The organism is Bacillus sp. FSL R10-2201 (genome assembly GCF_038008665.1).
GTDB lineage: Bacteria > Bacillota > Bacilli > Bacillales > Bacillaceae_G > Bacillus_A > Bacillus_A mycoides.
Genome location: NZ_JBBOZP010000001.1, coordinates 1,547,903 through 1,663,245 on the forward strand (window position 1 = coordinate 1,547,903; position 115,343 = coordinate 1,663,245).

The following is a 115,343-nucleotide window of genomic DNA, read 5'->3' on the forward strand; positions in this document are numbered from 1 at the left end:
ACTGCAAATAGTCTAGGGGTAAAAGATTACTTATCATTCTCAGTTGCTTCGCCGTTTGATTATGAAGAGCAAATGACAGTAAACTTACTTCCGTATACGAAAGAAAATGAATGGGAAAGAAAGTGTCAATATACACTTGAAAATATACAAAAAACAAATGGACGTACACTCGTATTATTCCGTACAACGCAAGAACTTGCAGCGTTTAAAGAATATGTAAGTAAAGAGCAAATGTCAGTTCCGTTCCTATATGAAGGAGATCAAGAAATTAGTCAGCTCGTTTCTCGTTTCCAAAATGAAGAAGAGACTGTACTTTGTGCCGTTCATTTATGGGAAGGTTTAGACATTCCAGGTTCATCATTATCACATGTTATTATTTGGTCATTACCATTCCCTCCAAACGATCCTGTGTTTGAGGCGAAGCGTAAACATGTGAATGATCCATTCTGGGATGTAGATGTGCCTTATATGATTTTACGTCTTCGCCAAGGAATTGGACGTTTAATTCGTACAAGTGAAGATAAAGGTGCTATATCATTATTCTTATCAGATAATGAAGATGAAAAAGTGATAGAAGCAGTGAAGAAAGTACTTCCGGTAGAAGGAAAAGTACTTTAAGCGAAAAAATGTTGTAGGGAAAAGTTTGGCATTTGCCAAGCTTTTTTTCTATTAGAAAAGGAATTTATGTTTCAGTGTCGAAATAAGTTTGAGGTAGAAAAAGGAGGTTTTTTATACTATGACAGTTGCTACATATGAAGTGGAAAAACAATTTTTAACATATGTGAAGAAGATAGAGAATTACGGAGAGGCATTAAGCTTAATGTTTTGGGATTTAAGAACAGGTGCACCAAAGCAAGGAGTAGACCAGCGTTCAGAAGTAATTGGAATGCTTTCATCCGAAGTGTTTGTGATGTCGACTTCAGATGAGATGGGGAACTATTTAACTGAACTAGAATCTTTAATTGTTGAAAATAAACTTTCTGAAACGACAAAGAAAATGGTTGAAGAGTGTCGTAAAGAATATGATAGAAATAAGAAAATTCCACAAGCGGAATATGAAGCGTATGTGAAATTAGAAGCGAAAGCGGAAAGTGTATGGGAAGAAGCTCGCGAAAAATCTGACTTCGAAATGTTCCGTCCGTATTTAGAAAAAATTGTTGAATTCAAAAAGAAGTTTATTACATATTGGGGTTACGAAACGTACAAATATAACACGCTATTAGACATGTATGAGCCGGGAATCACAGTAGAAGTGTTAGATCATGTATTTGGTCAACTACGTGAACGTATCGTTCCGCTTGTGAAAGAAATTTCTGAGTCTAAAAAAGAATTAAAAACAAATGCTTTAGCTGAACATTTTTCAAAAGAAAAACAAAAGAATTTTACTTTAGAGTTATTAAAACAATTGAACTATAACTTTGAAGCGGGTCGTCTTGATGAAACGGTACATCCTTTTGAAATTACATTAAATAGAGGGGATGTTCGTATTACGACTCGTTACGATGAGAAAGACTTCCGTATGGCTGTTTTCGGCACGATTCATGAATGTGGTCATGCTGTATATGAACAAAATATTGCGGAGGAATTTGAAGGTACACCGCTATGTAGTGGAACTTCTATGGGTATTCATGAGTCACAATCATTATTCTTTGAGAACTTTATCGGTCGTAATAAATCATTCTGGAAGAAAAATTATGATTTATTAAAAGAGTATAGCGATGGTCAATTCAATGATATATCAGTAGATGAGTTTTATGATGCGATTAACGAATCGAAGCCATCGTTTATTCGTATAGAAGCAGATGAGCTTACATATCCGCTTCACGTCATGGTTCGTTATGAACTTGAGAAAGAATTATTTGATGGTACATTACAAGTGAAGGATTTGCCAGCGGCTTGGAATGATAAGATGGAAGCATATTTAGGAATTCGTCCGGAAAACGATGCACAAGGTGTATTGCAAGATGTTCACTGGGCTGGTGGTTCATTTGGATACTTCCCATCTTATGCGCTTGGTTATATGTATGCAGCGCAATTTAAACATAGGATGCTAAAGGATATTCCAAACTTTGATGCATTATTAGAAGAAGGAAACGTGACACCAATTCGTGAATGGTTAACAGAGAATATTCACCAATATGGCAAAACGAAAAAACCACTTGAAATTTTAAAAGATGTGACAGGTGAAGGTTTAAATGCAAACTACTTAGCTGATTATTTAGAAGCTAAATATAAAGAGATTTATGAGTTATAAAACAGGAGCTGCTTAATTGCAGCTTTTTTTTATGAGGGAGTGAGAGAAATGGGCTATATGTTTACAGTAATGTCGCGAGCGGAAGCAGAAGAAATTGCATATAACTGGCATTATGAAGGGGAGTATTCCTTTTATGATATAGAGGCAGATGAAGAAGATTTAGCTGAGTTTTTAGAGGATGAGAGTAGAGGGAATCATACATTTTCTGTGAAGGAAAATGGTACTCACATTGGTTTCTTTAGTTTTAGTAACATAAATAATCAAACGGTTGATATAGGTCTTGGAATGAGACCTGATATAACTGGGAATGGATTTGGTCTACAGTTCGTAAAAGCTGGACTAGCTTTTAGTAAAGAAAAATACGGATGCAATTATATAACACTATCGGTAGCGGCATTTAATGAAAGAGCGATTAAAGTGTATAAAAGAGCAGGATTCGAAGCTGTTGGAACATTTATACAGAAAACAAATGGTAGTTGTTTTGAGTTTTTGAAAATGAATTATATATGTAAAAATGATTAAAAAACAGAGGAGAGCTTCTGTTTTTTTATTTTGATGTAGAAATAAATGATGTTTTTTTTGTACTTGTTGTAATTAGAAGTTTTGAAATTTTGGAAGAGGATGTGTATGATTGAAGTTTAGTAGCAAATAGCAAGTTTAGTAAGGAGAGGTAGTATGATTACAATTAAAACGAAAAATGAAATAGATTTGATGCATGAATCTGGGAAGTTACTAGCTTCTTGTCATAGAGAAATTGCAAAAATGATGAAACCAGGAATAACGACACAAGAAATTGATACGTTTGTTGAAGCGTATTTAGAAGAGCATGGTGCCAGATCCGAACAGAAAGGGTATAACGATTATCCATACGCAATATGTGCATCTGTGAACAATGAAATGTGTCATGGGTTTCCAACAGATGTTCCTTTAAGTGAAGGCGATATTGTGACAATTGACATGGTAGTAAACTTAAATGGTGCGCTTTCGGATTCTGCATGGACGTATATAGTTGGAGATAGTTCTGATGAAGCAAAAAGGTTATTGTTAGTAGCAGAGAGTGCTTTATATAAAGGGATTGAGCAAGCAATAAGTGGTAACCATGTTGGAGATATTGGATACGCAATTGAAAGTTATGTAGCCTCTGAAGGGTTTTCTGTTGCAAGAGACTTTACGGGACACGGAATTGGTAAAGAAATTCATGAGGAACCAGCAATTTTTCATTTTGGTAAGCCAAGGCAAGGACAAGAATTACAAGAAGGAATGGTAATTACAATTGAACCTATTGTAAATGCCGGTATGCGATATTCTAAAGTAGATTTAAACGGATGGACTGCACGGACGATGGATGGGAAATTATCTGCACAGTATGAGCATACAATTGCGATTACGAAGGATGGTCCTATCATATTAACGACGTTGTAATATGAAATGTGAAAGTTTGAAAAACTCGAACGAAAATGGTATTTTCATAAAATTCGTACGTGTTTTTTCGATAAATACTTTTCAAAGTGAAAAAAGTGCGTTATAATCCTTCTATAAAATAAATAGTTAGCTACACTCATATAATCGCGGGGATATGGCCTGCAAGTTTCTACCGAAGTACCGTAAATACTTTGACTATGAGTGAGGACGAATATATTTGCTTGTTTAGCATTCTTTTTTGCGAAACTCCAAAAGCGCGTCTCTCACTTGTAACGAGTGGTGGCGGCTTTTGGAGTTTTTTATTGCATAAGAGGGGGAACAAACATGAAAGTATTACAAGAAAAGATTTTGAACGAAGGAAAGGTTTTATCTGGTGACGTATTAAAGGTAGATGCATTTTTAAATCATCAAATTGACCCAGTACTTACGCAAGAGATCGGAAAAGAATTTGCTAAACGTTTTAAAGAAGAGAACATTACAAAAATCGTGACGATTGAATCTTCAGGCATTGCACCAGCAGTTATGGCTGCATTAGAGCTTGGTGTAAAAGTAATCTTTGCAAGAAAACGTAAATCGTTAACGTTACAAGATAATATGTACGTTGCAAACGTATACTCATTTACGAAACAAGAAACGAATGAAATTTCATTATCTCGAAATCATATCGATGAAAATGATCGCGTTTTAATTATCGATGACTTTTTAGCAAACGGTCAGGCTGCTTTAGGTTTAATGAGTTTAGTAGAGCAAGCCGGGGCAAGTATTGCGGGAATTGGCATTGTTATTGAAAAAGCATTTCAAGATGGAGGAAAGAAGCTGCGTGAACAGGGTGTTCGTGTTGAATCACTAGCAGAAATTGCATCACTTGATAACGGCACAGTTACATTTGTACAGCAAGAAACTGCGGAGGTGAACTAACGATGAAGCAGCACCCATTTAAAATCGCATCGCTTGGTATTCAGCACATGCTTGCCATGTACGCTGGCGCAATTATTGTTCCTCTTATTGTCGGCGGGGGACTTGGTTTAAATCAACAAGAATTAACGTATTTAGTATCGATTGACTTATTAATGTGCGGCGTAGCAACGATTTTACAAGCATTATCAAATCGCTTTTTCGGTATTGGGCTTCCGGTTGTACTTGGTTGTACATTTACAGCGGTTGGACCGATGATTGCAATTGGTAAACAATACGGCGTGTCCTCTATATATGGAGCAATTATTGCTGCGGGATTATTTGTTGTTATTTTCGCGAAATTATTTGGGAAGCTTGTAAAACTGTTTCCTCCTGTTGTAACAGGATCTGTCGTTACAGTTATTGGGGTTACACTTGTTCCAGCAGCTATTAATGATATGGCTGGAGGAGTTGGAAGTAAAGATTTCGGAAGTCTAGAAAATTTAGCGTTAGCATTTGGTGTTTTATTATTTATCATTATTATGTATCGTTTCTTTGATGGATTTATCCGTTCAATCTCTATATTACTTGGTCTTTTGTTCGGTACAATCGTCGCAGCGTTTATGGGGAAAGTAAGTTTGCAAGCGGTTGGAGAGGCAGATTGGTTCCACGGTATTCAGCCGTTTTACTTCGGGACACCGACATTTGAATTAACGCCAATTATTACGATGATTCTCGTTGCTTGCGTAGGAATTGTGGAAGCAACAGGGGTATATTTTGCATTATCTGATATTTGTAATAAAAAGATCGGTGAAAAAGAATTAACAAAAGGTTATCGCGCAGAAGGATTAGCAATGGTTCTAGGTGGTATTTTTAACGCATTTCCATACACAACATATTCTCAAAACGTAGGACTTGTTCAATTAACTGGAGTAAGAAATCGCGTCATTATCTATACTTGTGGTGGTATGTTAATTGCTCTTGGGTTTATTCCTAAAATCGCAGCCATTACAACAATTATTCCGAAATCAGTACTTGGCGGTGCAATGCTAGCAATGTTCGGCATGGTTATGGCATATGGTATTAAAATGTTAAGCAGTGTTGATTTTGGAAAACAAGAAAATTTATTAATTGTTGCATGTTCTGTCGGAATCGGACTTGGAGTTACAGTTGTTCCAACGTTATTTTCACAGCTTCCGGAAAACATTCGTATTTTGACAGATAACGGAATTGTACTTGGAAGTGCATCAGCAGTACTTTTAAATATTGTATTTAATATGGTGCCGCAGCGTAAAGTAAAAGAAGAGCCAGTGTCTATGCAAAGTGCAGTAAGAGAAGCGTAAAAAAGAAAGGTCTCATTATGAGACCTTTCTTTTCTTTTTAAGTGGCATCATTTTCCCGTACGTACCAAGACGCCAAATGTACTCAAGTGGCCCATATTGATAACGTGACAGCCACCAGTGGCTAATAAAGATTTGTAACGTATAAAAGCCGATGCAAAATAGTGGTCCTACCCATAATGGAGCGGGATAATAATTTTTGAAAAATAGGCCGAATACAAGTAACGTAATAATCGTATGCGTGATGTAATTTGTTAACGCCATTCGTCCGACATATTGGAACGGACGTAATAATGTTTGCCATCTTTCTTTTTGTAATAAACGCATGAGCGTGAAAATGTAGAATATGAATAATGTTTTTCCACTAAACATTGTAAAGGCCTGCATATAAAATGGTTCATAAGATGGTTTTGATAAGAAGTAACGGACCATGAAAAACCACATTGGTAATGTCAAAATGAACATAATGATTTGCCATTTTTTAAGCTTTGGATCTAACTCTTTCGTGCGGCGGAAAATATCTTTTTTGCCGGCGTATAAACCAAGTAAAAATAGTCCAACTGTTTCTGGGAGCATGAATACATTTAGTCCAATTCCTTCAGAATAAAATGCATGGAAACGATTTTGTATTTGTGACACCCAGTCTTCAAGTGGCATGATCGGTAAGGAAAACCCTAACTCTGCTTTTGGTACTAAGGCAACCACTATACTAGCGATTAGCATGAAAAATTGAAAAATACTTAGTAAAACTAATGCCCATATTAAAATAGTACGAGGCTCTCTCTTATAAAATAACAATAAGAAAAATCCAGCGATGGCATAACTATGTAAGATGTCTCCGTCCCATAAAAGAACGTAATGCAAGAACCCAAATAATAATAAAATAAGCAAGCGGCGAACAAATAAAGTTTTCGGACGATCTGTTTTCGCCTCAGCACGATTCATAAAGATATAAAAACCTAATCCGAATAAAAATGAAAAAATAGTATAAAACTTCGTTTGAATAAACATGTCATAAAATAAGCGAATATAGCTGTCTAATCCATCATAAACGCCGGAAATATCTCGAGAATCAACACCAGCGATAACTGGCCAGTTAACAAGAAAAATACCTAGTACAGCTATTCCTCTAATAATATCGATGGAATGTATCCTCTCGCCTTGTGAAATATTTTGTGTCATTATTTTCCTCCTTGTTAAGTAATTCCCTTTTATCCCGCATTAACAAGCAGTAAGACTCCCACTTCAAAATTCAGTGAATACGAGGAAGTTAGGTGGGAGTCGGGTTGCTTGTAAAAGCCCGATTGGTTCAACTAATAATTAGTGGAGATGGGAAATATCCCCACTAATTACAGTTTCACTTTATTATACAAAATGTAAAGGGGAGGGTATATAGGTTATTTCCAATTTTTAAAACTGCTAAGATGTGTATTATGAGATATAATAAGAGTGCACAGCAAGTTTTAAACTTCTTTAAAACAGGCAGTAAAGCTCCTTTTCCCGAAGGAGCTTTCTTTTTTTAGAAATTTGTTGATAATGATTCTCTTTAATGATAAAATGTATTCAAAAGTGATAATCATTATCAAAAAAAGGTTGGTGTGTTAATATGGTGTATGCACTTGTTGCAGGAACGATTGCTATATATGTTGGTGTTACAAAGTATGTATTAAATGGAGTAGGAACAACAAAATGAATAATATTACATAAAATCCCTTTCATTTGTAAAAAGAATGAAAGGGATTTTTTATTTTTGATGTGAATATGCTGAAAATTTAGTATGATAATAAAGTGAAACTTTAATCAGCGGGGAGGTCTATCCCTCACTGATTACTAGCCCGCACGAAACGGGTTTTTACTGCCCACAAATAGCGGGATAAAGTATATACATCTTGGATAAAGGGGAACAAGGGGATGACAAACATAGTACAGACAAACGGTATGAAAAAACTTGTTTGTTTTTATGAAGAGTGGCAAAAAAACGGCGATGTAGAGAATAGTTTGAAGTTGTTTGAAGTGATTCAAAAATATAAACAAGAGCAGCTTATGCTAGCTTTTTGTGGTCATTTTTCTGCGGGGAAATCGACAATGATGAATCACCTATATAAAGCGCAATTATTACCGACAAGTCCGATTCCAACGAGTGCTAACGTTGTTAAAATTGAAAGAGGATCTGATCGTGTTGTTGTAACGATTAAGTCTGGAGAACAGTATGAATATGACGGCGCATATTCAGCAGAAGAATTAAAACAAATATGTAAAGACGGTGATGAAGTAATTGGTGTTCATATTTATCGAAATGATGCGCCAATTCCTGATGGGGTTATGTTAGTTGATACGCCCGGAATTGATTCTACGGATGATGCCCACCAATTAGCGACGGAATCAACACTGCATCTAGCAGATGTTATTTTCTATATGATGGATTATAACCATGTCCAATCAGAGGTTAACTTACAGTTTGTTAAAGAATTGAAACAACGTAATAAAACGGTTTATCTCGTTGTAAACCAAATAGATAAACATAAAGCAAATGAGTTATCGTTTGAAGAGTATAGAGATAGTGTAAAACAGTCTTTTTCTAACTGGGATATTGAAGTAGATGGTATTTTCTATACATCATTGCGAATGATGAATCATCCATACAATGAAATTCAAAGTTTAGAAGCATTAATCTTTTCTATCATGAAAGAAAAAGAGCAGTATGTAAGAAAGGGAATGGAGCGAGAAACAGAATATTTACTGCAAGAACATTGTTCGTTTATTCTTTCTGAAAATGAAAAACATCTCATGAAATATGAAGAAGAATTAACATCACCACTGTCACTTTCAGAGATAGTTGAAAAAAAGGAAGAGTTAACTGAAAATAAAGATCGGGTGGCTAGTAAAGAATCTGATGTGAGAAATGAATTTATAAAAGGTTTACAAGCCATATTAGATAACGCGTATTTAATGCCATTTGAAATGAGAGAATTGGCAAATAAATATTTAGAAACGAAATTAACGAAGTTTAAAGTTGGTTTGTTATTTGCGAAAGGAAAGACGGAGCAAGAAAAACAGAGACGTGTAGATGCTTTTTATTCTGCTCTTCAAAAGACTGTTGAAACGCAACTTGATTTTCATGTGAAAGAATTTATTGTAGCCTTCTTAAAAGAAGAAGGGTTATTTACAGAGGAAATAGGGAAAGACATATATGCGTTAGAAATTGCTTTCGGACCGGAAGTGTTGGCTGAAACAATTAAACAGGGGGCTGGATTTACCGGTGATTACTTACTTCTTTATACTGCTGACGTTGCAAATGAGTTAAAGAAAAGATACTTTATGAAATCTCAGCAAATCTTTGGAAAAAGTACGGGTATATTGCAGAAGAAAGTGAAGATAGAGATTGCTCGTATTGAAGAAGAAATTGAAAAATACACGATGTTACAAACTGCAAAAGAAACAAAATTACAGTACATTAAGACGTATGAGGAATATGAGAGCTATTTAGGAGATATTTGGAATGAAAATGTTTCTATACCAGATGGATTGCAAATAGACGAAATATTACAAAGTAAAAAACAAGTTGTTAGTGAGAAGTTTAAACTACAAGAGCAAGAAATTGTAAATGATAACGTAGCGGCTAGTGAAGAAGAGATTAAAGGAACGAAAGCTTTAAATATTCAGCGTATATTAGAAAAAGTGAAGAAAGCTGAAACGATATTAGATCCATTGCCTACACTGAAACATCTACAGCAAGAAGTAGTTGGAAAAAGACAGCGTGTAGAAACGAAGCAATTTACAGTAGCGTTATTTGGAGCTTTTAGTGCTGGGAAATCATCATTTGCTAACGCATTGCTCGGTGAAAAGGTACTTCCTGTATCGCCAAACCCAACGACAGCAACAATAAATCAAATTTTGCCAGTTACAGAAGATAAATCACATGGAACGGTAATTGTCCAGTTTAAGTCAGAGCAAGCGCTGTTAGAAGATATGAAAGCTGTTTATAAAATGTTTCACTATGAAATTGCTACATTGGAAGAAGCGTTAACGAAAATTGATGAAATTATGAAATACCCTTCACCAAGCGGGAAGCAAAAAACAACATTTAGCTTTTTGCGAGCGGTACAAAAAGGATATGAGGCAGTTGCTAATCATTTAGGGGAACAATTACAAGTTACGTTAGAGGAGTTCTCTGATTATGTAGCTAATGAAGAAAAATCATGCTTTGTTGAGTATATGGAGCTTTATTATGATTGTGCTTTAACAAGGCAAGGAGTAGCTCTTGTAGATACACCAGGGGCGGATTCTATTAACGCGCGCCATACGGATGTTGCATTCCAGTATATTAAAAACGCAGATGCTATTTTATTCGTAACATACTATAATCATGTTTTCTCTCGTGCGGATCGTGAATTTTTAATTCAGCTCGGTCGTGTAAAGGATACATTTGCACTTGATAAAATGTTCTTCTTAATAAATGCTGCCGATTTAGCACAATCTGAAGAAGAACTTGAAATGGTAAAAGGTTATATTGCGGATCAGCTCCTGCAATACGGTATTAGAAATCCACGTTTATTTGCAATTTCAAGTTTATGTGCGCTTGAAGAAAAGCAAGGGAAAAGTATTGATAAAGAAAAGTATGGTATTTTACAAAACTCCGGGATTACTAAGTTTGAAGAATCATTTACGTCCTTTATGATGAGGGATTTAATGCTTGTATCTGTGCATGCTTTATATGGTGCATTGCAAGGAGCGAATCAGCTTCTTGTAAATATGATAAATGGCGCAAAGCAGGGAAATGATGAGAAAGAGAAGCAAACAAAAAAATATGAAGCAGAGCGTAATCAGCTATTTCATATTATTTCATCATATAGTGTACTTGCTGAAGAGCAAGCAATGCAAAATGAAGTGAAAGAATTGCTTTATTATGTACACCAACGTCTATTTTTACGCTATAACGATGTGTTTACTGAATTTATTAATCCGGCGTCGTTACGAACAGATGGGAATGTGAAAATGCAGTTGCAGCAATGTGTAATGGAATTAGTTTCATTTATTCAACATGATTTATTACAAGAAATGCGTGCGACATCATTACGTCTTGAAAAATGGATAGATGAAGCGATGAAGCGTGCAAAGGATGAAATTGTTGTGAATTGCAAAGTGGAAAATGAATCGATTTCTATGGGTGGAACAGTGGATTATGAATATAAAATTATTACACATAAAGAGCCGTTTCCTTCAATAGAAATAAAAGATTTTAAAAAGGCACTAGCACATTTTAAAAATGAGAAAAGCTTTTTTGAAAAAAATGATAAAGCTTTTATGCAAGAAGACGCTAAAGGAGTGTTAGAACCTTTCGTATCAAACTATGTAGTTGATGAAGAAGATTTATTCGTTCATCATTATAAGCAAGAGTGGGATGCAAAATGGAACCTATTCCAAAAAGTGATGCAGCAAGACGTTGAGAATTATTATGAAAGTATATTATTCGCTTTAGCTGAAACAATTGATGTATCGCTATACGAACAAAGTAAAGAAGAGCTACAAAAGCAGTTAGTAGAAATTGAAAAAGAAATTTATATTAAATAGCTGTTATGAAAAAAAGATTCGTTCAATTTTCTTTTGTAGTACAGTATCTAAAGATTTTACAAACCCTGCAAACTCATCAGTAGAAATCATATGGGTAAGAACTAAGCGTCTGCCGTCTGGTGTTTCACCGCATAAGACGAATGAAGAAAACTCATACGTTTTGTTTTCTACTACTAATTTTGGATAGGAATATGTGTGGCTCTTCTTTTTCTTTCCATCAATAGAGATGACGTTGCATTTTTTCTCATTGTTGTCCATGGTGAATCCCTCCTTTCTATTATCTATGGTAGACAAGGGGGGTTTAGAACAATAGAGGAGGGGGAATTTTTATGTCTGTTGTCATAGAGCGTATTTCGAAAGAAGCTATACCGAAATCTTTATTACTTCTTGCTGATCCAAGTGAAAGCCAAATTGATGCATATGTACAGAGAGGGTATACGTATATAGCTAAACAAGAAGAAAGAATCATCGGTGTATATGTGCTTTTGGAAACAAGACCAAGGACAATGGAAATTATGAATATTGCGGTTGTAGAGCATTTGCAAGGAAAAGGGATTGGAAAGCAGCTATTAAGTCATGCCGTAGAAACTGCTAAAGGATATGGTATGTCAAAACTTGAAGTTGGTACAGGCAATTCTAGTGTTTCACAACTTGCTTTATATCAAAAATGTGGATTTCGTATTTTTTCTATTGATTTTGATTACTTTTCAAAGCATTATGAAGAAGAGATTATTGAAAATGGGATTGTATGTCGCGATATGATTCGGCTTGCAATGGAATTGAATAAGAACGTATAACTTATTTAGGGGGAAGAGAAGATGGAAGTACATAAAGCAATTACAGCACATTCTCGTAAACAAAATGAAAGTGTAAAAGCATGTTTACAATTAGATGCGCAGCGTGAAGCAGCTATTGAAGCAGCCGTATCTCTTGCGTCAAAGGGGAAAGAATTTTCGGTTGATATCATTAATGTTGTAACAAAGCAAATTAATGATCTTGCAAAAAATGGTGTTACACTGCAGCGTAAATTTGTTACAGAAGAAATGGTTATGGAGTATGTAAGTCGTTTGCAAGAGAAAGAAGGTCGTTAAAGATGATAGTTACAGTCGAATGGTTACGTGAGCATATAGAAGATGAGAATGTCCGTATAATCGATTGTCGTTTTGATTTAGCGAATCCTAATTGGGGTAGAGAAAAGTATGAGGAAGAACATATTCTTCATGCGTTATATTTTGATTTGAATTTAGATTTATCAAGTCCTGTAACAGAACATGGTGGTCGCCATCCATTGCCGAATATTGAGGAGTTTGCAGACAAGCTTTCACAAGCTGGTATTGGTGAACATACGACAGTAATTGCATATGACAGTCAAGCGGGTGCAAATGCTTCTCGTCTCTGGTGGTTATTAAACTATGTAGGACATGAGAAAGTATATATATTAGATGGCGGATTTCCAGCTTGGAAAGAGAATGGACTACACACAACGCCGAATATCCCAGTTATTGCACGAAAACCTTTTATACCGGAAATACAAGAAAATATGCTTGTAACGATGGAAGATGTGAGAGGGAAAATTCGTGCAGGTGCAAATATGACATTAATTGATTCTAGGGAACCAAAACGTTATGCTGGTGCGGAAGAGCTCGTTGATTCGAAGGCAGGGCATATTCCGACGGCAGTAAACTATTTTTGGAAAGATGGGATTTTAGAATCGGGACACTTTAAAAACGAAGAGGAACAGCAAGGGCGTTTCCAAAATCTTGATAAAGAGAAGGAAACAATCGTATATTGTGGTTCTGGTGTTACAGCGTGTCCGAACATAGTTGCATTAAAATTAGCTGGTTTTCAAAATGTTAAATTGTATACAGGTAGCTGGAGTGATTGGATTTCTTATCCAGAAAATCAAATTGCAAAAGAAGAAGATTAATCACTTGCATGCAAAAATAATTTGTATTAAAATAAGGTCACAAGCAAGAGATTGCTTCAAAAAAATTATATTTTACACATTGGAAACAATGTGATAATATAACGACAAGTAAATAATACATCCTGCGGTGTGCGTAACTTATTTATGTCTAAAACCGATGTTAGTTTTACGGAAGCTCAATATTTAGTGACCATTATCAAGCCTTCCTTGTGGAGGAAGATATACGGTAACTGTGAGGGCATCCACCTGCGAGTAGCGGGTTTTTGGACATTTACGAGAGACGGCACTTGCGGGGGTCTTATTTCAACTAATAGTATATAAAATTCCTACGGTGTACGTAGCTTGTGTATGTCTTAAACCAATAAGTATAATGCGGAAGTTCAATATTTAAATGTAGATAGCAGGCCATCTTTTTAAGAAGGAAGTTACAAACATTTGTGAGAACATCCACCTGTGAAAGCAGGTTTATGGACATCTATAGATAACGGCATATGTGGGACTATATAAAAAACCTTACGTTTTATACGTAAGGTTTTTTTGTTGAATAAATATACTCATGTTATCTAGATTTACCTGTAAAGTTCCCATAATAAATATAGCACTTGCGGTCTTCATCAATTTCTCTTGAATCGAGGGTGAATTCCAAATGTATTCCATCCCGTTGAATATATATAATATCTGAATGGAGAGAGGGTAAGATATCCTCGTAATTCCAAATATCTTTACTTTCTATCATAATTGAGCAGGTTTCCTTTAGTTCTCTAATTTCAAAACCTATGTGCGAATATGTAGGATCTGAAGGGTCGTTGGAAAAAACTTCTTTTTGTATATATAACACTGCTGTCCCGTCTGGATCTACTGAAGTTGCAGTAACGATATATGTATTTCCATCTTTTATAAAATATTCACAAGTCATGCGCGCGACAATTTCAGAATTAGAAATATTTGCGTAGTTCCATAAAGCTGGATACCCGTTTGTTTCATCATTGAGCCGATATTCCAATCGCATTTTATCCCTCTTCTTCCTTTTTCTTCTACTTTATCATGACATCTTATATAATAGAAATATAATTTAAAAAGGGGAGTGCAAAGGTGACAAAAACGAAATGGCTAGTAGGTGGTGTCCTAACATCTTTAATGACGGGCACTTTATTTGGCTGCGCGCAAGATATTCCCCCCGAACCGAATGATAATAGTTGTTCTGATTGGGATTGGGATGATGAGCTTGGTGTTTGGCAGTGTGATGATAGTAGTTCAGGTTATCGTGGACATTACTTTTATGGTGGTACATACTATCAAAATAAATCCACCTTCAAAAATTCATCAGAGTTTAAAACTTATCAATCTTCGGCCGAATTTAAAGGTGGAATTGGAAGCGGTTCAAAAGGTGGATTTGGAGGTTAAAATATGTCGCAATACATAAAGAAAAGAAAAGAATTTTATTCGAATTATCCTCATTTCTGGTCGGACTTATATGAATGTGAGTATAGTTTGTTTCATGTTTTCCCGATAACAGAGCAAACAATGAAACAATTACAAGTAGCAACTGAACGAATGGGAAAAATATTTTTTAAGACTGCTAGAATTCTTCGGAATTTATCTAATGAACAGCTTCTTGAACTCGGTTTTCCAACTGCAAGCTTGCCTTTTATTAGACTGAAAGGGATGTATCCTGAATCTGTTATTTCACGATTTGATTTTGCTTTAACAGAGGATAATCGTATTAAAATGCTTGAGTTTAATAGTGATACTCCAACTTTTATTGTGGAATGCTTTCAAATGAATGGAAAAGTTTGTGAAGAACTTGACTATGATGATCCAAATGCAAATCAAGAGCGCTTACTTTCTTCTGGTATTACAAAAGCCGTAATGGAGTTTACAAAAGGAATGGAAGAGCCAAATGTTGTTTTCACAGCTCATCCTGAACATATAGAAGATTGGAATACGACTATGTATTTGAGTGGGCTATGTCATGTTGAAAATAAAGTGATGCCAATGACAGAACTTAGAATTACAGATGATGCTTTAGTAGATAGAGATGGTTTACCAATTGATGTTTTGTATCGCCAAACATATCCAATTGAAGACTTGATTGAAGATCAAGATCCCGAAACGGGGGATTTGGTGGGAGTAGAACTTTTGCAACTTGTAAAAGAAGGAAAGCTTTTTATTATAAATCCTTTGTCGGCCTTTTTACTTCAGCCGAAATCAATTCAATGTCTTATTTGGGGATTAGCAGAAGAAGGTGCTTTTTACACAAGTGAGGAACAAAAGTGGATTAAAGAATATATGCTTCCTACATATTTAGAGCCAGATTTATTTTTGGGGAAAAGTCCTTTCGTTCAAAAACCTTCGTTCGGTAGGGAAGGTGACACGATTACGATTCGTGATAAGGATACAAATATTATGATTCGAAATGCACATGAAACGTATAAATCGTCACTGCCTATATTTCAGAAATATACAGAGCTTCCAGTTGTATTTTTGGAAACTGAAAAAGGAATTGAGAAGCTGTCGTACGTGTTTGGGGCTTTTTTAATTGCTGGAAAAGCGAGCAGCATCGGTATACGTGCCGGAGAAAAAATTACGGGAAATGAATCGTATTATTTACCGGTAGGTATTAAGAAGGAGGAAAATAAATGATTAATTTTTTACTATATTTAGCAGTATCACTTGTACTTTTATGTATCGGTCTTTTTCTTATGGAAGTGACAACGAAAGTTAAGGAATTTAAGTTAATGGCTCAAGGGAATAAAGCGGTAAGCTATGTACTTGGAGGAAGACTACTTGGTCTTGCTATCGTTTTATATTCAACGGCTGCTAATTCTATTTCAATTCTTGATATGGTTTCATGGGGAGCTGTTGGGATCTTAGCTCAAATTATTGTCTTTTATTTAGCGGAATGGCTTACACCACGTTTTAATATTAATAAAAGTCTTGAAGAAGATAATCAAGCAGTTGGTCTTTTCCTTATGTTTTTATCACTTTCCATCGGAATTGTAATTGCTGGTTGTGTAACGTATTAAAACCCTTACATTTTAACGTAAGGGTTTTATTTTTCATTTGCTAATTTTTTGCAATATGTGTTCAATTAATTTATGTAGCCGAACGCTGAGCAGGATGCGTATTAGTGTACTAAACTCGAGATAGTTATTGTAATAAGGAAAAGTTTCCATACAAAGTGTTGACATCTATTTTAAATAAGAGTAACATTTTCTATGTAATTATAATAAGTCTCTGTTAGGTGAGGCTCCTGTATAGAGAAATGCTACTGCCCAAAAATGTCGAGAGACGCCAATGGGTCAACAGGAATGATCGAATTAAGGTTTTTCTTAACGTAGCTGGTAATGAACCTATGCTATACAGTGCTAAAACTCGGCGAGGGAGAGGTCCATAGATTTCTAATTGTATTATATTAGGAATCGCTTATTTGTGTATGCAATGACCTTTGCTCTCTTATGAGTAAGGGTCTTTTTTGTTAGCAAGCTATGAGTAATTTCATAGTATAGATTATAACTAAAAAATTAAAGAGGAGGTGAGGAGCATGTCAAATTCTGACTCGGTTCCGTTACCCATATACTTCAAATCAAAAATATATGATGTAGGCAGGAAACGACTTGTTCCTCCCTCTATATTTATCATAATGTAGCGTTTATTCGAGTATTTAAGCGCTAGACACTTTCACAGTAAAGTGGATAAATTGAGAAACAAAGCGTTTCTTCCTATGTTGTAAAGGAGGAGACGATAATATGTTATATGTAAATAAAAGTGTGGGTAACACTTCGTATAAATTAAGTAAAAAAGCAATGAAAGAACAAACAATGCTTCAAAAAAATAAAGATTTATTAATTGAAATCGCAACAAGAGATGTAAAATCTGTATTTGCGTATTTTAAAACAACAAGAGACGGACTATCTATGAAAGAGGCACAAAAGCGTATTCAAGTATACGGCCGAAATGAATTAACTTCAAAAAGAGCGCGTATTGCGGAAGTAATGATGAAGCTAAGTGGAATGATCCCAGGTCTTTCAAAACAACATATGGGTGATGAATTACAATGTGAAACAGTTACTGTTTCTAGAGTAGCTGGCTGTAGCGTAACAGGGCTAAACAGTGAACTAAAAATGATGAAATTACCAGTACAAGAGCTTGTACCTGGAGATATGATTTTTCTTTCAGAGGGCGATACAGTGCCGGCAGATGTACGTATTATTTATGCAAATGATTTATTAGTAAATGAATCTATGCTGACAGGAAATAATGCTAGTATTGAGAAATTTGAAAGTTGCTATCATCTTGAACGTAAACGATTTATTCCATTAAAACGGATGAAAGACTATAATCCACTTGAACTTGAAAATGTATGTTTCAAAGGTACGTATATTGTTGACGGAAATGCAAAGGCTGTAGTTGTTTCGACAGGTAAAAATACGTATTCAGGAATACTTCATACTTGCTGCGGTAGAATGTCTTAATGTGTTAATGATGCTAAATATACAAAAACAATGTATAATAGACAAAGTTGAACAAAAACGTAGAATGGTAATCTATATATAACCTTACGTGATAACGTGAGGTTATTATTTTTTGTTAGTAGGAGAGGAATTATGAAAAAAGTATTATTAGTTGATGGTATGGCACTATTATTTCGTGCTTTTTACGCAACAAGTGTATATGGACAATTTATGAAACGACAAGATGGTACCCCGACGAATGGGATTCATGGTTATATGAAGCATTTATTAACAGCAATACAAGCAATCGAACCAACGCACATTGTAACGTGCTGGGATATGGGAAGTACGACATTTAGAACGGAATCTTTCTCGAATTATAAAGCAAATCGTGCAGCACCGCCGGAAGAATTAATTCCGCAATTTGATTTAGTGCAAGAAATGACTGCGAAATTATCTATGCCTGTAATCGGTATGAAAGGTTATGAAGCGGATGATTGTATCGGTACGCTTGCAAAACAATATTGCAATGAAGCGGAAGTTTATATTTTGACAGGTGATACAGATTTACTTCAACTTGTTGATACGAATGTTACAGTTATGCTTCTTCGTAAAGGAATTGGAAATTACGAGTATTACACACCGGAAAAAATCATGGAAGAGAAAGGTGTAGAACCTTGGCAAATTGTTCATGCGAAAGCTTTCATGGGAGATACAAGTGATAATTATCCGGGTGTAAAAGGTATTGGTGAAAAAACAGCGTATAAGCTGATTCAAGAATACGGGACAGTATCGGCAGTGCTAGAAAATATAGCATCATTAACGAAAGCGCAGCGCACAAAAATTGAAAGTGATTTAGAGAATTTAAATATCTCTTTACAATTAGCGCAAATTCATTGTGAAGTTCCAATTTCATGCTTATTAGAAGAAGGGTTACACACAATGGACGAAGAAAAACTACGCTTTGTTTGTAACGAAATGAATTGGGGAAGACCTGAAATATTAATTAATATGCTTTAAAGAGTATGGAAAGGTTGATCAAATATATTTTTGATTAACCTTTCTTTTTTTTGTTCACAAAGTTGTCAGAAAATAAACGGAATTTTCATATGAAGTTCAAATGGAATTCACAACAATCAATTATTATAAGGACACACAGATAAATCCTTATCCCGCATTAACGGGAGATAGGACTTCTATCTCAGTATTATAGCTGAATAAAGAGTGATGATGGAAGAGTAACTCCCTGTAAAAGCCCGATTGATGTAGGCTAATAATTAGTGAGGGTAAATCCTCTCATTGATTAAAGTTTCAAGTTATCTTTTATATAAACCATCCCCCAAGGAGGAAAATAAACATGCGAAAAAAAGTGAGAAAATCCTTTAAACAATTATTAATAGAAAATAAACAATCCCTACTAACTAATAAAGAGAATATGAAAGAAATTGAAGAACGGATTGAGAAACGACATGTAGCATATAGTGCTGCTAGTAATTGATAATTTTGTTTATGAAAAAAGCTTGTAGTTTGGATATTATCCGAACTACAAGCTTTTTCTTTTTTGATTAACGCCACCAAATCCAAGTCCAAAAGTAATTTCGTATATTTCGAGGAGTAATGCGTATGAAACGTTCACCGTCAAAGAAACAATTTAAATTTGGAAGTGTTTCATCTGGATTTTTTGGAATGAAGGTGACGATGTTTTCGTTACTTGTAATGGTTACTGTGATTGGTGGATCGGTAGGAGAGACTTGAAGTTGTAAAGAAACGTTTGCCGTGTTTTTAAATTCATTATTAATAGGTGGACTTATCACTTGTACTGTGAATAACACGATAATTGTTTCGTTCGGTTCCAAATTAGTAGCGACTAGGAAACCGATATTCGGATTCGCTAGTGGAGAGCGTTCCCCATTAATGAAGACCGTACCGTTCATAAATTGTAAACCTGCTGGAGTGGTGTCTTGTAATGAAATATTTGAAAGTGAAATCTCGGAAGTATTCGTAATACGCACTGTATAATCAAAATATTGGTTTAAATAAGCAGAGCTGACGGAAGCATTTTTTATCACTGCTGCCGTTATAAATTGAACTGGTATACGAACAATATTCGAATTGACAATGAAAATAATAATTGGATCCTGTGGTGTCAATTGGAAAGCAGCTGTAACTGTTGCGGAATTGATAATTGTACTGTTTGAAGGGATAGAAGTTACGAGAACTTTAAATGTTATAGTTGCTACTCCATCTGCCGATAAGGAACCAATGTTAATACCAGTGTCTGGTCGAATATTTGGAACCGGAGTACCGTTAATTGTTACACTGTTTTCTATAAATGTTGTACCAGCTGGAATCATATCTAAAACGGAAGTACTTACTGTAGGAATTGGGGAATGATTAAATACGTCTAGTGTGAATGTAATAATATCCCCTATAACGACAGAAGATTTGTCAGCATTTTTCTCAATGCGCACCATTGGATCAACGATCGTTGTTGTAACGGTATTTGTTTGCTTTGTAATTGTAATAGGTGGTTCATTCGGATCAATGGTAACAGTATAGGAAACAGAAGCGTCGTTATTGATAGCAGTTTGAAGAGTCGAAGAAGATATTGTTACTTGGAACGTAATGACAACAGATTCATTAGGAGCAAGGTTTCCTAATGGAATACCATTTTCAGGATTCGCATTAGGCTGATTGATCCCGTTAATCGTAACACTGCCAGTAATGAAAATTGTATCCACTGGTACGGTGTCTATGGCAAGAAGGTCTTCAATCGTTACATTACCGCTATTAGTAATTGTAATTGTATACGTTAAAGTTTGACTAGGTAATGCATTCGTGGCATTAACAGATTTTATGGCAACGACATTATCATTTTGGACAGTTGTTGTGACAGTATTTGTTGTAGTCGTATTTGTAACAGGTAAGTTATTTGGATTGACTATATAGTTAAAAGTAGTAATTGCTTTGTTGTTGAGTTCATTTGGTGTTGGAATAGAAGTTACAGTTACTTGGAATGAAGCGATGGCATCTCCACCTACAATTATAGTACCAATTGGTATGCCGCTTACTGGATTAACTCCCGGAACAGTTTCTCCGTTTACAATGACACTATTTTCTATAAACGTAGTACCTTGAGGAATAATATCTTGAATGACTACATCATCTGCTGAAACATTACCAGTTTGATTTAGTGTAATCGTATACGTTAACGTATCACCGACCGTTGCAAATGCAAGGTCAACAGTTTTATTGCTATTTAAATTCGCGTGATGAATTTCTGTTACGGCAGCTGATGAAATAATAGTTTCGGTAATAGGTGGCCTATCTGGTACCGTGTATTCATATTCAATTGTACTCGTGTTAGAGATTGGATTTGTTTGCGGAATGGAAGTAACCCGGACTTGGAATAGAATAGTTGCTGTCGTATTAGGCGGAATGTTATCAATTGGTATACCGCTAAGTGGATTGTCATTTGGCCGAGCGTTGCCATTCACAATAACACTATTCTCTATAAAGCTCGTATTTGCTGGAATGATATCAGTAACGATAATGTTTTCTACTTGTATATTCCCATTGTTTGTGATGGAAATTGTGTAAGGGATGATAGTTTGTAGGTCAGCGTATTGGATAGGCGTTGTTTTTGTTGCAATTACATTAGCAGAAATAACTTCAGTGAAGGTAATATTACTAGTCGATATTTGTTCTTCACCATTAATTGTATAACGAGAAGTGGATTGATTTTGAATACGACCGCTAGCTGGAAGAGCTAACACAGTAACGGAAAACGTGACTGGGATAGAAATGTTAGGAGCAATCGTTCCTACAAGTATACCGGCACTTGGATTGGCGTTAAGCTGAGGAATATTATTTACTAAAACGCTACCGTTTATAAAGGTTGTTCCATCAGGAATATTGTCTGTAAATACAACCGCAGTAGCATCCGTATTCCCTGTATTCGTTAAAGTTGTTGTATAAGTTAAAATGTCACCAATCGTTACAGAAGTCAAATCAACAGTTTTCAGTGAAACGATATCAGCGTCATTAATTTGAACGAAAGTAGTATTGGAAGTAGTAGATTTTTGAATTGGTGCAAAGTCAGGATTGAAAATAAAGTCGTAGACGATGTTTGCAGTATTAGGTGTTGGATTTACAGCAGGTAAATTCGTAACTGAAACTTGGAATGTTATTGTTGTCGATTGACCTGACGCGATATTAGGAATGGAAAAGCCGATATTCGGATCTGCTGCAGGAAGTACAGTGTTGTTAACTATTACACTTCCAGGAATAAATACAGTTCCATCCTCGATAGTATCTGTAAAAAAGATGGAGTTAGTTGTAGTCGATCCATTATTTTGAATGAATACTGTATATTCAATGGTTTCATCAATGTTAGCTAATACTTTATTAGAGGATTTTGTAGCGATAAGAATAGCATCAATAAATTGTATATTTGTAGTATTGGAAGAGGTCGTTTCTGAAATTGGTGGTAAGCTTGGGTCTGGTTGATACTCATAGTGAATGACGGCGATATTATTAATGTTATTTTGAGAAGGTATAGAGACTACATTTACTTGGAACGTAACAATAATCGTATTATTTGGAAGGATAATACCAAGATTGATACCGGTAATTGGATTTTCGTTAGGTCTTGGTATGCCATCTACAAGGATGCTATTTGGAACGAATGTGGTGCCAGCAGCAATTGCGTCAATTAGGAGAGTATTTGTAATAGGTACTGTACCAGCGTTTGTAACGGCGACTGTATATGTGATGATTTGACCGATGCGTGTAATGGATCTATTGGCGGATTTAATTGCACTAACATTTGCCGTCCGCACTTCCGTGTTTACTGCATTTGATAACGATCTACGCTGAATAATCGGAGAGCTAGGGTCAATTTGGTATTCGTACGAAGTGTCTGAAATATTAATGACTGTATTGCCGGACGGTATATTTGTAAGTTTTACTTGGAATGAAATAGTGACTGTTTCATTTGGTTGTATCGTGCTGAGAGTTACTCCGTTTTCAGGATTCGCGCCAGGCTGAATCACATTATTTATTGATAAGCTATCTTCAATGAATATAGTACCTTCTGGAATGTTATCAATAAACACGGTATTGTTAGCTGGAATGGTTCCTATATTTTGTAGTGTATTTGTGTAGGTAATAATTTGCCCAATTGATACGAAAGTTACATCCGCGCTTTTAACAGAAATAATATTTGCATTTTGAAGTGATGTTGTAACAATGTTAGAATTTGCAGAGCGATTCACCGGTGGAGCTGTAGGAATACTTACATATTGGTAATTTGCAGAAGATTGATTTACAATTTCGGTTTCAGTAGGTGGATTGTTTGTTTGCACTTGAAATAGTATCGTTTTGGAACTGTTTGCTGGAATTGTTCCAAGTGGTATTCCGTTTTCTGGATTTACACCTGGCTGCAGGACACCGTTAATTGTGACACTATCGGAAACGAATGTAGTCCCAGCTGGAATAGAATCTGTAAAAATAATATTTATCGCGTCAACATTGCCGATATTTTTCACTTCAGAAATATAAAGTATAGTTCCGCCAATATCTACAGTTATTGGATTGGACGTTTTTGTAATTGTCAATTGTGCTTGCACGAAATTTGTAATGACGATATTACTTGTAGATGTTTCAGTAATAGGCGGCTGGCTTGGATCTGGTTGAATTGAATATGTTGTATTGGATTGATTTGTAATCGATTCTTGCGAGAATGAATCGTTAATAAGAATTTGGAACGAAATAAGGTGAGTAGCGTTTGCTACTAGGTTAGGCAAAGCAACCCCTACATTTGGATTTGCACCAAGTATAGCTGTTCCATTAAGTGTAAAACTATTTTCTACGAATGTAGTCCCTTCTGGAATAGTATCTGAAAATATGAGATTAGTAGCTGGAATATTTCCGGTATTTTCTAGCGTTATCGTATAAGTCAAAATATCACCTGTTGTTGCTTGTTGTGCATTAACTGCTTTTAAAGAAAGAACATTCGCATCCGAAATTTGTGTGAAAGCTGGATTAGACGTAATTGTTCGAGAGATGATAGGAGAGGTTGGATCGGCGATAAAAGTATAGTCAATACGGGCTATATTAGAAATTGGATTCACGCTTGGAATAGATTGAACGATAACTTGGAATGTGACGGTGACAATTTCTGACGGCGCAACGGAGTTTAATGGTATTCCTACGTTTGGATCGGCACCTGGAACTGAAACGCCATTAATGGTCACGCTATTCGGAATAAATGCAGTTCCTTCTGGGACCAAATCTGTTAAAGTAACTGTATTTGCAGTTGTATTGCCGTTATTTTGAACGACTACTGTATAAGTGATTGTACCGTCAGTAGTTTGTACGAGAGAATCTGTATTTTTAATTGCGGATAACGATGCATCAACGACAGCTGTATTAACCGTATTAGATGAGGATGTTGCTGTAACTGGAGGTTGACTTGGATCGACAATATACGTGTAACTTGTAATTGCTTGATTTATAATCGCTCCTTGCGGTGGAATAGAACTTGCAAGAAATTGGAACGTAATAGTAGCAGAATCACCTGGTGCGATAATACCAACTGGAATACCGAGAGTTGGACTTGCACCTGGAAGTGAAATCCCGTTAAGCGTGACACTATTTGGAACGAATAATGCTCCTTCAGGAACACCGTTAATGAGTAATACAGAATTTGCAGGGAAGTTTCCAGTATTCGTTAATGTTGCTGTATACGTAATTATATCTCCGATAGATACGATTGCTCGATTTGCTTCTAAAACAGTTGTAACAGTCGCGTTATTAATTTGTGTTGAAGCGCTATTAGAATTTATCGTGCCTGTAACAGGAGGAGCTGCCGGATCAACAATGAATGCGTATTGAATAGATGCAACGTTTGTAATTGGGTTTGAGGGTGGAGTAGATGTGACTATGACTTGGAAAGTAACAGTTAAGGAACTGTTCGTACTAACGGTTCCGATATTAACTCCGTTATTTGGATTTGCCCCTGGAATGATACTTCCATTTACAGAAAAGCTATTTTCAACAAAGGTCGTTCCAGCTGGAATAAGATCTGAGAAATTTACATTCGTAGCGTTTGTATTGCCGCTGTTTTGAATCAAAACTGTATAAGTGATTGTGTCTCCGATATTCGCAAAGGCTGTATTAGCAGTTTTTACAGCTGAAAGTATTGCTGAATTAATAGAAGTAACGAAGACGTTCGTCTCCACATTGCCAGGCTGAGCTTGTAATGAATTGCCTACGTTATATTGGAAGTTAACAAATCCTAAGTTTTGGAGTTCAGGTGTGAAGGTTGTTGGATTGCTTACGATTTGCACTTGGAACATAATTGTTACGATTTGATTTGGAGTTATTGTATTTATGCCAACACCGTCAATGATAGAAGCGGATGGTAATGAAGTGCCATCAACAATGACTGATCCTGCAACAAATTGTGTCCATGTCGGTATAGGGTCTGAGAAAACAACGTTGTTAGCAGAGATATTTCCTGTATTCGTAATAGTGGTTGTATACGTAATCGTATCACCGATCGTTGCAAAAGCTTTATCTCCTATTTTAATAGTGTTTAAAATTGCACTTTCAATTTTTGTTGTAACGCTATTAGAAGTAATATTCTTTGAAACAGGTGGATTAGCCGGATTAACGATATGCTGGAAGCTAACGCTAGCTTGATTGGTAATTGGATTTATAGGCGGAATTTCATCGGCACTAATATGAAATGTTACGATGACAGACTGGTTTGGCGCGATATCACCAATTGGAACGCCTGTAATTAGGTCTACATTTGGGATGGTAGTTCCGTTAAGTGTAAAACTATTCGGTTCAAAGGAAGTTCCGTCTGGAATTAGGTCGGTAAAAATAACACTCGTCGCACTAACATTTCCGCTATTTGTAATCGTAACTGAGTAGACAATATCTTGCCCAATATCTACTGTTTCCACATTTGAATTTTTTTGTGCAGTAAGGATAGCGCTATTAACTTGTGTTGTCGTTGTATTAGATTGATTAGAGGTTGAAATGAACGGCTGATCTGGATCAACAATATAACGGTAAGTGGTAAGAGCCGAATTAGAAATAGGATTGTTGATTGGGAGGGTTGAAACGATGGCTTGGAATGTGACGATTGATGTGTTTCCACCATTAATTGAACCGATATTTACACCAGTAGATAAATCAGCGTTTGGAATGGTTTGCCCATTAACTGTGAAACTGTTTGGAACGAAACTTAAATTGCTATCAAGTATATCGATAACGGTAACATCAGTAGCAGCCACATTCCCGGTATTAGGAAGGTTAAGTGTAAATGTTATTGTATTACCAACATCCGCAAAAGTAAGATTTGCTGTTTTTGTGCTAATAATATTTGCGTTGTTTATTTGAAGAAGTGTAGTGTTGGAGCTAGCTGTATTCGATACCGGCGGATTACCTGGATCAACAGTAAACTCATATGTCGTTGATGCTGTATTCGGTGCTGGATTAATAGGTGGAATGCTGTTCACTGTAACTTGAAAGACGATACTATATATTTCATTTGGTGGAAGTGCTGCAAGTAATACACCTGTATTTGGATCCGCATTAGGTTGTAAAATGCCATCGACAGTTAATGTGTTAGGAACAAATGTGAGTCCACTTGGTAATACATCTGTGAATACAATATTAGTTGCATCCGTATTGCCTACATTGGCAATAGAAGTAGTGTAAAAAGCAGTTTGCCCGACATCTGCAAAGGATAGACTTTCATTTTTCGTCATAGATAATATAGCTTCTCTAATTTGTGTTGAAACAGGATTACTAATTGAAGTTTCTGCATCAGGCGGTGAGACTAATTGATACGATGTTGATGAGAAATTTACAATTGGGTTTTCGGTTGGTAATGACGCCACGTTTACTTGGAATGAAACAGTTACTGTAGACCCAGCTGTTATAGGCCCAATATTTACACCGTTCGATGGGTCCGCACCACTTTGAGAAACCCCGTTAATAGAAAATGAGTTTGCAATAAATGTAGTTCCGCTCGGCATTGTATCTGAGAAAATAACATTTTGTGCGGATGAGTTTCCATTGTTTGTTAAAGTAACAGTATAGGTGAGTGTGTCTCCAATACGACTAAAGGATTTATCGACTTGTTTTAATGAAAGAATGGTAGCTGTGTTAATTGTAGTGAACACTGTGTTTGAAGTAACATTCCTTGAAACAATAGGGGCATTAGGGTCAGCGATAAATGTGTAAGAAGCACTAGCCGAATTGGCAATAGGATTTTGAACAGGAGTAGAAGTAGCGGTAACTTGAAATGCTATTGATATTGAGTTGTTAGGAGCGATTGCTCCAATCGTTATACCTGTATTAGGATTAAGACCAATTTGCGTGATGCCATCTATTGTAACGCTATCAGTAATAAACGTTGTACCATCTGGTATAAGGTCAGTGAAAGTAATATTAGTTGCGTTTGTATTACCACTATTCGTTAAAATTGTCGTATAGGTAATGGTATCACCTAGCGTTACAAGTGTTTGATCGACTGATTTAATTATCGTAATCATAGCATCTAATACAGGGTTTGTAACAATATTCGTTGAAGTAGAAGTAGTAGCAGGAGCTCCGTTTGGATCAACAGTATAAGAATATAAAATTGTATCGTTACCCATAATCGAGCTTGAAGGGGGAACAGAAATAACATTTACTTGGAAAGTAACGGTTACTGTTTCACCGGGTGCGATATTTGGTAAATTTACTCCAAGTGCTGGTTGCGCACCAGGTTGCTGAACTCCATTTACTGTAACTGAATTTGGTATGAATGTAGTGCTAGCTGGAATAGCGCTTGTGAATGTTATATTCGTTGCTGCTGTATTCCCTGTATTTGTAATAGTAGTGGTATACGTAATCGTATCTCCAACAGACACTATAGATTTATCAGCACTTTTTGTTGTAGTTAATATTGCACTATTTATTGTCGTAGTAACGGTATTAGATGAAACGGTTTGTGTTATAGCGGGTTGACTTGGATCAACAATATGCTGAAATTGTATAGAACTAGAATTAGAAATTGGATTTATACTTGGAATGTTTGTAACAAGTACGTTGAGAGTAATAATGGCCGTTCCACCTGGATTTATATTTTCAATCTGTATCCCGCTAGCTGGATTTCCAATTTGCTGTGTACCAGAATCGCTTGTAAGAGTCCCGGAAATAAATGTCGTTCCATCAGGCAAAATATCCGTGAAAATTATATTTTGTGAAGTGACATTTCCAGGGTTATTTAATGTAATTGTATAAGAAATTGTATCGCCGATCGTTGCGAAATTTTTATCCGCGGATTTAACTGCTACAATTTCCCCGGAATTTATTTGTGTCGAAACAGAATTGGATGTTGTACTTCGTGAAACGAGTGGTAAATTAGGTCCTGTCATAAATTGGTAATTAATAGAAGCACCGTTTACAACCGGTGAGTTTGGTCCCCCAGGCCCAATTGTGAAAATTGGATTTGGAATACTAACTACTTGCACGCGGAAGGTGACGTTTATAAAATCTCCTGCAATAATATCTCCAATTGGTATCCCATTCGCTGGATTTACTCCAGGTAATAAAACCCCACCTACTCGAACGCTATCTTCTATAAATACTGTATTATTTGGAATCGGATCTGTAAAAATGATATTAGTAGCAGTCGTGTTCCCTATATTGTCTAATAAAACAGTATACGTTAAAAATGAATTTCCAGGTGCTACGTCAGAAAAGATACGATCCACACTTTTCGTTGCTTGAATGATTGCTTCATTTATTTGAACTAAGACCGGATTACTAGTAGCCGTTTCTGTAACAGGCGGCTCGGTAGGGTCAACAATGATAGAGTATGTTGTACTAGATTGGTTCATCGTAGGGTTTGAAGCTGGTATTGAACCGACAATGGCTTGGAAACTAATGGTTGTCGTTCCTCCAACTGGAATTGGGTCTAAAGGAATCCCGCTATCTGGCCTAAATCCAAGTTGTGGGATGGTATTAATTTGTACGCTATCAGGCACGAATGAAAGTTCAGGTGGTAATATATCTATAAAAACAGGTGTATTTGCAGTTGTATTTCCACTATTGGTAAGGGTTGTTGTATACGTAATTGTATCTCCAACAGCAGCAAATGCACTACTCGCAGTTTTTGTTGCGATAACGGAAGCAGTATTTACTTGTGTAAAAGTTTTATTGGATTTAACTGTTCGTGAAACAGGTGGTTCATTAATATCTACAATAAAACTATATTGAACCGATGATTTATTAGGGATTGGATTAGGATTTGGAATCGTTGCAATGTTTACTTGAAAGCTGAGTATAACTGATGCATTTGAATTTATGTTACCGATATTGATACCATTTTGTGGATTTGCATTAGGAATGGTTGTTCCATTTACTGTAAAACTATTTGGAATAAACGTTGTACCATCTGGAATTAAATCTGTAAAAATAACATTGTTTGCGGTAGTGTTACCGGAATTAGTAATGGTGGAAGTGAAAGTAAGTGTATCTCCAATAGTAGCGAATGTTGAATTGACAGTTTTATTTATAGATAGAGTAGCATCAATAATTGGAGTAACCGTTGTGTTTGTAATTGTACTACCAACAGCAGGTGATTGGTTTGGGTTCACTGTATATTCATAATTTACAAGGGCATTATTTGTTAATGTGCCACTAGGCGGTATCGCTAAAATTTGTGCTTGAAAAGCAATAAATACAGTATTACCTGGTGGAATATCTGCTAAGTGAATACCAAGTGATGGATCTAATCCTGGTTGTGGAACATTATTGATAGTTACGGAGTTTTGGATAAATGAAGCTCCTGCGCCAAGCCCATCCGTTAAAACATTTGCACTAGCAGGGATATTACCTGTGTTTGTAACTGCAATCGTATAGGTAACGATATCTCCAATTGCAGCTGTCGGTTTATTCACTGATTTAGTAGCGACGATCGTAGCGTTATTAATTTGAGTTGTTATTACGTTACTTAACGCATTGGCAGATGCAGGAGGTAAGTTAGGATTTACGACATATTGGTACGTTGTATTACTTTGGTTCGGGATTGGATTTGTACTAGGGATGGAATTTACTATTACTTGAAATGAGATTGTTGTATTTGTATTGGGGTTTATTGGATCAATTGCTACGCCATTTGCTGGATTTATATTAGGGAGTGTAGTACCATTTACTGTTACACTATTTGGAATAAATGAAGTCCCACTTGGAATGGCATCTGTAAATACTATATTTGATGCAAGTGTATTCCCGTTATTTGTTAAAGTAGTCGTGTACGTAATAATATCATTTACGTTAGCAAACTGTTTATCTGCAGATTTTGTAGCGGCAATTGAGGCGTTATTAATAGTTGTCTGTACCGTGTTAGAAGCCACCATCTGCATTACAGCTGGCTTGGATGGATCGTACGTATATTGGAATGTTGTGCCTGATTGATTCGTAATCGGATTTACAGCAGGGATAGTTGGTACAAGAACCTGGAATGCAACGGTTCGTGATGAATTCGCTCCTATCGTACCGATAAAAATACCATTAGCAGGATTTGCATTTGCTATAGGGACATTGTTAATCGTTACAGTATTAGGAATGAACAGGGTACCCGCTGGAATGATATCTGTAAACGATACATTAGAAGCAGGGATATTCCCGTTATTTGTTAAAATAGTCGCATATAATATGACATCACCAACATCAGCGAAATTTGTACTCGTTAGTTTTGTAGCAACAATATTAGCAGTATTAATTTGTGTAGTTACTATATTACTAGTAGCGTTTTTCACAACAACAGGTAAATTTGGATCAGCGATAAAGTTATATTGAAGTGAAGCGCTATTTTGAATTGGATTTGGTGAAGGTAGCCCATTTGCACTTATTTGAAAAACAATCGTTGTAAAACCACCTGCAGGAATGGAGCCGACTTGAAGGCCGGTACTTGGGTCTGCACCTAGCTGTAAAGCGCCACCTATAAAAATACTATTTGGTACGATAGTGGTGCCGGGAGGGATTATATCGGTAACAACAACATTGTTTGCTGTAGTATTGCCAAGGTTAGCTAAGGAAATTGTATATGTGATTGGTTGCCCGACATCGGCAATAGTTAAATCTACCTCTTTGACAATAACTACATTTGCTAAATTAATTTGTGTACTTACAGTATTACTTAAAGATGTTTCTATAATTGGTGGATCACCTGGATTTAGAACGAAACTATACTGTGTACTCGATGAATTAGTTGTTGGATTTTGGGCTGGTAAAGCAGTGACAGTTACTTGATAAGAAACGGTAATTAATCCGCTAGCAGGAATAGAAGGTAACAGGACACCGATATTTGGATCTGCATTGTTTTGCAAAACGCCATTAATAAGAAAAGTATTTGGAATAAAGGTAGTACCATCTGGATTTATATCTATGAAAGTAGGATTATCAGCAGAAACGCTTCCTGCATTCGTTAAAATAACGGTATAAGTTAATATATCTCCAACAGTAGCGAACTCTCGATCCACTGATTTTGCCGAAATTACATTTGCATCATTAACTTGGATAAATGTAGTGTTTGTAGTTGTGTTTGTACTTACAGGAGAAGCGTTTGGATCAACGATAAAGTTATAGGAGATGGAAGCGCTATTCAAAATAGGATTAGGATTTGGAATACTAGTTATTAATATTTGGAATGAAGCTGTAATTGTAGTATTAGCATTGATGCTACCAATATTGATGCTAGCCGGTGTTGCGCCCGGCTGAGTAACACCGTTAACTATAACACTGTTCGGTACAAAGGAAGTGCCATTCGCAATGGAATCGGATAGTAATACATTGTTCGCTGTAACATTTCCATCGTTTGTAAGAGCAAAGGTGTAAGTTAATACATCTCCAACTTCCGCAAACGTTTGACTTACAGATTTATTAGCATGAAGATTTGCTAGTCTAATTGTTGATGTAACAGAATTAGAATTTGCAGTTTTTGAAGTTGGTGGCAGGCTTGGATTTACAGTGTAAATATAAGAGGCGAAAGCGTTATTAATGATAGGGTTTTGTGCAGTAATGTTAATGACTGTTACTTGGAAGGATAAGGTGAAAGTAGCTCCACCAGGAATTGTGCCGATAGGTAAAGCAACGAGAGAATCTACATTTTGCAAAACTCCGTTGAGCGTTACAGAACCTAATGTTAATATCGTTCCATTTGGAAGTGGATCTGTTAGTTGAACGTTATTGGCGGCCGTATTTCCACTGTTTGTAATAAGGATTGTATAACTTATCGTTTCGCCAATTGTGGCAAATTGTTTATTTGTAGACTTTGTTAATGTTAAATTCGCATTGTTAATTTGAGTAGTAACGACGTTAGAAGAAATGTTTTTCATAATGGGTGATTGGCTAGGGTTAACGGTGTACTGATAAGAAGCGCTTGATCCGTTAGATACGACATTTGACGCGGGTATTGTATTAACTACTACTTGAAATGAAACACTTTTGGTTGTGCCAGTTGCGATGGATCCTATGTTCACACCATTAGCGGGATTAGCGCCAACTTGTGTTGAGCCATCTATTGTTAAACTGTTTAGGACAAAAGTTGTTCCTGTAGGAATGACATCTGTAAAAATAACATTGTTCGCATTCGTATTACCTGTACCTGTAAAGGCAACAGTGTAAGTCAGTGTATCGCCAATATCTGCATAGTTTTTATCTACTGCTTTCGTCATTGTTACAGTAGCATTATTCACTTGAGTGGAGACAATATTTGTCGTATCAGTTCCACTTACTGCCGGCTGATTTGGTACAGGAATGTATTGATATGTTGTTGTACCACTATTTAATATTGGATTTGTTTGGGGGATAGAAGGAACGAATACTTGAAAGGAAATAGTAGTAGTAGAATTTGCAGCAATAGATCCAATTGATATACCATTAGCGGGATTTGCTCCAGCTTGAGTAACTCCGTTAACAGTTACACTCCCTGGAATGAAAGTAGTCCCGCTAGGAATCGGATCTGTATATATAACATTAGTTGCAGCGATATTTCCTATATTAGCTAAGGCAATACTGTAAGTTAATGTTTCACCAATATCGGTAAAAAGTTTGTTAACTGATTTTGTGCCATTAATATCTGCGAGGTTAATTTGTGTTCCTGCAGAGTTACTTGTTGCAAGACCGTTAAAAGTCGTTCCTCCGGCAATCGGTGTATATTGAAATGTAATATTCGCAGTGTTAGAGATAGGATTTTGACTTGGAAGAGAAACGACAGTCGCTTGGAAAGCTACTGTACGAGAAGAGCTATTATTAATTGTCCCCAGAGATATACCGGCGACCGGATTTGCGTTTGTTTGTGGTACGTTATCTATCGTTACGCTTCCAGGTATAAAGGAAGTACCGTTAGGGAGAACATCTGTAAAAGTAACGTTATTTGCAGGAAGAAGCCCGGTGTTAGGAACAGTAACTGTATAGGTTAGAATATCTCCAATTGTAGCGACACTTTTATTCACGCTTTTAGTTGCTTGTATATTAGGTGAGTTTATATTGATTTGTAAACCGACTGTATTTAACATATATGCATCCCCGTTAGTAGTTAAACGAATTGAGGCAGATACTTGGGAATTTGTTAAATAAGGAGAAATATCAATGGAAGTAATGTCCCATCCTTGTCTTCCAGCGGAGATATTTGTACTTGTAGAGGCACTCTGGTTTCGCGTTCCAAATGTACCAGTTGTATCTAAGTTCCCTGCAGCATTATTAATTTGAGAACCGAAGAAATTATTAACAGCATTATTTGGCCCAGATAATGCATTTAATGAACTGAAATTTGGTCCAAATAAAGCTTGATCCCCAGTTAAATCAGCATCCCCTTCAGTAGAACTTAAAAATAATCTCCCGCTTACAGGTCCCCCGGCAGGTGTTAAAAACCCTGAGACAGATACATCTGCACTACCGGTTTCTACAGAAACGCGGTTACCAGCTACGTAAATTGTTAAATTTCTTGCGGGTAAGGAACCGTTTTGATAAGCGACAATAAGCGTCCATCCTGCAGAATTAATGGCTCCATTAGAAGCGTCTAAAGGATCTACAAGTCCAGGAACAGAACCTGTTGTATAAGATCCAGATCCAGCAGCTTGAACGAGTGACGTTACATCCGCTGATCGTGTGTAAAATCCAAATGTGACAGATCCAGAAACGAATGTTTGATTTGAAGCTGTAACAGCCGAAGGGGTAATTGAGTATGTTGACACAGGTGTTGTAAAAGAAACGGGGTTTCCTAATACACTCGTAATGTTTTGATCCCGAGATAAATAGTTTCCACCCCAAACGAGTTCTGCGTAAAGAATAGTACTACCAGCAGGGATATTCAAAATAGCGGTAGAACTATTTTGTGTATAGTTTAACGTTGTACCTGCAGGAAAAGTAGGTACTTGTAAAGCGGTATTCGTAGTTACGAATGCACCAATTGCACCGATTGTACCAGCACGGTTTAGATTGCTAATTTTACTTAAACCTAGTGTGTTTCCTGTAATAGCGAGTGCGCCGTTAGTGGTGGTAGAAAATCGATTCGTAATGGGCATGTTGTCACCTCATTTACAATATGGTCTTGGTCAAAATAGGATATGTGTGTGAGTGATAAAGGGAAACATGTACAAGTTGATTCATGCAGAATGGTTCAAACGTCTAAAGAAGGAGATGGGGAATGATTGAAGTGGAGATTAGGGTGGAGCGTCTTAGGAAAGGGAAAATAGAGGATATTGTAGCATTATCTTCTCATATTGGCTGGGATTACAACAGAGAGGAAATTGAGATGATTTTGAATACGGGTATAGTATATGGTGTAGTAAATGAGAGAGAAGAGCTTATTGCTAGCGCAGCAATTATACTATACGGGGAGACATTAGCCTCAATTGGAATGGTAATTGTACATCCAGATTATAAAGGAAGAGGGATTGGAAAGATAATAACGGATTTATGTGTGAAAAGCGTATTAACTCAAACCCCCATTATGCTTATTGCCACGGATGAGGGAAAAATTTTATATGAAAAACTAGGATTCAGGGCTGTTAGTTATGTTTCTAAATACATATGTAACTCGTACAATGCGAATTACCATTGTGTAGGAAATGAAGAGTATATTGTGAATTATGAAGAACGTGATTTAGAAGAAATAATACAAATAGATAAAGATGCATTTGGAACAAATAGAGAAGAGTTTTTAAAGTATCGAATTATTCAAAGTGAACAATGTATTGTTACAAAGGATGCACAACAAAATGTATTAGGTTACGGTTTAAGTATACAAACGCCAGAAAATAAAATAATAGGGCCGGTCGTTGCTAAAAATGATGCGATGGCAATGAGAATGGTACATTATTTAGCAAGAGAGCATCATGGTAAATTAAGAATTGATGTACCAGAAGGAAAGAAAGGTTTCATGAAAGAATTAGAGATTACTGGTTTTCAAAAGGTTAATACCCCACCAATTATGATAAAAAATAGTGATCAATTTTTGAAAAGAAATGGAGAACTATACAGTATTGCAGCGCAAATTTTTGGATAAAAAAGAATCCTTTTGTGAAAAGGATTCTTTTTTATAGCCAAATTAATCGCGATATTGATCATGAATAGGTTGAAAAAGGTCTTCCTCGACATCTCTAACCATTGAAAAATGATCAACGTTATAATGTCCATGTAGAGTTTTATTATGATGACCAATAATTTGCTCTGCAGATAACACGTTAGAATCAGTTGTGGAATGACCATTTTTAATTAATGTAACGTCAAATCCTTGTACAGTTGCTGTTCTAACGGCGGTATCGATGCAATGTTCTGTTTTACATCCACCGATAACGATATGGCTAATCTTCTCTTCTTTTAAAAGTTCAAGTAAAGAAGTGCCATAGAATGCGTTTGTTGCTGCTTTATTAATAAGGATTGCAGACTGAGGTACTTTAATTTGATTATGTACTTCAAATCCTTCTCCGCTACCAGAAGCAACATCGATATCTCTTACGAAAACAATAAGGGCATTTGAATCTATTGCTTTCTGTACGGCTGTATTTAGTGTAGATAATAGCTCGGTTTTACGAAAAACTTCATTTTCTTGTTCATTTCCATCCATTAATTCTTGCTGAGCATCGATAATTAATAGTGCTTGTTTCATTCGATATCCCCTTTAATATAAAATAAATTCCACTTTACATATTCTTTTATATTGTAAGGAACTCCTCTTTTTTCTAAGAAGTAGACGATAGATTTACAAAGTTGTCAAATAAATTTCATTCTCATAGAGTATAAAAACATGTATGATAGGAAGTGGAGAATTTTTGAGTAGGTGGGAATATCATGCAAACAGTAGAAGATTATCTTTCATTCTTACATACGAAAGGATTTAAATTATCAGAGGAAGCACAAGGATTTATTATGTTCGGACAAGGATATACTGGTGCATCTGATGGGATTGTGAACGTAGCAATAGAAGCGACGATTAAACATCAATTACAGTTTGATGGCAGTTATTTTGTTGCGTTATTAGAACGCTTGAAAGAAGAAGAAATTACAGATAAAAAAAGCGCTAAGGCTTTTATGCGGAAGTTACAAGCGTAACTTCACGCAGCCCGCGCTTCTTTTTTCGTTTTAGAAGGTAGTTCAACAAAAACCATGCCTAGGAAAATACATAAACAACCGATAATGGCAGAAATAGAAAGTTGTTCGTTTGCAACTAGAACGCCTGTTAATGCAGCAAAAACGGGCTCCATTGCAAAAATAATTGCTACTCTTGTTGGAGAAGTATGTTTTTGTGCCGATGTTTGAATGAAAAAAGCAATGGATGTCGCAAATAGGGAAGTTAGAAATAGAGCGAATAAAAAGGATTGATTCGTCCATAGTGAAACTGAAAATAATTTTTCCCAATCTTCAAACAAAAAAGCGCAAATAGAAGAAAATATACCGACAGCTAATACTTGAGAGGTGCTTAGTAATAAAGGTGATATTTTCTTAGAAAAGAAACCGTTAACAAGAATATGGGCAGCAAAAGCAACTGCACAACCGAGAACGAGTATATCTCCAATGTTTAATTGAAAAGAATCACCAGCCGTTAATAAGTATAAACCTGCTGTTGCTACAGCAATGCCCATTACGATAAAAATGGTAGCTTTTTGTTTTAAAAAAATAAAAGACAAAATTGGTACCATAACGATACTAAGCCCTGTTAAGAAACCAGCTTTTGAAGAAGTTGTATAAAGTAAGCCGAATGTTTGTAATACATAGCCAATACATAAAAAGAATCCAACAATTAATCCAGCGAAGCTACTCTGTTTTATATCTTGTTTTGAAGCTCTTTTTGAGAAAATCATTTGAACGAATAATAAAATAATTCCAGCGAATAAAAAGCGAATACCATTAAAAGTAAATGGACCAACGAAAGACATAGCATTTTGAACGACAACAAACGTAGCTCCCCAAATAAAAGAGACAAATAATAAAGCAAGAGGAGCAACCCAATCTTTTTTCACACTCATACCCCCGTTAATTTTGTAAGATAGCTTTTCTAGCTAATTCATCAGCAACTTTATTTTGACTACTTGGAATCCACTTAATAAAAAAGAGATCGAAACTTTTTATGTACTGCAGTGCTTCCTCTAATAGTGGTGCAAATATTTTATTTTTTGCGTATTCTTTTTCGACAGCTCGCTCGACAAGCTGCGAATCGGTACGAAAAGAGACAATGTTATAATTATGCTCCGTGCAATATTTTAATGCCGCAAGTAAAGCGTGGTATTCTGCTTCATGATTGGACATTGTCCCAAGGGGCAATGATAACTGTACAGCTGGTTGCACCCCTTTAATAAACACTCCTGCACCAGAAGGACCAGGATTTCCTTTTGATGCACCATCAATATATACTTCAATCAAAATGAGAAACCTCCAAATTATAAGATGATCCCCTACTTATATGTTTCTTTGAAGTAGGGGATAGAGTGACTTAGCCGATTGTAATACTATAACGACATGTAAATGTTTCATTCGTTTGTAAAGATTGAATTCCTTTTTTTTCCTTGAAATCTTTTGCCGGATTTACTTCATCAGCAATCCCGTACCAAGGTTCAATACATAAGAAAGGTGTGTTCTCGCCTGGTGTCCATACACCGACAAATGGGAATCCGTCAAATTCTACTTTTACAAATTTATTATGTTTATGAGAACGAATAGAGATTTCATCCGTATTCATATTTTCAAAAATAAGTGCATCATTTTTGAATAAATCGTATGTAAGTGGTAATTCATTCGTATTTTCAGCGATTAATTGCTTTTTACTTGAAAGATAAGGTCCTTCTAATACGCTTGTTTCTAAGCGTTCAGAACCATTAAATGCTAAATGATAATCAGTAAATGATTCGCCCTCTAATAAGGGGAAGTTGAAACCAGGATGTGCTCCGATTGAGAAGAACATCTCTTTTGAAGCAGGATTATTTACTTCATATGTTACATGAACGATTTGTCCATCTAGCTCATAAGAAACGAGTAATTCGAATTCGTATGGGTATTTTTTTAATGTTTCTTCATTACTAGTAACAATATAAGTAATATTCGTTTCACTTTGTTCTTTTACAGAGAATGTAAGATCACGAGCAAAGCCGTGTTGTGTTAAAGAATATGGTTTACCATCTACGTAGTATGTATTATCTACTAATCGGCCGACAATTGGGAATAAAATTGGTGCGCGGCGCCCCCAATAAGTAGAATCGCCTTGCCATAAGTATTCAGTGTTATCTTCTTTTAAGCGAACGCTTTGTAATTCTGCACCTTTGTCAGAAATGGAAACGATCACTTTTTCATTTTGAATTGTTGCTGTCATGAAGTGAAACCTCCTAAATCTTTCATATGTTTTATTATACGTTGTCCAAAAGAAAAAAGGTAGTAAATGATAGGAATCTATTGACGAAAGAGTGCCTATTGAGTAAAATATAATCTTGTTGCTTAAAAACGAATAACGTGGTTCGAAACCATCCCACGTAAAAAAACTAAGGAGATTTTGTCATGAATATAAGGACATTAGTCGGTAATGGTATTTTAGCGGCATTATATATTGCTGTTTCCATGCTTATTCAGCCATTTGGCTTTACCAGTGTACAGTTTCGTATTTCAGAGATGTTTAATCATCTCGTTGTATTCAATAAGAAAGCAATTTACGGGATTGTATTAGGTGTATTTTTAACGAATCTCTTTTTCTCACCTATGATCGCTTATGATTTAGTATTTGGAGTAGGGCAATCCATTCTTGCATTACTTGCAACTATTATTTCTATGCGCTTCATTAAAGGTGTTTGGGCTCGTATGATTTTTAATACAGTTATTTTTACAGTCACAATGTTTATGATTGCAATTGAACTTCATCTTGCGTTTGATCTGCCATTTTTATTGACATGGCTAACTTGTGCAGTTGGTGAATTTGTTGTAATGGCAATTGGTATGCCTGTAATGTACTGGATTAATAAGCGAGTGCAATTTGAAAGATTTATGCAATAGATGAAAGAGCTGTCCTTACTTAGGATGGCTCTTTTTGTCTGTGATTAAATTGTATATAATACTGTGACTCTTGATAAAATATAATAAAATAAATATAAGAAGTCTTATAAAAGGGGAATCTAGTATGAAATATAAAATACATTGGTTGTATAAAACGAAGCGTGGTTTACAAACTGAATTAACAACAGATTATATGAACATAGAAGAAGTACTTCAATTTGCGGAGGATTTTGAGAAAACAGGTAGGGTGAAAGAACTTTTATTTTTCGATGAAATGGACGCGGAATGGTCATTAAAAGAAATGAAAAAACTGAGTAAGCAAGTGGAGGAAGACCCGCAAGAAATTCAAGTTTATTTTGATGGTGGTTATGATGTACAGACGAAAGAAGCTGGGGTTGGTATATGTGTATACTATAAAAAAGGAAATACAAATTACCGAATTCGTCGCAATGCATACATAGAAGGCATATATGATAATAACGAAGCGGAGTATGCAGCATTATTATACGGGATGAATACACTCGAGGAATTAGGAATTAAATATGAAGCAGTTACACTTCGTGGAGATTCTCAAGTTGTACTGCAGCAATTAGCTGGTGAATGGCCTTGCTATGATGAACATTTAAATCATTACTTAGATCAAATTGAACAAAAAGCGAAGCAAATGAAATTAAAGCTTATTTGTGAACCGATATCTAGAAAGCAAAATAAAGAGGCACATCAATTAGCAGCGCAAGCATTAGAAGGGACGACAATTGATAGTCATAAAGAAATAACCGAATAGAGAGGTGCACACGTGAAGAAGAAGCAACTCATTACAGAGGTAAATGACTTATTAGAAACGTATTGCGGAGGGTGTTTCCTGCAGGAACATAATCGGAAAAATCATAGTAAATACTATGCCCATTCTTTTTGTATACGGCAATGTACGGTTGGAGAGAAGTTGAAAAAGTATGGGGAGCAATTGTCATAAAAAAACATCCAGAGAATTTTCTCTGGATGTTTTTTAGTGCTTCGCTTCATGTAATTGATGCTCGCATTTACTTAATTTTTTTTCTTCATTCATTAGAAATGGCTCATCTAAATCCGTTGCAACGGATTTCATGATTTCAAGCTGAGAACGAGCCGATTCTACTGCAGTAGTGGCATGCTCTAATGTGTCTGGATCCATTGAAATTGTTGCAGAACCTACCATTTTTTGTGCAGTTTCTACACGGAATTTTACTTCTTCAAAATCATTTACATGTGACCCCATTGTTATTGCCTCCTTTGTATTTTGCGCATTTCACATAGTTTTTGCTCTGGAAAACGGAAATATACAAAGGAATAACAAAGGAGGTTACCAAGTAAGGTAACCTCCTGTCATATGTGGGATTAAAGTTTTGCTACGTTAGCAGCTTGAGGTCCACGGTTTCCTTCAGTAATGTCGAAAGATACTTCTTGACCTTCCTCTAAAGCTTTGTAGCCGTCGCTTTGAATAGCAGAGAAATGTACGAATACATCTTCAGAGCCTTCCATTTCGATAAATCCAAAACCTTTTTCATTGTTAAACCATTTTACTTTTCCTTGCATGTCACAATTCCTCCTAAAAACGATTCCTTTTTTCATTTAGTGAAATTCATTAAAAAAATAATAAAAATAAAAAATGCTATATTCTCGAATATTCTGCTAAATGATTAATTTAAATATACATGAATTGGTAGAATTTAGTCAAGTAAGCGTTTTAAAAATTTTGTATTTTGAATTAATTTTTTCTTGAATTTTTAAAAAGGTATAGGACAAGCCGAGTATGTAATATTCTTAAGTGAATGCTGTACATAATGAGGTGAAAGAATGGATGAGTCTTATTTATTAGATAATGAAGGGATGAAAAATAGAGTCGACATACCGAATTGGGTTGCAAAAGAATTTCATGATTTTTCGAGTGTCGTGTTAGAACCAACCTTCCCGTGTTATTTCGGTTTAACAGCTTTGAAGAAGAATGAACTTCGTTATTCATTTCTCTCTCATAATGATTGGAGTCATTTGCCCAATACAATGTTAACTTTTTTGGAGCTAATGAAAGAGCGGCCGATTGTAAGAAGAGGATTTTTTCTTTTTGTGGAACCGGAATGTGAAGAAAAATCAATCGAATATTATCGAGATTATTTTTGGAAAGTACTACAATATTTGCATGAACAAGATAATCAATTATGGCCAAAGCAAATCCCGAAAAATCCAGACCATCATTTATGGGAATTTTCATTTGGTGGTGAACCAATATTTGCATTTGGGAATGCGCCAGCTTATAAACAGCGAAAGACTAGGCATTTAGGAAATTCTCTCGTTATTGGATTCCAGCCACGAACTATTTTCGATGGATTAGAAGGAGATCGTCCTAAAGGGTCGTATTCAAGACAAATGGTCCGTGAACGAGTTGAAAAGTGGGATCAGTTGCCGAAGCACCCTAACATTAGTCACTACGGCGATCCTAATCATCGTGAATGGAAACAATATTTCATAGGGGATGATATTGAGCCGATTAAAGGTAAATGTCCTTTTCATCATAGGGTAGAGAAATAAGAGCCATCAACTGGATGGCTCTTTTGCATATTTTGGATAAAAAAGGGTATTGTATTATTGAATAATTTTTATGAAAGCTAGTCTATTTTCTTTATTTGCATCATTACTTAATAGTAAAAGAAGTAGAAAGGATAGAGTGATGTTTGGAGCAATTATACAACAAATAGTATTAGGTATTTCATTAGCTGCACCTGTAGGTCCGATTAATATTGAAATGTTAAAACGAGGAATTGAACGTGGATTTTGGCATGCGTGGATTGTTGGAATCGGAGGAATGACTGCTGATATTTTGTTTATGCTGCTTATTTATTTTGGTTTATCTTCTGTGTTTATGTATACATATGTACAAGCTTTTATGTATTGCGCTGGTTTTTTCTTGTTGTTTTATTTAGGGTTTCAAAGTGTAAAACAAGGAATTTCTCACTCTAATATGGAATATAAACAAGAAGAGATAGGTGGACTTAAACAATCTTTTATGGCAGGATTTCTAATTGCGATATCCAATCCATTAAATCTCGTTTTTTGGTTTGGTATATATGGAAGTACACTTAGCTCGTTGCTTACAAAGGTAACGAAACAAGAAGCTTTTTTGTACAGTCTTTGTATTATTGTTGGTATTATTTTGTGGAATTTGAATATTGCTTTTTCTGTACATTTTGGAAGAACTTTATTAAAGAAAAAAGCACTTGGCTATATTACAGCCGGAGCAGGTATTATTTTAGTAGGATATTCTATCCATTTTGCATACAAAGCTTTACAGTTATTCATATAAGATTGAAGGGGAGATTTTTATGTATCGAACCACTATTGACGGAAAAGAAATTATCATCACTTTAGCACCAAAAATCCGAAAAGAAATTACTGATAGGAATCCACTATATGAAGCGGTATTTAAAAATGCAGCAAGGTTACTGCAAACGAAACAACCAACGTTTGCGGTAAATCATGAAGTATTTGGTCTCATTATTGGAGAAGTACAAAGAGGAGAAGTAACAGTGTTTGCAGTAGAACACATTATTCCGAAGCAAAATATATTTGGTCCGAACACTTTTTTCTCGACAATAGAACAGCAGGCAAATTTGTAAAGTGAATAGAATAAGAATGAAATAGAAAAAAATGGTCGTAACGATATGTTGCGGCTGTTTTGGTGGAAAAGGGGGAAGTAAGATGAAGAGAGTGGTGAAAGAGTTTTTTTTACAACATGATATTGTTATTATGTATAGTGTTCTATTAATTTTTATTATTATTTTAAAAATGCAATTTTTTACATGGATTGGTATGTTAGCGTGTATGTTTGGGATTGTTTTTTATACGTTTAACGAATATATGACACACCGTTTTTTATTCCATTTAAAGCCGCCTAAAAACGCATTTTTATTAAAAATGTTAAGAAGATTACATTATGATCATCACGTATATCCAGATGATTTAAAACTTTTATTTTTGCCTGTATGGTTTAGTATACCTAGCTTTACTATATATTTACTTATAACGTATGGTATTACAAAAAGTGTTACTGTTACACTTTCATTCGGAATCGGAATGATTATCATGCTCCTCGTTTATGAATGGAAACATTATATTGCACATAAACCGATTCGTCCCTTCACTAAGTTTGGAAGATGGCTAAAAAAACAGCACATATTACACCATTATAAAAATGAAAAGTTTTGGTTCGGAGTTTCAAATCCAGTATTCGATTTTATATTTAGAACACTTAAAGATGGAAAAGACGTTGAATTAAGTGAAACAGCTCGTAATTTAGAAAAGGAGACAAAGAAAGAAGTAGTGCGATAAGCACTACTTCTTTCTTCTATTTTAATGGGAATAAAAGTTTAATCGAATCAATCAAATTTTATGTTAAAAAAGTATATTGAAAATTTAGGAGAAAATGACGAAAAATGTCTATCGAAAAATCTTTGCAGGAATGTATGGATTGTCTAAAATGGAAATAAGTTTCTGAATATTTATAAAATTTAGTCTTTAGGTATGCAAGGAGGAATTGTATTTTAAGTTAAGAGAGGGGACCAGAGAATGAAACGAGATGATACGTCAGCACGTAAGTTACAAAATGAGGTGAACTATACAGAAGTTGTTCAGTCTGAAGAGTTTCAATTGTTATTAAATACGAAAAAGAAGTTTATCGTTCCGATGAGTATTTTCTTTTTAAGTTTTTTTATAGCACTACCTATTTTAACATCGTATTCAAAGGTGCTTAATACACCGGCGTTTGGTGATGTGACATGGGCATGGGTATTTGCTTTTGCGCAATTTATTATGACATGGTCATTATGTATGATTTACAGCAAGAAAGCCGAATCCTTTGATGAAATTTCGCAAAAAATTCTGCAAGATATGCAAAAAGGGAGGGGCTGAATTTGAATACTACTGCGTTTGCACTATTTTTAATTATTGTTCTTGGTACGCTCGTCATAACCTATTTTGCATCAAAAAAAACGAAAAATGCGAGTGAATTTTATACGGCTGGAGGGGGATTAACTGGCTGGCAAAATGGTCTGGCTATTGCTGGGGATTACATGTCTGCTGCGTCATTTCTTGGTATAGCCGGAGCGATAGCGTTAACTGGGTTTGATGGGTTCTTTTATAGTATCGGCTTTTTAGTTGCTTATTTAGTTGTTCTATATCTTGTCGCAGAACCGCTTAGAAATTTAGGGAAGTACACGTTAGCGGATATGATTGCGGCACGTTTTGATGCGAAAAAAGTTCGTGGTATAGCAGCGCTTAATACGATGACGATTTCAATTTTTTATATGATTGCACAATTAGTTGGTGCGGGTGCACTTATTAAACTATTATTAGGTATTGAATATACAACATCTGTATTAATCGTAGGTACACTTATGACTGTGTATGTTATTTTTGGAGGAATGACAGCTACGAGCTGGGTTCAAATTGTAAAGGCTGTACTACTTATGGCAGGGACATTTATTATTTCTGTTATCGTTTTCTCCAAATTTAATTTCAGTGTGACTGAAATGTTCGCTCACATGAAAACAGCTACTCCATTAAAAGATTCGTTTTTAAATCCAGGAGTAAAGTATAAGGATGGTCTTGATACACTTTCTTTAAATTTAGGACTAGTCCTTGGTACAGCGGGATTACCACATATTCTTGTCCGCTTTTTTACAGTACGTGATGCAAAAACTGCACGTCAATCTGTTGTATATGCGACGTGGTTAATTGGCGCGTTTTATATTATGACAATTTTCTTAGGGTTTGGAGCAGCAGCGTTTGTAGGAAATGAGGCGATTATTAAAGCAAACCCTGCTGGTAATATGGCAGCACCTTTATTAGCAAAAGCATTAGGCGGAGATTTCTTATTTGCTTTCGTATCAGCAATTGCTTTTGCAACTATTTTAGCTGTAGTAGCAGGACTTGTGTTAACAGCAGCATCAGCATTCGCGCATGATTTTTATAATGAGATTATCCGTAAAGGAAAATCAACGGAAAAAGAGCAAGTGTCAATGGCTCGTTATGCGTCTATTGGAGTAGCGATAGTATCTATTATACTTGCTTTATTTGCTCAAACATTAAACGTAGCATTTTTAGTATCACTAGCATTTGCGGTTGCAGCGAGTGCAAATTTACCGGTTATATTATTTACAATCTATTGGAAGCGTTTTAATACAACAGGAGCAATTTCTGGTATGATTGTTGGTCTTGTATCAGCGATTGTTCTTGTAGCGTTAAGTCCAAATGTTTGGAACCCAGTAGCTGGAAAAGCTATTTTTGTTGGAGAAGCGATATTCCCATATACGACACCTGGAATTATTTCGATCCCGCTCGGGTTTCTTGCAGCATATTTAGGAACTGTTTTCTCTAGTAAGAAAGAAGATGCAGCGAAATTTGATGAAATTCTTGTGAAATCTAATACTGGTCATGGTATTAGTGATGCATCTTCGCATTAAAAAAGAGGAGCTTTTCGAAATATAAGAAAAGCTCCTCTTTCTTTTGACATTTTCTTATAAATATTACTTTAATTTTGGTAGGATTTGTCTTGTGTTTGTGGAATGAAAATAGGCAGGGAGAAATTTAACTCATCATGGCACCAGCGCAGCTTTGTGAAAAATAAGTTGTTATGGAAGGTGGAAGAAATGATGAAGACAAAACAAACCGATGAATTATTAGCAAAAGATGAGCAATATGTGTGGCACGGAATGCGTCCCTTTAGTCCAAGTAGTACAATGGTAGGGGCAAAAGCAGAAGGGTGCTGGGTTGAAGATATACAAGGAAAAAGATACTTAGATGGTATGAGTGGTCTTTGGTGTGTAAATAGCGGATATGGAAGAAAAGAGCTTGCAGAGGCAGCTTATAAGCAATTGCAAACATTATCATATTTTCCGATGTCACAATCACATGAACCAGCAATTAAGCTCGCTGAAAAGTTAAACGAGTGGCTTGGTGGAGAGTATGTTATTTTCTTCTCTAATAGTGGATCAGAAGCGAATGAAACCGCTTTTAAAATAGCAAGACAATATTATGCTCAAAAAGGTGAACCGCATCGTTACAAATTTATGTCACGTTATCGTGGTTATCACGGAAACACAATGGCGACGATGGCAGCGACTGGACAAGCACAGCGTAGATACCAATATGAGCCATTCGCTTCAGGTTTTTTACATGTAACGCCTCCAGATTGTTACCGCATGCCAGAAATGGAATCACAAAATATTTATGATGTAGAATGCGTAAAAGAAGTAGATCGTGTTATGACATGGGAATTAAGTGAAACGATAGCAGCATTTATTATGGAGCCAATTATTACAGGCGGAGGTATTTTAATGCCACCACAAGACTATATGAAAGCAATTCACGAAACATGTCAAAAACACGGAGCACTACTTATAAGTGATGAAGTTATTTGTGGTTTCGGGCGTACAGGAAAAGCATTTGGGTTTATGAACTATGACGTTAAGCCTGATATCGTTACGATGGCAAAAGGTATTACGAGCGCATATTTACCATTATCAGCAACAGCTGTAAAAAAAGAAATTTATGAGGCATTTAAAGGAACAGGAGAATATGAATTCTTCCGCCATATTAATACATTTGGTGGAAATCCAGCGGCTTGTGCATTAGCGCTTAAAAACTTAGAGATTATGGAAAATGAAAATTTAATTGAGCGCTCTGCACAAATGGGTTCACTTTTATTAAATCAATTAAAAGAAGAAATTGGGGCACATCCGCTTGTTGGAAATATTAGAGGGAAAGGGTTATTAGTTGGAATCGAACTAGTAAATGATAAAGCGACGAAAGAACCAATTGATAATGACAAAATTGCAAGTGTTGTAAATGCTTGTAAAGAAAAAGGGCTCATTATTGGGCGTAACGGTATGACAACAGCTGGATATAATAATGTCTTAACATTGGCACCGCCGCTCGTTATATCAAGTGAAGAAATTGCTTTCGTTGTTGGTACGTTGAAGACGGCGATGGAGCGTATTTAATTAATTGAGCGAGCTGTAATATACAGCTCGCTTTTGTTTATTACGTGAAATAGTATAGCTTTTTAAAGGAAGGGATATTAATGGAGAAATATGATCCTAACAAACATTATCACATCGGATATTATGAAGATGGATATGATTTAGAAGTGACAGCGTACAAAAGAATAAATGAACCAATTTGGGATGCCTATATTCCACACTATGAGGTAGATGATTTTTACAAAAAAGTGGAGGAAATGAAGCTAGGTGAATATATAGATGATTATGGCATTAAGGTGTATTCATTTAGTAATGATATCGATGATGAAGAAGCGCGAACTATGTTTGAAAACTGGTTAAAAATGAATGGAATTGTTTAAAGATAAAATGAAAAAGGAGATTGCTATCTTATAAGATAGCAATCTCCTTTTATTATATGAAACTTATTTACTTGCTTTCATTGCTTTATCTTTTGCACCAAAAGTGTATTTTAACATTGGTGGTGTAATCATTGTAGTTAAAATAACGACAATAACGATAGCTGTAAAGTAATCTTGTGCTAATAGGCCAGAAGAAAGTCCTGTTCCTGCGATGATAAGTGCAACTTCACCACGAGAAACCATACCAGCACCGATAATTGCAGAAGACTTTGCATCAAATCCAGTGATTCGTGCACCGAATCCACAACCGATTAGTTTTGTGAATACAGCGATAACTGTTAATGCTAAGATGAACCAAATTTGATCGCCAATACCGTCAAATGTAATATTCATACCGATACTAACAAAGAATACTGGAACGAACATAGCGTAAGCAATTGGTTCTACTTTCTTTTCTACTTCATGTTTGTAGTTCGTTTGAGAAATAGCGATACCAGCTGCGAAAGCACCGATAATACCAGCAATTCCTAATAGTTCGCCGAAGTATGCGAATGAGAAACAGATGATAAGCGCAGCACTAACGATAGACTCAGATACGCGAAGCGGTGATAACCAACGCATGATTGCTGGAACACCTTTCCAACCAATTAAAATGATAGAAGCAAAGAATACTACTTTCTTCAAGATAATCATTGTTAAGTTAACGTCATCTGTGCCTAAGAAGCTCATTGCAAATGCTAATAAAATAACAACAAGAATGTCATCAAATACAGCGGCTCCAAGCATCGTCGTACTTTCACGTGTTTTCATTTTACCTAAATCACGAAGTGTTTGAACGGAAATACTAACACTTGTTGCACATAGAAGTAATCCTAAAAAGACAGCATTCCCTTGTTCCATACCGACAACAAGACCGGCAACGTAACCACCTACGAATGGAAGAACGATACCTCCAAGTGCAACAGCTAAAGAAGAATTACGATTTGCGTTTAATTCTTCTAAGTCTGTTTCAAGTCCTGCCATAAACATTAAAAGAATAACTCCGACATTACTTAATTGTGTTAGAAGCTCTGAATTTTCAATCCATCCGAATATAGCTGGACCGATAACGATACCAACAATTAATTTACCGAGTACAGAAGGTTGACCTAATCTAACACTAAGGTCACCAGCGAGCTTTGTACTTAATAAAATAAGTGCAATCTGAAAGAAAAATTCGAATTCCATTTGATCCTCTCCTCATCATTTTTTATTTTTATCATACGATTTCTCGGAATTTGCCTAATGATAATATGTAAAGATCCATTAAACAAAGGGTCTGATTACGAGTTCTTTTGAACTTGTAATTTGAACCTGTAATTAATATATAATAAAATTTATTAAAAATCAATGAAAAAATAGCAGATTTTCTTGAGAGGATTCGTTTTAGAAACGAGGGATATAGATATATAATAGGAAGTAATAAAGTTTACATATAATGAATGGAGAAAGAAAAATGTTATTAAATCAACGTTTTACAATTGGGGAAATGGCGAAAATGCATAATATAGCGGAATCTACATTACGTTATTATGATGAAAAAGGGATTTTTCATCCGTCAATTGTTGACCCTCAAACCAATTATCGTTATTACACAATTGATCAGTTTTCACTATTAGATACGATTAAATTTTTACGCCAATTGAACATCCCGTTAAAGGAAATAAAGAAATATATTGATGAACGAAATCCATCTTATGCACTGAATTTACTTGAAAAACAACAAGAAATGATGCTGAAAAAACAAAGAGAAATCGAGTATGCTTTGGCAAAAATGGAACATAAAATCCATTTAATGAAGAAAGCGACGAAATCTGAAGCAAATCAAATTATTTATAAAAAGATACCGAAACGAAAAATTACAGCAATTGCAGTTGCACCAAATACAACGGATGATATGTTTGAATATTATATCCATTCGTTGCAAAAAAATATGAAGCAAATTGATAATAGTTTATTTTCAGGTGATATCGGTGTAACAGTTTCAAAAAAAGCATTAATGCAAAATGAGTTTCAAGCATATAACAGTGTGTTTATTTTATTGGATTACATGCCTTTTGAAGCGCATACTTCAGATGAAATAAAAGAAGGGATATTTGCCTGTTCTTATCACCATGGACCATATGAAGAAACAGACGCAACGTATACGGAATTATTAAAGCACATTGATAACGAAGGATATGAAGTGTGCGGAGATGCACTGGAACTTGCATTAATTGATTGGTCCGTAACAGAAAATCCGAAGGAGCAAGTAACGGAAATTCAAATACCTGTTGTTAAAAAATAGGCTTATATATTTTTCGATTCTCTATTGACCTTCAAGTAACTTGAAGGTTTAAACTGTGAACAGAGCATTGAAAAAGGAGCATTTATATGATGGAAACAACAGAAAAATTAAGAGAAAAACCAATTAAAAGTTTATTTATTACGTATTTAATACCAGCTGTTCTTGGGATGGTATTAATGTCGGTTAATATTGTGATTGATGCAGTCATGATTAGTAGAGGAGTTGGAGCGAACGGTTTAGCCGGAGTAAACGTAGCTATTCCAGCATTTTCAATTTTCTTCTCTATTTCATTATGGATTGGAATGGGCGGAGCAACGCTATATTCCATTGCACTAGGTGAAAATAAACTGGAAAGAGCAAGGTCTATCTTTACTCAATCTATGACAGTAGCAGTTGTTATCGTTGGCGTTTTAGCGGCTATTTGCTTATGGAGAATAGAAGATTTAGCATATTTATTTGGTGCGAATGAAGTGATTTTACCATACGCATTAGACTATTTACAGGTGTTATTAACATTTGGAATGATATACGTTTTAGAAAATATTTTAAGTACATTTATACGAAATGACGGAAATCCTAATTTAGCAATGGCAGGTCTTGTTGTAACGGCTGTATTAAATATAGTGTTCGACTATATTTTTATTTTCATCTTTGGATGGGGTGTAACTGGTGCTGCTTCAGCTACTATTCTTTCGGCGGCAATTGGTTTCCTTGTATTATTAACTCACTTCTTTAGAAAAAGTAGTATTTTAAAATGGACGAAATTCCATTTTGAATGGGATACGGTTAAACAAATTATGGTGATCGGTTTCCCAAGTTTTACAGCAGAAAGTACAGTTGCAATCGTAACAATCGGTTTTAACATTGCATTCGTTCAATATGCAGGAGAAATAGGAGTCGCTTCCTATGCGATGGTGAATAGTATTCATGCAATGACATTATTATTATTCTTCGGTGTTGGTGCAGCATTACAACCAATCGCTAGTTTCCATTACGGTGCAAACTTATCAGAAAGATTGCGTGAAGGATTACAGTTTGCTGTGAAAATTGCGCTTGTACTCGGAGGCATTGCGATTGTTGTCGGTTTATTCTTTGGGAAATATATTATAGGTTTATTTAATGTTCAATCGCCAGAACTATTGGAGTTAACGTTAACAGGTATTAGTTTATTCTTTATTCAATATGTATTTTTAGGCTATAACATTGTGTATGGAGAGTATTTCCAATCAGTGCGACAAACGAAAAAATCAGTACTTATAATAATGAGCCGAGGTTTACTATTTGTTATCCCATTGTTATGGATTATGCCAAAAGTATTTGGTATAAACGGAATTTGGCTCGTTATGCCAGTAGCGGAAGTATTGACAGCAATTATCGTATTTACGATGAATCGTATGAAACATCCTGTTCCGTTAAACATGGCGAGAGAGAAAAAAGCAATATAGTGAAGAAAATCCCCTTGAACAAGTAAGGGGATTTTTTTTCATTCTTTTAAACTAATTGCAAAGGATCCATCTGTCTCCTGCACAGAAGCGAAAGCCACATTTTTAATATTTGTAACGCCTTTCTCCATTAACTCTGCATGTAACCACTTTTCATTTTTATGGATTAATTTTAAGTTATCGTATTGAATTTGTGAATCAACGATAAGAGCAATTGGTAAGCCTGCATACTTAACATTTATATTCAAATCTTTTGGAGTCAGAGGCACAAGTTCTCTTTTTGGTAAAATACTAATAGCTCCATTCGCTTCTAATATCGCATACTCAATTTCATGAACACTTGGATATCCTGCGACGCGAAGGTTAGAAAGCAATTCAGGGATCGGATATCTACTTTTTTGTAAGTTCTCAAAAATAATATCACCATGTTTAATTAAAATAATGGGGTGTCCGAGAATAAAACGATTTAGTTTGTTGAGTAGGCTTAATTTTGTAAGAAGCAAATGCAAACATGTAATAACGACCATACCGAGAAATGCTTGTAAAGCACCAGCGACTGGTATGGCTTGAAAAGCTAAATAAGATAAAAAGATAATAGCCCCAAAATCATGAGGAGTTAGTTGTGCTAATGCAGATTTACCAAGTAGCTTAAGTGATAGTAAAAATAAGATGAAAAAGAATGATACGTTACATAAAAAGAGAAGCAATAGGGACACTCCTTCGTGCGAAGTTGTACTTACTATTCCCGAAATTAATAGAAATATTACCTTTTGGAGGATAAATTAGGCTTAATTGGAATTTGTCTGTATACAAACGAATAAATGGATATTATGATGAAGGAAGTAAAGGGAATAGGGGTATATGGATATGAGAAAGAAGAAAATAATCAAGTATATTTTAGTTGTTATAATGATTTGCGCCGTATATGCGGGGTTTTTACAATATAACATTTATAAGCATGGGCATATGAATGCAATTGATGATGCGGATTATATAATTGTACTAGGATCGAAAGTAAATGGAACAAAACCTTCGTATTCATTGCAATATCGTATTGATAAAGCAGCTGAGTATTTAAAATTACATGATAAAACAATTGCTATTGTATCTGGAGGCCAAGGAAAAGGTGAAGATATTACAGAAGCATTAGCGATGAAACAAGGATTAATGAAACAAAATATTGCAGAAGACCGCATTATAATGGAAGATAAGTCGACGAGCACAGATGAAAATATTAAATTCTCAAAACCGTTAATTCCAGCCAATATGAAAAAAGGTATGATCGTAACAAACGATTTCCATATGTTTAGAGCGAAAAAAATAGCTGCAAAACAAGGTTTGCAATTAGAAGGGCTTCCGGCCAAAACACCGAAGCCAATTATCATTCCATCGAATGTACGAGAATATTTAGCGATTACGCAATATTGGTTTATGAATCGAATATAGTTAAAGTAATCCCGCCCAAAATTTGAGGCGGGATTTATTTCGAGGGAAATCTTACAAAAATGTCATGTTCATGAAAGGTAAAGCGATAGTTTCTGGAAAGGTTTCCTGACATAATGAAGGTAACAAAAAACTTTAGAGGTGAATCGTATGAAAGGAAATAATATTTTATCCTCGCTATGTTATTTTAGTATCTTTTTTGCACCATTTTTACTACCAATTATTGTTTACTTCGTTGCGGAAGATGAAGTGAAATATCATGCGAAAAAAGCATTTTGGTCACATGTTTTCCCATATGCAATTTTATTTGGAGGGTTAGCTTTATCAGGAGTATACGGTTTAAGTTTCAATCAGTCTGAGAGCGTTGGAATTGGGATGGTTATAACGTATGCAGTGTTTATTCTTGTAGGAATTTACTACTTCATTTGGAATATTGTTAAAGGTATTAAAGTATTGAAAGCAGCTTAACATTGTCGTTATGTGTGTAAAGTCGATATAATTTCATTTACCATATTAATATGTATTTAAAAAAGAGCAACTCACAAAGGAGTGCTCTTTTTTTGCTTATAAGTTGTGAATAATGAAAAAGATATGTTAATTTTTTATTATGAAGAGAAAAAAGGAGTGGTTTTTATGAATGAGATGATACATAAAATGGAGCAACACGTTTCAGTTCGTAAATATAAAGAAGAACCAATTTCAAAAGAGATAGTAGAAAGAATGGTGCAAGCTGCGCAGCATGCAGCTTCCTCACATTTTGTACAGGCGTATTCTCTTATATATGTAACAGATCAGGAACTAAAGGTTAAACTAGCTGAATTATCCGGGAATCGTCATGTGAAAGACTGCGCAGCATTCTTTGTATGCTGTGCGGATTTAAAACGTCTAGAAACTGCATGTGAGAAACATGGAACAGAAATTAAACATGAGGGAGTAGAGGACTTTATTGTAGCAACAGTAGATGCCTCATTATTTGCACAAAACTTAGCACTTGCAGCTGAATCATTAGGATACGGCATTTGTTATATTGGCGGAATTCGTAATAACCCGAAAGAAGTGAGTGAATTGCTTTATTTACCGGATAAAGTATATCCGGTATTCGGAATGACAGTGGGCGTACCAAATGAAGAGCATGGAGTTAAGCCGCGTTTACCGGTAGCGGCCATTCTTCATGAAAATGGATACGATGAAAAGAAATATGATGAATTATTAAACGAATATGATGAAACGATGAGTGCGTATTACAAAGAAAGATCGTCAAATCAAAAAAACGTAACATGGACGGAATCAATGAGCTCATTTATGTCCAAAGAGAAAAGAATGCATATGAAAGAGTTTTTAAATGAAAAAGGATTAAATAAGAAATAAGTAAAAAGGCAAACCTGAGATGTTAGCTTAAGTTATAACATCACATGCAAAACCGAAGCTAAGAAAGCGAGACTCGCTTTCTCAACTTCGGTTTTTATTTGTTATTATATAAAATGAAAATAAAAATTAATAAATTTTTACAAAAGTGATAGAAAATGAGAATGAAATGCCAATAGTAAGTAAAAGCAGCTGCTAAAGGGGAACTGAGGAAGGAAGATGTTTATGATTTTCGATTCTGAAGAGGATTTAATTATAGCTATGAAAAAACGCGATCAAGATGCTTTGAAAGAAGTAATTGATCAATATGGAAAATTAATTTTGTACATTATTCATAAATCATTAAGTACCCCTATTGAAAAACAATATGTGGATGATTGTTATAATGATGTATTTACTATCATTTGGTTTAATATCGAACAATTTGATATAGAAAAGGGAAACTTAAAATCTTGGATGATTGGTATTACTAAATTAAAGGCATTGGAATATAAAAAGAAAGTATATAAAGAGAATAAAATCGATAAAGACGTAGAAATAGATACAAGTATCCATGATAGGTATGAAATAGAACAAGAAGAAGAGATTATGGAACTCGTACAAGATTTAAATACAAAGGATCGGTATATCTTTTTAAAGAGGTATATTGATGGGTATTCCATTGACGATATTGCGAAAGAATTAAAAGTAACGGCTGACTATATATACAATCGAATTTCTCGTGGAAAGAAAAAACTTCAAAAACTGTGGAAAGGGAGTGTGTAATATGGATAAAAGATTATTATCGATGTTAAATGAGCTCCAATATTCAGAAGAAGAAATTATACGTTTAGAGAAAGAAGCGAATGATTCTATAAATATAGATAAGTATTATGTAAGAAATGGAGAACTATTAAAAAAATTAACTGTACAAATGTTAGAAGAATCAATTCGCAACGAATTACAAGCTGATGAAGAAATCGAGAAGGAACTGTTAGTAGACGAAGGATGTATGGTAAATAGTAAAGTCATACCGAATATATTATACGCAGGAGCTACCTTTTATTATTATATCGTTTTAACGAATAAAAGAGTGATAATGAAAGGGTTAGATTGCTATTTTAAAAAGACAAATGAACATAGTATGCCAATAGAGGATATACAATCCATTTCGCAACATAAAAAAATGAAAAATGTCTTTGAGATTAAATATAATAACAATTATATACAATTTGGAAGTGTTGCGTATGCACATGAAATTGCAATGATTATTATGGAGTTAAAAAAACGCGGAGTAAAAGTAGGAAAGTATACAGATTTAGAAAAAGGTTGGATGATTTTCTTTAGTGTATTTGTAATAGCAATGGGTAGCCTTCTAGCTTTACCATATTTAATATAAAAATAAAAAGCGGCATAATAGCCGCTTTTTATCGTTTAATTAGTATTAAAAGGATCTTGTAGTTTTCAAATGATCTACTTATGAAAGAATTACTAGTGGATTAGTACTTGTAAACTGAAAATAAAGTTATTTTATTTTTGGAGTGAAATACTGCACCGTACTTAAAAATACAACAATAATTTCGTTTGAACCTATCTATTATTGTGCACTATCTAAAGCATTCTCTATAACAAGTTCAAACTTTCAATAAGAAGATAACCCCCCGTACAACTTAAAAGGATGTACGTAAATATTTTAAAAATCCGTTGATTAAGCCATTTGAAAATAATTTGACCTATATACAAACCTAGAAATACGATTGGAATAGCATAAAAACTTGATTCCCAAATTGTTTTGTTTGTGCCAGTAAAGAGTATTTGAGTTAGTAGACTAATGAAATATATAAATAGATAAAAAGCTAAAGTAGTTGCTCTCAACTTCTCTTTTTTCGTATCAGTTCCTGTAAAGTAAAGTAACAGGGGTGGTCCTGGCATACCGATACTGGTCGTTAAAAGCCCTGATAATCCACCAACTATAAAATCTCTAAATGGTGTTGATTTAACCTTAAAGTTGCATATTAGCATCAATGTTAATAGTAAGAGCAGGATGCTAATTGCTAATTTAAAAGCGTTTATATTAATGGAAATGAAGAGTAAAATACCAAAAGGTACACCAACTATACTTCCAATAGTTAACCTTTTCAGTAGAATAAAATCAATGTCCATTCTTATTTTCCAAATGAGTGATATTGAAATAACTAATGATAAAATAATATTAATTTGTATAGCTTCTTGTGGTAAGAATAACATTAGTAAAAAAGGTGTTGCCATTATGGAAAAGCCAAAACCTGTACTTGTTTGCAAAACAGAAGCCACCAATATAATACATATGAAACTTAATGTAATCTCCAAAATAGCCCTCCTATTTAATCAAATACACTAAATATTTTAATACCATGAAAATCGAATTTAGCTATTTTGAGCCTTTAGCATAAGTGCAATGTTTCACAATCTTACTTTTATTTTAACATAAATACTTAGTTTCTTCTCAAATAGCATTCACGTATAGGGCCCATTAACGAATATGGTTGACATTTTCAAATAATTGTATTGTTACGCAGCGCTAATAAATGAGATCAAATAAAATTTGGTGAAGAATCTATTGATTATCAATAGATTCTTCACCAAGCTCACCGCGATAAAACAAGAAAAGCCATATAAAACTAACAAAAATACAGCATATAGCTAACAAGCTACCAATCACTTGAGGAGAAAGGATTTCTAAAAACCATCCTGTAATAAACATAGATAACTGAATAAGCGATCCGTAGATGGAATAATGAAATGAAAAAACTTTACCAATCATGTTTTCTTGCGTATACGTTTGTAGTAATGTCGTATCAAGTGGAACGATGATACCTCCTGCTATACGCATACAGAGTAATGTAATGATACCGATAATAAGTTGATCGGATAGAATAAATCCGAGAAAGAAAATTCCTTGTAGTAAATAGGCCCAACCAAATGCTCTTTTCATTTTGTCTTCATTTTTAGACATATAAAGATTAACGAGGAGACTGCCAATCATAAGTCCAGCCCCTTGAACCGCATATAAAATACCAATGTTAGTGTGGAAGATTCTTTCGGCATAGATTGTTAGAAGTAACTGATAGGCACCTCCAATAATGCCCCATGAAATGCCGACAAGAATTAATGTTAAAATAATTTTGCTTTGTAATATGTATGTATAACCATCTTTTATATCAGTGAAAAACGCTTTTTTCTTGCTACAAGTGTCACGAGAAGGGATCTTTATTTTATAAATAATATAGGCTGAAATAAAGTATGATAGGCTATTAATAAAAAAGGCAATCTCGATACTTAAAGATTGTGCAATGAGCCCACCTAAAGAAGCTCCCATAATAGACATAAAACCATTGATTGTACTAGAAAGAGAGTTAGCGGTTACGAAATGCTTTTGATGTACGATATTTTTTAGAGTTGATTGCTTAGCAGGCTCGAATAAGCAAGAGAGTACTGATAAGCATATATTAGAAACGAAAATAATTTCAATTTTGTAGAATGCTAATAAATAAGTGAGGACGATAATTCCTCGTAAACTATCAGTAAAAATCATAATTTTCTTTTTTGAAAAACGGTCTACAATGCCGCCTATGAATGGGCTCAGAAGAAGTTGAGGTAACCCTTTGCTCATAAAGGTGAGTGCTAACATAAATGAAGATTCTGTTATGCTATAGACGAGTGTTAATAAAGCGACAGTATGAAACCAATCCCCAAGTACACTTAATGTTTGACCATAAAATAGTTTTTTAAAGTTTTTATTTGTTCTAAGAAGTGTGGAATAAGAAACTGATTGCACTGACATAAAAATTAATCCCTATCTATTGGCGATGTTTGTACATGCTTTTTCCATTCACTTAAATACATTTTCTCTGCTTTAGGTAGTCCAACAGGTAATTGTGCAATGAATTCTAAACTATTTCCATCAGGATCGTTAAAATATACGGAGGCGTGTGCTAATTCTGGAAAAACGATTGGCTCAATTGGCTCCATTCCAAAGTCTTTTCGCGCTGGAATTCCTTTCTGTTTGAGCCAGTGTATTGCGTTTTCTAAATCGTGTAAGCTTACTTGGAAAGCGATATGTCGTAAGGATGGATGATAATTGACTTTGTATTCTTTTCCTTCCCAAAGACCAATCCAACTTTCATTTTCTACAATCCAAAAGAAGGCGATATCTTTGTCTCTTTTATATAATTTCAGCCCTAGTGATTCATAAAAAGGTATCGAAATTTCTAAATTACAGACAGGTAAATGTGCTTCATAAAGACCTTTAATCATTATAATCCTCCTTAGTAAAAACGTTTTCTTATTCAATAGTAAACGATGTTTTGTTTATTGAAATCGCAAAATAGAAGGAGAATAAACTCATACGAAAGTATGAAAAAACAGCTCAATTATGAGCTGTTTTCATATAGTTTTTAGTTAACATATTTCATTCATTTAGAGTTTAGCGAAAAGGATACGTATTATATTTAAAACCCTCCGCCGCCACCCCAACAGCTACATCCGATAATGATTAGAAGGATGAATAGCACGATGAGTAAAGCAAATCCACCGCCGAAACCAGCGCAACTACCACCAAAGCTCATGTTTTTTCCTCCTTTTTAGGAAATTAATCTATATAACTAATGGATTACTTTATAAGATATGTTTTTATTTAGAAAAGGAGCAAGTCTTACTTCTAATTAGACAAGAGCCTGTGATCGGATTTAAATGTGATATTTACTTTGTTTCATAGCGCTTTTTTTAAAATGGTAAAACAATATGGAAGTGTATACTAGGTGAATGTATTGCAAATGAAAGGGGGATGTAACTTACAATTACATTAAAATTTCTTTTCATAAATATAAAATTTGTAAAAAAAGCCATTTTTTTATTTTTTTATGAGTGGAAATGTACTATAATTTTACAAGTAATATTATGGGAAAAGGGAGTTTTAGTATAGAGATGGAGATGGGACAATTACACAATAAAATAGAACACAAAAAGAAAGAGTTAATTCAACTTGTTGCTAGGCATGGATTAGATCATGATAAAGTTTTGTTATTTAGTCGAGATTTAGATATACTAATTAATAAGTTTATGAATATAAAAGGCAAAGTATGTAAGTGATTAATCTTTAATTTTTTATATTAGGATTATTTACTGATAAAGGAGAGAACAGTTATTGGAACATTTACAAGAAGAGTTGTATAAACAAATAAAAGAAGAAAAAGGTGCAGTTACTATATTTTTAAAGAGCGGAGTAAGAATAGTAGGGGAAGTAGTTGGAGTAGATAGATTTACAGTATTAATATTAGTAGATGGAAAACAACAACTTATTTATAAGCAGGCAATATCAACAATTATGAAATAAGACACTCATTTTGAGTGTCTTATTTCATAATTAAATGGTTATTGTTTACATGCTTCAACGTCAATGCCAGCAGCTAGTAATTTTTTTTCTCCGTCTTGTTCAATGATTTTTTGTAATCTAGATAAGAAAGAGTCAAAATCTGTATGTTTACCAACTTGGAAAGTCATTTTATGCTCAATTGGTAGCCAAGTATCAATATCAGCTTCGTTATGCTGAATTTTTACTTCAAGTTTATCAAGTGCATTAGCAACTTTTGCTTCATACGTTTCTTTCGCTTCGAACTCCATCCATAAATCGTATAATTCCACGCCGAGAGGACCTTCTAGTGTACGTTTAATATTTAAAATGGCCTCTAGCTCATTTTTCTGTTTTTGTAATTGTAATTCACGGCTATTCATCGTATCAAAGGCAGGAATATCACCAGCTTCTGCTTCGACAAGGTCATGAATAATAACCATTTTAAGTAATTTTTCTATATTTACTTTTTGATCCAAATAAGGCTCAACTAAGATAGCCATTAGGGACATACGCCACGTATGTTCAGCAACACTTTCTTGACGTCCGTTAGAAAGCCAACTATGTCGCATTTCATATTTTAGTTTTTCTGCTAATGCAATGACTTGTAAAATGTTATGTTCCATCGTGATCCTCCTCATATTTCTATACTATAATTCTAATATAGAAATGAAATGTGTCAATTTAATGAGTATATTGCGATAAATAGATGATACGCGTATAATGATTGTTATATGTGAAAACGCATTATTAAAATAAAAAAATGTTTTACGAAAACGAAAAAGGAAGGGCAGGAATATGGGAGACGAAAATCAAGGATTAGCTAGACCGCAAAGGAAAAAAAGGAAGTTTGATATTTCTAGCCCCTTTGGCATTGTAGTAGGTTTCGTTATTTTAATTGCAGCGATCATGCTTGGCGGTGGTGGAATAAAAGCTTTTAAAAATTTCTTAGATGTTTCATCTATTTTGATCGTTATAGGGGGAACAACAGCGACAATTATTGTGGCATATAGATTTGGAGAAATAAAAAAATATACGAAAAGTATTTTTACTGTTTTACATAGAAGAGAGGAAAATCTAGAACAGTTAACGGATTTGTTCGTTGATTTTTCAAAGAAGTCTAAAAAACATGGTTTACTCTCGTTAGAAGTTGATGGAGAGCAAGTAGACAATCCTTTTATTCAAAAGGGGATTCGTTTAATGTTAAGTGGATATGATGAAGCAGAATTAAAAGAAGTATTAATGAGAGATGTTGAAACAGAAGTATATGAGTTAAGAAAAGGAGCAACATTATTAGATAAGATTGGTGATTTCGCTCCAGCGTGGGGTATGATAGGAACTTTAATTGGTCTTATTATTATGCTTCAAAACTTGCAAGATACATCGCAAATTGGTACAGGAATGGCAGTTGCTATGTTGACGACATTGTATGGATCTGTTATTGCAAACATGATTGCAATACCGTTATCTGAAAAAGTGTATCGTGGCATTGAAGATTTGTATACAGAGAAGAAGTTTGTAATAGAAGCAATCACAGAGCTTTACCGAGGACAAATTCCTTCTAAGTTAAAGTTAAAACTTGATACATACGTATATGAAACGAAGATAAAAAAAGAAAAACGAGCAGCCTAATATTTCAAGGAGTGGTATGGTGATGATAAAACGACCGCAAAAAGGATCGCCTCGTTGGATGACGACTTTTACTGATTTAACGATGTTGTTATTGACTTTTTTTGTACTATTAGTTGCTACATCAAAACAAGATACAGTAAAATTATCGAAGATGCTTGAAAAGTTTAGTGATGCAGAACAAGTGGATGCGAAAGTAATGGAAGGTACAATACCAGATATTTCACATGAAAAAAATGATGAAAAAGCAGTTTCAAAAAAACGAATGGATGAATTGTATAAAAAGTTAAAAGCATATGTAGATAATAATGGTGTTAGTCAAGTGAATGTATATCGAGAAGATACAGGTATTAGCATCGTTATAGTAGATAACTTAATATTCGATACAGGCGATGCGAATGTTAAGCCGGAAGCAAAAGAAGTAATTAGTCAATTAGTAGGGTTCTTTCAATCGGTACCAAACCCAATTGTTGTAGAAGGACATACAGATAGTAGACCGATTCATAATGAAAAATTTCCTTCCAACTGGGAATTATCTTCAGCACGAGCAGCTAATATGATTCACCACTTAATTGAAGTGTATAATGTAGATGATAAACGATTAGCAGCGGTAGGATATGCGGACACAAAACCAGTAGCATCAAATGATTCACCGCAAAATTGGGAGAAAAACCGGCGCGTTGTAATATATATTAAAGAATAATATATTTCCATTTTATTAATAAAATAATAAAAATACAGAAATTCTTTTAAAAAAATATTAAATTTTCTCGTTTTATTTTGTATAATGAGTGAGAATGATAAGGTGAAATATTAAGATATATTTATACATAGAGGGAGAGAACCAAAAAGAATGGCACATAAAATTTTAGTTGTAGACGATGCGATGTTTATGCGAACAATGATTAAAAACTTATTAAAAAGTAATTCAGAATTTGAAGTTATCGGTGAAGCAGAGAATGGGGTAGAAGCGATTCAAAAGTATAAAGAGCTTCAACCTGATATTGTAACACTAGATATTACGATGCCTGAAATGGACGGACTTGAAGCATTAAAAGAAATTATGAAAATTGATTCGAGTGCAAAGGTTGTCATTTGTTCCGCAATGGGACAACAAGGTATGGTATTAGATGCAATTAAAGGCGGGGCAAAAGACTTTATTGTAAAGCCATTCCAAGCCGATCGTGTTATCGAAGCTTTAACAAAAGTAGCAAATAGCTAATATAGAAGGGGTGCCACAAAGAATCAAATCAATGATAGCGGATAGACGTGTGGCCCCCTTTTTTCTCGTTATAAAACACTAAATTGTTATACATAAATGAAATGTTTGTTAGACAGGTAGGGGATTAAAATGCAAACAGATCTATTAAATATATTTTTTGAAGAAGCAGAAGAACATTTACAGTCGCTAAATGAAAATGTGCTAAATTTAGAACAGAATCCTGCCGATATGGGTGTTGTAGGGGAAATATTCCGCTCAGCTCATACATTTAAAGGTATGTCTGCGAGTATGGAATTTGCGGAAATGGCAGATTTAACTCATAAGATGGAAAATGTTTTAGACGAAATCCGTCATGGAAATATGATGGTGAATGCTAATATTATTGATGTTATTTTTGAGTGCATTGATAATTTAGAAAAGATGGTTACAGATGTGCAGCAGGGCGGAATGGGTAATATTGATGTTGTATCTACAAAGCATAAATTAGAAGCATTATTAAATGGGAATGTAGAAGCTTCTATGGAACAAGTAGAGCAAAGTAGTATAAACAATGATGATACAGTTTCACATGAAGTATATATAACCGTCGAACAACAAGCCATTTTAAAAGCAGTACGTGCCATTATGTGTATTGAAGCATTACAAAATGTAGGGGATATACAAAAAACGGTTCCAAGCATTGAAGAAATTGAAGCGGATGCTTTTGGATTTGAGTTTACAGTATATATGGATACTGATCGTAGTGTTGAAGAATTGAAACAGGTGGTGCTTCACGTTTCTGAAATTGAGAAAGTAGAAGTGAAGCAAGGAAATATAGCTGAAGAAGGAATCGTACAATCTATTGCAGCAACGCAGCTGGATCCATCTCTAGAGGCACGAACTCCAACAGCTAGTACTACACCGGCTAAAAGTAATACAAAAACGAAAAATGCTAAAGTAGAGAATCGTTCTATTCGTGTTCAGTTAGAAAAAATCGAAAGATTAATGAATATGTTTGAAGAAAGTGTAATTGAGCGTGGACGAATTGATGAATTAGCAGAAACGATTCAAAATAAAGAGTTAATCGAGCATTTAAATAGATTAGGGGATATTTCAAAAGATATCCAAAATGTATTGTTAAATATGCGTATGGTACCGATTGAAACGGTCTTCAATCGTTTTCCGCGTATGGTACGTATGTTAGCGAAAGATTTAGGTAAAAAAATCGATTTACAAATTAAAGGTGAAGATACTGAAGTTGATAAAATTGTTATTGACGAAATTGGTGATCCACTCGTTCATTTAATTCGTAATGCAATTGATCATGGTATTGAAACTGTCGAAAACCGACGTGATGCCGGGAAAAATGAGACCGGTACTATTAAATTAGAGGCGTTTCATAGTGGAAATCATGTCGTAATTCAAATTACTGATGATGGAAATGGTATTCATAAAGGAAAAGTATTAGAAAAAGCGATAAAAAATGGTGTTGTAACGGAATCAGAGGCAAATAAATTAACGGATCGTGAAGTGTTTGATCTTATCTTCCAACCGGGATTTAGTACAGCGGAAGTTGTATCTGACCTTTCTGGACGTGGGGTTGGATTAGATGTTGTTAAACATACGATTCATAGTTTAGGTGGGCATTTAATTATTGATTCTGAAGAAGGAAAAGGAAGTACATTCAGAATTGAACTTCCTTTAACATTGTCTATTATTCAATCAATGCTTGTTCAAACAAATGATAAGCGTTATGCCTTGCCTCTTGGCAATATTGCTGAAGCCATTCGAATTAAGAAAGAAGACATACAATCGTTACAAGGGAAAGACGTTTTAAACTATCGCAATCAAATTATTGAAGTGAAACATTTAAGTACTGTATTTGGTGAAAAAACAGTAGATGAGGCGTTCGCATCATATGATAGTCAAATGGTTCCTGTGTTAATTGTTCGTAATACACATCGTAGCTATGGACTTATCGTAAACACAATTATCGGTCAAAGAGAAATAGTCTTAAAGTCATTAGGTGATTTCTTTGCAGAGAGCTCTAACTATTTCTCTGGTGCGACAATTCTCGGTGATGGACGAGTGGTCCTCATTTTAAACCCAGAAGGTTTATAATAGGAATGAAGGAAGCTCCCCACTTGTATACAATTGGGGAGCTTTTTGGGTAGAACTAATAATATAAGTATATGAAAACCGTCGTTTACACATATTGTGGAAATAAATACATGTTCACAATTCGGATGATAAGTTTGGTAAAATATAACGAATGTAATAGAGAGTTTAAATCATTTGATAGAAAAACAAAAATGAGGAGGCAGGAAAAATGCCTGAGCAACACACAAAAGGGGATACTGGCACAATTGTGCTAGAAAAAGAATATGAACATTTAACGCCTCAAGAATGCGATATTCTTGGTGAGATTGCTAATATATCATTTGGTTCAGCTTCGACTGTATTATCAACAATTTTAAATAGGCAAGTAAGTATTACTGCTCCTCAAGTAGAATTGGTAGATTTATATGATACAAGTGATGTTGAAATTCCACATGTTGTATTAAATATCCATTTCACAAAAGGATTAGATATGGAAAATCTTCTTGTCTTAAAGCAAGATGTTGCTTTATCTATTGCTGATTTAATGATGATGGGAACAGGTGAAGTTGAAGAGGGAAAAGAGCTTGGTGAATTAGAGCTAAGTGCAGTACAAGAAGCTATGAATCAAATGATGGGATTCGCAGCAACATCTATGTCAGAATTCTTCCAAGATACGGTAGACATGTCTCCGCCAACAATTAAAGTTGTGCAACTTACAGAAGAGATGGAGAAGATTTCTGGTATTAATGGGAATAATATGGTTGTTAAAGTATCGTTTGAATTAAAAATAGATAATCTTGTGAATTCTCAGCTTGTACAGGTTGTTTCAGTTGAACATGCGAAGCGAATGATAAATAAATTGTTACAATTATCTGGTGGTGTGGAAGAAGAGATAGATGAGCCGGCGGAAGTGCAGGAAACTGAGATTTTAGAAGAGCATGTAGAAAAAGAGCAATTAACACAAGAAGAGAAAGATGTGCTTGGTGAAATTGCGAATATTTCAATCGGTTCGGCTTCAACAGTACTATCGACGCTTTTAAATCAGCCTGTCACTATTAGTACACCAAATGTAGAGGCGATTAATGTTCGTCATTATGAAGGAGTACCGGTTCCGTTTGTTATTTTAAATGTCGATTTTGTTGAAGGACTAAAAAATGAGAATGTATTCGTATTTACGAAAGATGTTGCTTTAACAATGGTAGATTTAATGATGATGGGAACGGGTGAAATTGATCCGGAGAAAGAACTAAGTGAATTAGAGTTAAGTGGCATTAAAGAAATTATGAACCAAATGATGGGGCATGCTGCAACAGCGATGTCAGAAATGTTTAAAGAAAAAATGGATATGACACCACCAGACGTTAAATTTGTTTCTTTAAAAGAAGAAATGGAATATTTGGGAGAGTCGATGGCAGTTGACGAACTCGTTCAAATTACTTTTAATCTTGAAATTGGTGATCTCCTTCAATCAAAGATGTATCAAATACTACCGATATCAGAAGCGAAAGAAATGGTTAGAAGACTTCTATATCCGATGGTGGAAGAGCAAGAAGAAATAGTTGAGGAAGTTGTTGAAGAGGAAGAAATTCCTGCACCAGTCGTACAGCCAATTGAATATAAAGAAGTCAAGCAAGTTGAGCCAGTATATATGGATACATCTATTCTACAAAATGTAGAAATGAATGTTAAATTTGTATTTGGAAGTACAGTGAGAACAATTCAAGATATTTTAAGTCTACAAGAAAATGAAGCGGTCGTACTTGATGAAGATATTGATGAACCGATTCAAATTTATGTGAACGATGTATTAGTGGCGTATGGAGAACTTGTAAATGTAGATGGGTTTTTCGGAATAAAAGTGACGAAATCGCTATAAGGCGTCAAAATAGGAGTTTGAACAAATAGATGAAAAACGTAAAGTTTTTTCTAGTTAGTTGGTTATTTTTACATATATGTATATTTTTACCAACGCAAGGACAGGCAGAAGAAAAAAGTGTACAAGATCAAAATATAAGCGAAATGAATGACCAAGAGGGAAAAAATAAAGAAGTTCAGGAACAGCCGGAACAAGTGGAAATGCCCTCGGTTGAAGATGAAAAAAAAGCAGTAGAAAATGAGCAAGGGAAAGAAAAAAAAGAAGAAAGAACGATAGAAACAGACCGAGGGGTTATTACAGTTAATAAGCAGGAGCTAAAGGTTGGCGAAGAAGTGCGGATTGCTGTAGAATCAAATGAAAAAAACATTCAAAGTGTAAAAGGCATATTACAATTACAAAAAAATGGTGAGCAGTACAGACAAGAGAGAATAATATCTTTTGAGTATGAAGAAGAAACGAAGCGATGGATCGCTAATTATAAGGCCGGAATATATGATTTACAAGGTGATTGGAACCTTAGGCTCGTTGAAAGCTATGAAGAAGATGAGAAGGAAGAAGTAATAGAGAACGAATTAAATGTCCCGCTCATTCGTATAAACAATGAAGCACCAACTATAGATAAAGAATTGCCAAAGTTAGAGAAAGTTAGTATTGATGAGGCAAAAGGGAACTTAATTGAACGGAAAAAGGGAGAATCCGTTCATATACGAGTACAAACGGTAGATATAGAATCGGTTGTTAAAGAAGTGCGCGTTATATTAAAAGGAAAAGAAGACGGTAACGATATTACTTTTTTATTAGACTATAATAAACGCGACATGGATTGGCAGAAAATATTTGAAATAACAGAAGCTTTACCTGTTGGGCCGCATCAACTTATTGTGGAAGTAACAGATGGGGCAGGTAACAAACTTGTGACAGAGAGTGAATATATCGTTTCTATCATCGAACAAAAAGTGAAAGATGATGAAAAGATAGAAGAGCAAGAGAATCAAAATGAAGTAGAGGATAAGAAAGAAATTGAGAAGAAGGAAGATCCGAAAATAGAGATGCCGCTTCCAGAAGAAAAACTTCCAGTTGTTCAAATTCCAAAGCAAGAAGAGAAAGTGAACTCTTATATAAAAGAGCCGTTGAAAGAAAAAGAGGAAATCAACTACGTTATAAAAGAGTCGTTAACAGACAACAAGGAAGTAAATAATGTGAAGGTTCATAAAGAGAAAAAAAGCGGAAATGACAATCAAGTCGTTTCTAAAAAGAAAGAGAAAATAGAAGAACAACAAGAAAAGAAAGAGGAAAAAAGTGAGCAGGGAGTACAGGCTTCTAATGTGTTTGCTGTTATGTCAGGATTATTTGTACTGTTTTTAGTTTTAAAGAGTAATAAAGAATGGGGCTAATAATTTGATAGTAGTGGAGGCGCTTAAATGGAAATTAAACGTACGACAATTCAAAATAAGACGCTACAACCATTAAAACAGCCTGCAGCTATTTCAGAACATGAAATTCAGAAAGAACGAAAGCGGAGTAACCTTGTGTTTACTGGGCAGCCCAAAATCATTTCGAAAAACAATGAAATAGGGATTTTGCTTGCAAGTTTAGGTGATGGAAAGATTGTAAAAGAAATGCTTTCTAAGGAAATGGATACGGTGTTGCAGTTGTTTTCAAAGCTACATATGTTGTCTGAGGAAGGAAAGCAATCGGAAAAAATATATGAACAAATTGTTAAAAGTTTGCAGGGGCTTATTAAACAAGCTCATATAAAGGGAGTTCCGTTATTAGACGGAACGTATGATTTCGCTGAAGTGCAGCTTTCGTTTGGAAGAAAAGTGCATATTCCGTTACTTGATGTAAGTGCGCTCATTTCTAGAGTGGAACAAGATACATCAGAAGGAAATACGAATTTAATGATAACAGTTATTACAGCTTACATGACAAAATTGTCTAACGAAACAATTTTAATTAGCGGTACGGATCGTATTTCTAAAGAACGTGATGTGAGCGTGTGGAGAGCACTTGCAGAAATGAATATGACGCAATTATCTCATGCGTTGAAACATACGATTCAAGAGCATAAATGGTCTGTTACGGCTCTATTTCTCTTCATGTGGGTTATAGGTATCATATTGATTCGTATTATATAATAAAAAAAGGTCGTCATTTTAATTATGACGACCTTCTTTTATACTTTTTCGTAAAAGAATGTATCAAAGCGCTGAAGATTGTAGCGTTCGGGTGTTAAAATTTGTTCTGTGCTACCAACGAATAGTACGCCGCCTTTTCGTAAAGAACGACTAAACTTTTCATAAAGCTTTATTCTTGCTTCTTCTGTAAAGTAAATCATTACATTTCGACAAATGATTAAATCGTAGTTCGTATCAAATGTCTGCATTAATAAATCATGTTGTTTAAATGTAACTTGCTGTTTAATATTTTGATGCAATATATATGTATCATCTTCTTTTGTGAAATGACGTTGTTTTAAATCATTAGGTAATTCTTTCAAAGAGCGTTCTGTATATTGACCACGTTTTGCAGTTGCTAAAACATGAAAATCAAGATCCGTTGCTTGAATGTCATAACGAAACGGAGCTAGACGCTTCGATAATATTAAAGAAAGTGTATATGGTTCTTCACCGGCAGCGCAAGCAGCACTCCAAATTTTTAATTTACCGTTATTTTGTTCAAGTAGCTTTGGTAGAGCTTTCGTCTCTAACGTTTGCCAGCGCTCTTTATTTCTGAAAAACTCTGATACGTTAATTGTAATATAGTCAATAAAACTTAAAAATAACGTTTGATCGGTGCGTAAATTATTTAAAAAATTTGTGTAATTTTCAAAACCTTTTCTCGAAATGAAAGCGTCGATTCTTCGGCGCATTCTATCTTGCTTATAGGAAGCGATATCCATATTAAAGTGCTGTTTAAAACTTACGACAAATTGATTATAATCTTGTTCAGTTATCATATTTACAATAGGCACAATAACGATATTGTGCCTCCCCCTTTACATCATACGAATTTTTTGTTCAAAGCTTTTTTTCAGCTGCTTTTCATGTAAGCCTGGTAAATCATAAATAACAGCATCAATTCCTGCTTCTTTTGCAACGTCAACGGGAATGACAGACGTATGTTTATCTCCGTTATAAAAACAGAGAACTAAATCGGTATCTTCGATAATTTGCTTTACAAAAAACATATAATCTGATCGATAAATGGAGTCGGAAGGATGATCAAAAGCAATATACTCTGCTCCGTGTTTTTTTAAATAATCAACGACTTCTTGAAATTCGTCTGTTAATACATGTAACGGTTGCAGTGTGTAAAGGCATAAATTTTGAGCGAGCCTTTCATTTTCAATGAAAAAACGAAGAACTTCATTTTCAATAGATTTATAACATAATATGTAAATTTTATGTTTGTGAGCATAGTCAATTAAAAATTTTTTTATTTCTTCCTGATCTAATGCTGTTAATTGATTTGAACCACAAAGAAAAATATTCATAGATTTGTGCCACCTCATGCTAAATTGTAACATATCTTCTATAAAAAATAACTGCAAAATATCATTGTACAGAGTATAATTATAAATAACTGGATTTTACGATTAAGTTTGGAAGGAAATAAAAAAATAAATAGGTGATATATATGCTGCGTTCTATCTCGCATAATCCAATTTTATCGCATATACCGCCTGCTACTCAAATGCCGAAAGAAGCAAATGTCAGAACAGGACTTGCTTTTTCGGATAATTTGCATGCAGATCCGAAAAAAGATAAATTGTTAGAACAAATGGAAGCACTTGTTGATAACATTGGAGAAATTAAAGAGAAAATCGAATTAGAGTTAACGCTCGATAATGTAATGGAATACAAAAATACTGTAAAATCATTTTTGAATTTTTACGTTGATAACGTATTGCAGTATAAAGATGTTATGTCTCGTCATCCGCGTTACGGATATTCGCAGAAAATGACGATCGTAAAACAAGCTGAAATGGGATTAACTGAGTTAGAAGATGTTATGAATTTAATTAATACGAAAACAGGGCATTTAGAAATGTTAAATCAAATTGGAGAAATTCATGGTTTGATTGTAAATTTAGTCTTGTAAAGGAAAGGAAGCTATATGTACATACAATTATATGAAAAGCTCGTTATTATTCAAAAGGCATATGAAAATATTCAAACGCTTGGGGAACAAATATATGAGAATTTAAAAAATAAAAATGTAAATGCAGTTCAAAAGTTGCAAGTAGAGCAATTGCAGTACATAGAAGGTGTTAAAGGATTATCGCGATCTTTTGAGGAAATGGTTGTTCAGCTTTGTAAAGAAAAACAAGTTGAACCGCTGCGTATGCGTTCGCTATTTTCGTATTTTTCACAGGAAGAAAATGAAAAAATGGAAGAATTACAAAAAAGTTTAAATGAATTAGAAGAAAATGTAAAAATGATTCTTTTGAAAAATCAATATTACTTAAACGTACTATTAAAAACTACAGAAAGTATTGTGGATTCCGTTTCTGAATACAATTTGGAGAAAAACAATAATTCGCAAATCTTTATGAATGAACTATTGTAAAGGAGAAGTGAAGCATTATGAGATTATCTGATTATAATACGCCGTTATCTGGTATGCTAGCGGCCCAAATGGGATTACAAACGACAAAACAAAACTTATCTAACATTCATACGCCGGGTTATGTTCGTCAAATGGTAAATTACGGATCTGTTGGAGCAAGTAACGGTCATACGCCTGAACAGAGAATCGGTTATGGTGTACAAACATTAGGAGTTGACCGTATTACAGATGAAGTGAAAACGAAGCAATTTAATGATCAGTTGTCACAGTTCTCTTACTACGCATATATGAATTCTACTTTATCACGAGTAGAGTCTATGGTAGGAACGACAGGGAAAAATTCATTATCTAGTTTAATGGATGGATTCTTCAATGCTTTTCGTGAAGTTGCAAAAAATCCAGAACAACCAAACTACTACGATACATTAGTTTCTGAAACTGGGAAGTTCACAAGTCAGATAAATCGTCTTGCGAAAAACTTAGATACAGCAGAAGCACAGACGACAGAAGATATTGAAGCACATGTGAATGAATTTAATCGTCTTGGTGCTAGTTTAGCAGAGGCGAATAAAAAAATTGGACAAGCAGGGACACAAGTACCTAATCAACTATTAGACGAACGTGATCGCATCGTTACAGAGATGTCTAAGTATGCCAATATTGAAGTATCTTATGAATCTATGAATCCTAATATCGCGAGTGTTAGAATGAATGGTGTTTTAACAGTAAATGGACAAGATACATATCCACTTCAATTAAATAAAGAAAAAGAACCAATGTCTGTTGCGATTTATGGATCGGATATTCCTTTAACAGGTGGAGCCATTCAATCAGCAATAGATACGAAAGGGAAGATTGCTAGTTATAAGAAAAACCTTGAAGAATTAATGAGTTCTGTAAAAGGTCAAGTGAATACAGTGATGGGAAAAGATTTCTTCGTTGGAGATCATGCGAAAGATATTCAGTTAAACCCTGAATTCGCAAAAGATGTTTCGAAAATGAAAATCTCTGCTGAAACAGCAAATAAACTAGCAGGAATTACAGAGGGAGATTATAAAGAAGGTCTTTCTTATAAACAAGCATTAGACCAATTTATAGTTGGTGTAGCTTCTGATAAAAGTGCAGTGAATGCTTATCAAAATATTCATAAAGATTTATTAGAAGGTATTCAACAAGAAAAAATGAGTATTGAAGGCGTAAATATGGAAGAAGAAATGGTTAATTTAATGGCTTTCCAAAAATATTTTGTCGCAAACTCTAAAGCTATTACGACGATGAATGAAGTGTTTGATAGTTTGTTTTCGATTATTAGATAGCATGTAGAAGGATCGAAAAAGCTTTTTTTATGATGGAAGAGAGGATCCGGCGCAAGGTAGAAGCGGACAGAGCCTTTTAGTGGACCAAGCCATGTTAGACCAGAGATATGAGATGGGTGAAGGGGAAGTTAAGGGAGAGAATAGCCATGTTTAGCAAGCGTCCCCCCTATATAAATTAAATGAAAACGAAAAGTCTTTTTTATGAGGGAAGAGGAGAGCCGTATATAGTTGCGGTTTCTTCTTCACGCCAATTCAAATATAGATAAAGGAGAAGATAGAGATGAGAGTATCTACGTTTCAAAATGCAAATTGGGCAAAGAATCAGATGATGGATTTGAATGTGCAACAGCAATACCACCGAAATCAAGTAACTTCTGGGAAGAAAAACCTTCTTATGAGTGAAGATCCGCTGGCGGCAAGTAAATCATTTGCGATTCAACATTCGCTAGCAAATATTGAACAAATGCAAAAAGATTTAGCGGATTCGAAAAATGTACTAACACAAACTGAAAATACTTTACAAGGTGTTTTTAAATCTTTAACAAGAGCGGATCAATTAACAGTACAAGCGCTAAATGGGACGAATAGTGAAAAAGAATTGAAGGCAATCGGTGCAGAGATTGATCAAATTTTAAAACAAGTTGTATATTTAGCGAATACGAAAGAGCAAGGCCGTTATATTTTCGGTGGGGATAGTGCTGAACAAGCCCCATTTACAGAAGATGGTACGTATCAAGGTGGAAAAAATGATGTGAACTGGCAACTAAATGACGGTTATCAATTAAAAGCATTTCGTAACGGAGAAGAATTATTATCACCAGTTATAAAAACGTTAAAACAGATGAGTGAAGCGCTGAATAACGGTGATCAAAAAGCTTTGCAACCATTATTAGGAGAAAATAAGAAAAACTTAGATGGCATCATTAACCGTACAACTGAAGTTGGTTCAACAATGAATACAATGGAGACATTTAAAACAATTTTAAGTGAGCAAAATTTAGCGCTTCAAGAAAATCGTAAAGAAATTGAAGATGTTGATTTAGCGGTAGCAATTTCAGACCTAGCGTATATTAATGCAACTTATGAAGCAACGCTTAAAGCAGTTAGCACGATGAGTAAAACGAGTATTTTAGATTATATGTAAACAATAAGGAGTGAGAAATATGGCAGGGACGTTAACAGGTATTGGTGGTAGACAACAGATTTGGAACCTCGGAAATAATATGATCGATACTTCTAACTTTGTAGAATTAGAAATGCAAGCGTTAGATATGAGAAAAACACCATATACTAATGAAAAGAACCAACTTTCACAAGATAAACTATTATATACAAGCTTAAAATCAGAATTTAGTTCTTTCACACAAACTTTTAAAAACTTAGCGGCTTTTAAAGGGAATGAGAAAAAAGTTACAACAACACAAGACGGTTATATTAATGTAAAAGCTGATGGTGGCGCGATTGCAGGAACTTTTAATATGACGATTACACAGCTTGCACAGCGTCATCAAATAGCTTCTAATCCTATTACTGATATAAATGCAAAACTTCCTAAAGATGAAACATTAAAACTAGGCGGTAAAGATCTAAAAGTAACAACTGATATGACATATAAAGATTTAATAAATAAAATTAATGATGGAGATTATGGCGTATCGGCTTATACACTTGGAGATAAAATTTTTATGTCCTCGAAAAAAGAAGGAACAGATGGAGAAATTAATTTTAAGGAGAACACATCTACACTGTTTCAAGATATTGGTTTAGCTAAGGCGGATGGCACAGCAGTCAATACAATTAATGAAGCGCAAAATGCCATATATAGTATAAACGGTATCCCAGGTAAAAGTTCTACCAATACAATTGAAGCTCTTCCTGGTGTGAAAATTGAATTACTAAAAGTGACGGAGTCAAAAGCAGAAGGAACACCAGATGCAGGTACAACAACAGATCCAAAAGCAAAAGGTATAGATCTGAAGTTTACAGTAAGTGATTCAAATGTAACAGACGCATCAAATATTATTAAAAAGATGGTGGCTGATTATAATAAAGCTGTTTCTACAATAGATATTTTTGCTGGAAAAGGTGGAGCTTTCCAAGGTCAAGCTATTATGCAAAGTGTACGTCAAGCGATGAATAATGTCGTAACATTTTCTCAAGACGGTAATTATTTGTTTTCATTTGGAATTCAATTAAAGCAAGACGGGACGATGGAAGTTAATGATGAACAATTAACAAAAGCGTTAAAAGACAAGCCGGATGCAGCGAAGCAATTTTTCTTTGGTTCTAACGGTTTAGGGAAGATGATGGAAGAGCCACTTGATAAACTATTTGGTGATAAAGGTGTAGTTGGAGAGCGAGTAAAAAACATCGATTCTCGTGTAAGTGATTTAGATAAAAAGATTAAAGATATTGAAACACAAAATCTGCAAAAACAAGATGAAATCGTGAAGAAGTATCAAAAACTAGAAAGTACACTAGCGGAGCTTGATAGCCAATTGAAAACTATTAAAGCAATGACAAAACAAAAAAGTGATGATTAATGAAAGTTAAGGAAGTGATTGTATGCAAGCATGGCAACGTTATATGCAAAATGATATTATGACGAGTAATCCGATTAAAAATACAATTTTTATTTATGAAAGATGTATCGTTGAGTTTCGTAATTTAGAAGAGCTTTTAAATACTTTTAAACTACAAGAAGGAGATGCGCTTCTTGAAAAATTAGAACGTATTTTTGAAGAGTTAAAGCTTCAATTAAATCCTGAGATTACGAAAGATTTATATGATAGTCTATTCGGTTTATATGATTGGATTAGCATTCAAATTCAGACGATGAAAGTAACGCGTGAAGCAAAAGACATGGATGCGATTGTACAAGTGTTACAAGATTTAATAGACGGTTACCGCGGAGCACTCGAAAATGAACAATGATATTTATCGAGCGTTTGTCGGCTGTTTTAATGAAATCGGTGAATTGCAAGTGTCAGATGAAGAATTTGCTGAGAAAAGTGCTATGTTAAATCGCTGGATGATGACCTTGGATGAAAAGACGCGCGCAGATGTTGCAGCGGAAGTGAGTCCATTAATAATTAAGGCAGCACAGCATATTCGAGATAAGCAAAAGATTTTGGAAGAAATGATTATGACAAATGATGGACGAATGAAAGCGAATTCGTTTTACGGTAAATTTTAATGGGGAAATATGGAAATGGATACCCCTTTTAAAAGGGGATCCATTCCATTGTTTGAATAAGGCGTTCCGCTGATTGAGGTTTCACTTTATGACTGTAATAAAAAGAATGGTAATAATCCAAACAATGAAAAATAAGATGTCTTTATTTTATGGAGAGAAGTGTATGGAGGCTCTTTTTTTATTGTTTATATATCAAAATGTTACATGGATTACTACGCGTATACAGTTTTTTATATTCTTTTTTATATTTTTGTATTTTTCTAAAGACAACAATGGAAAAATGGAATAAAATATGTAAGGGTACAAAATAGATAATATTTTAATAAATAAATACATATAGGAAAATGAATAATAAAGTGAAACTTCCATCAGTGGATGATCATGCGCTAAACAAGCATGATGGAAAAGGAAGGGTGTGGAATATGCCAGATTTAGTTAGTGATGTAAGTCATTATATGAACTATTTAGTAACGAAGCGAAATACCGTTTCTAGTAATATTGCAAATGCGAATACACCTGGCTATAAAGCACAAGATGTAACATTTGCTGAGCAAATGAATATGAGCAGTGCATTATATAAAAAAAATGCTGCGGATTTAAAGAGTAATCCAGATTTATATCAAACGAATGTAATGCACTTACCGACAGCAAATACGAAAAATACATACGCAAAGATTCAAACGAAATCAATGCAAACGAATAAAGATGGAAACAGTGTTGATGTAACGACAGAAATGCTAGATTTAATGAAAACAAACCAATTATACGGTGTTTCAATTAATGCAATTAATACGCAATACGCTATTAACCAAGCAGCACGTGGACGTTAATAGTAAAAGGGGAGACAACGATGTTTCAGGCAATTAATGCAAGTGGCTCAGGGCTAACTACAGCGAGAAAATGGATGGAAGTTACTTCTAACAATATCGTAAATGCAAATACGACGGGAGCACCGGGCGCAGAGCCGTATCACCGCCGAAGTGTGGTGTTGGAATCAAATAATAGTTTTGCAAGCATGCTAGATGGAGCTCCTACTAACGGAGTGAAAATAAAAAGTATTGAAACGGATCGAAATGAAAACCTTGTGTATGATCCGACGCATCCGCATGCAAATGAAGAAGGATATGTACGTTATCCGAACATTGATGTGACAGCTGAGATGACGAATGTAATGGTTGCTCAAAAAATGTATGAAGCAAATACAAGCGTATTAAATGCGAACAAAAAAATGCTCGATAAAGATTTAGAAATCGGCCGAGGATAAGGGGGAAGAGGGGAAATATGAAAATTCAACCAATGTTAAATACACAGCCATTTGGAGCGATTCAGCCGATTGGCACACAGAAAACTTCAGAAACATCTGTAGTTGAAGGCAAAAAGTTTATTGATTTATTGGAAGATATGAATCAAACGCAAAATAATGCCCAAACAGCAGTATATGATTTACTGACAAAAGGGGTAGGAGAAACGCATGACGTTTTAATTCAGCAGAAGAAAGCTGAATCACAAATGAAAACAGCTGCTCTCGTACGCGATAATCTTATTGAAAATTATAAGTCACTAATTAATATGCAAATTTAGGAAAATGGACGGGTGTATTTAAATGGAAAAGATAAAAAATGTTTTCCAATCGCTGAAAACGTGGCATAAGTTAGTGATTGGTGCTGCGCTTTTAGCGATTGCAACAGGAGCACTTTTATACTTCACCTTGCCAGATAAATATGTTGTTGTATATCAAAATTTAAATGATACAGATAAGCAAGAGATTACAGCAGAATTATCGAAGCTAGGTGTTGATTACCAATTAGCAGCCGATGGTTCGATTCGAGTGCAAAAGAACGATGCTCCATGGGTTCGAAAAGAAATGAATGGAATGGGCTTGCCGTTTAATTCAAAAAGCGGTGAGGAAATTCTATTAGAAAGCTCACTCGGTTCAAGTGAACAAGATAAGAAAATGAAGCAGATTGTCGGCACGAAAAAGCAATTGGAGCAAGATATTGTACGAAACTTCGCGACAGTTGAAACGGCAAATGTGCAAATTACATTACCTGAAAAAGAAACAATTTTTGATGAAGAAAAAGCAAAAGGAACAGCGGCGATAACTGTTGGTGTGAAGCGTGGACAATTATTAACAGCTGATCAAGTTGCTGGTATACAGCAAATGATTAGTGCGGCAGTTCCTGGCGTGAAAGCAGAAGAAGTAAGTGTTATTGATAGTAAAAAAGGTATCATCTCAAAAGGAACAGATGAAGCGCATTCTAACAGTTCCTCTTCTTATGAAAAAGAAGTAGAGATGCAGCATCAAATTGAAGGTAAATTAAAGCAAGATATTGACGCAACGTTAATGACGATGTTTAAATCAAATGAATATAAAGTGAATACGAAAGTGTCTGTAAACTACGATGAAGTTACACGTCAGTCAGAAAAATATGGCGATAAAGGTGTACTTCGCAGTAAACAAGAGCAAGAGGAAAGTTCTACTGCGCAAGAAGGAGCAGATACGAAGCAAGGTGCGGGTATTACAGCGAACGGTGAAGTGCCGAGCTACGGTACGAACAATAATCAAAACGGTAAAGTTGTCTACGATAATAAAAATGGTAACAAAATTGAAAACTATGAAATAGATAAAACAGTTGAAACAATTAAGAAACATCCGGAATTAACAAAAACAAATGTTGTTGTATGGGTAGATAACGATACGTTAGTAAAACGAAAAATTGATATGACAACATTTAAAGAAGCGATTGGCACAGCAGCTGGGCTTCAAGCTGATCCGAATGGAAACTTTACAAACGGTCAAGTTAACGTTGTAACTGTTCAGTTCGACCAGCCGAAAGTTGAAAAAGAGAAAGAGCCAGAAAAAAGTGGTATGAACTGGTGGTTATTCGGTGGAATTACAGCTGGCTTGCTAGCAATAATTGGCCTAGTATGGTTCTTCTTAGCAAGACGTAAGAAAAAGAGAGAAGAAGAGGAATATGAAGAATACTTAGCAGAAGAAGAAATTGCTGCTAGTAGTGAAAGTATCCTGGAAATTCCTGAAGAAAAAATAGTACCAGAGCCAAAGCCAGAACCGGTAGAACCATCAGAACCTACATTAGATGATCAAGTGCAGGAAGCTACGAAAGAGCATGTAGAAGGTACTGCAAAAGTAATTAAAAAATGGTTAAACGGACAGTAAGGGAGGAAAAACAATGTTAGATGAAATCTCCTCCAAAGAGAAAGCTGCCATCCTCATTCGTACATTAAACGAAGAGGTGGCAGCAAAAGTCATTGAATATATGACGGCTGAGGAAAAAGAAGTGTTACTTCGCGAAATCGCGAAGTTTCGTGTATATAAACCAGAAACGTTAGAAAATGTACTAGGGGAGTTTTTGTACGAACTAAATGTAAAAGAGTTGAATTTAGTAACTCCAGATAAAGAATACATTCGTCGTATATTTAAAAATATGCCAGAAGACGAGTTGGAAAAATTATTGGAAGACCTTTGGTATAACAAAGATAATCCATTTGAATTCTTAAATTCACTTACAGATTTAGAGCCACTTCTTACAGTGCTTAATGATGAATCGCCACAAACGATAGCGATTATTGCTTCTTATATTAAGCCGCAACTTGCTTCTCAATTAATTGAGAGATTACCAGATCATAAACGTGTAGAGACGGTAATGGGTATTGCAAAGCTTGAACAAGTAGATGGTGAATTAATTAATCAAATTGGTGAGTTATTAAAAGCAAAATTAAATAATATGGCATTTAGTGCTATTAATAAAACAGATGGATTGAAAACAATAGTGAACATTTTAAATAATGTTTCACGAGGTGTTGAAAAAACAGTCTTTCAAAAGCTGGATGAAGTCGATTATGCGTTATCTGAGAAAATTAAAGAAAATATGTTTGTCTTTGAAGACTTACTTGGTCTTGAGGATCTTGCGCTTCGCCGTGTATTAGAGGAAATTACAGATAACGGTGTTATCGCGAAAGCACTTAAAATTGCAAAAGAAGAAATTAAAGAGAAACTATTTACATGTATGTCTTCAAACCGTAGAGAGATGATTCTTGAAGAGTTAGATGGCTTAGGACCGCTTAAGATGACGGATGCTGAAAAAGCACAACAAACGATTACAGGTACGGTGAAAAAGTTAGAAAAAGAAGGAAGAATTATCGTTCAAAGAGGTGAAGATGATGTCCTTATTTAAAAACAGAATTCCGAAGAATTCTGTTTCTTTTTCTGAAGAAACGTATGAATTACAATTTCCGAAACCAGTATCAGTTCACATTGAAGAAGAGATACAAGTGGATCATGCAGAACTTCTTGCACAGCAAGATGCATTACATATTGAAATGAATCAGCTAAGGCAGCAGCAGCAAATGCTAGAACGAGAGCGTCAGCAGTTGTTGCAAGATAAAGAACAGTTTCAAATGCATATTCATGAACAAATGGAACAGATGGAAGCAGCGCGTATACAGTTTCAAAAAGAACAACAAGAAACAGCATACGAATGGACAGAGTTATTATGGAATCAATCTTTTCAGTTAGCAGAAAAAGTAGTGAATCAAGCGGTAGATTCGCGCTTATTAGACGTTTTGCCGATTTTAACAGGCATCGTGCAAACATTGCCTACTTCATTTGAAAAATTAATTATAACGGTTCATCCAGAAACATTTGAACGTATACAAGAAGAGAAAGAAAATACGAAAGAGTATTGGCTACTACAATTAGTAGAATGGAAGTATGATTTTTCTTTACAGTTTGGCGAATTTGTTCTGGAAGAAGAGAAAGAGTTTTTTGAGTTTAAATTTGCGCCTATATTTGCGAAGCTTCGTCATAAGTGGGAAGAAGAGAAGTTGTTTGAGGAGCAAAATGTATGAACAACGAGCTAATGAATGAACATAATAAATGGAATACATTTATTGAAACACCGTTTTATACGAAAGTTGGCAAAGTTCATAGTGTACAAGAGCAGTTTTTTGTAGCGAAAGGTCCAAAAGCGAAGATTGGAGATGTTTGTCTCGTTGGAGAACATAGTGTCTTATGTGAAGTAATTGCGATTGAAAAAGAAAATAATATGCTACTTCCATTTGGACAGACAGAAAAAGTATGTTACGGAGATGCAGTTACATTAATTGAAGAAGATGTTGTTGTACCTCGTGGTAATCATTTACTTGGGAAAGTGTTAAGTGCGAATGGTGAAGTGTTAAATGAGAACACTGAAAACATTCCACTACAAAAAATAAAATTAGATGCACCGCCGATTCATGCATTTGAGCGTGAAGAAATTACAGATGTATTTGAAACGGGAATTAAATCGATTGATTCCATGTTAACGATTGGGATTGGTCAAAAGATTGGTATTTTCGCAGGATCGGGTGTTGGTAAATCTACCTTGCTTGGAATGATTGCGAAAAACGCAAAAGCTGATATTAACGTTATTAGTTTAGTAGGAGAACGTGGCCGAGAAGTAAAAGATTTTATTCGAAAAGAACTAGGCGAAGAAGGTATGAAAAAAAGTGTCGTTGTTGTAGCAACGTCAGATGAAAGTCACCTTATGCAACTTCGTGCGGCTAAGCTTGCAACATCTATTGCTGAATATTTCCGTGACCAAGGTAATAACGTATTACTTATGATGGATTCTGTTACTCGTTTTGCTGATGCACGCCGAAGTGTTGATATTGCGGTAAAGGAATTACCGATCGGTGGTAAAACACTGTTAATGGAAAGTTATATGAAAAAGTTATTAGAACGATCAGGAAAAACGCAAAAAGGGTCAATAACAGGTATTTATACAGTGTTAGTTGATGGTGATGATTTAAATGGTCCTGTACCAGATTTAGCTCGTGGTATTTTAGATGGACATATTGTATTAAAACGTGAGCTCGCAACTCTTAGTCATTACCCTGCCATTTCGGTATTAGATTCGGTAAGTAGGATTATGGAAGAAATCGTATCGCCGAATCATTGGCAACTTGCAAATGAAATGAGAAAAATTCTATCTATTTATAAAGAGAATGAATTGTATTTTAAACTAGGAACAATTCAAGAGAATGAAGAAAATGCTTATATTTTTGAATGTAAAAATAAAGTAGAAGCTATAAATACGTTTTTAAAACAAGGTCGAACGGATAGTTTTCAGTTTGAAGATGTTGTCCAAGCGATGCACCATATTGTATAAGATCTCGCCCTTTGAGGTCTTATTTTTTTGATTTTAATATTTCACAGATTTTTTTGTAAAAAAACTATATAATAGAAAAAGGTAACGTTATAATAGGAAGGGGCTATGAAAACGGGTGGATAAGCAGCAGTACGACACGATTAAATTGCAGATTAATCAAGAGAAAGAACATATCTTGAAAGAAGTGTACGAACTAACAGCTGAAAAAAGAAAAATAGAACAAAAAAAAGAATATGATCTATATGTTGTGAAATCACGCAATAAGGTTGTACAAACGGGACAACGTATTATGGCTGGTATGCTTTCATCACATACATTTTCACCTGAAAGAATAGAAGAATGGAATCGAAAAATTAAAAAAACAGAAGGTTTTATTCAAAAAAATGAAAGCTTTTTAGAGCAAATAAAAGAAAAAGAACGTGTCATTGATGAAATGTATGAAGAAGATTGTAAGAAGCTTGCGAAAGTAAAAGAAAAGTTGGAAGAAAAAATGCTTCTTGATTTAAAAATGTGTATGAACGGATGAGGTGGATGTAGTGATACAGTTTGTATTACCGGTGCAGCAAAGTTTACCTCCGCAAAAAGAAAAAGGGCTAGAAGTACAATCGAAAAATGAAAATTCTTCATTCGATAATACAATGAGAATTGAAAATAAAAAACAGCCGAAAACGGAGAAAACGAAACGAGAAGAAGCACCAGAAGAAGAGAAGAAAGAATATATTCTCGCAAAAAAAACGGTAACGAAAGAAGAGCCGATTGTAAAGAAAGAAGAAAAGAAAGAGACAGAACAGTTATTGTTAGCTGTATCTGAGCAGATGGTTGCAATTGAGCAATTGCGTGTGCAGCCAGAATTGTTATATCAATACATACAAAAAATACAGGCGTTATATAAAGAATACGGAAATATTAAACTGAACGAATTGCCCGCAGCTGAATTACAGCAATTACAAGAGCTTTTTTCTAACATGAATATTAAAAATGCCATATGTTTAGAAGATACAATGCAAATGGCGCTAGACAAGGTGACGATGCCAGAGCAGACGTTGCAAGTATTAAAAGTCGTAGAATCAGAAACTTGTAATATTGCAAAGAAACAAGAGGAGTCTAAGGAAGTAGAACTCCCGAAAGCAGAGAGCGATGATGTGAAGGTAGAGTTACCAAAAGTCGATCAGTTAAATGACTCAAGTTCGGCCGGAGCTGAGTTATTAAATAAAGCAACGGGTACTGACCAAATAGGAAAACAAAATAGTGGAGCTGAGAAGGTTACATTACCTGACTTAGGCAAGAAAATGGAAGCACAAGTAGAGGCTCTGCAAAAGTTTGTAGTGAAACAAGAACGTGTTTTATTCCAGCTAAATCCAGAGAAACTTGGTTCATTAACTGTATTTATGAAAAAGCATGGAGATCAAATTGAAGTCCATGTAGAAATGGAAAAACACGATGCGAAAAAGCGTGTTGAAATAATTTTTGACGAATTGAAGCTAAAATTAAAAGAAAAAGAAATTAATATTCAAATAAGTTATTCAGAAAAAGATGAACAACGTAAAGAACAGCGAGAACAAGAACAAAGGCAAAAACAAAAATTAGCAAATACGAAACATGAGAAACAACAGTCAAAAGAATTTGCGGGATTATTGGAGGAATAAAGCGTGCCAACAGTTGGATTAAATACAACGAGTACAAATCATATTCCGTTACAAGCAGGAGCGCAAAAAAGTAATGTACCTGTTAACGGTGTACAATCGCCAGTTCAACAAACAAATGGAGTTTCAGCAGGAGAGCAAAAGACTCCTGGTGTAATGGGGAAAGATGATTTTCTAAAATTATTTTTATCAAGTTTCCAGCACCAAGATCCATTCAATGCGATGGATATGAATCAAATGATGAATCAGACAGCGCAGTTATCTCTTATGGAACAAGTGCAAAATATGACAAAAGCAGTTGATTCTTTAAGAACGACGATGTATTCGACAGCGCTTGATGGCGGAATGAAGTTTTTAGGGAAATACGTAAGAGGGATCGACGGTGACGGTAAAAAAGTAACTGGTCAAGTAGAGACAGTTCGCCTTGCGGAAAATAATGATGTACAGCTCGTTATTGATAATAAGATTGTATCTCTTCGCTTTGTTGAGAGGGTGTCTGATAAACCGATTGGAGAAACGAATCCAGAAGATGCAAAGAAAGACGATCAAAAAGTAACTGAAGAAGTAAAAACTACAAATTCATAAGGAGTGTACATACGTTATGATTAAAGCGTTATATACAAGTATTACAGGGATGAATGCAACACAAAATGCATTAAGTGTAACTTCAAATAATATTGCCAATGCACAAACAGTTGGTTATAAAAAACAAAAAGCAATGTTTGATGATTTACTGTATAACAATTCAATTGGTTCAAAAGGCGACGATAAATACGCAGGGACGAACCCGAAAAGTATCGGTAACGGTGTGAAAATGAGCGGAACAGTTACGGATTATAGCGATGGTACAATTACGCTAACTGGTGGTAAAACACAAGCAGCAATGGAAGGTAATGGTTTCTTCGTGGTTGGCGATTCAAAAGGCGGCAACACGGAATTTACGCGTAAAGGTACATTTGGAATATCTTCAGATTACTATATTACGAATACAGAAGGACAATATGTATTTGCATATCCTGCAAATGCAGCAACTGGTGAAGTTGATTTATCTGGTATTCCAGGACCGTTGCAAATTCCAATGGGATCAGCAATCGGTGGTATTCGAACGTCAAAAGGAGTCGTTGGAGGGAATATTCCAGCCGATGCAAAACAGATTACGCAAGAATTGCCTGCATACGATGATGCCGGTAATACATGGACAATGCGTGTAGAATTTACACAAACTAGTGAACATAATTATAAATATACAGTACATATGCGTAACGACTCGAAAAAAGAAACAGAGTTTAAAGAGGTTCAAGGTGCAGGCGGTGATGTAACATTCGATGCGGTAGGAAAGCCAAATCAGCAAAACCCTGGAGCGTCTATTCCATTTAATGGCGGAACAGTAAATTTAGATTTTAGTAAATTAACAAACCATCCGACAGAGAAAACATTAGCAGTAACAGACGTAGATGGTAGAGCAGCAGCGACTGTTAAAGATTGCTTTATTGCTGACGGTGGATATGTGATGGTAAAATATTCTGATGGAAGTATGAAAGCTGCGGGTCAATTAGCTGTTGCGATGTTCCCGAACGAAGGCGGCTTAATGAAAAATGGTAATGGTAACTACACAGCGACAAATACAACTGGTATTTTAGCAATGGGTGTATCTGGTCAAAATGGTGCAGGAAAAGTACGCGGTAGTGCACAAGAAGGTGCAAACGTAGATTTATCTGTAGAATTCGTTGATTTAATGTTATACCAACGCGGATTTCAAGGAAATGCGAAAGTAATCAAAATTTCAGATGAAGTATTAAATGAAGTTGTGAACTTAATTCGATAATAAATCGTAAAGAAAAATTGTAACGTAGCAGGAAGGGTTTTTTATTCGTATGACAAGACAAGAGCGAATTTTACAATTGCCTTTTTTCGAAAATAAACGTGAGCTTGCTGAGCAAATGTTAAAAATAGAACGAGAAGAGCATGTATATTTACCAGATCAATTTGAAATCAAACAAGTGCCTCCATATTTGTTTGGTGAAAAACAAGCAATCATTGGCCGTATACACGAGTTTTACTTCGTAAGTATTGGTAGTAGTGGTGTTTGGAAGTATCAACTGTTTAAAGATGAGATGAAGTGCCGTGAGTTTTTCGTTATGTTGCCGGATATTACGGATCAGCAGCTTGCTTTTTGGTTCAATAACATTGAGTTGTTGAAAGGGGCTTAAAAGCTTTCTTTTAGGTTTTGAGAGAGGGCCCAGCGATGTTTAGTAGCGGTCAGTGCATATGGAGTGGTTCTAGGTTAGTTGAAGAGGCTGGGAGCCATGAATGTGATTGGTAGGCTCACCGGATTGTAGTAGCGACAGTGCTTATGAGTGGCTCGCATGTTGTAGAGATATGGAGTAGTTCTAAGGTAGTTGGAGAGGCTGTAATCCAAGTGTTTAGGTGGTGCCTCTTCACTTTTTGGAGAGAGGATTTCTCTGATTCTAGGAGCAATGATTTGAAATAGAGTTAGATTAATTTAAGATAGTTGTGCTATATTGTACAATTAGACTAAGTTTATATAAAAGGAGAGGTGAGGAGGATGGCGCAGAATAAGTATCGCGTTACATTCATTTCGCCAAGTGAGATTGAGCAACGTACTGTAATGGCGGCGAGTAGTTTACCTAATTTAATACGTCAAGTAGAGAGTATTATTGCAGATCCGAACGGTTATTTTGTAAATGATAAAAAAAATAATTGCTATTTTAAAGTTATTAAAGAAAATGTTACGTATATTCAATATGAGTTACTATTTTCTGATAAGGAAATTCACATTGAAAAGTTAAAACATATAGCACCGGCGGTATTGAAACAAGTATTTAAAAAAATAAACGATCCGGAGTTATATGCACTTGCGCTACTTGATGTTGATATAGCAACGAAAGAATACGTGCTAGAAGAAATGAATCCGGAGCTAAGAATAAGAGTGGAAACGGAACTTTCGAAAAAATGGGAAGCAATGCCGACAGAAATTGTAGGAGCACAAGAAGTGTTACTAGAGGCACTTGCTTCGTTTATACAAGATTAAGTTTTACCGGTAGTATTTCTACTTTAAAACTGTGAGGATCACTCAACTATCTATATTTTTCATATAGGTAGTTGACTTTTTGATTTTAATAAAGCTTAATAATTAAATATACGGAATTAATGGAAGGGGAGCGACACCTTTATGTCACAAGCACAAAGTATTTTATTAGAAAGCGGAACAAACGAATTAGAAATCGTAACGTACACTGTTGGTGAAAATTTATTTAGTATTAATGTAATGAAAGTGCGTGAAATTATTAATCCATTCCCTGTTACAACTGTGCCAGAAGCTCATCATGCAGTTGAAGGTGTTGTTCAAGTACGTGGTGAAATTTTACCTGTTATTAACTTAGCAACGGCTCTTAATTTAAAATCTATAAAACCACTTGATCAAACGAAATTTATCATTTCAGAATTAAACCAAATGAAAGTTATTTTCCGTGTTGATGAAGTGCATCGTATTCAACGTATTTCATGGGAACAAATTGATGAACCAGCTTCATTATCTATGGGACTAGAAGAAACGACATCTGGTATTGTAAAACTAGATGGGAAAATCATTTTACTATTAGATTATGAAAAAATTGTATGTGAAATTAGCGGTACTGGCTATGACAATAAATCACTTGCAGGATTAGAGCAAAAAACAGATCGAGCTGAAAAGGTGATTTATATTGCGGAAGATTCAGCGATGCTTCGCCAAATATTAGAAGAAACATTATCATCAGCTGGATATACGAAAATGAACTTCTTCAGTAATGGTGCTGAAGCGTTAGCACAAATTGAAAAACTAGCAAAAGAGCAAGGTGAAAAAATGTATGAACATATTCACCTGCTTATTACAGATATTGAAATGCCGAAAATGGATGGACACCATTTAACGAAAGTAATTAAAGATAGTGAAGTAATGAATCAATTACCAGTCATTATTTTCTCTTCATTAATTACAAATGAGTTGTTCCATAAAGGTGAGGCAGTTGGAGCGAATGCTCAAGTGAGTAAGCCTGATATTCAAGAGTTAATCGGGCTAGTTGATAAGTTAGTACTATAAAGCTTCTTTTAGTTGGAAGAGAGGAGCCAGCCATGTGCATAAAGACAGAAAGGTTGAGTGTTTCTGAGATATTTTTGTTTTTCTGTAGCCACCGTGGTAATAATGGTCATTCTTTCGGTTAATTAGTTAGCGTTGTGTAAAACCCTCACCTTTACTATAAAGGTGAGGGTTTTCTTACATGATGTTCAATTATTTCATCTATAAGATTTCGTGGTGACGCAAGCTTTTTCGGTGAAAATATATTAGAAATACCATATAATATAATTAAATAGAATTTTTCTGATATAATATTTTGCTTAGCTATTTTTTATTTTTTAATATTTGTTAAAAATCATTTTTTATTTCGATACTTTTTATAACTTTTTGTATGTTAATTATTTGACAGATAATTTCGAAATGTTATAATATGGATATGTGGAAATTTCTATTTTCTTAAAAGACATGGGAGTCAGATGAGAATTGTGAAAGGATGAGGGGGAGTGACACATATTATGTATCACCACACAGCAATCAATGTATTAAGTCTTTTACAAAACATGTCAAATAATAAAACGAACGATATGAAATTAGAGGCGGAATTTAAAAAAATAGAGAAACAATTCCAAATCGGGTATGAAGAGCTAATCGATTTATATAATAGAATGGTATTATTTCAAATAGATATAGAAAAAAATGGCGGTATGCGAGAATATGAAAAATCAGCGATTACTTGGTTGAAGTCTGAACTAGAATTATTGTATGAAGTGTATCAATTTTGTCAACGTCATGGCTTAAACATCGCAAATATTTCAAAATATGTTAGTAAAAATGAATTGAATCTTTTTCGAAAAACGGAAAGTCAATTGCAAAATACGTATTATAAATTAAAAAAACAAGAAATCCCGTTTGAAAATATTGAAAAACAAAAGCCGGGGCGAAAACGTAAATATGCACCTGTAAAAGAGACAATTGCTGAGACAAAACAAGAAAGTAAGCAGGAAGTAATTGAAGACGTTCGAAATGGAGATGATGAAAAAAGCCTCGTAACAGTTATATCTGGCATCGTGGATAACTTTGAAACAATTAGTCAATGTAGTGACAAGAAAGAACACGAATTGCATCAGTTCATGGAGGGAATCTATAAGCTTTCCAGTATGGCAGCAGAGCGTTCAAAAGATGAAAAGAATGCAGAAGGTGAATTACATTCATTACGAGCTGAAAATGAAAGATTAAAACGAGAGAAGGAAGAACTCGTTCATGATATTAAAGAGATGACGCATCATTTAATTCATTTTATTACGAGCTCTGATATCGATCAAATTCGTACATTGCCTTACTTCGTAAAAGAATGCAAACAAGATCTACATAAGCTAGGGTTATATAACGCTCAAGACGGAAAAATGAAAATTATGGTTGACCGTAGTGGACAAGTTATGACCGTAACACAATAAAAAAATTGGGTACAAAATAAAAGGGAGATACATAGTGTATATGTATTTCCCTTTTGTTTTGTATGGAATTGTTTCGGATAGAGGAAAAGTTACAATTAATTTTAGTAAATCAAAAATTTTTACAAAAGGAAGGAGCTAGGTCTTACTTTGTAGTATTGTCATCAGAAAAATACTGGGAATATGCGTATTGTCACTGTGAAAGGACTTAATACATAATGATTTTAAAGATAAACCGACTTTTCCTCAATATTTAACTGATTTAATTGAGGTGAATAGGTTGTATAATCGTACAGTTGTTATTACATTTCATCAACAAACTTTTAATACGGAGAATTGAAGAGTAAAGTAGGATTCCAAAGCATAGCCAAAAAGGTGGCTGTTATAAGTTATTTGCCTACCAAGATAATTAATATTTGTTTAAAATATAAGATTACTATTTTATTATACCGAGTAATTATTCACATTATATAATAATTACTTACTACATAATTAACATGGTTATCTTACAAAAATGTAAGGTTTTTTTAATTGACACTCGTACATATGAGTAACTATACTGGTTACACGACGTTGGTGAATATATTTAATAGTTTCTATCTATAAGTGTATGTCTCAGGATTCTTTTCGGAATAATAGTTCGATTTGTATTTGGTATCTTTAATATGGGGATAATGCGGATTTAATCTATTCTTTATTCTAGGTCGTATTATTTAAAGATTAACTATAAATGATATATTTACCAACTTGTAATAATTTTTTAGAGGTGCTAAATTTTGAAGAAAAAATTAATTGCTACAGGAATTCTTGCTGGAAGTCTACTATCCTACTCATCTAGTGCATTTGCAAATACTCATAAATTCTCAGATGTTCCTGTATGGGCTGACAAATCCGTTAATTATTTAGTTGATAAAAAAGTATTGAGTGGTTATCCAGATGGAACTTTTGGTTCAAGTGATACATTAGATAGGGCTTCTGCGGCAACAATTATGACAAAGGCCCTTGGTATACATATTGACTTAAATGCAAAACCATCTTTTACAGATTCACAAAACCACTGGGGAACGCCGTATATTGCTGCAGCTGAAAAAGCAGGAATAATTAAAGGTGAAGGAAATGGAATATTTAATCCTTCTGGAAAAGTTACTCGTGCTGCAATGGCAACAATGTTAGTAAATGCATATAAGCTACAAGATAGAACAAATAGTAATGGGCAAAGTAAATTTGATGATTTAAAAGGACATTGGGGTGAAAAATTTGCCAATATTTTAATTGATTTAAAGATTTCTGTTGGTACAGATAACGGTTGGCAACCAAATAAATTCATAACACGTGCAGAAGCCGCACAACTTACTGCCAAAACAGATACCCTTCAATACAGTCCGAAAAACCCTTTAGAAAGTAAAACAATCATTATTGATCCTGGACATGGTGGTGCAGATCCCGGAAAGTCCACAAAAGGATTGCCTGAAAGTAAAATCGTATTAGACACTTCCTTACGCCTACAACAATTGCTCGAAAAACATACACCATTTACAGTTTTACTAACTCGTGAATCTGATACTAGACCTGGACATGACCAAAAAAGCTCTTTACAGGAACGTGTTAAATTTGCTAAGCAAAATGAGGGGGATATCTTTATAAGCATTCATGCAAATGCTTTTAATGGTAATGCAAAAGGGACAGAAACATACTACTATAAATCTTCTGAATCCGAAAAAACAAATCCTCATGTGGAAGAAAGTCGTGTGTTAGCGGAAAAAATTCAAACACGTTTAGTAGAGGCTCTTCAAACACGTGATAGAGGCGTTAAACATGGAGATCTTCATGTTATAAGAGAAAACGACATGCCAGCTGTGTTAACGGAACTGGCTTTTATAGATAATGGTATCGATTACAGTAAACTATCTACGGCAAACGGCAGACAGATTGCAGCAGAAGCCATTTATGAAGGGGTTTTAGATTATTATGAATGGAAAGGAAATAATGTATCTGAATATAGATTGTAATAGGTAAAAGAAAGTTTAGTAATTCTAGGAATATGAAATTTATAAATTGCTAAAGTATAGTTTTGTAATGTGTTTTAGTTTTATAGTGTATACTGGTGCCGACTTATTAAGGATTATAAATAAGTCGGTGTTTTAATTAGTATCCTTAATAAATACTATAGAAAGTTATGAACAAAAAACGATAAATAGTTACTATTAGAAATATTGTAGGTACTTTCATGTCTAAATAGTTTAGGGTTTTTTTCTTTGTTTCACATCACAAAAAATAGATAGAAACATACATCTACATTCATTATTTTTACGTGAAATTTTAACTTGAAGATCGTTAAGCTTTATGATTCAGATGGGCAGTATATAATTAGTTCAAAGAAAACATTCTTTGAACTAATTAGCTATTAAATCTACTTGTTACATAAATAGTTCGTATAACAATAATTGATATTGTTAAGGACATAGCTGCAGATATTTGTTGTAATTCCTGTTATGGAATTTTTAAATATCTGCAGGTTTAATATAACGGTGCTTTATTTTGAAAGAAATCTTTTGAAATGGTCATAATATGAATAATAATTAGATACAAATTTTAAAAAATGATGAAAGACTTAAGAAGGTGAATATATTGCTTAAACATTCACATTTGCAATTTATCTTATTAACAATAGCTCTAATATTCTGTATAAGCTTTTGTTTTATATTTTTATTTGTTTTTCCGAATCATTATTTTGTATCAGATTTTAATATCCGACTATCATCCTTAGTTGTTGAAACTATTGTATTTATCTCATTACTTTATTCTATATTATCCGGAAAAATTAAGTTAGGAGTATTCTGGGTTTGCATTACTATTGCAATAGGGTGTTTCTTGATCGGGAATTTTATATCCGCTTTTCAAGTACTTAATGTAGAATTACCGATACAAAATTTTAATATCTCTGATGTGTTTTTGTTGTTTTTCTTATTCTTCTTTCTCTTTGCATTCTTTTATAAAATCATTATGGAATGTAACAAGTGGGAAAAAGCGTATTTAATTTGTGATTTATGTATTGTTGTTACTGCCATTTTTACATTAGAGTGGTACCTGTTTAATAAACCTTCTGCAAATATCTTATTCTTATCAATTGGAGATGTTTTTCTCTCATTTATTTTTCCGATTATAGATTTATTACTTCTTTTATTAGGAGTTAGTCTAATCTTTCGACCAGCTATTTTTAATGCGAAAAGTAAATTATTTATTTTTATCCTCGTATTAACTGGATTGGCTATTACGGACTACTTGTATTTTTACTTACAAGATGATTTGTCAGATCGTTCACTTATATTATTAAGGTGTTTGTATAGAGTTTTCCTATTATTTATCGCTATTGCTGCTTCGATCTCAAAGAATGCATCTTCTAGAAGGAATTATTTCATTATCGATCCCACATTTGGGAAGAAACTTCTTGTTATATTTCCTTATCTTGCAGTTGCGGTATTAATTGGCTTTACTTTAAAAGAGCAAACTTCCTCGGCTACACTTATTACTGGGAATTGTATTGCATTTGTATTTGTGCTGATTCGTCATACTATCGTACGAATGCAAAACAGAGATTTAACCGAAATGTTAAAAGTGTTTAATAATCAATTAGAACAAAAAGTATCTCAAAGAACAGAAGATTTAATAAACAAATCCAATGACTTGGTCAAAAATCAAGAGAGATTTAAGTCATTATATGAGTATCATCCAGATCCTATTTTAACGATTAATTCAAATGGTACTGTGTTAAATATAAACCAGGCTGGAAGTATGTTATTAGGAAAAAACAGTGATGAATTAATAGGTAAAGAGTGCTTCTCGATTTTTTTAGATGAAGATAGATCTGAATTGGAAGCGGCTCTACAGGAAGGGAAACGATGCAGTTCGGCTTCGTTACAATTACGTGTGAAAAATAATAATGAGAAGGACATTCATTTTTGGTACGTCACCATTGTTCCTATTATGATAGAAGGGCAAACTTTTGGGAGTTATGTAATGGTAAAAGACATTACGAGAATGAAGCAACAACAAGATGAGATAAACTATCTAGCATTCCATGATACAGTGACGGGGATTGGAAATCGAATATTCTTCCAACAAGAATTAGAAAAATCCATTGGGCGTGCACAAAAAACGCAGGATGAATTTGGACTCTTGTATATAGATTTAAATCGTTTTAAGACTATTAATGATACACTGGGACATTCAATTGGTGACAGTGTTTTAAAAGAAGTTGCTAAACGTTTTAGGACATGTCTGTTACCGGCTATTCCTCTAGCGAGAATAGGGGGAGATGAGTTTGCAATCATAGTCCATAACCATACAGAGCAACAGCTATTGGATTTATGTGAAACTCTATTTCGTATAACTGAAGAAGCATTTGTAGTAAATCAGCATAGCTTTTACTTATCTCTTAGTATAGGAATAGCAGTGTATCCGTTTGGAGGAATAAATACTACTACACTTTTACAACATGCTGATATTGCTATGTATAGTGCAAAGGAAAAAGGTAATAATGCTGTTTGCATGTATGACGAGACATTATCAAAAAAAATAACAAGACGATTACGATTAGAACAGGATTTACCTAATGCATTAGAAAATAATGAGTTGTTTCTATTATATCAACCACAAGTTGATAGTAAGGCTGGTATGGTTATTGGTGCAGAGGCTTTAATACGTTGGCAACATCCAGAGCTGGGGCTGATTTCACCTTTTGAGTTTATACCTATCGCGGAAGAAACATCGCAGATTATTTCAATTGGGAAATGGACGTTACAGGAAGCGTGCCGACAACTGAAAGAATGGCATTCTGCGGGCTATTCAAATCTAAAAATGGGGATAAATTTATCAGCTATAGAGTTTGAACAGAAGGACTTTGTTCAAACAATCATATCTACTATAGAAGAAGTAGGGGTACCTGCTAGTTCGATCGATTTAGAATTAACTGAGCGGATAGCAATGGTAGATGAAAAAGAAACGTTAGCGAAGTTAAAAGCATTAAAATCATATGGTGTACATTTATCAATTGACGATTTTGGCACAGGGTATTCTTCATTAGCATATCTCCCTTTGTATCCAATTGATACCTTAAAAATTCCAAGAGAATTTGTTAATAGGATCGGAAATTCTACTGATGGAAATGAAATTATTCATACCATTATTTCACTAGCGCATACTTTAAACATGAAAGTGATCGCAGAAGGGGTAGAAACGAAGGAACAATTAACAGTGTTACAACGTAATGCATGTTATCTAATTCAGGGCTATTACTACAGTAAACCTGTAAGTGAAGATGAATTCATCAAGTTTTTAAGGACAATGTCGCGTCACCTTTTCTAAGAAAACCACAATCTAGATTTGTTTTTTGTTGAAATTATAACAAATAGAGGACAGCAAAGTAACTGTCAAAATGTTTTAGCATTTAATTTGGCTTAATAGGAAATTCTAATGAGCAAAGACTTTATCTGATTTTAGTTTTAGAAAGGAGAGAAGCGGATGGATTCAATATGGCTAGAGTATGCTTGGGCATTATTAATTCTAATTGGATTAGAAGGATTGTTATCGGCTGACAATGCCCTTGTACTAGCAGTTATTGCGAAACACTTACCCGAAGAAGAGAAAAAAAGAGCTATAAATTACGGAATTATTATGGCCTTTGTTTTTCGATTTGCAGCTCTATTTGCGATTTCATTTATTGCAAATGTTTGGCAAATACAAGCAATAGGAGCAGCGTATCTTCTTTATTTAGGATTGAAGCATGTCATTCAGGCGCAATTCGGAAAAGACAATCAAAATATTCATAAGGACGATGAAAAGGAAGCGGCAGGTAAAAGCTACTGGTTCACAGTAGGAAAGATTGCATTAGCTGACCTTGCTTTCGCGATCGATTCAATATTAGCCGCAGTTGCTCTTGCCCTTGGTCTTCCAGATTCACCGCTAGAAGATTTCGGTGGTATGGATGGAGGCCAGTTCATAGTTGTACTTCTCGGAGGGATTGCCGGGCTTATTTTAATTAAATTTGCGGCAACTTGGTTTGTACAATTACTTGAGAAACGTCCAGCATTGGAAACAACAGCATACGCAATTGTTGCCTGGGTCGGTGTAAAACTCGCTGTAATTACACTTGCCCACGAGGATATTGGTATCTTAGACCATGATTTCCCGCACAGTACAACTTGGACTTTAATCTTCTACGGAGTATTAGTTGCTATTGCACTAATTGGTTGGTTTGCACCGGGAAGTAAGTCATCTCAGAATAATTCTAAAATGTAATACAAAGGTCAGAGCATTATGTGCTTTGTCCTTTTCAATAATAATTATATTGTGTATTTTTCGATTTAACGCTATAATTATAGTGTTAAAGATGGAATCGTGATATGACCTGTTATGAATCTATCATTTTATTTATGAATAAATGGACTGGTATTTTAGCAAGATGTGCTAATAAACTACTCCACCATGATGATAACGTGCCAAAAATGTGGTGCGTATATTTTCGTGGTGGAGTTTTTTTTATTCTCAAAAAGGGGGAGTAACCATGAACGACAGCATGGTTCATATTACAATTGACGGCAAAGAATATAGTGCTGAGCCTGGTTCAACGGTACTAGGCATCATTAATGAGAACGGAATTGAACATCCACAAATTTGTTACGTGCCGGAAGTGGATCCGATTCAAACGTGTGATACTTGCATTGTAGAAGTGAATGGAAAGCTTGTGCGATCCTGTTCAACTGTAGTGACGAGCGGCATGAATATTGAGTTAGCCTCTATTAGTGCGAAGGCAGCAAAACATGAGGCGATGGACCGCTTATTAGAAAATCATTTACTGTACTGTACGGTTTGTGACAACAATAACGGGAATTGTAAACTGCATAATACGGCAGAATTAATGGAAATTGAGCATCAAAAATATCCTTACGAGCCAAAAGTTGATGCAAGCGAAGTTGATATGTCTCATCCATTTTATCGCTATGACCCGAATCAATGTATCGCGTGTGGTCAATGTGTAGAAGTGTGTCAAAACTTACAAGTAAATGAAACGTTATCTATTGATTGGGAGGCAGAGCGTCCTCGTGTTATTTGGGATGAAGGAGTAGATATTAACGATTCTTCATGTGTAAGCTGCGGTCAATGTGTAACAATTTGTCCTTGTAATGCATTAATGGAGAAATCGATGCTTGGTGAAGCTGGATTTATGACTGGGCTGAAGCCGGATATTCTTGAGCCTATGGTCGATCTTATTAAAGAGGTTGAACCTGGATATAGCGGTATTTTCGCTGTGTCAGAAGTAGAAGCTGCAATGCGCGATACTCGTACGAAGAAGACGAAAACAGTATGTACGTTTTGTGGTGTAGGTTGTTCATTTGAAGTGTGGACGAAGGGCCGTGAAATTTTAAAAGTGCAACCATCTTCTGAAGCACCAGTTAATGCGATTTCTACTTGTGTAAAAGGAAAGTTTGGTTGGGATTTCGTGAATTCCGAAAAACGAATTACGAAACCTTTAATTCGTAAAAATGGAGTGTTCGTGGAATCAACTTGGGAAGAAGCGCTTAATGTAGTGGCAAATAAAATGGGCTCTATTAAAGAAGAGTACGGTAAAGGTTCTATCGGCTTTATTTCTTCTTCTAAAATTACGAATGAAGATAATTATGTTATTCAAAAATTAGCACGACAAGTGTTTGAAACGAACAATATTGATAACTGCTCACGTTATTGTCAATCACCAGCGACGGATGGATTGTTCCGTACAATTGGTATGGGCGGAGATGCAGGGACGATTAAAGATATCGCGCAATCGGGTCTTGTTATTATCGTCGGTTGTAATCCAACAGAAGGTCATCCTGTGTTAGCGACTCGTGTGAAACGTGCGCATAAACTTCACGGTCAAAAACTAATTGTCGCAGATCTTCGTAAAACTGAAATGGCAGAGCGTTCAGATATCTTTATTAGTCCAAAGCAAGGAACAGATCAAGTATGGTTAATGGCTGTTACAAAATATATGATCGATCAAGGTTGGCATGATGAGCAGTTCATCGACGAGAATGTAAACTTCTTTGAAGATTTCAAAGATAGTCTTAAAGAATATACGCTTGAATATGCAGAAGAGATTACAGGTATTTCAAAAGAAACTCTCGTTCAAATGGCCGAGATGATTCGTGATGCAGATGGTACGTGTATTCTTTGGGGTATGGGTGTAACGCAAAATACGGGTGGTTCAGATACTTCCGCTGCGATTTCAAACTTACTTCTTGCAACAGGAAATTATCGCCGTTCAGGTGCTGGTGCATACCCGCTTAGAGGTCATAATAACGTACAAGGTGCTTGTGATATGGGAACTCTCCCAGGTTGGCTTCCGGGATATCAGCACGTTACTAACGATGTAGAACGTGCAAAGTTTGAAATAGCTTACGGAGTAAAAATTGATAACAAACCAGGTCTTAATAACATTGAAATGCTTCACGCAATTGATGAAGGGAAAATGAAAGCTATGTATCTTGTTGGAGAAGATATGGCTCTTGTAGACTCGAACGCAAATCATGTGCATGAAGTGTTATCAAGCCTTGAATTCTTTGTCGTTCAAGATGTGTTCCTTTCTAAAACAGCTCAATACGCTGATGTAGTATTACCAGCAGCGCCATCTCTTGAGAAAGAAGGTACTTTTACAAATACAGAGCGTCGTGTACAAAGATTATATCAAGTGCTTCCAACGCTAGGAGATGCGAAACCAGACTGGTGGATCGTGCAGGCAATTGCTAATAAGTTAGGCGCAAATTGGAACTATAATCACCCAAGTGAAATCTTTGCGGAAATGGCAAGCTTATCACCACTATTTGCACACGCAAACTATGAAGTGCTTGAAGGGTGGAACAGTTTCCACTGGGGAAGTTTTGATGGAACGAATACGCCGCTGCTATTTAAAGATGGATTTAACTTCCCGGACAAAAAAGCTCGTTTTGCGATAGCTGATTGGGTACGTCCTGCTGAATTTCCAGCAGAATACGATCTTCACATTAATAACGGTCGTATGCTTGAACATTTCCATGAAGGGAACATGACAAATAAATCAACTGGTATTCAATCGAAAGTACCAGGTGTTTTCGTTGAAGTTTCTCCAGAGTTAGCAAGGGAACGTGGAGTGAAAACTGGTTCGTTAGTACGCCTTGTTTCTCCATTCGGAGCACTTAAATTACGTGCACTTGTAACGGATCGTGTAAAAGCGAATGAACTGTATTTACCGATGAACTCGACAGATAATGAAACGGCGATTAATTTCTTAACAGGTCCTGCGGTCGATCAACGTACGAATACGCCTGCATATAAACAAACGAAAGTGTGTATGGAAGTGTTACAAGTAGAAGGTGAAAATCCGATGCCAAAAACGAACCCACGTAATAAAAAGCGTCATCCTCAAAACGGCATTGAGGTAAATCGTAAGTGGGCTCGTCCAGGATACGTACATTTAACGGATAACTAGGGAGGAGAAAAGAATATGGCAGCACCTATTCAAGCGATTCAGAAGCAGGAGCTAACTGAGGAAGAACTCAAACAACAAAAACTCGAAGATTTAAAAGAACTTCTAGCGAATAATGAAGAAGCTTTACATCAAATGTTTAATATAGTAGGTGAACTAAATGACATTGGGATGCTGGAAGCTGCAAATTCTATGCTGAAAGCGAAAGAACCAATCACAAAAATTGTTCTAGGCCAAGTCACTCGTGAACCAGTTACAAATTTAATTAATAATATGATGGGCGCTGCAGGAGCTTTAACAGAACTTGATCCGGAACTTACGAAAAAGCTTGTAGGTAGTGTATTAACAGGTATGGATGAAGGTAATCAGCATCTGCAAAGTAATAAAAAAGTAGGAATATTAGACCTTATGAAAGTACTGAAGGATCCAGATATTAATCGTGCTATCGGATTTGGTCTTCATTTCTTAAAAGGTATGGGTAAAGGGTTAAAAGAAGAATAGATAAGCAACAATAATAGTATTTCATATGTTGTTTGTGTACTTGAGATAATTGTACAAGATGATCCATTTCGTCTCATTATTAAATAGTTTAGGCGAAATGGTTATTTTGTTAAAATAGTTGTGATGGAATAACTAGGAAGGAATGAGAGTATGTCAAAAATGGTGCATGAATTTAATGATATGATACGAAAGCTTCGAAAGGATTTATTCGGAAAAGGGCCGGAGCGAATTCATACTGTATTTGCTGAAAATATGGCGATTGCTACACTTTATGGGAATTTGACACCTACTGAGAAATTTATTTCGGGAACGATGGATGGTGCGGAAATGGTTCATATGGCTCGAACGAAAATGATTCAAGAAGTGTATGCTGTTAATTCTCGTGAGCATTTAGAGGAACTTGTTGGAGCGAAATTAGTTCATCTATTTTCTGATATGAAAGTAGATGAGGATATTGCAGTTTCCGTGTTTGTTTTTGATAAAAATATAACGTGAGAGAAGGATACTCATCGTGAAATCGATTCAGGTGGAACGGGGGATTTTTAAATATGAGCAAGGGGAATTCAAGCATATAGAGGATAGCATTGTAACAGAGTTTCCTGTAACGGTTAAAATTAACGGCCAGGAATTTGTTACAATGGTTAGTACTCCAGAGTATATTGAAGACATGGTAATTGGCTTTTTAGCCTCTGAAGGCATTATCCGAAAGTATGAAGATATTGATGAAATATGGGTGCAAGAAAAAGAAGGCTATGTCCATGTAAAAACGACGAAAATCAATCCTTATTATCGTGACATGCAAAATAAACGTTATATTACTTCGTGCTGTGGAATGAGTAGGCAAGGGTTTGTTTTCGCAAACGATGCGCTGACTGCGAAAAAAATGAATGATATTCGCGTAAAAATCTCTGCCGAGGATTGCTTTCGGTTAATGAATGATATGCAGCAATCTGCGTCTACGTTTCAACATACAGGCGGCGTTCATAATGCAGCTTTATGTGATGTGAACGGAATTGTTTTAAGCCGCATGGATATAGGAAGACATAACGCTTTAGATAAAATTTACGGCTATTGTTTAAAAAATAACATTTCGATTGGTGATAAAATTATTGTTTTTAGCGGACGTATCTCTTCTGAAATTCTATTGAAAGTTGCGAAAATTGGCTGTGAAGTAATATTGTCAAAATCAGCTCCAACTAAGTTAGCATTAGAGCTAGCAGAGCAGTTAGGGATTACTACAATAGGCTTCATTCGTAATAAATCTTTAAATGTATATACGCATCCAGAGCGGATTGTAAATATAAATAAGTAGAAACGAGGCAATAAATATGAAATCTGTTACATTAGACAAATTGGATCGTCCTTTAAAGGACTTGCGTATTTCTGTTACTGATCGTTGTAATTTTCGCTGTCGATATTGTATGCCGGAGGAAATATTTGGTCGTGATTATTCTTTTTTGTCTAATGATAAAATTTTATCTTTTGATGAAATTGAAAGGATTACACGTATTTTCGTTTCTTTAGGTGTAAGAAAGTTACGCATTACTGGGGGAGAGCCTTTACTTCGAAAAGGCCTACCTGAACTCATACAACGGTTAAACGAAATTGAAGGAGTAGAGGATATTGGTTTAACGACAAATGGATCATTACTTAGAAAATTTGCTCCGGATTTATATAAGGCGGGTTTATCTCGTGTGACAGTTAGTTTAGACTCGTTAAATGAAGAACGATTCTCTTATTTAAATGGGAATAGAAGTAAAGTAAAAACTGTTCTTGCAGGAATACAGGCTGCCGCGGAAGCCGGAATGAAAATTAAAATGAACATGGTTGTTCAAAAAGGGAAAAATGAACAAGACATCGTTCAGATGGCAGAGTACTTTAAAGAGAATAAGCATATCCTTCGGTTCATTGAATATATGGATGTCGGAAATTTTAACGGCTGGGAATTAGGCGAAGTAGTTTCTAAGCAAGAAATAGTAGATATGATTCATAAAGTGATGCCGCTTGAACGTATTGAAGCGAACTATCCTGGTGAAGTTGCGACACGTTATCGTTATATCGGGAGTGATGAAGAAGTAGGAATTATTTCATCTGTAACAGATTCGTTCTGTTCATCATGTACGAGAGCGCGTATTTCCGCAGAAGGAAAGTTGTATACATGTTTGTTTGCTTCTAAAGGAAACGATCTTAAAGAATTACTTCGCTCTGGATATACGGATGAGGAAATTACTGATATTATTCGTGACATTTGGAATAATCGTTCAGATCGCTATTCAGATGAACGGTTAAGCAATACGAATAAAAAAACAATGCCGAAAATTGAAATGTCGCATATCGGTGGCTGATAAACTACTATGAATGTAGATTCTCTTTGTTAAAGTAAATAGTGGGAAATGTGCAAGTTTTGTACACTTTCTATAAGTATAGTAAAAATGATGATTGATATTTCTGTAAGAGATATGCAGAGAGATTAAGCAGCATTCAAAAATCCTTACGATGTTAAGGTTTTTTGGTGCTGCTTTTTTTGATTAGAAAAATGGAGGAATTGGTTATGGCATTTCATAAACCGGAACAAATTGCTGCGCTTGTGATTGAATCCGGTGTTCAAAAGGTGGGGCAACCGCTATCAGCGATGCTTATTCTTGGTTTTTTAGGAGGAGCATTCATTTCATTAGGATTTTTACTTAATATTCGTGTTCTAGGTAATGTACCGGAGCAGTGGGGAAGTTTAGTCAATTTTATAGGAGGAGCGGTTTTTCCTATTGGACTTATGCTCGTTGTTTTAGCAGGAGGAGAATTAATTACGGGAAACATGATGTCGATGGCCATGGCACTGTATGCACGGAAAATTTCATTGAAACATGTGTTAAACAATTGGGCGTGGATCACTTTAACGAACTTCGCAGGTGCACTTTTCGTAGCGTATTGTTTCGGTCACCTTGGCGGGTTAACTGAAGGTGCCTATTTAAATAAAACGATAGCGATAGCTCAAGATAAATTACATGAATCTTTCGGGAGAACTTTAATTTTGGCAATTGGTTGTAACTGGCTCGTTTGCCTTGCGATTTGGTTAGCGTATGGAACGAACGATTTAATCGGAAAGATTGTTGGGATTTGGATTCCGATTATGGCGTTTGTCGTAATTGGGTTTCAGCAAGTAGTAGCAAATATGTTTGTCATTTCAGCAGTTATTTTTGCTGGTCACCTTACGTGGATGGATCTTGCGAAAAACTTTGTGCCAGTCTTTATCGGAAATGTAATTGGCGGAGCTGGATTTGTTGGATTCGCTTATTTTTCTTGTTATCAGAAACAAAGTGCTACCGAAGAAGATGTATTGAAAAAATAACAGTATTTGAAAGGAAGGCACCTCATGATAGAGCGGTATTCACGACAACAGTTGTTCACTCCTATTGGAAAAGAAGGGCAAGAGAAAATTAGAAATAAGCATGTATTAATAATAGGGGCAGGTGCATTAGGAAGTGCAAGTGCAGAGGCGTTTGTACGTGCAGGTATCGGGAAATTAACGATTATTGATCGCGATTACGTAGAATGGAGCAATTTACAGCGGCAACAACTTTACGCTGAACAAGATGCGATAGAAAAATTGCCAAAAGCAATCGCAGCGCAGAATCGTCTCAAACAAATTAATTCAGACGTGCAAATTCAGGCGCTAGTAATGGATGCAAGAGTAGATAATATGGAAGCTTTATTAGGTGGTGTCGATGTCATTATTGATGCCACAGATAATTTCGATATTCGGTTTGTAATCAATGATATATCACAAAAATACAATATTCCTTGGATTTACGGTTCTTGTGTCGGAAGTTATGGCATGAGCTATACAATTATTCCGAAGAAAACACCGTGCTTACATTGTGTACTGAAAAGTGTTCCTGTTACAGGGGCGACGTGTGACACAGTTGGAATTATTAGTCCAGCTGTTCAAATCGTTGCAGCGTACCAAGTGGCAGAAGCATTCAAAATTTTAGTAGAAGACTATGAAGCAGTTCGGAAAACTTTTTTAATGTTTGATATATGGAGTAATCAATATCATTCTATCAAACTAGGAAAAATCAAAATGGAAGGCTGTCCTTCGTGCGGAACAAATAGAACTTATCCTTATTTATCATACGAAAATCAAACGAAGACAGCTGTGTTATGTGGAAGAAATACAGTTCAAATTAGACCAGCGCATAATAGACATTGCAACTTTGATGAGTTAGAAAAAGTATTAAAGAATCACGGGAAAGTTGATCGGAATCCGTATTTGCTCTCTTGCCAATTAGAAGAGTATCGCATCGTCATTTTTCATGATGGTCGTGTATTTATTCATGGCACGAATGAAATTCAAAAAGCGAAACAACTATACTATCGGTTATTAGGATAATAGAGAGGATGGATAATGATGGAAAGAAGAGTGCCGATTACAGTTGAAGAGGCTGTTCGTAAAGTGATGGTATTTGCTAATTGTGGTGTAAAAGAACTAGTACCACTGGAATTAGCATACGGACGTACGTTAGCAGACGATATAGTAGCGGATCACGATGTTCCTTCCTTCAATCGCTCGCCATATGATGGATTTGCTATTAGGGCAGAAGATACTTTACGAGCTAGTAGTGAGAATCCAATCGTATTTGAAGTCATCGGTGAAATTGGAGCAGGTTCCGTATTTCCTAAAGAAGTAGGAGCGTTTCAAGCAGTTCGAATTATGACAGGGGCACAAATTCCGAAAGGATGTAACACGGTCGTCATGCTAGAACTGACTCGTCATCGTCAATATGAGAATATCGGAAAAAGCTATATGGAAGTGAGACGCTCATTTAAAGAAGGAGACAATATTTCCTTTCAAGGTGAAGATGTTCGGAAAGGAACCGTTCTCGCAAAAAGAGGTCGTTACATTAATCCAGGTATTTCTGCTCTTCTTGCTACATTCGGTTATAGCGAAGTGTCAGTAGCGAAAAAGCCTGTCATTGGACTATTAGCGACTGGGAGTGAACTTCTCGATGTAAATGAAGAACTACAGCCTGGGAAAATTCGAAATAGTAATACGTATATGATATCGTCTCAAATTCGAAGAGCAGGTGGAAGAGTAAAGTACTTTGGGAAGTTTAGTGACGATTTGAATACGTGCTACGAAGCAGTGAAAAAAGCGTTAAGCGAAGTGGATATGTTAATTACAACTGGTGGTGTTTCGGTAGGCGACTATGACTATTTGCCAGCTATATACGAAAAATTAGGCGCATCAGTTCTTTTTAATAAAGTAGCCATGCGGCCGGGTAGCGTCACGACTGTAGCGCAATTAAACGGAAAATTATTATTTGGATTATCAGGTAATCCATCTGCTTGCTATGTAGGTTTTGAATTATTCGTAAAACCTAGCATTCGTGCGTATATGTTTAGCGAAAAACCACATGTAAAACGAGAAAAAGCAATGCTCGGAGAAGATTTTCTAAAACCGAATCCATTTACAAAATTTGTACGAGGTAAGCTTCAGTATAACGAAGGACAACTAATCGCTTATCCATCAGGATTTGATAAATCTAGTTCCGTTTCTTCATTAGCAGAATCAAACATTTTTATCGTCCTACAGGGCGGAACGAGAGGATATAAGAAAGGGATGTTTGTAGACATTCTTTTATTAGAAGATAACGAAGGTAGTGAATGGCCTTGGACATTCCGTAAAGTGGGGAGAGGTTTTGATGGGACAAGCTCGATTTGAAATTGTAGATACTCCGATTGTAGTGGAAGAAGTAACGGATAAAGTAGCAAGACGAGAAACAGGGGCCATTACAACTTTTATTGGAACGGTAAGAGAAGTAACGAAAGGAAAACGAACGTTACATCTTGAGTATGAAGCTTATAAACCGATGGCAGTAAAAAAGCTTACTGAAATCGGAGAAGAAATTAAGAAAAAATGGCCGGATGCAAAAATAGCAATCACGCACCGAGTAGGACGACTAGAAATAATGGATATTGCCGTTGTCATTGCAGTATCGTCACCGCATCGTAAAGTGGCGTATGAGGCGAATGAATACGCAATTGAACGTATAAAGAGAATCGTCCCAATTTGGAAAAAAGAATTTTGGGAAGATGGAACGAAGTGGATTGGAGATCAACTTGAAAATACTCCATATCCAGAAGGAAAACCAAAGAAAGAAGCATGAGAAGATGATAACAATTTTACTGTTCGCAAATTTAAGAGAAGAAGTTGGCTCAGAGAGATTAGCAATAATAGAAAAACGAGAGATGAATGTTTATCAATTGAAAAAATGGCTGAAAGATAAGTATCAATTACAATCGCTAGATAAAGTTATGGTAGCGATTAACGAAGAATTTGTAACGGACGAAGATATTGTAAAAGCCGGAGACACAGTAGCGTTTATCCCGCCTGTAAGTGGAGGTTAATTCTTTCTATTTGAATATCTTATCTTTCATACGTTAAGGAGGATCATTATGAGTGAGTTTTCGCACTGGAACGAAGAGGGAAGAGCAAAAATGGTTGATATTTCTCAAAAAGATATTTCAACACGCACAGCTATTGCACAAAGTACAATTTCTTTATCAAATGAACTATTTGAAGCAATCCAAAGTGGGGGATTGAAAAAAGGAGATCCGCTCCAAGTAGCACAAGTAGCTGGAATAATCGGTGCTAAAAAAACAGCGAATATTATTCCGATGTGTCACCCGATATTAATCCAAGGAACAGACTTTACGTTCCATTATGAAAAGAAAACCCATGGTTATGAGTTGATCATACGAGCGACAGTAACATGCAGCGGTAAAACAGGTGTAGAAATGGAAGCATTAACGGCCGTATCAATCGCCGCCCTTACTTTTTACGATATGTGTAAAGCTGTTGATAAAACGATGGTCATGAAAGAAACATATTTAGTTCAAAAAACGGGTGGGAAAAGCGGAGACTTTTTTCACGAGGTAAAATAATTACAATGGAAGGAATGTGAATGATGATTACTCACGAACAGATTATGAACGCTTTAAGCCATGTAGAAGATCCAGAGTTACACAAAAGTATTGTGGAATTAAACATGGTAAGGAATATACAAATTGATGGTGCAGAAGTTGGGCTAGAAGTAGTTTTAACAATTCAAGGTTGTCCGTTGAAAGCAAAAATACAACAAGATATTGAAGACTCACTTCGAAATATTGGAGTGTCGAAAGTTTCCTTAACATTCGGTTCTATGACACCGGAAGAACGAGCTGCATTAACAGCGTCTTTAAAGAAAGAAACTAGAACGGAAACTGGAATGCCTAGTATGCTTCGGCCTGATTCGGGTGTGCGTTTTATTACTATAACAAGCGGAAAAGGAGGAGTTGGAAAATCAACTGTGACGATTAACCTTGCTACTGCTTTAGCACGTATGGGTAAAAAGGTTGGGATTTTAGATGCAGATATATATGGATTCAGTATCCCTGCTATGATGGAAACGAATGAAAAGCCAACGATGATTGATCAAACCGCAATTCCAGTCGTTAGTCACGGTGTTAAAATTATGTCGATGGGATTCTTTACAGAAGGAAACAACCCAGTTATGTGGCGCGGACCGATGTTAAATAAATGGATACAAAACTTCCTTGCGAACACGCACTGGGGAGAACTAGACTACCTTCTTCTAGATTTACCGCCTGGAACAGGAGACGTTGCGATTGATGTTGCTGCGATGATTCCACAAGCGAAGGAAATTATCGTTACAACGCCTCATAACGTAGCGTCATTTGTCGCATCTAGAGTAGGAGTAATGGCAAAACATACGAAACACGATATTTTAGGTATCGTTGAAAATATGGCATATTACGAAGAACAAGATGGCTCAAGAAACTACCTCTTCGGAAAAGGTGGCGGCGAAATGTTAGCAGAACAACTGCAAACAGAAGTGATAGCACAAATACCGTTTGCGAAGCGTGAAGAGAATAATGGTTCATGTGTATATGATGAAGATTCACTTGTTGGGGAGATTTTTGTGTCTTTAGCGGAGGATATTATTTATAATGAATAGACTAGTGTAAAAGTAAAAGTAAAAGGAGATACATAGCGTATATGTATCTCCTTTTACTTTTTTATGAATCATTCCAATAAGTATGAAGGTATATTTACGATTGTGGTAACTTAGAAACTATTTGCGGAATTTGATTAGCCTGCGAAATCGTATTAAGTGCAACAAAATACTCTATCGCAACATACATCCCCATATAACGACTGCCTAGCATCTTAAAACATTCGTGCCAGTATGGATACTAGACATTTCTTATAGATTTATATAGTCGGTGTTCTAGAGCTAATAAACGTCTATGAAGAGAAAAAAGGGCTTATACCCATTTCCTATTTGTTTTTTAACATGGGAAGGGATTGAAATATGCACTGACCGCTTCTATGCATCGCGGATGCTCTCTTTCACCTAAAAAAAGAAAGGTTTTACAAATAATTCATCTATACAGAAAAAACAAACCTCTCCGCAAGCAGAGAGGTTTGTTCATGAAGCTAACTCAAATGGCTTATTGTAATAACTTAGAAACCATTTGTGGAGTTTGGTTTGCTTGAGAAAGCATGCTGATACCAGCTTCGTTCAAGATTTTGAACTTAGTCATTTCAGACATTTCTTTCGCCATGTCAGCGTCTTCTACTTGAGAAGCAGCTGATGCCATGCTAGAAGCTTGGCTCTTCAGGTTGTTTACGTTAAAGTCTAGACGGTTTAATGTAGCACCTAGAGTTGCACGGTTGTCAGCAACCATCTTTAATGCTTCATCAATTTTGTCAACAGCAGCTAACGCATCAGCTTTAGTAGTTGTTGCTACTTTCATGTCTTTAAAAGCACCATGAATTGCTTTGGCAGTAGTTTCAGCTGGGTCTTTTGCAGTGTTGTCATATTTGCTGAAAAGCTCTTCCATTTTTTCAACATCTTTAGCACTATAAAATTCTTTAACTTTGTCAAAAGCTTCTTTAGCGCCTGTAACATCTTTCTTTAAATCTACAAGGTTAGTACCATCTGCTGTTTCAAGTTTATTTATTGCAGTTGTCGCAGCAGTTAAATCTTTTTCAGTCATCGTTTCTTTACCATCAAATTCGCTAAAGATCTCGGTAGCTTTTGCTGCATTTGAAGTTTTTTGGAATGCGTCAAATTTATCTTCAATAGCCCCAGCGGTAGTTTTATCAAAAAGATCTTTGACTTTAGAAAAGGCAGTTTTAGCAGCTGCAACATCTTCTTTAAGTGTGTCAGCATCAGCTGTGGAGTTATTAAGTTTAGCAAATGCAGTTTTCGCTTCTTTAAGGTTTACAGCAGCACTATTATCTGCACCAATAGCTGTGCTATCAATACCAAGTTTATCAAGCGTAATACCTTTTAATGAAATACCAATTTGTTTTGATTGATCACTTGAATCAAGAGTTTGGATATTGATTGTTTGATCGTTTTTAAGTAGATTTTTATCGTTAAATTGAGTGTTGTCTGCAATATAAGTAATTTGTTTTTGTAATTCACCAAATTCTTTTTGAAGAGCAACTTGGTTTTTATCAGTGTTCGTACCGTTCGCAGATTGGTTGGCGATGTCACGCATACGAAGTAAGATGTTAGATACAGAGTTTAAAGCTGAGTCAGCTGTACGGATTAAAGACATACCGTTTTGTGTGTTATCAGCTGCAACACCTAATCCGCTTTCACGAGCACGCATACGAGTTGCGATTGCAAGACCTGCTGCATCGTCAGAAGCGTTGTTGATACGTTTACCGCTTGATAAACGGTCCATAGCGTTGCTCATTTTTGCTTGGTTTTGGCGCATGTATTCTTGCGTACGCATGCTATTAATGTTTGTATTAATTCTCATGTTAAGAACCCCCATTTTTTTATATTGACTTTTCTGCAAATCGAAAAACGGTAATATGCGAAAAAATCGATTTCGAGATTTATTGTAAGCCTTGCTATAACGGGTGTCAACTAAAAATTCGAATTAATAAATATAAAAAAATAACAGTTTAACAATATATTGATTTTTTTATTAAAATATTATTAAAAGGATTATTGCAAACTTTTTTAAAAAACTCTAATATTAGATTATCTTTGTTTATCGAAAAGGTGATATTATGGTAGTTGGAAATATAGTAAAAGAAGTTCTTGCATATAAAAAAGGACAAATGCAGCAAAAGTTAAGTAGTCCGCAGGCGTTCGTTAGTAGTCGTTTTCAAGATCAATTGCAGAGTGAACCTGCGAAGGAGACGAAGGTTACTCCGCAAATGGCAAAAGTAGAAGATATGAGTCAGCCGGTACAATCTACGAAAATAGAAACGGTTGTTAACAAACCGGAAGAACCTATTAATAAAGTAGAGGAAACGAGTAAGCCTGAGGAGAAAGCTGAAACGAAGAAAGTGGATGAAGTGCAAGTTGCACAAAAAGAGTTTGAGCGACGTTTCTCAGAAACGAAAAATGAGCCTGCTGATACGTGGGGATTAACTAATAAATATAATATTCAGAAAATACGTTCTTCAAATGAAGGTAAGTATGAGGATATTATTGATCGTGTAAGTAATACATATGGAATTCCGAAAACGTTAATTCAAAAAATGATTGAAGTAGAGTCTAATTTTAATCCGAAAACGGTGTCACATGCAGGGGCGATGGGGCTGATGCAGCTTATGCCAGCGAATGTGAAAGAGATGGGTATAAAAAATCCATTTTCACCAGCTGAAAGTATTGAGGGCGGTGTGAAAGAGTTAAGCGGTTATTTAAAGAAAAATAACGGTGACTTAGTATTGGCACTTGCTTCTTATAATGCTGGTCCTGGTAATGTGAGAAAGTACGGAGGCGTACCACCATTTAAAGAAACGCAAGGATATATTAAAAAAATATTAAATATCGACGTTTCGAAATAGAAAATTTCATTATATAAATAGAGAACATGAAATTTTTGTGAACATGATATGGGAGTTGGCTAGATTTGAAATTACAAGATGATATTCCGTTAACAATTTATTTTGAAATCGGAAATACGAAAAAGAAAATTGAAGATCTGCTTCATATTACGAAAGGTACATTGTATCGTCTTGAAAATTCAACGAAAAATACGGTGCGTCTTATGCTTGAGAATGAAGAGATTGGAACCGGAAAGATTTTGACGAAGAATGGGAAAATGTACGTTGAAATCGTTGAATTGAAAAGGTAGGGAAGGGGATTGTCATGAGTGGCGAAAAATTAAGCCAAGAGCAAATTGATGCCCTGCTGAAGGCGGTGAATGAAGGCGAGGAAATGCCAGCTTTCGCACAAGAAGCAGGGAAGCAAGATAAATTTCAAGAGTATGATTTTAATAGACCAGAGAAGTTTGGTGTTGAACATTTACGTAGTTTGCAGGCGATTGCGTCTACATTTGGAAAGCAGACGTCACAGACGTTGTCAGCTCGTATGCGTATTCCAATTGAACTAGAGCCTTCAACGGTTGAGCAAGTTCCATTTACGAGTGAGTATGTAGAGAAAATGCCGAAAGATTATTATTTATATTGCGTGATAGATCTAGGTTTACCAGAGCTTGGAGAAATTGTTATTGAGATTGATTTAGCGTTCGTTATATATATTCATGAATGCTGGCTTGGCGGAGATAGTAAGCGTAACTTTACGATGCGTAGACCGTTAACGGCGTTTGAGTTTTTAACGCTTGATAATATATTCTTGCTTCTTTGTAAAAATTTAGAGCAATCATTTGAAAGCGTTGTTGCGATTGAACCGAAGTTTGTAACGACGGAGACAGATCCGAATGCGCTGAAGATTACAACGCCAAGCGATATTATTTCATTACTGAATGTAAATATGAAAACAGAGTTTTGGAATACGACAGTTCGTATTGGTATTCCGTTCTTATCTGTTGAAGAAATTATGGATAAGTTAACGTCTGAAAATATTGTCGAACATTCTTCGGATAAGCGTAAAAAGTATACGTCTGAAGTAGAAGTGAAAGTAAATCAAGTGTACAAGCCTGTTCACGTTGCGGTTGGTGAGCAGAAGATGACAATGGGCGAGATTGAGCAAATTGAAGAAGGCGATATTATTCCGCTTCATACAAAGGTTTCAGACCAACTACGTGGTTATGTAGATGGAAAGCATAAATTTAATTGTTTTATCGGGAAAGATGGAACGCGTAAGGCGCTCCTATTTAAAAGTTTTATAGAGTAGGAGGATCCATATGAAGCATGAAGTATCTCCTGTGTCATTAATGGGATTAGAAGAATTTGCAGGGAAGCGAAATGAAGCGGGGAAGGCACATATTGATACCGTTTCAGACATTTCGATTGAACTTGGAGTAAAGCTTGGGAAGTCATCTATTACGCTTGGTGATGTGAAGCAGTTAAAAGTTGGCGATGTTCTTGAAGTAGAGAAAAATTTAGGACATAAAGTAGATGTATATTTAAGTGATATGAAAGTCGGTATTGGTGAGGCAATCGTAATGGACGAGAAGTTTGGCATTATTATTTCTGAAATTGAAGCTGATAAGAAACATGCAGCGCTTATGAAGGCACAAAATCAAATGCAGGATAAAGAGTAGAGGAGGAGTCATATGTCGTATATGACGACCTTATTTCAAGTCGTTTTACTGTTTGGTGCGCTCGGCTATGGTGCATATTATATGACGAAAAAGACGCGCAAACAGCAGTTTTTTAAGCAAGGTGAAAATGGACACATTCAAGTGAAAGACGGTGTTTATTTAAATCATCAAACGAGCGCCTTTTTATTTGAAGTGGACGGAAAGCAAGTGTTCACTGTTATTAGTAATAACGGTGTACAATCTGTGCAGTTAACAGGAACAGGAAATCAGTTTCAACAAGCGTTAGAAGACGCGGTGAAGAGTGAAACGAAAAAAGTAGAGGATCCATCATGAGAATAAAGAAACAGTTATCGTTATTTGCCGTTATTTTCGCATTTTCTATTATTTTTTCATTTGTTTTTGTAAATCCAGCGTATGCAGCCCCGAACGGCTTTATTAATTTCGAAAATGGAAAAGAGTTTACGAGTAATTCAAGTGTACAACTATTCGCGCTCGTTACCCTTCTATCATTATCTTCTTCTATCGTTCTTTTATTTACGCATTTTACTTATTTTATGATTGTTCTTGGGATTACTCGTCAAGGGCTTGGGGTTATGAATTTACCACCGAACCAAGTGCTTGTTGGACTCGCATTATTTTTATCGCTGTTTACAATGCAGCCAGTGCTTGGTCAATTAAAGAGTGATGTGTGGGACCCGATGACGAAAGAAAAAATAACAGTAAGTCAAGCTGCGGAGACGACAGCTCCGATTATGAAAGATTATATGTCGAAGCATACGTATAAGCATGATTTGAAAATGATGCTGAAAGTGCGTGGAGAAGAGTTGCCGAAAGATTTAAAGGATCTTTCACTGTTTACGCTTGTGCCATCCTTTACGTTAACGCAAATTCAAAAAGGTTTACTTACAGGGATGTTCATTTATTTAGCGTTTGTCTTTATTGATTTAATTATTAGTACACTTTTAATGTACCTTGGGATGATGATGGTACCGCCGATGATTTTAAGTTTACCATTTAAAATACTCGTTTTCGTATATTTAGGTGGATATACAAAAATCGTCGATATTATGTTTAAGACGGTCGCCTGAAGCGTTTGATGCTATGTGATAGGAGTCATATAAATGAATACGTCACCAATTATAGATATTTTCCAAACCTTTTTTTATAAAGGGGTTATGATTTTAATGCCGATTGCCGTTGTAAGTATGATTGTCGTTATTATTATCGCGGTTATTATGGCGATGATGCAAATTCAAGAGCAAACGCTGACGTTTTTACCGAAAATGGCGAGTATTGTGCTCGTTATTATCATTTTAGGTCCGTGGATGTTTCAAGAGTTAACGATGCTTATTTTAGATTTATTTGATAAAATCCCATCGCTATTGCGTTCGTACTAAGATAGGTGAACTGAAATGAATATGGAATTATGGGCGGCGACGTTTTTTGCGTTTTGTCGCATTACTTCATTTTTATATTTTCTACCGTTTTTCTCAGGTCGATCAATTCCGGCGATGGCAAAGGTTACATTTGGACTCGCTCTTTCGATTACAGTGGCAGATCAAGTGGATGTCTCTCACATAAAGACAGTTTGGGATGTAGCAGCTTATGCAGGAACGCAAATTGTAATTGGGTTATCACTTTCAAAAATTGTAGAGATGCTGTGGAACATTCCGAAAATGGCAGGGCACATTTTAGACTTTGATATCGGTTTATCACAGGCGAGTTTATTTGATGTAAATGCAGGGTCACAGTCCACTTTGCTATCAACAATTTTTGATATATTTTTTCTTATTATTTTTATTTCACTTGGCGGCATTAACTATTTCGTTGCCACGATTTTAAAGTCGTTTCAATATACAGAGGCGATTTCAAAATTGTTGACGACTAGTTTTTTAGATAGTCTACTCGCAACGTTATTATTTGCAATTACATCAGCAGTTGAAATTGCTTTGCCACTTATGGGCAGTCTATTCATTATTAATTTCGTCCTTATTTTAATCGCAAAAAATGCACCGCAATTAAACGTTTTTATGAATGCGTACGTAATTAAAATAACGTGTGGTATTTTGTTTATTGCGATGAGTGTACCGATGCTCGGTTATGTGTTTAAAAATATGACAGACGTATTACTGGAAGAGTATACGAAACTATTTAACTTTTTCTTAACGAAGTAGGGGGACGCGCATGGCAAAGGATAATAAAACAGAAAAGGCCACCCCGCAGAAGCGTAAAAAATCGCGTGAAGAAGGGAATATCGCCCGGAGTAAAGATTTAAATAATTTATTTTCCATTCTTGTATTAGCAGTTGTCGTTTACTTTTTCGGAGATTGGCTCGGCTATGAGATTGCACATTCCGTAGCGGTACTGTTTGATCAAATTGGAAAAAATACAGATTCGACAGAGTATTTTTATTTAATGGGCATATTACTTCTGAAAGTATCGGCTCCTATATTAATACTTGTATATGCTTTTCATTTGTTCAATTATATGATTCAAGTTGGTTTCTTATTTTCTTCTAAAGTACTTAAGCCGAAAGCATCACGTATTAATCCGAAAAACTATTTTACGAGATTGTTTAGTCGTAAAAGTTTAGTAGATATTTTGAAATCACTGTTTTATATGGGATTAATCGGTTACGTTTCGTACGTTCTCTTTAAAAAGAATTTAGAGAAGATTGTTAGTATGATTGGATTTAACTGGACAGCGTCACTTACTGAAATTATTAGCCAAATTAAATTTATCTTTCTAGCCATTTTAATTATTTTAATCGTTCTTTCTATTATTGATTTCATTTATCAAAAATGGGAGTACGAACAAGATATTAAAATGAAAAAAGAAGAAGTGAAACAAGAGCATAAAGATAATGAAGGGGACCCGCAAGTAAAGGGGAAACGAAAAAACTTTATGCATGCCATCTTGCAAGGGACAATTGCGAAGAAGATGGATGGTGCAACGTTTATTGTGAACAACCCGACGCATATTTCAGTGGTGCTTCGTTACAATAAACAAGTTGATGCAGCGCCTATTGTCGTTGCAAAAGGGGAAGATGAGCTCGCATTATATATACGAACGCTTGCCCGTGAACAAGAAATACCAATGGTAGAGAACCGTCCGCTCGCTCGTTCTTTATATTATCAAGTCGAGGAAGATGAGACGATTCCAGAAGATTTATATGTAGCTGTAATTGAAGTTATGCGCTATTTAATTCAAACGAAAGAACTTGAAGTATAATAGCGCGTTTGGAGGGGATCTCTTTGTTTAAGATGGATTCTGCAAGAACCTATTTTTCTATCTTTTTAGCAGCGTCATTCGTTGTGGCGCTCTTAATTCCACTTCCACCATTTATACTTGATATCGTTATCGTTTTTCTACTAAGTATGTCAGTGCTTATTTATATGCGAGCTACAAGTATTAACGAGTGGGATGAATTAAAGTCATTTCCGACGATGTTGTTATTAATCGGGATTTTCCGCGTATCGATTAACGTTTCGACGACGCGAGCGATTTTAACAGACGGAAATGCGGGTCATGTTATTGAAGAGTTCGGCCAGTTCGTAATTGGCGGGAACTTATTAATTGGTATCGTTATTTTTATAGTATTAATCATATTCCAGTTTATCGTTGCAAACGGTGCGTCTCGTACAGCTGAAGTAGCAGCTCGTTTTACACTTGATTCTTTACCAGGGAAACAAATGTCTATCGATGCTGACTTGAATCAGCGTCTTATTACAGAAAAAGATGCACAGGCGAAACGAAAAAAATTAAATATGGAAACAGAGTTTTATGGAGCGATGGATGGTGCCGGAAAGTTCATTAAAGGGGACGTT

At 35.2% G+C, this 115,343-nt stretch carries 112 protein-coding genes, 2 other RNA genes, 2 pseudogenes and 3 riboswitches (2 of these 119 running past the window's edge); of the genes and pseudogenes, 96 read left to right on the plus strand and 20 right to left on the minus strand.

All coding sequences use genetic code 11. From position 1 onward, the window contains the following. From NSQ69_RS08100 to pbuX, 6 genes are all read left to right on the plus strand, one after another. On the plus strand, nt 1-618 hold the end of the coding sequence (locus NSQ69_RS08100) for an ATP-dependent DNA helicase (protein WP_002011942.1). Its footprint begins 1,320 nt before the window's first position; the window shows 618 of its 1,938 coding nt (coding positions 1,321-1,938); the start codon falls outside the window, past its left edge; it ends in the stop codon at nt 616-618. Nucleotides 619-736: 118 nt separating this feature from the next. Beyond that, nucleotides 737-2,254: a carboxypeptidase gene (gene ypwA / locus NSQ69_RS08105; protein ID WP_002086575.1), complete on the plus strand. Its 1,518-nt coding sequence runs from the start codon at nt 737-739 to the stop codon at nt 2,252-2,254. A 48-nt stretch (nt 2,255-2,302) separates the two neighbouring features. After that, a complete protein-coding gene (locus tag NSQ69_RS08110) occupies nt 2,303-2,776 on the plus strand; it encodes a GNAT family N-acetyltransferase (RefSeq protein ID WP_088045821.1) in 474 nt (157 codons plus the stop codon). A gap of 153 nt (nt 2,777-2,929) precedes the next feature. Beyond that, complete coding sequence (locus tag NSQ69_RS08115) at nt 2,930-3,676, plus strand: type I methionyl aminopeptidase (protein WP_088045819.1); 747 nt, start codon at nt 2,930-2,932, stop codon at nt 3,674-3,676. Between the two features lie 116 nt (nt 3,677-3,792). Continuing rightward, nucleotides 3,793-3,894, plus strand: a riboswitch (purine riboswitch). 106 nt (nt 3,895-4,000) lie between these two features. Beyond that, nucleotides 4,001-4,594, plus strand: coding sequence for a xanthine phosphoribosyltransferase (locus NSQ69_RS08120; RefSeq protein WP_341099128.1), 594 nt, complete (start codon nt 4,001-4,003; stop codon nt 4,592-4,594). Nucleotides 4,595-4,596: 2 nt separating this feature from the next. Further along, nucleotides 4,597-5,913, plus strand: a complete 1,317-nt coding sequence (pbuX, locus tag NSQ69_RS08125; RefSeq protein WP_002168774.1) for a xanthine permease PbuX — start codon at nt 4,597-4,599, stop codon at nt 5,911-5,913. Nucleotides 5,914-5,928: 15 nt separating this feature from the next. On the opposite strand, the gene NSQ69_RS08130 is transcribed toward pbuX, so the two are convergent. Next, on the minus strand, nt 5,929-7,092 hold the full coding sequence (locus NSQ69_RS08130; protein ID WP_341099129.1) for a DUF418 domain-containing protein: 1,164 nt from the start codon (nt 7,090-7,092) through the stop codon (nt 5,929-5,931). Between the two features lie 729 nt (nt 7,093-7,821). On the opposite strand from NSQ69_RS08130, the gene NSQ69_RS08135 reads away from it, so the two are divergent. After that, complete coding sequence (locus tag NSQ69_RS08135) at nt 7,822-11,481, plus strand: dynamin family protein (protein WP_341099131.1); 3,660 nt, start codon at nt 7,822-7,824, stop codon at nt 11,479-11,481. Nucleotides 11,482-11,484: 3 nt separating this feature from the next. On the opposite strand, the gene NSQ69_RS08140 is transcribed toward NSQ69_RS08135, so the two are convergent. Continuing rightward, the gene (locus NSQ69_RS08140) at nt 11,485-11,739 is read right to left on the minus strand and encodes a DUF3931 domain-containing protein (RefSeq protein ID WP_341099132.1); all 255 of its coding nucleotides are present in this window, start codon (nt 11,737-11,739) and stop codon (nt 11,485-11,487) included. Nucleotides 11,740-11,810: 71 nt separating this feature from the next. Between NSQ69_RS08140 and NSQ69_RS08145 the strand changes: the two genes are divergently transcribed. The 5 genes from NSQ69_RS08145 to ssrS (NSQ69_RS08165) all read left to right on the plus strand — a co-directional run bounded on the left by NSQ69_RS08145 (nt 11,811) and on the right by ssrS (NSQ69_RS08165) (nt 13,912). Next, the gene (locus tag NSQ69_RS08145) at nt 11,811-12,278 is read left to right on the plus strand and encodes a GNAT family N-acetyltransferase (RefSeq protein ID WP_002011932.1); all 468 of its coding nucleotides are present in this window, start codon (nt 11,811-11,813) and stop codon (nt 12,276-12,278) included. A gap of 21 nt (nt 12,279-12,299) precedes the next feature. Next, on the plus strand, nt 12,300-12,572 hold the full coding sequence (locus NSQ69_RS08150) for a YpbS family protein (protein ID WP_000451806.1): 273 nt from the start codon (nt 12,300-12,302) through the stop codon (nt 12,570-12,572). Nucleotides 12,573-12,574: 2 nt separating this feature from the next. Next, nucleotides 12,575-13,408, plus strand: a complete 834-nt coding sequence (locus NSQ69_RS08155) for a sulfurtransferase (protein ID WP_002168769.1) — start codon at nt 12,575-12,577, stop codon at nt 13,406-13,408. Between the two features lie 116 nt (nt 13,409-13,524). After that, nucleotides 13,525-13,707: non-coding RNA, 6S RNA (gene ssrS / locus NSQ69_RS08160), on the plus strand. A 21-nt stretch (nt 13,708-13,728) separates the two neighbouring features. Further along, nucleotides 13,729-13,912, plus strand: a non-coding RNA gene (ssrS, locus tag NSQ69_RS08165) — 6S RNA. 55 nt (nt 13,913-13,967) lie between these two features. Here the strand turns inward: ssrS (NSQ69_RS08165) and NSQ69_RS08170 are convergent. Further along, nucleotides 13,968-14,417 carry a hypothetical protein gene (locus tag NSQ69_RS08170; RefSeq protein WP_002030848.1) on the minus strand — a complete coding sequence of 150 codons (450 nt, stop codon included), beginning with the start codon at nt 14,415-14,417 and terminating at the stop codon, nt 13,968-13,970. 83 nt (nt 14,418-14,500) lie between these two features. On the opposite strand from NSQ69_RS08170, the gene NSQ69_RS08175 reads away from it, so the two are divergent. The 6 genes from NSQ69_RS08175 (at nt 14,501) to NSQ69_RS08200 (ending at nt 19,360) form a co-directional block, all read left to right on the plus strand. Next, nucleotides 14,501-14,812, plus strand: a complete 312-nt coding sequence (locus NSQ69_RS08175) for a hypothetical protein (RefSeq protein ID WP_002126505.1) — start codon at nt 14,501-14,503, stop codon at nt 14,810-14,812. Between the two features lie 3 nt (nt 14,813-14,815). Beyond that, the gene (locus NSQ69_RS08180; RefSeq protein WP_002168767.1) at nt 14,816-16,051 is read left to right on the plus strand and encodes a glutathionylspermidine synthase family protein; all 1,236 of its coding nucleotides are present in this window, start codon (nt 14,816-14,818) and stop codon (nt 16,049-16,051) included. Beyond that, nucleotides 16,048-16,434, plus strand: coding sequence for a DUF350 domain-containing protein (locus NSQ69_RS08185; protein WP_002086561.1), 387 nt, complete (start codon nt 16,048-16,050; stop codon nt 16,432-16,434). The genes NSQ69_RS08180 and NSQ69_RS08185 overlap by 4 nt, the downstream gene beginning before the upstream one ends. Before the next feature lie 203 nt (nt 16,435-16,637). After that, nucleotides 16,638-16,803: riboswitch (M-box (ykoK) riboswitch) on the plus strand. A gap of 354 nt (nt 16,804-17,157) precedes the next feature. After that, nucleotides 17,158-17,883: a P-type ATPase gene (locus NSQ69_RS08190; protein ID WP_002126507.1), complete on the plus strand. Its 726-nt coding sequence runs from the start codon at nt 17,158-17,160 to the stop codon at nt 17,881-17,883. Nucleotides 17,884-18,015: 132 nt separating this feature from the next. Next, nucleotides 18,016-18,882 (plus strand): 5'-3' exonuclease, encoded by an 867-nt coding sequence (locus tag NSQ69_RS08195; RefSeq protein WP_002126510.1) that lies wholly within the window; start codon nt 18,016-18,018, stop codon nt 18,880-18,882. A gap of 337 nt (nt 18,883-19,219) precedes the next feature. Then, entirely contained in the window at nt 19,220-19,360 is a 141-nt protein-coding gene (locus tag NSQ69_RS08200; protein ID WP_001228051.1) for an FbpB family small basic protein, read from the plus strand. A gap of 67 nt (nt 19,361-19,427) precedes the next feature. On the opposite strand, the gene NSQ69_RS08205 is transcribed toward NSQ69_RS08200, so the two are convergent. After that, nucleotides 19,428-34,460 carry a DUF11 domain-containing protein gene (locus tag NSQ69_RS08205; RefSeq protein WP_341099133.1) on the minus strand — a complete coding sequence of 5,011 codons (15,033 nt, stop codon included), beginning with the start codon at nt 34,458-34,460 and terminating at the stop codon, nt 19,428-19,430. A gap of 122 nt (nt 34,461-34,582) precedes the next feature. On the opposite strand from NSQ69_RS08205, the gene NSQ69_RS08210 reads away from it, so the two are divergent. Continuing rightward, entirely contained in the window at nt 34,583-35,443 is an 861-nt protein-coding gene (locus NSQ69_RS08210; RefSeq protein ID WP_002126512.1) for a GNAT family N-acetyltransferase, read from the plus strand. Between the two features lie 42 nt (nt 35,444-35,485). On the opposite strand, the gene NSQ69_RS08215 is transcribed toward NSQ69_RS08210, so the two are convergent. Further along, the gene (locus NSQ69_RS08215) at nt 35,486-36,046 is read right to left on the minus strand and encodes a cysteine hydrolase family protein (protein WP_002186259.1); all 561 of its coding nucleotides are present in this window, start codon (nt 36,044-36,046) and stop codon (nt 35,486-35,488) included. 182 nt (nt 36,047-36,228) lie between these two features. Here NSQ69_RS08215 and NSQ69_RS08220 point away from each other — a divergent pair, with 182 nt between their 5' ends. After that, complete coding sequence (locus tag NSQ69_RS08220) at nt 36,229-36,489, plus strand: DUF6123 family protein (protein ID WP_001195213.1); 261 nt, start codon at nt 36,229-36,231, stop codon at nt 36,487-36,489. A 2-nt stretch (nt 36,490-36,491) separates the two neighbouring features. Here NSQ69_RS08220 and NSQ69_RS08225 read toward each other — a convergent pair whose 3' ends face one another. The 3 genes from NSQ69_RS08225 to NSQ69_RS08235 form a co-directional block, all read right to left on the minus strand. Next, entirely contained in the window at nt 36,492-37,397 is a 906-nt protein-coding gene (locus NSQ69_RS08225; protein WP_002126516.1) for a DMT family transporter, read from the minus strand. Between the two features lie 13 nt (nt 37,398-37,410). Next, nucleotides 37,411-37,797: a reverse transcriptase-like protein gene (locus tag NSQ69_RS08230; protein WP_002011911.1), complete on the minus strand. Its 387-nt coding sequence runs from the start codon at nt 37,795-37,797 to the stop codon at nt 37,411-37,413. Nucleotides 37,798-37,867: 70 nt separating this feature from the next. Further along, a complete protein-coding gene (locus tag NSQ69_RS08235; protein WP_063226113.1) occupies nt 37,868-38,740 on the minus strand; it encodes an aldose 1-epimerase family protein in 873 nt (290 codons plus the stop codon). Nucleotides 38,741-38,871: 131 nt separating this feature from the next. Then, nucleotides 38,872-38,916, plus strand: a riboswitch (PreQ1 riboswitch). Between the two features lie 6 nt (nt 38,917-38,922). On the opposite strand from NSQ69_RS08235, the gene NSQ69_RS08240 reads away from it, so the two are divergent. The 3 genes from NSQ69_RS08240 (at nt 38,923) to NSQ69_RS08250 (ending at nt 40,384) form a co-directional block, all read left to right on the plus strand. Then, nucleotides 38,923-39,411, plus strand: a complete 489-nt coding sequence (locus NSQ69_RS08240) for a QueT transporter family protein (RefSeq protein WP_002011909.1) — start codon at nt 38,923-38,925, stop codon at nt 39,409-39,411. 124 nt (nt 39,412-39,535) lie between these two features. Next, nucleotides 39,536-40,195, plus strand: coding sequence for a ribonuclease H family protein (locus NSQ69_RS08245; protein WP_002126525.1), 660 nt, complete (start codon nt 39,536-39,538; stop codon nt 40,193-40,195). Between the two features lie 12 nt (nt 40,196-40,207). Next, complete coding sequence (locus NSQ69_RS08250; RefSeq protein WP_002011906.1) at nt 40,208-40,384, plus strand: zinc-finger domain-containing protein; 177 nt, start codon at nt 40,208-40,210, stop codon at nt 40,382-40,384. 33 nt (nt 40,385-40,417) lie between these two features. Here the strand turns inward: NSQ69_RS08250 and NSQ69_RS08255 are convergent, their stop codons facing one another. Both NSQ69_RS08255 and cspB read right to left on the minus strand, forming a co-directional pair. Then, complete coding sequence (locus NSQ69_RS08255) at nt 40,418-40,666, minus strand: DUF2564 family protein (protein ID WP_002011905.1); 249 nt, start codon at nt 40,664-40,666, stop codon at nt 40,418-40,420. A 119-nt stretch (nt 40,667-40,785) separates the two neighbouring features. Next, a complete protein-coding gene (gene cspB / locus NSQ69_RS08260; RefSeq protein ID WP_002011904.1) occupies nt 40,786-40,983 on the minus strand; it encodes a cold shock-like protein CspB in 198 nt (65 codons plus the stop codon). Between the two features lie 261 nt (nt 40,984-41,244). On the opposite strand from cspB, the gene NSQ69_RS08265 reads away from it, so the two are divergent. The 8 genes from NSQ69_RS08265 to NSQ69_RS08300 all read left to right on the plus strand — a co-directional run bounded on the left by NSQ69_RS08265 (nt 41,245) and on the right by NSQ69_RS08300 (nt 47,800). Further along, the gene (locus tag NSQ69_RS08265) at nt 41,245-41,973 is read left to right on the plus strand and encodes a YqcI/YcgG family protein (RefSeq protein ID WP_002030884.1); all 729 of its coding nucleotides are present in this window, start codon (nt 41,245-41,247) and stop codon (nt 41,971-41,973) included. A 139-nt stretch (nt 41,974-42,112) separates the two neighbouring features. Continuing rightward, complete coding sequence (locus NSQ69_RS08270) at nt 42,113-42,745, plus strand: LysE family transporter (RefSeq protein ID WP_002030886.1); 633 nt, start codon at nt 42,113-42,115, stop codon at nt 42,743-42,745. A gap of 19 nt (nt 42,746-42,764) precedes the next feature. Beyond that, entirely contained in the window at nt 42,765-43,058 is a 294-nt protein-coding gene (locus NSQ69_RS08275; protein WP_002011898.1) for a hypothetical protein, read from the plus strand. Nucleotides 43,059-43,140: 82 nt separating this feature from the next. Next, nucleotides 43,141-43,770: a sterol desaturase family protein gene (locus NSQ69_RS08280; protein ID WP_002126527.1), complete on the plus strand. Its 630-nt coding sequence runs from the start codon at nt 43,141-43,143 to the stop codon at nt 43,768-43,770. 237 nt (nt 43,771-44,007) lie between these two features. Beyond that, on the plus strand, nt 44,008-44,349 hold the full coding sequence (locus NSQ69_RS08285; protein WP_000817375.1) for a DUF485 domain-containing protein: 342 nt from the start codon (nt 44,008-44,010) through the stop codon (nt 44,347-44,349). Nucleotides 44,350-44,351: 2 nt separating this feature from the next. Then, complete coding sequence (locus tag NSQ69_RS08290; protein WP_002011892.1) at nt 44,352-45,902, plus strand: solute symporter family protein; 1,551 nt, start codon at nt 44,352-44,354, stop codon at nt 45,900-45,902. A gap of 189 nt (nt 45,903-46,091) precedes the next feature. Continuing rightward, nucleotides 46,092-47,441: an aspartate aminotransferase family protein gene (locus NSQ69_RS08295; RefSeq protein ID WP_002126530.1), complete on the plus strand. Its 1,350-nt coding sequence runs from the start codon at nt 46,092-46,094 to the stop codon at nt 47,439-47,441. A gap of 80 nt (nt 47,442-47,521) precedes the next feature. After that, nucleotides 47,522-47,800, plus strand: coding sequence for a DUF3986 family protein (locus tag NSQ69_RS08300; protein WP_002186254.1), 279 nt, complete (start codon nt 47,522-47,524; stop codon nt 47,798-47,800). Between the two features lie 63 nt (nt 47,801-47,863). Here NSQ69_RS08300 and NSQ69_RS08305 read toward each other — a convergent pair whose 3' ends face one another. After that, nucleotides 47,864-49,027, minus strand: coding sequence for a cation:proton antiporter (locus tag NSQ69_RS08305; protein WP_002011888.1), 1,164 nt, complete (start codon nt 49,025-49,027; stop codon nt 47,864-47,866). A 268-nt stretch (nt 49,028-49,295) separates the two neighbouring features. On the opposite strand from NSQ69_RS08305, the gene NSQ69_RS08310 reads away from it, so the two are divergent. Further along, nucleotides 49,296-50,126 (plus strand): MerR family transcriptional regulator, encoded by an 831-nt coding sequence (locus tag NSQ69_RS08310; protein ID WP_002086530.1) that lies wholly within the window; start codon nt 49,296-49,298, stop codon nt 50,124-50,126. 89 nt (nt 50,127-50,215) lie between these two features. After that, nucleotides 50,216-51,571 carry an MATE family efflux transporter gene (locus tag NSQ69_RS08315; RefSeq protein WP_003188403.1) on the plus strand — a complete coding sequence of 452 codons (1,356 nt, stop codon included), beginning with the start codon at nt 50,216-50,218 and terminating at the stop codon, nt 51,569-51,571. 38 nt (nt 51,572-51,609) lie between these two features. On the opposite strand, the gene NSQ69_RS08320 is transcribed toward NSQ69_RS08315, so the two are convergent. After that, nucleotides 51,610-52,275 carry a DUF421 domain-containing protein gene (locus NSQ69_RS08320; protein WP_002126540.1) on the minus strand — a complete coding sequence of 222 codons (666 nt, stop codon included), beginning with the start codon at nt 52,273-52,275 and terminating at the stop codon, nt 51,610-51,612. A gap of 202 nt (nt 52,276-52,477) precedes the next feature. Here NSQ69_RS08320 and NSQ69_RS08325 point away from each other — a divergent pair, with 202 nt between their 5' ends. The 5 genes from NSQ69_RS08325 to NSQ69_RS08345 all read left to right on the plus strand — a co-directional run bounded on the left by NSQ69_RS08325 (nt 52,478) and on the right by NSQ69_RS08345 (nt 55,754). Beyond that, on the plus strand, nt 52,478-53,014 hold the full coding sequence (locus NSQ69_RS08325; RefSeq protein ID WP_306475273.1) for a YdcF family protein: 537 nt from the start codon (nt 52,478-52,480) through the stop codon (nt 53,012-53,014). Nucleotides 53,015-53,161: 147 nt separating this feature from the next. Further along, the gene (locus NSQ69_RS08330; RefSeq protein WP_002011879.1) at nt 53,162-53,479 is read left to right on the plus strand and encodes a DUF4870 domain-containing protein; all 318 of its coding nucleotides are present in this window, start codon (nt 53,162-53,164) and stop codon (nt 53,477-53,479) included. A 165-nt stretch (nt 53,480-53,644) separates the two neighbouring features. Beyond that, nucleotides 53,645-54,379 carry an oxygen-insensitive NADPH nitroreductase gene (nfsA, locus tag NSQ69_RS08335; RefSeq protein ID WP_002126543.1) on the plus strand — a complete coding sequence of 245 codons (735 nt, stop codon included), beginning with the start codon at nt 53,645-53,647 and terminating at the stop codon, nt 54,377-54,379. Between the two features lie 216 nt (nt 54,380-54,595). Next, nucleotides 54,596-55,141 carry a sigma-70 family RNA polymerase sigma factor gene (locus NSQ69_RS08340; protein WP_063226112.1) on the plus strand — a complete coding sequence of 182 codons (546 nt, stop codon included), beginning with the start codon at nt 54,596-54,598 and terminating at the stop codon, nt 55,139-55,141. A 1-nt stretch (nt 55,142) separates the two neighbouring features. Beyond that, entirely contained in the window at nt 55,143-55,754 is a 612-nt protein-coding gene (locus tag NSQ69_RS08345) for a PH domain-containing protein (RefSeq protein ID WP_078178010.1), read from the plus strand. Nucleotides 55,755-55,978: 224 nt separating this feature from the next. Here NSQ69_RS08345 and NSQ69_RS08350 read toward each other — a convergent pair whose 3' ends face one another. From NSQ69_RS08350 to NSQ69_RS08365, 4 genes are all read right to left on the minus strand, one after another. Continuing rightward, nucleotides 55,979-56,704 carry a sulfite exporter TauE/SafE family protein gene (locus tag NSQ69_RS08350; protein ID WP_002126547.1) on the minus strand — a complete coding sequence of 242 codons (726 nt, stop codon included), beginning with the start codon at nt 56,702-56,704 and terminating at the stop codon, nt 55,979-55,981. Between the two features lie 247 nt (nt 56,705-56,951). Then, the gene (locus NSQ69_RS08355; RefSeq protein WP_050000155.1) at nt 56,952-58,178 is read right to left on the minus strand and encodes an MFS transporter; all 1,227 of its coding nucleotides are present in this window, start codon (nt 58,176-58,178) and stop codon (nt 56,952-56,954) included. A 5-nt stretch (nt 58,179-58,183) separates the two neighbouring features. Continuing rightward, nucleotides 58,184-58,651, minus strand: a complete 468-nt coding sequence (locus NSQ69_RS08360; protein WP_002135366.1) for a VOC family protein — start codon at nt 58,649-58,651, stop codon at nt 58,184-58,186. Between the two features lie 194 nt (nt 58,652-58,845). Beyond that, nucleotides 58,846-58,962, minus strand: coding sequence for a YjcZ family sporulation protein (locus tag NSQ69_RS08365; RefSeq protein ID WP_000007805.1), 117 nt, complete (start codon nt 58,960-58,962; stop codon nt 58,846-58,848). 304 nt (nt 58,963-59,266) lie between these two features. On the opposite strand from NSQ69_RS08365, the gene NSQ69_RS08370 reads away from it, so the two are divergent. Together NSQ69_RS08370 and hfq are read left to right on the plus strand one after the other, a co-directional pair. Beyond that, nucleotides 59,267-59,485: an aspartyl-phosphate phosphatase Spo0E family protein gene (locus NSQ69_RS08370; RefSeq protein ID WP_002141097.1), complete on the plus strand. Its 219-nt coding sequence runs from the start codon at nt 59,267-59,269 to the stop codon at nt 59,483-59,485. A gap of 55 nt (nt 59,486-59,540) precedes the next feature. Continuing rightward, nucleotides 59,541-59,729, plus strand: coding sequence for an RNA chaperone Hfq (gene hfq / locus NSQ69_RS08375; protein WP_002012071.1), 189 nt, complete (start codon nt 59,541-59,543; stop codon nt 59,727-59,729). A gap of 38 nt (nt 59,730-59,767) precedes the next feature. On the opposite strand, the gene NSQ69_RS08380 is transcribed toward hfq, so the two are convergent. Next, the gene (locus tag NSQ69_RS08380) at nt 59,768-60,370 is read right to left on the minus strand and encodes an HD domain-containing protein (protein ID WP_002030912.1); all 603 of its coding nucleotides are present in this window, start codon (nt 60,368-60,370) and stop codon (nt 59,768-59,770) included. 172 nt (nt 60,371-60,542) lie between these two features. On the opposite strand from NSQ69_RS08380, the gene NSQ69_RS08385 reads away from it, so the two are divergent. The 7 genes from NSQ69_RS08385 to NSQ69_RS08415 all read left to right on the plus strand — a co-directional run bounded on the left by NSQ69_RS08385 (nt 60,543) and on the right by NSQ69_RS08415 (nt 68,688). Further along, on the plus strand, nt 60,543-61,376 hold the full coding sequence (locus tag NSQ69_RS08385) for a flagellar motor protein MotP (RefSeq protein ID WP_002012069.1): 834 nt from the start codon (nt 60,543-60,545) through the stop codon (nt 61,374-61,376). 22 nt (nt 61,377-61,398) lie between these two features. After that, nucleotides 61,399-62,076 carry an OmpA family protein gene (locus tag NSQ69_RS08390; protein ID WP_098632096.1) on the plus strand — a complete coding sequence of 226 codons (678 nt, stop codon included), beginning with the start codon at nt 61,399-61,401 and terminating at the stop codon, nt 62,074-62,076. 150 nt (nt 62,077-62,226) lie between these two features. Then, complete coding sequence (locus tag NSQ69_RS08395; RefSeq protein ID WP_000940577.1) at nt 62,227-62,595, plus strand: response regulator; 369 nt, start codon at nt 62,227-62,229, stop codon at nt 62,593-62,595. 129 nt (nt 62,596-62,724) lie between these two features. Beyond that, the gene (locus tag NSQ69_RS08400; protein WP_002012065.1) at nt 62,725-64,695 is read left to right on the plus strand and encodes a chemotaxis protein CheA; all 1,971 of its coding nucleotides are present in this window, start codon (nt 62,725-62,727) and stop codon (nt 64,693-64,695) included. Nucleotides 64,696-64,903: 208 nt separating this feature from the next. Next, a complete protein-coding gene (locus NSQ69_RS08405; protein WP_002126565.1) occupies nt 64,904-66,550 on the plus strand; it encodes a flagellar motor switch protein in 1,647 nt (548 codons plus the stop codon). A 29-nt stretch (nt 66,551-66,579) separates the two neighbouring features. Further along, entirely contained in the window at nt 66,580-67,944 is a 1,365-nt protein-coding gene (locus NSQ69_RS08410; RefSeq protein ID WP_341099138.1) for a transglycosylase, read from the plus strand. 27 nt (nt 67,945-67,971) lie between these two features. Then, on the plus strand, nt 67,972-68,688 hold the full coding sequence (locus NSQ69_RS08415) for a hypothetical protein (RefSeq protein WP_078421952.1): 717 nt from the start codon (nt 67,972-67,974) through the stop codon (nt 68,686-68,688). A 38-nt stretch (nt 68,689-68,726) separates the two neighbouring features. Here NSQ69_RS08415 and NSQ69_RS08420 read toward each other — a convergent pair whose 3' ends face one another. Both NSQ69_RS08420 and NSQ69_RS08425 read right to left on the minus strand, forming a co-directional pair. After that, on the minus strand, nt 68,727-69,509 hold the full coding sequence (locus tag NSQ69_RS08420) for a CheR family methyltransferase (RefSeq protein ID WP_341099140.1): 783 nt from the start codon (nt 69,507-69,509) through the stop codon (nt 68,727-68,729). A gap of 39 nt (nt 69,510-69,548) precedes the next feature. After that, entirely contained in the window at nt 69,549-70,046 is a 498-nt protein-coding gene (locus NSQ69_RS08425) for a flagellar motor switch protein FliG (RefSeq protein WP_002086503.1), read from the minus strand. 143 nt (nt 70,047-70,189) lie between these two features. Here NSQ69_RS08425 and NSQ69_RS08430 point away from each other — a divergent pair, with 143 nt between their 5' ends. From NSQ69_RS08430 to NSQ69_RS08620, 39 genes and pseudogenes are all read left to right on the plus strand, one after another. Next, nucleotides 70,190-70,654 carry a YaaR family protein gene (locus NSQ69_RS08430; RefSeq protein WP_002086502.1) on the plus strand — a complete coding sequence of 155 codons (465 nt, stop codon included), beginning with the start codon at nt 70,190-70,192 and terminating at the stop codon, nt 70,652-70,654. Nucleotides 70,655-70,669: 15 nt separating this feature from the next. After that, on the plus strand, nt 70,670-71,122 hold the full coding sequence (locus tag NSQ69_RS08435; RefSeq protein ID WP_002064619.1) for a flagellar export chaperone FlgN: 453 nt from the start codon (nt 70,670-70,672) through the stop codon (nt 71,120-71,122). A 17-nt stretch (nt 71,123-71,139) separates the two neighbouring features. Continuing rightward, nucleotides 71,140-72,438: a flagellar hook-associated protein FlgK gene (gene flgK, locus NSQ69_RS08440; protein WP_002126575.1), complete on the plus strand. Its 1,299-nt coding sequence runs from the start codon at nt 71,140-71,142 to the stop codon at nt 72,436-72,438. 280 nt (nt 72,439-72,718) lie between these two features. Further along, nucleotides 72,719-73,582, plus strand: a complete 864-nt coding sequence (locus NSQ69_RS08445; RefSeq protein ID WP_002168743.1) for a flagellar hook-associated protein 3 — start codon at nt 72,719-72,721, stop codon at nt 73,580-73,582. A 19-nt stretch (nt 73,583-73,601) separates the two neighbouring features. Then, nucleotides 73,602-74,981 (plus strand): flagellar hook-associated protein 2, encoded by a 1,380-nt coding sequence (locus tag NSQ69_RS08450; protein WP_063226106.1) that lies wholly within the window; start codon nt 73,602-73,604, stop codon nt 74,979-74,981. Nucleotides 74,982-75,003: 22 nt separating this feature from the next. Further along, entirely contained in the window at nt 75,004-75,372 is a 369-nt protein-coding gene (locus NSQ69_RS08455) for a flagellar export chaperone FliS (RefSeq protein WP_002012050.1), read from the plus strand. Beyond that, nucleotides 75,362-75,634: a hypothetical protein gene (locus NSQ69_RS08460; RefSeq protein ID WP_002126578.1), complete on the plus strand. Its 273-nt coding sequence runs from the start codon at nt 75,362-75,364 to the stop codon at nt 75,632-75,634. Before NSQ69_RS08455 ends, NSQ69_RS08460 begins: the two co-directional genes overlap by 11 nt. Nucleotides 75,635-75,978: 344 nt before the next feature. Next, the gene (flgB, locus tag NSQ69_RS08465; RefSeq protein ID WP_050551290.1) at nt 75,979-76,464 is read left to right on the plus strand and encodes a flagellar basal body rod protein FlgB; all 486 of its coding nucleotides are present in this window, start codon (nt 75,979-75,981) and stop codon (nt 76,462-76,464) included. Nucleotides 76,465-76,484: 20 nt separating this feature from the next. Beyond that, on the plus strand, nt 76,485-76,898 hold the full coding sequence (flgC, locus tag NSQ69_RS08470; RefSeq protein ID WP_002030933.1) for a flagellar basal body rod protein FlgC: 414 nt from the start codon (nt 76,485-76,487) through the stop codon (nt 76,896-76,898). A 17-nt stretch (nt 76,899-76,915) separates the two neighbouring features. Further along, nucleotides 76,916-77,215 carry a flagellar hook-basal body complex protein FliE gene (fliE, locus tag NSQ69_RS08475; RefSeq protein ID WP_002064631.1) on the plus strand — a complete coding sequence of 100 codons (300 nt, stop codon included), beginning with the start codon at nt 76,916-76,918 and terminating at the stop codon, nt 77,213-77,215. Between the two features lie 22 nt (nt 77,216-77,237). Next, complete coding sequence (locus NSQ69_RS08480) at nt 77,238-78,812, plus strand: flagellar M-ring protein FliF C-terminal domain-containing protein (protein ID WP_050000159.1); 1,575 nt, start codon at nt 77,238-77,240, stop codon at nt 78,810-78,812. A 13-nt stretch (nt 78,813-78,825) separates the two neighbouring features. Beyond that, nucleotides 78,826-79,830 (plus strand): flagellar motor switch protein FliG, encoded by a 1,005-nt coding sequence (fliG, locus tag NSQ69_RS08485; protein WP_002030936.1) that lies wholly within the window; start codon nt 78,826-78,828, stop codon nt 79,828-79,830. After that, a complete protein-coding gene (locus NSQ69_RS08490; RefSeq protein WP_033706611.1) occupies nt 79,817-80,503 on the plus strand; it encodes a FliH/SctL family protein in 687 nt (228 codons plus the stop codon). The genes fliG and NSQ69_RS08490 overlap by 14 nt, the downstream gene beginning before the upstream one ends. Next, a complete protein-coding gene (gene fliI, locus NSQ69_RS08495; RefSeq protein ID WP_002126588.1) occupies nt 80,500-81,804 on the plus strand; it encodes a flagellar protein export ATPase FliI in 1,305 nt (434 codons plus the stop codon). The genes NSQ69_RS08490 and fliI overlap by 4 nt, the downstream gene beginning before the upstream one ends. Nucleotides 81,805-81,919: 115 nt before the next feature. After that, the gene (locus NSQ69_RS08500; protein WP_002012036.1) at nt 81,920-82,330 is read left to right on the plus strand and encodes a hypothetical protein; all 411 of its coding nucleotides are present in this window, start codon (nt 81,920-81,922) and stop codon (nt 82,328-82,330) included. A 10-nt stretch (nt 82,331-82,340) separates the two neighbouring features. Next, entirely contained in the window at nt 82,341-83,450 is a 1,110-nt protein-coding gene (locus NSQ69_RS08505) for a flagellar hook-length control protein FliK (protein WP_002126592.1), read from the plus strand. Between the two features lie 3 nt (nt 83,451-83,453). Then, nucleotides 83,454-84,032, plus strand: a complete 579-nt coding sequence (locus tag NSQ69_RS08510; RefSeq protein ID WP_002012033.1) for a flagellar hook assembly protein FlgD — start codon at nt 83,454-83,456, stop codon at nt 84,030-84,032. 16 nt (nt 84,033-84,048) lie between these two features. Next, nucleotides 84,049-85,272, plus strand: a complete 1,224-nt coding sequence (locus NSQ69_RS08515) for a flagellar hook protein FlgE (protein ID WP_002126594.1) — start codon at nt 84,049-84,051, stop codon at nt 85,270-85,272. Between the two features lie 49 nt (nt 85,273-85,321). After that, nucleotides 85,322-85,657 carry a DUF3964 family protein gene (locus NSQ69_RS08520; protein WP_341099143.1) on the plus strand — a complete coding sequence of 112 codons (336 nt, stop codon included), beginning with the start codon at nt 85,322-85,324 and terminating at the stop codon, nt 85,655-85,657. A gap of 356 nt (nt 85,658-86,013) precedes the next feature. Then, a complete protein-coding gene (locus tag NSQ69_RS08525; RefSeq protein WP_002012030.1) occupies nt 86,014-86,499 on the plus strand; it encodes a hypothetical protein in 486 nt (161 codons plus the stop codon). Between the two features lie 141 nt (nt 86,500-86,640). Then, entirely contained in the window at nt 86,641-87,549 is a 909-nt protein-coding gene (locus NSQ69_RS08530; RefSeq protein WP_002126599.1) for a chemotaxis protein, read from the plus strand. 491 nt (nt 87,550-88,040) lie between these two features. Beyond that, nucleotides 88,041-88,979 carry a DNA-binding domain-containing protein gene (locus NSQ69_RS08535; protein WP_341099868.1) on the plus strand — a complete coding sequence of 313 codons (939 nt, stop codon included), beginning with the start codon at nt 88,041-88,043 and terminating at the stop codon, nt 88,977-88,979. A gap of 83 nt (nt 88,980-89,062) precedes the next feature. Beyond that, a pseudogene (locus NSQ69_RS08540) lies at nt 89,063-89,304 on the plus strand (Ger(x)C family spore germination protein); the annotation flags it as partial. 448 nt (nt 89,305-89,752) lie between these two features. Further along, nucleotides 89,753-90,985 (plus strand): N-acetylmuramoyl-L-alanine amidase, encoded by a 1,233-nt coding sequence (locus NSQ69_RS08545; protein ID WP_341099145.1) that lies wholly within the window; start codon nt 89,753-89,755, stop codon nt 90,983-90,985. A 619-nt stretch (nt 90,986-91,604) separates the two neighbouring features. Then, nucleotides 91,605-94,340: a sensor domain-containing protein gene (locus NSQ69_RS08550; RefSeq protein ID WP_341099146.1), complete on the plus strand. Its 2,736-nt coding sequence runs from the start codon at nt 91,605-91,607 to the stop codon at nt 94,338-94,340. Between the two features lie 156 nt (nt 94,341-94,496). Further along, the gene (locus NSQ69_RS08555; protein WP_002012018.1) at nt 94,497-95,273 is read left to right on the plus strand and encodes a TerC family protein; all 777 of its coding nucleotides are present in this window, start codon (nt 94,497-94,499) and stop codon (nt 95,271-95,273) included. A 104-nt stretch (nt 95,274-95,377) separates the two neighbouring features. Then, nucleotides 95,378-95,570 (plus strand): annotated as a pseudogene (locus NSQ69_RS08560) (hypothetical protein). Beyond that, a complete protein-coding gene (gene fdhF, locus NSQ69_RS08565; RefSeq protein WP_341099147.1) occupies nt 95,539-98,478 on the plus strand; it encodes a formate dehydrogenase subunit alpha in 2,940 nt (979 codons plus the stop codon). Before NSQ69_RS08560 ends, fdhF begins: the two are co-directional and overlap by 32 nt. 15 nt (nt 98,479-98,493) lie before the next feature. Further along, complete coding sequence (locus NSQ69_RS08570; RefSeq protein ID WP_341099148.1) at nt 98,494-98,976, plus strand: DUF1641 domain-containing protein; 483 nt, start codon at nt 98,494-98,496, stop codon at nt 98,974-98,976. A gap of 150 nt (nt 98,977-99,126) precedes the next feature. Next, nucleotides 99,127-99,471, plus strand: coding sequence for a DUF2294 domain-containing protein (locus tag NSQ69_RS08575; RefSeq protein WP_002168730.1), 345 nt, complete (start codon nt 99,127-99,129; stop codon nt 99,469-99,471). A gap of 16 nt (nt 99,472-99,487) precedes the next feature. Next, nucleotides 99,488-100,288: a formate dehydrogenase accessory sulfurtransferase FdhD gene (gene fdhD, locus NSQ69_RS08580; protein ID WP_341099149.1), complete on the plus strand. Its 801-nt coding sequence runs from the start codon at nt 99,488-99,490 to the stop codon at nt 100,286-100,288. 16 nt (nt 100,289-100,304) lie between these two features. Then, on the plus strand, nt 100,305-101,321 hold the full coding sequence (gene moaA, locus NSQ69_RS08585) for a GTP 3',8-cyclase MoaA (protein ID WP_341099150.1): 1,017 nt from the start codon (nt 100,305-100,307) through the stop codon (nt 101,319-101,321). Between the two features lie 206 nt (nt 101,322-101,527). After that, on the plus strand, nt 101,528-102,322 hold the full coding sequence (locus NSQ69_RS08590) for a formate/nitrite transporter family protein (RefSeq protein ID WP_016094387.1): 795 nt from the start codon (nt 101,528-101,530) through the stop codon (nt 102,320-102,322). 24 nt (nt 102,323-102,346) lie between these two features. Further along, nucleotides 102,347-103,363 carry a molybdopterin-synthase adenylyltransferase MoeB gene (locus NSQ69_RS08595; RefSeq protein ID WP_341099151.1) on the plus strand — a complete coding sequence of 339 codons (1,017 nt, stop codon included), beginning with the start codon at nt 102,347-102,349 and terminating at the stop codon, nt 103,361-103,363. Between the two features lie 18 nt (nt 103,364-103,381). Beyond that, on the plus strand, nt 103,382-104,695 hold the full coding sequence (locus NSQ69_RS08600; RefSeq protein ID WP_341099869.1) for a molybdopterin molybdotransferase MoeA: 1,314 nt from the start codon (nt 103,382-103,384) through the stop codon (nt 104,693-104,695). Continuing rightward, nucleotides 104,676-105,140 (plus strand): molybdenum cofactor biosynthesis protein MoaE, encoded by a 465-nt coding sequence (locus NSQ69_RS08605; RefSeq protein ID WP_341099152.1) that lies wholly within the window; start codon nt 104,676-104,678, stop codon nt 105,138-105,140. Before NSQ69_RS08600 ends, NSQ69_RS08605 begins: the two co-directional genes overlap by 20 nt. A 4-nt stretch (nt 105,141-105,144) precedes the next feature. Further along, a complete protein-coding gene (gene moaD / locus NSQ69_RS08610) occupies nt 105,145-105,381 on the plus strand; it encodes a molybdopterin converting factor subunit 1 (protein ID WP_341099154.1) in 237 nt (78 codons plus the stop codon). A gap of 48 nt (nt 105,382-105,429) precedes the next feature. Continuing rightward, complete coding sequence (gene moaC, locus NSQ69_RS08615) at nt 105,430-105,918, plus strand: cyclic pyranopterin monophosphate synthase MoaC (protein WP_341099155.1); 489 nt, start codon at nt 105,430-105,432, stop codon at nt 105,916-105,918. A 20-nt stretch (nt 105,919-105,938) separates the two neighbouring features. After that, nucleotides 105,939-106,991: a P-loop NTPase gene (locus NSQ69_RS08620; RefSeq protein WP_341099157.1), complete on the plus strand. Its 1,053-nt coding sequence runs from the start codon at nt 105,939-105,941 to the stop codon at nt 106,989-106,991. A 496-nt stretch (nt 106,992-107,487) separates the two neighbouring features. Here the strand turns inward: NSQ69_RS08620 and NSQ69_RS08625 are convergent, their stop codons facing one another. After that, nucleotides 107,488-108,813, minus strand: a complete 1,326-nt coding sequence (locus NSQ69_RS08625; RefSeq protein WP_341099158.1) for a flagellin N-terminal helical domain-containing protein — start codon at nt 108,811-108,813, stop codon at nt 107,488-107,490. Nucleotides 108,814-109,069: 256 nt separating this feature from the next. Here NSQ69_RS08625 and NSQ69_RS08630 point away from each other — a divergent pair, with 256 nt between their 5' ends. The 10 genes from NSQ69_RS08630 to flhA all read left to right on the plus strand — a co-directional run. Beyond that, nucleotides 109,070-109,855: a lytic transglycosylase domain-containing protein gene (locus NSQ69_RS08630; RefSeq protein ID WP_340951880.1), complete on the plus strand. Its 786-nt coding sequence runs from the start codon at nt 109,070-109,072 to the stop codon at nt 109,853-109,855. A 65-nt stretch (nt 109,856-109,920) separates the two neighbouring features. Continuing rightward, a complete protein-coding gene (locus NSQ69_RS08635; RefSeq protein ID WP_000775712.1) occupies nt 109,921-110,145 on the plus strand; it encodes a flagellar motor switch protein FliN in 225 nt (74 codons plus the stop codon). 14 nt (nt 110,146-110,159) lie between these two features. Then, a complete protein-coding gene (fliM, locus tag NSQ69_RS08640; protein WP_144512476.1) occupies nt 110,160-111,146 on the plus strand; it encodes a flagellar motor switch protein FliM in 987 nt (328 codons plus the stop codon). 10 nt (nt 111,147-111,156) lie between these two features. Further along, on the plus strand, nt 111,157-111,516 hold the full coding sequence (gene fliN, locus NSQ69_RS08645; protein WP_002011996.1) for a flagellar motor switch protein FliN: 360 nt from the start codon (nt 111,157-111,159) through the stop codon (nt 111,514-111,516). 12 nt (nt 111,517-111,528) lie between these two features. Beyond that, nucleotides 111,529-111,849: a hypothetical protein gene (locus NSQ69_RS08650; RefSeq protein WP_000121176.1), complete on the plus strand. Its 321-nt coding sequence runs from the start codon at nt 111,529-111,531 to the stop codon at nt 111,847-111,849. Beyond that, a complete protein-coding gene (locus tag NSQ69_RS08655) occupies nt 111,846-112,604 on the plus strand; it encodes a flagellar type III secretion system pore protein FliP (protein ID WP_002126633.1) in 759 nt (252 codons plus the stop codon). The genes NSQ69_RS08650 and NSQ69_RS08655 overlap by 4 nt, the downstream gene beginning before the upstream one ends. Nucleotides 112,605-112,637: 33 nt before the next feature. Continuing rightward, entirely contained in the window at nt 112,638-112,913 is a 276-nt protein-coding gene (locus NSQ69_RS08660; RefSeq protein ID WP_002011993.1) for a flagellar biosynthetic protein FliQ, read from the plus strand. 15 nt (nt 112,914-112,928) lie between these two features. Further along, entirely contained in the window at nt 112,929-113,690 is a 762-nt protein-coding gene (locus NSQ69_RS08665; RefSeq protein ID WP_001055697.1) for a flagellar biosynthetic protein FliR, read from the plus strand. A 10-nt stretch (nt 113,691-113,700) separates the two neighbouring features. Next, a complete protein-coding gene (gene flhB / locus NSQ69_RS08670) occupies nt 113,701-114,747 on the plus strand; it encodes a flagellar type III secretion system protein FlhB (protein ID WP_002126637.1) in 1,047 nt (348 codons plus the stop codon). Nucleotides 114,748-114,770: 23 nt separating this feature from the next. Further along, nucleotides 114,771-115,343: the 5' portion of a flagellar biosynthesis protein FlhA gene (gene flhA, locus NSQ69_RS08675; protein ID WP_078203041.1), read on the plus strand. It continues 1,494 nt past the right edge of the window; 573 of the gene's 2,067 nt are visible here — the first part of the coding sequence; its start codon is at nt 114,771-114,773; its stop codon lies beyond the right edge, outside the window.

Excerpts from the sequence above, each read along its gene's own strand:
- ypwA (WP_002086575.1), top strand. The coding sequence starts at position 737 with ATGACAGTTGCTACATATGAAGTGGAAAAACAATTTTTAACATATGTG.
- NSQ69_RS08110 (WP_088045821.1), top strand. The coding sequence starts at position 2,303 with ATGGGCTATATGTTTACAGTAATGTCGCGAGCGGAAGCAGAAGAAATT.
- NSQ69_RS08115 (WP_088045819.1), top strand. The coding sequence starts at position 2,930 with ATGATTACAATTAAAACGAAAAATGAAATAGATTTGATGCATGAATCT.
- NSQ69_RS08120 (WP_341099128.1), top strand. The coding sequence starts at position 4,001 with ATGAAAGTATTACAAGAAAAGATTTTGAACGAAGGAAAGGTTTTATCT.
- pbuX (WP_002168774.1), top strand. The coding sequence starts at position 4,597 with ATGAAGCAGCACCCATTTAAAATCGCATCGCTTGGTATTCAGCACATG.
- NSQ69_RS08130 (WP_341099129.1), bottom strand. The coding sequence starts at position 7,092 with ATGACACAAAATATTTCACAAGGCGAGAGGATACATTCCATCGATATT.
- NSQ69_RS08135 (WP_341099131.1), top strand. The coding sequence starts at position 7,822 with ATGACAAACATAGTACAGACAAACGGTATGAAAAAACTTGTTTGTTTT.
- NSQ69_RS08140 (WP_341099132.1), bottom strand. The coding sequence starts at position 11,739 with ATGGACAACAATGAGAAAAAATGCAACGTCATCTCTATTGATGGAAAG.
- NSQ69_RS08145 (WP_002011932.1), top strand. The coding sequence starts at position 11,811 with ATGTCTGTTGTCATAGAGCGTATTTCGAAAGAAGCTATACCGAAATCT.
- NSQ69_RS08150 (WP_000451806.1), top strand. The coding sequence starts at position 12,300 with ATGGAAGTACATAAAGCAATTACAGCACATTCTCGTAAACAAAATGAA.
- NSQ69_RS08155 (WP_002168769.1), top strand. The coding sequence starts at position 12,575 with ATGATAGTTACAGTCGAATGGTTACGTGAGCATATAGAAGATGAGAAT.
- NSQ69_RS08170 (WP_002030848.1), bottom strand. The coding sequence starts at position 14,417 with ATGCGATTGGAATATCGGCTCAATGATGAAACAAACGGGTATCCAGCT.
- NSQ69_RS08180 (WP_002168767.1), top strand. The coding sequence starts at position 14,816 with ATGTCGCAATACATAAAGAAAAGAAAAGAATTTTATTCGAATTATCCT.
- NSQ69_RS08185 (WP_002086561.1), top strand. The coding sequence starts at position 16,048 with ATGATTAATTTTTTACTATATTTAGCAGTATCACTTGTACTTTTATGT.
- NSQ69_RS08190 (WP_002126507.1), top strand. The coding sequence starts at position 17,158 with ATGTTATATGTAAATAAAAGTGTGGGTAACACTTCGTATAAATTAAGT.
- NSQ69_RS08195 (WP_002126510.1), top strand. The coding sequence starts at position 18,016 with ATGAAAAAAGTATTATTAGTTGATGGTATGGCACTATTATTTCGTGCT.
- NSQ69_RS08200 (WP_001228051.1), top strand. The coding sequence starts at position 19,220 with ATGCGAAAAAAAGTGAGAAAATCCTTTAAACAATTATTAATAGAAAAT.
- NSQ69_RS08205 (WP_341099133.1), bottom strand. The coding sequence starts at position 34,460 with ATGCCCATTACGAATCGATTTTCTACCACCACTAACGGCGCACTCGCT.
- NSQ69_RS08210 (WP_002126512.1), top strand. The coding sequence starts at position 34,583 with ATGATTGAAGTGGAGATTAGGGTGGAGCGTCTTAGGAAAGGGAAAATA.
- NSQ69_RS08215 (WP_002186259.1), bottom strand. The coding sequence starts at position 36,046 with ATGAAACAAGCACTATTAATTATCGATGCTCAGCAAGAATTAATGGAT.
- NSQ69_RS08220 (WP_001195213.1), top strand. The coding sequence starts at position 36,229 with ATGCAAACAGTAGAAGATTATCTTTCATTCTTACATACGAAAGGATTT.
- NSQ69_RS08235 (WP_063226113.1), bottom strand. The coding sequence starts at position 38,740 with ATGACAGCAACAATTCAAAATGAAAAAGTGATCGTTTCCATTTCTGAC.
- NSQ69_RS08240 (WP_002011909.1), top strand. The coding sequence starts at position 38,923 with ATGAATATAAGGACATTAGTCGGTAATGGTATTTTAGCGGCATTATAT.
- NSQ69_RS08245 (WP_002126525.1), top strand. The coding sequence starts at position 39,536 with ATGAAATATAAAATACATTGGTTGTATAAAACGAAGCGTGGTTTACAA.
- NSQ69_RS08255 (WP_002011905.1), bottom strand. The coding sequence starts at position 40,666 with ATGGGGTCACATGTAAATGATTTTGAAGAAGTAAAATTCCGTGTAGAA.
- cspB (WP_002011904.1), bottom strand. The coding sequence starts at position 40,983 with ATGCAAGGAAAAGTAAAATGGTTTAACAATGAAAAAGGTTTTGGATTT.
- NSQ69_RS08265 (WP_002030884.1), top strand. The coding sequence starts at position 41,245 with ATGGATGAGTCTTATTTATTAGATAATGAAGGGATGAAAAATAGAGTC.
- NSQ69_RS08270 (WP_002030886.1), top strand. The coding sequence starts at position 42,113 with ATGTTTGGAGCAATTATACAACAAATAGTATTAGGTATTTCATTAGCT.
- NSQ69_RS08275 (WP_002011898.1), top strand. The coding sequence starts at position 42,765 with ATGTATCGAACCACTATTGACGGAAAAGAAATTATCATCACTTTAGCA.
- NSQ69_RS08280 (WP_002126527.1), top strand. The coding sequence starts at position 43,141 with ATGAAGAGAGTGGTGAAAGAGTTTTTTTTACAACATGATATTGTTATT.
- NSQ69_RS08285 (WP_000817375.1), top strand. The coding sequence starts at position 44,008 with ATGAAACGAGATGATACGTCAGCACGTAAGTTACAAAATGAGGTGAAC.
- NSQ69_RS08295 (WP_002126530.1), top strand. The coding sequence starts at position 46,092 with ATGAAGACAAAACAAACCGATGAATTATTAGCAAAAGATGAGCAATAT.
- NSQ69_RS08300 (WP_002186254.1), top strand. The coding sequence starts at position 47,522 with ATGGAGAAATATGATCCTAACAAACATTATCACATCGGATATTATGAA.
- NSQ69_RS08305 (WP_002011888.1), bottom strand. The coding sequence starts at position 49,027 with ATGGAATTCGAATTTTTCTTTCAGATTGCACTTATTTTATTAAGTACA.
- NSQ69_RS08310 (WP_002086530.1), top strand. The coding sequence starts at position 49,296 with ATGTTATTAAATCAACGTTTTACAATTGGGGAAATGGCGAAAATGCAT.
- NSQ69_RS08315 (WP_003188403.1), top strand. The coding sequence starts at position 50,216 with ATGGAAACAACAGAAAAATTAAGAGAAAAACCAATTAAAAGTTTATTT.
- NSQ69_RS08325 (WP_306475273.1), top strand. The coding sequence starts at position 52,478 with ATGATTTGCGCCGTATATGCGGGGTTTTTACAATATAACATTTATAAG.
- NSQ69_RS08330 (WP_002011879.1), top strand. The coding sequence starts at position 53,162 with ATGAAAGGAAATAATATTTTATCCTCGCTATGTTATTTTAGTATCTTT.
- nfsA (WP_002126543.1), top strand. The coding sequence starts at position 53,645 with ATGAATGAGATGATACATAAAATGGAGCAACACGTTTCAGTTCGTAAA.
- NSQ69_RS08340 (WP_063226112.1), top strand. The coding sequence starts at position 54,596 with ATGTTTATGATTTTCGATTCTGAAGAGGATTTAATTATAGCTATGAAA.
- NSQ69_RS08345 (WP_078178010.1), top strand. The coding sequence starts at position 55,143 with ATGGATAAAAGATTATTATCGATGTTAAATGAGCTCCAATATTCAGAA.
- NSQ69_RS08355 (WP_050000155.1), bottom strand. The coding sequence starts at position 58,178 with ATGTCAGTGCAATCAGTTTCTTATTCCACACTTCTTAGAACAAATAAA.
- NSQ69_RS08360 (WP_002135366.1), bottom strand. The coding sequence starts at position 58,651 with ATGATTAAAGGTCTTTATGAAGCACATTTACCTGTCTGTAATTTAGAA.
- NSQ69_RS08365 (WP_000007805.1), bottom strand. The coding sequence starts at position 58,962 with ATGAGCTTTGGTGGTAGTTGCGCTGGTTTCGGCGGTGGATTTGCTTTA.
- NSQ69_RS08370 (WP_002141097.1), top strand. The coding sequence starts at position 59,267 with ATGTACTATAATTTTACAAGTAATATTATGGGAAAAGGGAGTTTTAGT.
- NSQ69_RS08380 (WP_002030912.1), bottom strand. The coding sequence starts at position 60,370 with ATGGAACATAACATTTTACAAGTCATTGCATTAGCAGAAAAACTAAAA.
- NSQ69_RS08385 (WP_002012069.1), top strand. The coding sequence starts at position 60,543 with ATGGGAGACGAAAATCAAGGATTAGCTAGACCGCAAAGGAAAAAAAGG.
- NSQ69_RS08390 (WP_098632096.1), top strand. The coding sequence starts at position 61,399 with ATGATAAAACGACCGCAAAAAGGATCGCCTCGTTGGATGACGACTTTT.
- NSQ69_RS08395 (WP_000940577.1), top strand. The coding sequence starts at position 62,227 with ATGGCACATAAAATTTTAGTTGTAGACGATGCGATGTTTATGCGAACA.
- NSQ69_RS08400 (WP_002012065.1), top strand. The coding sequence starts at position 62,725 with ATGCAAACAGATCTATTAAATATATTTTTTGAAGAAGCAGAAGAACAT.
- NSQ69_RS08405 (WP_002126565.1), top strand. The coding sequence starts at position 64,904 with ATGCCTGAGCAACACACAAAAGGGGATACTGGCACAATTGTGCTAGAA.
- NSQ69_RS08410 (WP_341099138.1), top strand. The coding sequence starts at position 66,580 with ATGAAAAACGTAAAGTTTTTTCTAGTTAGTTGGTTATTTTTACATATA.
- NSQ69_RS08415 (WP_078421952.1), top strand. The coding sequence starts at position 67,972 with ATGGAAATTAAACGTACGACAATTCAAAATAAGACGCTACAACCATTA.
- NSQ69_RS08420 (WP_341099140.1), bottom strand. The coding sequence starts at position 69,509 with ATGATAACTGAACAAGATTATAATCAATTTGTCGTAAGTTTTAAACAG.
- NSQ69_RS08425 (WP_002086503.1), bottom strand. The coding sequence starts at position 70,046 with ATGAATATTTTTCTTTGTGGTTCAAATCAATTAACAGCATTAGATCAG.
- NSQ69_RS08430 (WP_002086502.1), top strand. The coding sequence starts at position 70,190 with ATGCTGCGTTCTATCTCGCATAATCCAATTTTATCGCATATACCGCCT.
- NSQ69_RS08435 (WP_002064619.1), top strand. The coding sequence starts at position 70,670 with ATGTACATACAATTATATGAAAAGCTCGTTATTATTCAAAAGGCATAT.
- flgK (WP_002126575.1), top strand. The coding sequence starts at position 71,140 with ATGAGATTATCTGATTATAATACGCCGTTATCTGGTATGCTAGCGGCC.
- NSQ69_RS08445 (WP_002168743.1), top strand. The coding sequence starts at position 72,719 with ATGAGAGTATCTACGTTTCAAAATGCAAATTGGGCAAAGAATCAGATG.
- NSQ69_RS08450 (WP_063226106.1), top strand. The coding sequence starts at position 73,602 with ATGGCAGGGACGTTAACAGGTATTGGTGGTAGACAACAGATTTGGAAC.
- NSQ69_RS08455 (WP_002012050.1), top strand. The coding sequence starts at position 75,004 with ATGCAAGCATGGCAACGTTATATGCAAAATGATATTATGACGAGTAAT.
- NSQ69_RS08460 (WP_002126578.1), top strand. The coding sequence starts at position 75,362 with ATGAACAATGATATTTATCGAGCGTTTGTCGGCTGTTTTAATGAAATC.
- flgB (WP_050551290.1), top strand. The coding sequence starts at position 75,979 with ATGAATAATAAAGTGAAACTTCCATCAGTGGATGATCATGCGCTAAAC.
- flgC (WP_002030933.1), top strand. The coding sequence starts at position 76,485 with ATGTTTCAGGCAATTAATGCAAGTGGCTCAGGGCTAACTACAGCGAGA.
- fliE (WP_002064631.1), top strand. The coding sequence starts at position 76,916 with ATGAAAATTCAACCAATGTTAAATACACAGCCATTTGGAGCGATTCAG.
- NSQ69_RS08480 (WP_050000159.1), top strand. The coding sequence starts at position 77,238 with ATGGAAAAGATAAAAAATGTTTTCCAATCGCTGAAAACGTGGCATAAG.
- fliG (WP_002030936.1), top strand. The coding sequence starts at position 78,826 with ATGTTAGATGAAATCTCCTCCAAAGAGAAAGCTGCCATCCTCATTCGT.
- NSQ69_RS08490 (WP_033706611.1), top strand. The coding sequence starts at position 79,817 with ATGTCCTTATTTAAAAACAGAATTCCGAAGAATTCTGTTTCTTTTTCT.
- fliI (WP_002126588.1), top strand. The coding sequence starts at position 80,500 with ATGAACAACGAGCTAATGAATGAACATAATAAATGGAATACATTTATT.
- NSQ69_RS08515 (WP_002126594.1), top strand. The coding sequence starts at position 84,049 with ATGATTAAAGCGTTATATACAAGTATTACAGGGATGAATGCAACACAA.
- NSQ69_RS08520 (WP_341099143.1), top strand. The coding sequence starts at position 85,322 with ATGACAAGACAAGAGCGAATTTTACAATTGCCTTTTTTCGAAAATAAA.
- NSQ69_RS08525 (WP_002012030.1), top strand. The coding sequence starts at position 86,014 with ATGGCGCAGAATAAGTATCGCGTTACATTCATTTCGCCAAGTGAGATT.
- NSQ69_RS08530 (WP_002126599.1), top strand. The coding sequence starts at position 86,641 with ATGTCACAAGCACAAAGTATTTTATTAGAAAGCGGAACAAACGAATTA.
- NSQ69_RS08535 (WP_341099868.1), top strand. The coding sequence starts at position 88,041 with ATGTATCACCACACAGCAATCAATGTATTAAGTCTTTTACAAAACATG.
- NSQ69_RS08555 (WP_002012018.1), top strand. The coding sequence starts at position 94,497 with ATGGATTCAATATGGCTAGAGTATGCTTGGGCATTATTAATTCTAATT.
- fdhF (WP_341099147.1), top strand. The coding sequence starts at position 95,539 with ATGAACGACAGCATGGTTCATATTACAATTGACGGCAAAGAATATAGT.
- NSQ69_RS08570 (WP_341099148.1), top strand. The coding sequence starts at position 98,494 with ATGGCAGCACCTATTCAAGCGATTCAGAAGCAGGAGCTAACTGAGGAA.
- NSQ69_RS08575 (WP_002168730.1), top strand. The coding sequence starts at position 99,127 with ATGTCAAAAATGGTGCATGAATTTAATGATATGATACGAAAGCTTCGA.
- moaA (WP_341099150.1), top strand. The coding sequence starts at position 100,305 with ATGAAATCTGTTACATTAGACAAATTGGATCGTCCTTTAAAGGACTTG.
- NSQ69_RS08590 (WP_016094387.1), top strand. The coding sequence starts at position 101,528 with ATGGCATTTCATAAACCGGAACAAATTGCTGCGCTTGTGATTGAATCC.
- NSQ69_RS08595 (WP_341099151.1), top strand. The coding sequence starts at position 102,347 with ATGATAGAGCGGTATTCACGACAACAGTTGTTCACTCCTATTGGAAAA.
- NSQ69_RS08600 (WP_341099869.1), top strand. The coding sequence starts at position 103,382 with ATGGAAAGAAGAGTGCCGATTACAGTTGAAGAGGCTGTTCGTAAAGTG.
- NSQ69_RS08605 (WP_341099152.1), top strand. The coding sequence starts at position 104,676 with ATGGGACAAGCTCGATTTGAAATTGTAGATACTCCGATTGTAGTGGAA.
- moaD (WP_341099154.1), top strand. The coding sequence starts at position 105,145 with ATGATAACAATTTTACTGTTCGCAAATTTAAGAGAAGAAGTTGGCTCA.
- moaC (WP_341099155.1), top strand. The coding sequence starts at position 105,430 with ATGAGTGAGTTTTCGCACTGGAACGAAGAGGGAAGAGCAAAAATGGTT.
- NSQ69_RS08620 (WP_341099157.1), top strand. The coding sequence starts at position 105,939 with ATGATGATTACTCACGAACAGATTATGAACGCTTTAAGCCATGTAGAA.
- NSQ69_RS08625 (WP_341099158.1), bottom strand. The coding sequence starts at position 108,813 with ATGAGAATTAATACAAACATTAATAGCATGCGTACGCAAGAATACATG.
- NSQ69_RS08630 (WP_340951880.1), top strand. The coding sequence starts at position 109,070 with ATGGTAGTTGGAAATATAGTAAAAGAAGTTCTTGCATATAAAAAAGGA.
- fliM (WP_144512476.1), top strand. The coding sequence starts at position 110,160 with ATGAGTGGCGAAAAATTAAGCCAAGAGCAAATTGATGCCCTGCTGAAG.
- fliN (WP_002011996.1), top strand. The coding sequence starts at position 111,157 with ATGAAGCATGAAGTATCTCCTGTGTCATTAATGGGATTAGAAGAATTT.
- NSQ69_RS08650 (WP_000121176.1), top strand. The coding sequence starts at position 111,529 with ATGTCGTATATGACGACCTTATTTCAAGTCGTTTTACTGTTTGGTGCG.
- NSQ69_RS08655 (WP_002126633.1), top strand. The coding sequence starts at position 111,846 with ATGAGAATAAAGAAACAGTTATCGTTATTTGCCGTTATTTTCGCATTT.
- NSQ69_RS08660 (WP_002011993.1), top strand. The coding sequence starts at position 112,638 with ATGAATACGTCACCAATTATAGATATTTTCCAAACCTTTTTTTATAAA.
- NSQ69_RS08665 (WP_001055697.1), top strand. The coding sequence starts at position 112,929 with ATGAATATGGAATTATGGGCGGCGACGTTTTTTGCGTTTTGTCGCATT.
- flhB (WP_002126637.1), top strand. The coding sequence starts at position 113,701 with ATGGCAAAGGATAATAAAACAGAAAAGGCCACCCCGCAGAAGCGTAAA.